Raw genomic sequence first — 115,343 nt, 5'->3', positions numbered from 1 at the left:
ACTTTATCGCGGCTTGGACTAAGGTGATGAACTTAGACAGGTTTGATCTCCGCTGAGCCTAGCTTTAACTGATATTGTTAGTCTTATTTTAGTGGTTAATGGATCCGATTTAAGCCTTGTCGTGTTGAAGGTTGGCTTAGCGCTTAAGTGGATTGTCAGTCAAATGATCGCCTAATCCTCTGTGGTTACGCGGTCATTTTTATTAATCTGTAATGGTGTTTATCAATTTAAGGTAGGAATATGAACATTCAGCAAATGTCGGGTTTAGCTATTTTACAGGCAATGGCAAAGGGCGAACTGCCCGCACCTTCGATCACCCAGACTATGCCTATGTCCTTGGTTCAAGCCGAAGAAGGTTCAGTGCTATTTCATGCGACAGCTGATGATAAGCATTTGAATCCGCTGGGCGGCGTTCATGGTGGTTTCGCTGCCACTGTACTGGATTCTGTTACAGGTTGCGCCGTGCATACATTGCTTGAAGCGGGTATGGGTTACGGCACTATCGATTTGAATATTAAAATGATTCGACCTGTACCTAAGCATCAAGTGTTAGTGGCCGAGGGCAGAGTGATTAATCTGTCTAAGTCCTTAGGGATTTCGGAAGGCACGCTAAAAACGCAGGATGGAAAATTACTGGCTACCGCCACGGCGACTTGCATGATTTTAAGGACGTAAACCGATTCAATGCGCTCATGCAATGGTATCTGTGCTGCACTTTGCCTTGGATTTTCCATCGCGTGCTGCGGCGATACGGCCTCTTCGAGTTTAAGCCATGGATTGATGAGTTAACTCATGCCGAATCTGAGCGCTATTATCGCACTAACATCAGCAATCAAATATCGCGTTAGCACCAGCAATCAAATCGACAATTGCCTTGTTAGCTGTAAGGATTTATATAGATGTTAATTCAGTAAATAACGGAATTTTTTCATCATATTTTCATAAATAGGCTTCAAGATTGAAAATAGCTAGCATGCGATATTCCATTCGACAGAAAGTATGTTAGATTCTGGCGAATTGTTGCTGATCGCTGTATTGTTACCTCTGTCATCAACAGTTCTCCACAGGGCCATCACTGCAATTTGGTTAGATTTGCAGGGAAGTGTCAGGAAGTTACACCAATTCAGAGTCTGCTTATGCAACCCAATTTATTTCCCGAACAAAGAAACGTTTACCAACAATCGATGGTGACAGTACCTTCGATTGAAGCCCAATCCTCCTCTCGTCGCGGCCGTTTGCAGCGCATGGTTGGCAGCGTATTGTTAACCTGTAGCGTATTGCTGAGTCTTTCGGCGTGTGCGGCGGGTAAGCAGGCGTCACCACAAGAAGGTGAAGAGTTCAGTTACGCTTGGCTTAAGGGCTATGCCCGTACTATGGCTGCACAACCCTATGAAAGCCATAAAGGCGAATTGCCTAAAAGTCTTCAGGGCATGAGCTGGGATGATTACCAACAATTCCACTTTAAGAAGAAAGCCGCACTGTGGCGCGATCAGGACTCGGAGTTTCGTGCCGAGCTGTTCCACCTAGGGCTGTATTTCGACACGCCAATTCACATCTATGAGTTGAATGAAGGCAAGGCTAAGTTAATCGACTATTCGCCTTCTATGTTCGATTACGGCAAGTCAAAGGTGAAAGGCAGTCAGTTGCCTAAGGATCTTGGCTTTGCGGGTTTCCGTATGCAGTTCAATACCGATTGGGAACGTGACGTTGTCGCTTTCCTTGGCGCCAGTTATTTCCGCGCTGTGGGTCATGAGATGCAATACGGCCTGTCGGCTCGTGGTTTAGCGGTGGATACTGCGCTGCCAAAACCTGAAGAGTTTCCAATGTTCACCGACTTCTGGTTAGAAAAACCTAAACCAGGATCGAACATCACGACTGTGTATGCCTTGTTAGACTCTCCGAGTGTGACAGGTGCTTACCGTTTCGATATCGAGCCGGGTGAGCGTTTAAAAATGAAGGTGGATGTGGCTGTTTATCCACGTAAAGCGATTGAACGTTTAGGCGTAGCGCCACTGACCAGTATGTTTATGGTGGGTGAGAACGATCGCCGCACCGGTTACGACTGGCGTCCAGAAATCCATGATACCGATGGCTTAGCCATGCACACGGGTAATGGTGAATGGATTTGGCGTCCACTAGGTAACCCAGAAAACCTGCGATTTAACGCCTATAGCGATGAAAATCCAAAAGGTTTTGGTTTACTGCAACGTGATCGTAACTTCGATCACTATCAGGACGATGGCGTGTTTTATGATAAACGCCCAAGCCTGTGGATTGAACCAACCAGTAGTTGGGGCAAAGGTTCGGTGCAGTTAGTTGAAATCCCAACACTGGATGAAACCTTCGATAACATAGTCGCATTTTGGAATCCTGCTGAGCCGATTGTTCCGGGTCAAGAGCTGCTGTATAGCTACAACATGTATTGGGGCGGCATTCCACCGGTTCAATCACCCCGTGCTCGCGTTGTTGATACCTTCACCGGGATTGGCGGCGTAGTTGGCCAGAAACGCAAATACTACAGTAAGCGTTTTGTGGTGGATTTCGCGGGCGGCACTTTGCCTATGATAGGCAAAGACACCCAAGTAAAAGCCGTGATCACTGCATCTGAAGGCAAAGTCGAAATTGAATCTGCCCGTCCTCTAGCGTCGATTAATGGTTACCGCGCTATGTTTGACGTAGTGCCACCCGGAGACGGTACTGAGCCGATTAACCTGAGAGTCTATTTAGAAGTTGATGGCCAGCCATTGTCTGAAACTTGGATGTATCAGTGGAATCCGCCTGCTAAGGATGATCGTGAATTGCACAATGCGGGTCATCTGCAATAAGCGATTAGTGAGTCATTAATCTAAAACGCCAGCTAACTTAGCTGGCGTTTTTGTTTTGGCTGAGCCCGCTAAATCCTGCATCTTCAGTTTTTGGATTTATACGGCTTGATAGGCTAAGACTAGATTATCTAAAAAATGCCCCAGCAACTGATTCATTCGAGTCGTTGATTGTCTCAAGATGAACTCTGGGCTTTGAATATATGGCATTTTTTGTGTACTGGAAAAAGCATGTTCTTGGGCTATTAATGGCGTTAATTGGCTACTGATAAATTCAAGATGGCATTGAAATCCAAAAACTAAATGTGTGTAACGTACAATTTGCCGCGGACAAGCTTCACTTGTGGCGAGCACTTCGCAATCGGGAGTGAGGCCCGGCATGTCGTTATGCCAGTGGCCGACCACTTCAGTTGTCGAAAATGTCTTAAGGCTAATATCACCTCTTCCTGCTGCAGTCAGTTCAATGGGGAAGTAACCAATCTCGGCATGTGGACTCTTTTGATAAGGGGCACCTAATGCCTCGCCGATTAACTGTGCCCCAAGACAAACCCCCACAACGGCTTTATTTGTCTGGATAGCTTGCCTGATAAGTCTTTGTTCTGCTTGGCTATCAAAATATGGACAATCACTTTGGCATGTCGCGGGAGACTGGGGGCCACCGAGGATAATTAACAGATCAAAACCATCACTATTTTCGGGTAAAGCTTCACCTAGATAGACTCTGCTAAAGCTCATTTTGTAGTTTTTACTTGCGGCCCAATCGCTAAAATAGCCTGGACCTTCATAGCTTTCATGGATAATGCAATGAATCTGCATTGAGTTTTCCTGTGTCATTTATGGGATAACGCTATGCTACAATCCTTTTTATTTGGCTGAATAACGTTATATGGACAAGTAATAATGCTAAGTCGCCAACTCGATTCGATTAACGCCATTATTGAGCAAGCGCCTAATATGCCTTCTTTTGTAAAAACGATTGAGATGCAGAAGGGTTATGTGGATGTTTTACACCAGCACTGTTGGCATCAGCTTATTTTTCCACTTCAAGGCCTGTTACAGACAGAGGCAGATGGCGCACTGTTTTTAGTTCCCCATACCACAGCGCTTTTTGTGCCTGCAGGGGTGATACATGAGTCTGTTGCGATTACTGATACCTGCTTTATTGGCGTCTATCTGAATCCTATGTGTGGTCGAGATTATGGTGCCATGATTAAACCCGTCGCTATGAGTGCTTTTCTAAGGGAGTTAGTGTTAACACTCAGAAAACAATGTGCTTTTAATACCCCAATAAATGTTGAGCCAATGGTTCAGGCGCCAATACTGCGTTTGCTTGAGGTGCTATACGATCAAATTAATAGTGCGGGAGGACAGACTTTTAAGTTACTGATACCCCAAGATAGGCGCTTAAAATTGATTTTTGAGCATTTAACCCAAACGCCAGCTTTAGATTTCTCTTTAGTGAAATGGGGAGAGAGGGTTGGGGCATCGGAACGAACATTGTCGAGGCTATTTGTGAGGGAGTTTGGTTCTTCATTCGTATTATGGCGTCAACATTTGCGGCTGATCTATTCGCTGTCGTTATTGGCTACTGACCTATCAATACAAAATGTGGCCCACCAAATCGGTTATCAAAATGATTCATCCTATATCAAAGCTTTCAAGGAGCGTTTTGGGATGACGCCACAGCGATTTCGGTTAGGCGATCATGGGATATAACCCTGTTACGATTTATGGCGTTTAACACTATTTTTAGTTTGATTATTTAACATTTAATCAATGCTTTACACCTTTTAGCAGCACAGATATTCATTTGGCCGAATAAAATCAAGCCAGTGTTAATTGCAAGCATGCTACTGAGTTATTGAGGACTAATTCACTTTTTGACAATCTAAATAATTTTTCACTGTAAAAGAGGCCAAACTTGGGCGTAATCTGTGGGCGTTCTCGCCATGGGTCAGTATTTTATGTTTGAAATGTTCACAACGTTAGGCTTTGCTTGGTCTGTGGGTTTAGTGCTTGCGATACTGTTTGTATTGGCATATGAATTCATTAATGGCTTCCACGATACGGCCAATGCGGTGGCTACGGTTATCTATACCAAGGCTATGCCAGCCAATCTTGCAGTTGTTACTTCTGCGCTCTTTAACTTTGCGGGTGTGCTACTAGGTGGCTTAGGTGTGGCCTATGCGATAGTGCATTTGTTGCCCGTAGATTCCTTGCTCGGCATGGATTCGACCCAAGGTTTGTTGATGGTCTTTTCCCTGCTGTTTTCGGCAATTATCTGGAACTTAGGCACTTGGTATTTTGGTATACCGGCATCGAGTTCCCATACCTTGATTGGCTCGATAATGGGCGTAGGCGGCGCGTTCGCTTGGATGAATCATCAGCCTATCTTGCAGGGTATTAATGTCTCTAAAGCCTCGCAGATCATGTTGTCCTTAATCATTTCGCCGACCTTAGGCTTTGTGATGGCGGGGATTTTTCTACTCATCATGAAATACGTCTGGCAGAAACATAAAATTCACCGCACTCCCGATGAGCAGATGCAGATTAATGGCAAAAAACACCCGCCATTTTGGGCAAGGGCGAGTTTAATTGTCTCTGCTATGGGGGTGAGTTTTGCCCATGGTTCGAACGATGGCCAGAAGGGTATAGGTCTAGTGATGCTAGTGCTGATTTGTATGGCTCCGGCGTATTTTGCCTTGGACATGGGCAGTCAACCCTATGATTTGGAACGAACTCAAGATGCCAATCGGCGCATTATGGCGATTTACGATCGTAACCAAGCCGTGATCGCGGATGTGATCGACTTTAGCGCTTCAGCAAACGTCCCCGAATATATGCTGGCGCATTGCTCATCTGAAAATGTATTACCTGCGATGTCGCTACTTGACCGCCGCTTGGCAAAAGTCTCGACTTACAAAGACATGGATGTACAAGAGCGGCGCGAGGTGCGACGATTACTCCTGTGTATCGATGATACTGCTCGCCAAGTGGCGAAGTTAGAGCTCCCCGCGAAAGATCTAACCTCATTGGCTAAATGGCGCAAGGATCTCACCCGCACCACTGAATATGCGCCTCTTTGGGTGATTATTGCCATTGCGACTGCGCTGGGTTGCGGCACGTTAGTGGGCTGGCGACGGATTGTGTATACCGTGGGGGAGAAAATTGGTTCATCGAGTATGACCTACAGCCAAGGCATTGCCGCACAGGTCACCGCTGCCGTATCGATTGGGATTGCCAGTATGACGGGCATGCCTGTGTCGACGACTCATATTTTATCTTCCGCCGTTGCGGGCACTATGGTGGCTAATCGTTCGGGGCTACAGATCCAAACAATTAAGCAAATCATGCTCGCTTGGCTGCTGACGCTTCCTATTACTATGTTGCTCTCTGCGTGCGTGTTTATCCTTGCCAATGCACTTTGGGGTTAGCCAAGAATACCCAAGTTGAATACTCACATAGCCAAGCCTTGAGCGCTTGGCTTTTAGGTTCAGTGCCGTTTTCCGCGATAATGACCTAAGCCATCTTGTTAGAGTTGAGTTTTCAACACCAACAAGGACATAAGATGGCTGAGCAATTGAGAATACTTTTCAAAGCACTACACCAACAATCAGAGCCGCTGATATTAACCAATGTTTGGGATGCCGCCAGTGCGGCCATCATCCAAGCATCGGGCGCTCGTGCGATTGCGACCAGTAGCGCGGCATTGGCTTGGTCGCTCGGTTATCCCGATGGCCAAGCGCTACCTAAAGCGGCCTTATTGGACGCAGTGAACAATATCCTACGGCTGAGCCGAGTGCCAGTGACGATAGATATTGAATCTGGTTATAGCCAAGATCCCGATGAGGTTGCTGCTTTTGTTGCACAGCTCGCTGAGCTTGGCGTAGCAGGGATTAATATTGAGGATGGCAGTGCAGGTGTTGCTGAGATGGTGGCAAAAATTAAAGCTATTCGCGCCCATCCTCGTTGCCAAGGATTATTTATTAATGCGCGAACCGATGTGTATTTACTGGGCTTAGCCAGTGGTGATGCCGCTGTCGCTATGACAATCGATAGGTTAACTCAATATCAGGCTGCGGGCGCGGATGGCGGCTTTATCCCTGGCGCGACCAAGGTCGAGACCGCTAAGCGCTTGTCTGCCGCTGTGGATATGCCACTGAATTTTATGCTATTGAATGAGCAGATGGATATCGACGAGTTATTTGCAGCGGGTGTGCAGCGTTTTTCCACCGGTCCGGTTTCATTTTTACAAGCCTATGACACTTTGCTTAATCCAATTTTGTTAAATTCAATTAAGGCAAAGCCGTTTCAGCAACAGCCAAAAGATGCGGTTATTGCCGCTGATAATGGCTCAATACCTAAAGTCATTGCCCTTGATTTTGAACAAATGAATAACTTATTTATCACGAGTTAAAGCTGTTTTTAATCTATACCCAAGCTACCTGAAGATGCGAGTTTCAGAGCGCCCAGGGTGCTTCAATTCAAGGCGCATTAATGACAGAATGTCGGCCACCTTTTGAATTGATGCAACACGGAAGTGGAGTGCCCTAAGCGCTCCGTCCCGGCGGCTGATGTTAACCACGGGGTAACGCACTTTATGCCGTGTTGGCTATTTTTAACTTAGTCCACTAGGTCTACAAATAACCGCAATCGCCATGGATGGCGTGAATGCCATTAATGCAGGAGCAATTAATGGCCTTACTTAAAGTGCGTTACCATTCAGTTAACATCAGCCCGCTGAATCCTGCATCTTCAGGTTGTTTGGGTATATACCCACGGCGAGCTTGCCGTGGATTTCTACTTAAGTCCGTTTTACCTCGCGCCCGTTTTACCAAGCAAGTCCCATCTGCGTACTTGTCTCCTCAGGTATCTTCTCAAGTAGGCTTAACTCGGCGAGTTGAATGTGCGCTGCAATTTGGCTGCGCAATGTTTGATAGAGACGGATGGCCAGTTCAGGCGCGGTTTCATTATCGGGAGTATGAATAAACAGATAGGGCTCTCGACCTTCTGCGAGCCACAGCGGGAGCTGTGCGAGCCAATTATCAAAAAAGGCATCGTTATTCTTAGGCAAAGCGCTAACACCTTGCTGCGCGAGTTGTGCTACGGCATCGTCTGGTTGGCCGATAAAGCGCACCACAGGATTATTGGCGGTGGCAATCGCATGCACTGGCACCCGCGGCTTTTTCTTATGGGCGTCGATAATGGCGGCGTTGCTGGGCGGCAGGGCAAACAAGGGCCTGCTATCCATGATGATGCGATTCACTTTTTTATCGATAAGTAATCGATTGAGTGCGCGCTCGGCGTCTCCCTTAGCAAAAAACGCTGCATGCCTGACTTCAACGCCATAGGTTAATCCTTGGGGGACTTGATTGAGAAATTGTGCTAACACAGGTAAGTTTTCTGGGCCGAAATGGGCGGGAAGTTGAATTTTCCAGATCCCCGTTTTATCTATTAATGGCGCCATTACTTGGAAAAAATCCTTCAACTCTTGGCCGCAGTGTTGCAATAGTCTTTGGTGAGTAATGGTTTGCGGCAGCTTGAAGGTAAAGCGAAAATCATCGGGCGTGGCACTGTGCCAGTTCATCACGGTTTGCAGTGCAGGCGTCGCGTAGAAGCTGGTATTACCTTCGACAGTGTTGAATATTGTGGCGTAACGGGCGAGTCGCTCCGCTTGTTTAATCCCATGGCCATAAACACTCTCTTGCCAATTCGAGTGTGACCACATGGCTAGGCCAAGGCGAAAATGGCTGGGTTTATCTAACCCAGAACGCAACTCATCCAAAAATAAATTCCTTAAATTTTATTCACATTTGCCAATGTAACCCTAGCCTTATGTAGGCTAGGGGTTGGGGGCATTGTGCCGATACTAATAGTCTAGAGTCAAATCGAGCCGCTGATGGCTTGAGGTATTGTATTTGATTTTGTTGTGCATTTAATCCTGTAAAAGCCGGACTTAACTTGGCCAACTCTGGAATGACATTGAAAATTAACCTACTCTAATAGTGCGTTATTACTATTTTTATGCTTATGATCGAGTTTAAGACTTAGCCAAAGACAGACGTTTATTGGAGAACTGCGTGAATAATGATGGCTACACTTCCCTAAGCAATTTTATCGACCTTCTCTTGGATGCTATTTGCGTCGTCGATAAAGCGGGGCGGTTTGAATTTGTCAGTGCCGGGGCAGAACGCATTTTTGGCTATACCCCAGAAGAAATGATTGGCATGCAGATGCTCGATCTTGTTATTCCTGAGGATAGAGAGCGCACACTCGCAACCGCCAATGAGATTATGACTGGCCGCTATAAGGTCGATTTCGAAAACCGTTATGTGCGTAAAGATGGCGTCATTGTCGATATTTTGTGGTCCGCACGCTGGTCCGATGCTTACCAACAACGCGTCGCGGTCGCCAGAGATATCTCTAAGAGTAAAAACGCCGAACGCAGACAAGCTGCACTGTATGAGATTTCTGAAGCTGTGCATGTCGCTGAGGACTTGCTAGCCCTATATCGCCGCATCCATGAAATCATTGCAAAATTGCTGCCCGCGGCAAACTTTGCCATCGCATTGTACGATCAAGATTTAAATGAACTCAGTTTCCCTTACAAAGCCGCTGCGGGTGATAATTCACTGGTCGATATTGCAAGTTTCAGCTTGTTTACCGAACAAGTGATCCACAGTGCAGAATCTTTACTCCTGTGTCCTGTGACCTTATCTGAGTATCCTCAAGCGATTCGCGAAGAGCTGGGTAATGGCAATTTAAGTTGGCTGGGTGTGCCGCTAAAGCTGCAAAAAGGTGTTATCGGTGCCTTGATGATGCATAGCTTGCCCACTTCGGCTTCTTATACGCACCAAGACCGTGAGCTATTGGAGTTTGTTTCTACGCAAATTGCCTTTGCGATTGAACGCCGACAAATGCTTGCGCGATTAGAGCATATTGCGCTGTATGATCAGCTAACCCTGTTGCCCAATCGCGAGCTTTTTTACGACAGGTTTCAAAAGGCGCTATCCCGAGCCCATAGGGAATCAAGTTATTTCTCTTTACTTTATTTAGATTTAGATAAGTTTAAGTGGGTAAACGATACCTTTGGTCATAGTGTGGGCGATTTATTGCTGCAAGTGACAGCACAACGTATTGTCAGCTGTGTAAGGGGCTCAGATACCGTAGCGCGTTTTGGGGGCGACGAGTTTGTCATCTTACTCGAGCGCGTTGATTCGGCACAAAATACCCTGTTGGCAGCGCAAAAAATATTACAAGTCCTCAATCAACCCTTTGAGCTTACCGATCAGCAAATCCATATTCTGCCAAGTATCGGTATTGCCCTGTATCCGGAGCACGGCACGGACGAAAAACAGTTACTTTCCTGTGCGGATGCGGCCATGTATAAGGCCAAGAAGAATGGGGGCAATCGCATTGAAATGGGCTATCAAGGGCTGAGAAACCTGCATGCAGATCCTTTGACTGCGGCTCCTGAGTTAAAGAGCGCTGAGTTAAAAGACACTGAGTTAGAAGACCGTGAATTAAAAGACACTGAGTTAAATAACCTTGAAAACAAGGTGACTAAGATAGTGTGAGTTCGATTGAGACGTTCAAGCGCAAGAGTTTGAATTACTGGAATGTGTAAAGAAATGCCCGCGAATGTCAGTGACATTCGCGGGCATTATTGTATGTAGCGGTTTTACGGTATCAGGGTATAGAGTCCGTGATGACTCTACAGTTTGAAGCGATTCACTTCTTGCTGTAATGACGCGGCTAAGTGGGCGAGTTCCTGCGCTTGCACCATAGAGGTTTGCGCCTCAATCGACAGATTCTCCGACACTTCACGAATCGACTCCGTATTGCGGTTGATTTCGCTGGTGACTGAGGTTTGCTCCTCAGCTGCCGTAGCAATTTGGCTCGCCATATCTGAAATATCATTAATGGCTTTACTGATCAGCAACAAACTTTCGCTGGCGGAATTGGCGTCGGCCACACTCGTTTCTGCCATTTCATGACTCTGAGTCATAGATTTAACAGCTTTGCCGGCGGTTTGTTGGAGGGTTTCGATCATCGCTTGAATTTCTTGGGTCGATGAATGGGTGCGTTGTGACAGCACTCGAACTTCATCGGCAACCACAGCAAAACCGCGGCCCTGTTCACCCGCACGCGCGGCTTCAATGGCCGCGTTGAGTGCGAGTAAGTTGGTTTGTTCGGCGATGCCACTGATTGTTAACAGAATACTGTTAATCTTCTGTGAGTGTTCATTCAGTTCACCGATAATTCGGCCGGCAGTTTCAACTTCACTGGCTAAATTACGGATAGATTGCTGACTCTGGGCGACTTGTTTGTGGCCATGATTCGAAAGCCCGACTGCATTTTGCGCCGTTTGTGCTGTGTGCTCGGCGTTGCTGGCAATCTCTTCGGTGGCACTGGCCATTTCGGTGACAGCCGTGGCGACCATAGTCACTTCATCTTGTTGGACTTCAATGCGTTGGCTGTTGTCTGTGGCCGAAGCGCTGCTGCCTTGGGCTTGATGCTCCAATTGACCTGCAATCTTGTGCATACGGGAAATCATGCCATGGAGACGTTCCACAAAGCGGTTAAAGCCCGATGCCAACATACCAATTTCATCGTGACTGTTGGCAGTATGAATGCGCACAGTCAGGTCGCCATCACCTTCGGCGATATCATTGAGTGCTTGGGCAACGCGTTCGAGATCTTTGAATTGGATTTTGAAAATCGCGATTAAAATCAAGCCAAATAGCACTAATAGGGCGACACCTACGGCCGACATCCACCAGGCAAGATCGGTTGCCTGTGACATGATTTCTTGTTTATCCATCACGAAAATCAGCGCCCAGTCTGTCGAGGGAATTGCCGCCACATAAACTAACTTAGTAGCGCCATCGAGGGTGCGTTCTTCCATGGTATTGGCATTGGTGCGCTGTGATAACCAGCTATTACTAAAATCACTATCAATTTTCGTGAGTTGTTGGGTATTGAGCTGGCTATTGGGATGACTGATGATGAGTCCTGCATTATCGACCATCAAGGTATAACCTTCGCCCGGCACTTCGAGGCGCTGCACCGCATCGGTCAATTGATCTATGGTTAAGTTCGCTGCTGCCACGCCTATCAGCTGGCCCGAACTTATTACAGGTTCGGCAATGGTCACTACTTGTTTTTTCAGTGTGGCGCTGACGTAGGGCGCTGTCATGATCATTTTACCGGCAGCTTTAGCGTCCATATACCAAGGGCGAACGCGGGGATCGTAATTCGCGGTATTCAGAGACGGATCTTGACGATACATGTTGCCTTGCTCGTCGCCATAATAGGTGAGGGCAAAGTCAACCGCAGTATGCGCTTGCAATAAATGAGGGGTAACGTTTGTACTCGGATCGGCTTCAATGGCTTGTTTTAGGCTGGTAATGGCCATTTTTCTGTCTTGCATCCACTGACCAATTCCGGATGAAAAGGTATTCGCCAGTTGGTCAATTTCATGTTGAGTGTTTTCTAACGCATTATTTCTAATGAAATAACTAGAGATACTTACGAGTACAGCAATAGTGATCAGTACAGCGGAAAGACTGCTGAACAGCAGCCGTGTTTTGAGTGTCGATCGCATAATCTATTCCTTTATATTCCGTTAGCTCTCTAACGTTGTTTTAGTATAGCGGCAGCAAGGGGAAAAACATTAAACCATTAGTGAATTATAGTAATAAATTTAGACGTGACGCCCATAATTTAGAATTTTTATAATCGCATGATTTTTATGTTAATAACGATTGAGTGAGCCATTATTTATTAATGGTTACTCGATAAAACTGAGAAGATTGAATCGAGGTGGATGAATAATATTCTATAAATGAAAAGTATCATTCTTTATCGTCTGTAGACCGTTAAAATAAACTCGTTTTCGCTCACGATATAATTAAATATGTTACCGTTTCACGAGTTCGATTAATTGATTATTCAGAATGCCAACTTGTTTATTTGAAGGTTAAGTTTCTGTGGGGAGTCTTGTTGTTCTGCTTCGTGTTTAGGCTTCATTTATTACGGCACATAAAAAAGGAGCTTCTAGAAGCTCCTTGTTAATTCTAAAATGGCCTTAATCTCATTGGGTCATTTTATTTTTGATCAGCACGCAGCGCTGTTCAATTTGACGGGTTTCTAATAGATTGCGGCGGGTGAGATTCGATAATCCAGTTTGGCTATCAAGCACTTTATCCAATGCCGCTATGCTAGTGTAGTTACAATTAGTAGGAATCAAGTTGTGAGCATAGTTACGCATAAACACAGGACCTTTTTTATCCATATCCCTCAAGCTCGCCAAACGTTCTTCCGCTGTAGCCGCGCTCAATAGTCTCTGCTCCGCAGGATAAAGATTTTCCATAATGATCCGTTGCTTGGAGAAAGGCAGGCTGTCTTGATGAACCTTGCTTAACCAGCGACGTTTGGCCGCCGCTTCTGGGCGGATCACTTGCGCCGCAAGCGCAGCTTTTTCGCCTGAGTCCGAATTATCCTTGGCCGCTTCTTTGGTTAAACGTTGCTGCGCGTTAGGGAAATCATAGCGATTGAGCTGGGTGATAATCGCCCAGCGTAAATCTTGATCTAAGGTTAACCCCTTAATTTTTGTTTCACCGTCAACGAGTTGCGCTAAATGGCGCAATGAATCCCTGTCGCTGGCTAAACTGACATACGCATCGAACCAAATACGTTGGAAGTCATTATCGCCTTTGCTTTCCATCGCTTTTCTAAGGCTCATCTGGCTTAAGCCTTTGATTGCATTCTCAGCGTAGTTTTGCTGAATAGGTGCGATTTGTGCGAGATACTGCTTCGAGCGCAACATGCTATCGATGATCTGACCAACAATCGTGTAGTCCGTCTCAGCAGGCGCGTTAACAAATACTGTGCTTAGGTATTGATCTAAGCTCAATTTACCTTCACGAACGCTGTCCCACAGACTTTGCCACAGCATAGAGCGCAGCAGTGGATCTGACACATTACTCAACTGCTGTTTTGCGGTGTTAAAGGATTTGTCATCTAGCTCGACTTTCACAAAGCCCCAATCATCAAAGTTTGGATAGACTAAGTCAGGACAGCGCTCACCAATCAGTTGTTTGACTTCGGTACGCTCACCCTTGTAAGTGACTGGCACAGTGACGTCATGACGCAAATCGAAGCGGCCTTGGGTAAAGAGTGCCACTTGGACTTTTTGTTCACGTAATGTTGGCAGATCAGCGCTTGCTGGGAGCTGAAGCAGGCTAAAGTCGCTGATACGGTTACCTTCACAGCGATATTCCGCCTTGATGGTGTTAACGCCCGCGCTGTAGAGCCATTCTTGAGTCCATGCGCTTAAATCACGACCAGCGGCTTTGCCTAGGCTATTGATAAAATCATCTAACTCGGCATTTTGATAACTATATTGTTTTAAATAATTGCTGACTCCACGGCGAAACACCATGTCGCCCAGCAAGTGGCGCAGTTGTTTCAGTGTCGATGCGCCTTTTTGATAAGTGATCGCATCGATATTGTCGAAGGCGTTTTGGGTTGTTGCCACTGGCACTTCAATCGGATGCGTAGTGACTAAGCTGTCCTGCTCATAAGCTCTTTGTTTGCCTTTAGCGTAAAAAGTGCGCCAAGCATTGGTGAATTCGGTTGCTTCCTGAGTCGCAAGGGTGCCCATAAAGGAGGCAAAGCTTTCATTGAGCCACAGGCCATTCCACCATTTCATGGTCACGAGATCGCCAAACCATTGATGCGCCATTTCATGCATGATCACGCCGGCTAGGCTTTGTTTTTGATCTGCCGTCATGGCTGCTTTATAAAGGAAATGATCCTCGGCAAAGGTCACAGCACCCGCGTTTTCCATGGCGCCATAGAGGAAATCAGGCACCAGAATTTGATCATATTTCTTAAAGGGATATGGAATGCCAAAGTAGTTATCGAAGAAGGTTAACCCTTGTTTGGTATAGTTAAACCAATCCTGCGGTGTGACTTGATTAGCCACAGATTCACGGGCGAACAGGCGCATCGGATAGCGGCCCGAGTTGTCCTGCCACATGTGGTAAGGGCCCGCATGCATAGAAAAGTTATACGGACTGAGTTTTGGCGTATCAGGGAAGGTCCAACGATTGTATGCGCCTGCTGGAGTGATTTGGCTTTCACGCATAGTGCTAATCACTTGCCAATCTTTGGGCGCTGTGACCGTAATCTGATAGTTGGCTTTGATATCCGGTTGGTCGAATACGGCAAACATTTGCTGCGCGGCGGCGGGTTCAAAATGCGAATAGAGGTAGACCTTGCCATCGACCGGATCTTTAAAACGGTGCAGGCCTTCGCCATTAGTGCTGTGAGGGCGAGTAAACTGCACTTCAACCGTGTTTTCACCCGAGGTCAGCAGACGCGTATTTAAGCTAATGTAAGCGCCATTATAGTTTGGATATACAGCGGTGCCGTTGATGATAAAGCGTTTTATCTGTGCCTTGTTTAAATCTAAGCTCAGTTGTTTTGGTATTTCACTTAATTGAAAGGTCACTTTGGAGGTGGCGGAAAACTCGGCTTCCCCTGTGAGCTGAAAATCCAATTCATAGCGAACATCAGAAATGATCTGCGAGCGCAGCGCGGCCTGATACTGGCTAATGTAAGCACTGGCGTCACGTGGACCCGTATTAAGAGTGCTTTGGGTGGCACACGACATCAATGCGCCGCAGGCAAGGGCAACAAAACTGGCTTTAAACAAGTTCACAACTGAATCCTTCAACAATTTGTTTTGTTTTCTGCTTGGATATTTGCTTTCAATATCGGGAGTTTGGGGTTGCCTGAGTGGCAAATTATCCCCCGCGCCAACGCCGATTTGAAGCAGCATCATTGCAGTGTATTTTGGCCGAGTACACTACCTTATTTACCTTGGATAACCAATGTTAAAAATGTAAAAAAAAGCCAGCGTTTAAGCTGGCTTCTTGGGATCTATGTTTGGCGACAGTGAGCGCCAATAGACAATTACATGCCTAAGAAAGACTTAGACTTCATCTTACGGATTTCTTTTTCATCAGACCATTCGATCAGGCCTGTTTCTAAATCCATTAAACGCATTGTCATCTTGTAGTACACGTCTTTAGTGCTACCGTCTTGCTTAACTATGCTAGATAAATTGCCGTATAACATGTATTGCGCGCCGATTTGACGACCAAACTTGATGGCGGTTGATGGATCAACCATGCCAGTGTTGTTTTGGTAATCCAATTGCTTACGGACTGAATCTACTTTAGTCATGTCGATAAAACGGAACTTGCCTGAGCGCAATAGTTTGTTGCTGATAGAGTCAGTAACAGACTCAGTATCAATGTGCTCTGAGGTTTTGTTCTTGATGCTGTCGACAAATAAAATCGGACGGCTATTGGCTGTCATGGCCACGATAGGAGGGAAAGTCATCATGCTATCCACCATCTTGGCTGCAATAGCTTGTAGATCCGTTGAGCCAAAATTCTCATTGACGGTTTCAACTTCGGTGGCATCGCCATATTCGACTTTAGATTGACATGCAGCCAGACCCATAACGGCAGCCAGCACAAAAATCAGTTTAAATTGTTTCATAGTCAGTTCCATTTTGTGATTGTATAAACTTAATGACACACGTCTTATTCAAATACCACAACCGCTAGGCTAAATGATTATTGAATAAATTCGGGTGTAATTACCAGTATCAATTGCCCAGACTAAGGTGGTTTTGCCTGCTGCAACGTCAATTCTTGCCGGTGGCGCTTTATCTAACTGCAAAGTGTATTCACCCGCACTCAAATAACGCCGCCCGATCTGTGCTTGTTTAGGCAGCGTCAGCCAACTACGGCGATCCGCTTGCTCTGTTACTACGTTAAAAATCTGCATCGCTATGCTGCCAATATCGGCGGCATTGTTTCCGGGGCTGCCACTCTTTCCAACCTGATAGGCCATCTCAGATTTGGCATAAACCCTTGCGACTTGGCGAACCAAGGTTGCGGGCAGATCTTCCTTGAGTGCTGTGATGGCTAAGGCATCGATATTGGCAATAGGTTCAGTTTTCAGCACTGTACCTAAACCTTGCACTTGCGTCTCTGGCACAAAAGTATTGTTTGGCATGTAAGTGGCTAGCGACACGGTTTGCCAATTGCCATGGATAGTAAAAGGCACGGTAAGGGCTTGCTTGGCGGGCACAAAGCCACGCTCGACCATCAAAATCACTTGGCCATCTTTGGGATTAGGTAATTTAGCATCGCCCCAACGACGTTTAAACTCATCATATTGCGGCATGCCGAGTTGCTTGGCGAGACGCACCAGATCTTGCTGTAAATAGGTGTTGTCTGGGGTGATTTGCGCCGCTTTACGATAATCGATATAGGCATCGTTCGGCTCACCCAGCACTTCATGTAATACGCCAGTGGTGTAATAGCTGTAAGCGTTTAAGAAAGAACTCGTTACAGTGCCTGCGGCTTGACCTAGTTTGTTGACCTCGGCATCGATAGTCCCGTTTGCCATGGCTTGCACCGACTTTTGCGATTTTTGATAGCGCTCTTGCTCGCTGCTTTGTAACTCGTTACTGCGACGAACTTCGACTAAAGCGCCTTGGTAATCGCCACTAAACAAATAGTTTAGCGCTTGGTATTGGTGCAGCATGATGCGTTCATACCCAGGCCCTCGGTACGGAATCGCATTGTCGTTTAACACTAAGCTGCTGGCTGTGGCACTAATATCACTGACGCTGACTTTGGCCTTATCATCAAAGGCGGTGTAAGCATCGACCGCTTGTTGGTAGTACTTTTTACTAGCCGCAAAATCGCCGGCGACTTGAGCAATACGGCCCGCTTCTTGAGCATAGAGTAGGCCATCGTTGCCATTGATATTACTGGCAAGTTTGTCGATATCGGCCAAGGGTGTTGCACTATTCAACTCTTGTTTGAGCGGTTCAATCTGTGAAGGGTAATTAATAAAAATACTGTTGTAGGCGCAGCCCGATAAACTTAACACCAACCCCATTACCAAAGCGGGTGCAATAAAAGCGCGAGATAAAGGTGTAACCAAAGACAGTTTCATTATTGCGCTTCACCTTGTTCGATGGACTTGGCTGAAATCGACTGAGCCTCTTCAGGCATACGTGAACGCTCGAGTAAGGTGATCCCTTGCAGGTGATCAAATTCGTGTTGAAAAATCCGCGCAATAAAGCCTGTTAATTCGGCCTGTTGCCACTCGCCTTGTAAATTCTGGTAGCGCACTTCAATGGCTTGATGTCTTAGTATGTTAAATCTTTGGCCGGGAACGGACAGGCAACCTTCTTCGCCGCCGACTAAGTCACTCGATGCATGAATGATTTGCGGATTAACCACGACTACAGGCGCCATATTGGGTGCGTCTGGATAACGCTCATTTGGGCGAGAAGCCATAATAAATAAGGCTAAGGGACTGTGAACCTGTGGCGCCGCGATGCCAACGCCTTTGGCGGCTTCCATGCTGGCAGACATTTGCTCTGCAAGGTGCGCGAGCTCGGCATCGAAATGATGCACTGCAATTGCAGTCTGCCCTAGAATAGCTTCACCCACTAACGCTATGGGTAATAAAGGCGGGGTTTGTTTTGGCATCAAATGTTTAAACATCGCATTCCCTGGATATTTTGCGGTAACCGTCTTTGAATCAAAGTCTTATTTTAAAGCGTCAGTATTAGTAATGTGGCGGCGGCGTTTCTTCAGCCTGAGTCGCCATATTACTCGGTTCCATGTCCTGCAACTTACCAATTAACATGTGAATTTGGTGCTGCTGGTGAGCCACAAGTCGATTTAATTTGATCACTTCTTGGTTTAACTCTTCGACTGTGAGCTCTTGAAAAGCCAATTTGGTTTCTAGATCTTCAATTTGTGCTTGTACGCCTTGCATGACTAACCTCTATTGCTGCCAAGTCTCAACTAAGCCTTGGCTACTGATACTAACGACTTTATTGGTATCTCGAATTGCCACAGAGTATACAACGGCTCCTCGATTTTGGCTGTTTTTAGTGAGTGCAACCTGCCATTTTTCGATTTCTTTACCCGAGTCGCGTTGCCACAATATGACTTCCCGCGCCGGCGTTCCCGTTAATATCTGGCTGTCTTGTTTGATAAACCTCACCGCAGAAAAGTTCATCTGACGACGGGTAATATCTAACTGATTTAACAGTTTACCGCTAGTGTTATCCCAGATTTTGGCTTCATTTGTGCTGCCATTGGTAAAACTTAGTGTGCCACTGTCGTTAAGCGCCACTTTAGTGATACGGCTGCTTAAGGTCCAGCTATGAAGCGGTTGACCCGTTTGCGCCTGCCAAAGAATCGCCTGCATATCATTCGACCCCGTCAATGCTAAACGGCCATCCGCGGAGAGGGCCACGCTATTGACGCGATCTTTATGTCCCAGAAATTTGATTAAGGCACTTTGGGCGGCATTGAGCGACATAACGGAACCATCATTTAAACCAATGAGTAGCGCGCCATTATCAGCTACCGCCACGCTTTCACCGGATGAAGGCAAAGACCACCATCCTAGGGATTTACCGTCGGCTATTCTCCACATGGCAACTGAATCTCGGCTTAACGACGCTGCAAATAGTCCGTTGGGCGAAATTGCCGTACCTGTGACGCCAGTATTGATATCGCCATGTATCCATTGGTATTTAAGTGTATGGGTGCTGAGATCCCAGCATTGGACTCCACTACTTTGGGTGGCGACTAAGGCGAATTGTCCATTGCTCGATAGACTCGCGCTATAGCTAGGTTCCGTGGTGAGAACGCTAATGTCTTCCGCTTTAGGATGGCAAGCTGTCAGAAAAATTGTGCAAATTACCAGCAGTAGATTTTTCTTCATGAACTTGCTCCCTAAGTTGCTGTCTTTAGACTTGATCAAGTGACATTAATCACTGTTAACCCATAAAGAATCTAGTTGGTATAACCGAGATAACTAGTATAAAGTTGTCTCGCTTAGGTTATTGTAACCGCTTGAGGATGCTGAGGAAGCTTTAATGAAATCGATTTATAAATTATCGTTAGTTGCATTGGCTGTTATTGGCCTATCTGCTTGTAATCAAGAAGAAAAAGCAGCTGCTGCGAGTACAAGTGTTGAATTAACGACAGAAGCTCAAAAAGAAGCTTATAGTGTAGGCGCTTCAATCGGTCGTTACATGTCTGGCCATATCAAAGAGCAAGAAGAATTAGGCCTACCAGTTGATCGCACTCTGATCGTCACTGGTTTCACTAATGGTCTGAATGACCAATTAAAATTAACCGAAGAAGAAATGCAAACCATTCTTCAAGGTCTAGATAAAAAGTTAAACGATAAACGTCAGGAACAAGCTACTGCGATTTCTGCTAAGAACATCGAAGACGGTAAAAAATTCCTTGAAGAAAATAAGGCTAAGTCTGGCGTAGTGACAACTGAGTCTGGCTTACAATACGAAGTATTAACACCAGGTACTGGCGAAAAACCTGCCGCAGAAGACACTGTAGAAGTGGATTATGTTGGTACTTTAATCGACGGTACTGAGTTCGACAGTTCATACAAACGTGGTCAAACGGCTAAGTTCCCACTGAACCGCGTGATCCCAGGTTGGACCGAAGGCGTTCAATTAATGCCTGTTGGCGCTAAGTACAAGTTTGTTATTCCTGCAAACTTAGCCTACGGCGAGCGTGACACTGGTACTATTCCACCAAATTCCACACTGGTTTTTGAAGTTGAATTGAAATCAGTTGAGAAAGCGTCTGCAACGCCAGCCGCTGAACCAGCAGCTAAAAAGTAATGAATTAACTGCCGCGTTTAATACTCAGTAAGTGGAATACCGCTCCTAAATGGGCGGTATTTTTTTGTCTGTAAAAATCACATTATTGTTTTAATGCTTAATTTATTGCCATGCTATACAAGGTTTGCAGTCTTTAGTCATGTTTAGTTTTGTATAGCAACCATCAATATCTATCGGATATGCCAATGGATGAGATTAATCATTAAATCCAGTCCGTTTTAGCGTTGGATTTATTTCAAAATGATGAAGACTAAATTACGTTTTAATGATATCGGTCATCTGTTAAAGCGCCGCGTTCTTTATATTTTATTGGGTATCCCATACTGAAAAATATCATCAAAATATCACATTAAAATATTGGTTATTATTTGTTCGCGCTAGTGCTTTGGCTGAGCATATGTGTATTACTCTTACTGTTTGTTTTTATTTGGCTAATACTTTCGAATTATCACCTTGTTCTGCTAGGTGAACAGTGTCATGTCCATAATCATTTACTCATCAATGTGTTACATTGGCAATGTGCGATCTTGCCCTCTTTTTTTAAGCATTCAACTCTGAAATAATCCGCCCGCACGTTAATAGAAGTTAGCGGCAATATTATAATAATGGGGTTGATGATATGGATAATGTTAATAAGTTAACGGCGATTTCTTTAGCTGTCGCAGCAGCTTTGCCTATGATGGCAAGCGCAGATGTGATGATTACCGAATATGTTGAAGGTAGCGCAAACAATAAAGCAATTGAACTGTATAACAGCGGCGATACGGCAATTGATCTCGCGGGTTATAAACTGGTTCGTTATAAAGATGGGGCAACTGTTGCATCAGATATGGTGGCATTAGATGGCCAATCCATTGCGCCTAAAACGACTAAAGTCATTTTAAATTCTAGCGCTGTGATCACGCTTGACCAAGGTGTTGACAGTTACTCTGGCAGTTTAAGTTTTAATGGTGGTGATGCGGTCGCACTCGTTAAAGATGATGCGGTTGTCGATATTATTGGCGATGTACCAACACCAACGGGTTGGGGATTAGACGTTACCCTAAAACGTAAATTAGATGCGTTAGTGGCGAATACGGTATTTAATGCCGCCCAGTGGGAACAATTACCTAAAGATACCTTCTCAGGATTAGGTTATCTAGAAGCCCCAGCAGAGCCAGAAGTGCCGCTCTTTAGCTGCAGCGGCGCTAAAATAGTGCCGATTTATCAAGTACAAGGTGCGGGTGAATCTAGCCCTTACGTTCCAGAAGGTGCATTTGAGTCTGAAGCTGAAGTTACAGTGCGCGGTGTCGTGACTGCCCGTGGTGAAAGCTTGTTTAAAGGTTTTTATCTACAAGAAGTGAAAGGTGATAACTCACCGTATACCTCTGATGGTGTGTTTGTATTCTTAGGTGAAGCGGTACCTGAAGCGATTCAACCTGGGGTTGAAGTTTGTGTACAAGGTAAAGTGAAAGAATACTTTGGCTTAACTCAAATCGATATTAAAGCCGATAAGAAATTTGAAGTCGGCGCTAAGGGTGAAGTTCCAGTTGCCGCGCCTTTCTATGTCGCCGATGGCGAAACCTTAGCGCAAGCATTAGAGCGTTATGAAGGCATGAATGTGGCTTTAGATGCGGGCAGCGATCTTAAGATCAGCCGTACCTTCAGCTATGACTACGCAGGCCGTCGTAATAACATGCTAGTGTCTTATAAAGAACCGCTAATGAAGTCGACACAGCTTTATCCTGCGCTTTCTGCAGAAGCGACTGCGTTAGTTAAATCTAACCTCGAAAACCAACTCTTTATCGAATCTGATTACAAACCTGCCGACGGTGTAATTCCATACTTCCCTGATTTCAATGTGGAAACGGGCTATATCCGTGTGGGCGACCAACTGACTAACCTGCAAGGCGTGATTGGTTACAGCTACGGTGCTTATCGTTTAGTGGCAACGAACACTATTACAGCGGGTGATTTTATCCGTGGTGATGATAGAACTGATGCCCCAAGCGTCGCCACTAAGGGCGATCTGCGCGTGGCTAGCTTTAACGTGTTGAACTTCTTTAACGATGTTGATGGTGGTGATACCAATCCATCAGGTAGTAACCGTGGCGCGCTAACGCTGGAAGAAATGGTGCTACAACGCACTAAAATCGTTAGCGCTATTACTGCCATGAACGCCGATATCGTCGGTCTGATGGAAATTGCCAACAACGGTTTTGGTGAGAAGAGTGCGATTAAAAACTTAGTCGATGCACTGAACGAGAAGCAAACGCCTGAAAACGCTTATAGCTTTGTTGAAATCACCGACGCTGACAAGTATGACGGCAAGTACTTTGGCACTGATGCTATCACTGTGGGCATGTTATACCGTGGCGGCAAAGTGACCTTAGCTGGTGCTGCTCAAGCTATCGATACTCCTGAGCAACATGCCAGTGCTGGCAGCGTGACTCGTACTAAAGATGGCAAAACTGAGACAAATCCAGGTAACGATGCTTACCAACGTCACAGCTTAGCGCAAACCTTTAAAATCCATGATGAGTCGCTGACCGTAGTCGTTAACCATTTGAAATCTAAAGGCTCAGGCTGTTTAGAAGATTGGGCTAACTTTGAAGAGTCAGTCGATCCTGCCGATCAACAGGGCAAGTGTAATGCTTTCCGCGTATCTGCTGCCAAAGTCTTGGGTGAAACGCTAAAAGACGTGAAGGGCGACTTACTGATCATCGGTGATATGAATGCCTACGGCATGGAAGATCCTATCCGTGTGCTGACCGACTTTGATGCGAGCAAGTCAGATCGTGACATCATGACCGCTTCGTGGACGACGCTCGATGGCAAAGTATTTGAACGCCAAGGTAGCAAGATTGAAAAAGGTTATGGCCTGATCAACTTGAACACGAAAGCCCACGGTGCAGGCACTTACTCTTACAGCTATAACGGCGAGCTAGGCAACTTAGACCACGCTTTAGCCAATGCTAGCTTAGCCAAACGTTTAGTGGATATTGAAGATTGGCACATCAACTCAGTGGAATCTAACCTGTTTGAATACGGTAAGAAGTTCTCTGGTGATCTGGCTAAATCTGAAAATGCGTTCTCTGCATCGGACCACGATCCTGTGATCGTTGCCTTAAGCTACCCAGCGCCAGTAGTGCCACCAAAACCTGAGCCAACGCCTAAAGATGATGGAGGTGCTTTGGGTTATTTAGGTTTAGCACTAATGTCCTTGTTTGGTTTACAACGTCGTCGCCGTTAACCTGTGTAACGGGTGAACTCACAAGTGTTATTTGTGAGCTAGACTGAAACGAAGGGATGGTTCGCCATCCCTTTTTTAGTTGTTTATTTCAGTTTTTATTAGGAGTGAGTATGGATACAGTCTCAAATCCGCTGAAAACCATTAAAGCGAAGGCGCCACTGTGGTTTTACTTTGTCGCAACGCTCAGTTTATTGTGGAATATCATGGGGCTGATGGCTTTTGTGATCCAAATGACCATGACGCCGGATGCCTTGGCGCAAATGAGTCCAGATCAAATCAAACTCTATGAATCCACGCCGGCTTTAGTTGATGCGATATTTGGCTTTGCTGTGGTGTCGGGCGTTCTAGGCTGCCTATTGTTGTTATTACGAAAATCCCTTGCCTATAAAGTGTTGGTTGTCTCACTTATCGCGGTTTTGTTGCAAATGAGCTATGTGTTTTGCATTCAACAAGCGGCTGTGGTATTGGGGGCTGACGCGTTAATCATGCCGAGTGTGGTGGTGATTTGGGGATTGTTTCTCGTCTGGTTTAGTCGGCTGAGTGTTACTAAACAATGGTTAGTTTGAGTCTTATTTTTGCCGAGATTGACGGGACTGGCTTAGCGCAAACTAGTTGAACTTCATTCACTTCGCAGTAAACTGCTGATTGGTTTTATTGACTAGGAAGTTGCAATGAGTATTTGGTTTAGAGCTGTCACGTTAGAGGATTGCGCGCGTTTAGATGCCGGTATGGGCGGCAAAGGCACCTTGATGCAGACCTTAGGGATTGAGATCAGTGAGATTGGCGACGATTATATGAAGGCAACTATGCCAGCCAGTCCTGCAGTGCATAACCCTTTGGGGATAGTCCATGGCGGCGCGAATGTCGCGCTTGCTGAAACTGTTGCCAGCTATGCGGCAAATTTCGCGGTGGATTTTGAGCAGTACTATTGTGTCGGCCAAGAAATTAACGCTAACCACTTACGGGCTTCCCGTAATGGGCTATTAACTGCCACGGCTAAGGCTATTCATTTAGGAAAACGCAGCTCTGTATGGGAAGTGTTAATCCATAACAGCGCCGGTGAATTGACCTGTATTTCACGGATGACGGCAGCTGTCGTTAAACGCTAAACGCTAAATGCTAAATGCTAAGTGCTAAGTGCTAAGTGCTAAGTGCAATAGCCCAGCCTATTTCCTGTGGTGTGAATGGCGTATCAATCGTTTGATTTAAATAATATATAAATAAGGATTGGATATGGATAACGCGACAATTTGGGAATGGGTTGGTTATTTGGCGTCTGTGGTCGTCGCAATATCACTGATGATGTCGAACATCAAAAAACTGCGCTGGTGGAATCTCATCGGCGCGGCTTTATTTGTGGCCTACGGCGTGGCAATTGGGGCTTATCCAGTTGCCTTAGTGAACTTTTTTATCGTGCTGATTGACACTTATTATCTGGTTAAGCTTTACCGCGAAGCCGACTCACCCGCCAGTTAATGGCAACGCATCATCTTTCTCCGCTTGCTTGTACCGCACTTTGCTTTACAGCACTCAGCTTCATCGCAGCGAGCAGCCATGTTGGTTTTCAACCGCATCTTAAATGATGTGAGCGAATCATTGGCTGTGAGTCCGCGCAATCGTTTATCTACTTTGCTATCTCGCTTCTAATCTTTTTTGTAGATTGCATGAATCTAGTTTAATCGTTTTATTCTTTGTTGGTAATTATCTATTCTTGCTCCATCGACAACACGTCGCAGCCAAGGAGATAAACCATGGCCACCATTTACGATTTAATTGAAACCTGGTTAACCAGCAATCAAGACTAAGGAGCAGGGCATGAGTCAACAACATCAAACAAGTCAGTACTTAACGAGCCAAAATGGTGCCCCAGTGGCCGACGATCAAAACTCACTGTCGGCGGGTGAACGTGGTCCTTTGCTATTACAGGATTGGCATTTAATTGAAAAGTTAGCCCATTTCAACCGTGAGCGTATTCCTGAGCGTATCGTGCATGCCAAAGGTACTGGCGTTTACGGCACATTTACCCTGACCAAAGATTTAAGCGATTACACCATTGCCGACCATTTCAATGGCGTTGGTAAGCAAACTGAAACCTTCATTCGTTTCTCGACCGTAGGTGGCGAAATGGGTTCAGCCGATGCTGAGCGCGATCCACGCGGTTTTGGTTTACGTTTCTATACGGCTCGCGGTAATCACGATATTGTGGGTAATAATACGCCGACTTTCTTTTTGCGTGACGGGATTAAGTTCCCAGATTTTATCCATACGCAAAAGCGTAACCCTAAGACAAACTTAAAAGATCCGCAGGCTATGTGGGACTTTTGGTCATTGAACCCTGAAGCCATGCATCAAGTGACCATTTTGATGTCGGATCGCGGTATTCCAGCCAACTACCGTCAAATGCACGGTTATGGTTCACACACTTTCTCGCTGTGGAATGCCAAGGGTGAGCGTTTCTGGGTGAAGTTTCACTTTAAGTCCCAGCAAGGCGTGGTCAACTTAACCAACGAACAGGCTGATAAATTAAAAGGAATAGATCCCGATTCATCACAGCGCGATATGGTGGTGGCGATTACCGATGGCAACTTCCCGCGTTGGACGGTTAACGTGCAGATCATGCCTGAGGCGGATGCCAATATTTACCATATCAATCCATTTGATTTAACTAAGGTTTGGCCACATAGTGACTATCCATTGCTTGAGATTGGGGTGTTAGAGCTGAATCGCCTGCCACAAAATTACTTTGCCGAAGTTGAGCAAGTGGCATTGGCGCCGAACAATTTGGTTCCCGGTGTTGGAGCTTCACCCGACAAGATGTTGCAAGCGCGTTTATTTGCCTATGCAGATGCCCAGCGTTACCGCATTGGTGCCAACTACAACCAGTTACCGGTGAACTGCCCACATGCGGCTAAGGCAAATCATCATCAACGTGCGGGCGCTATGGCGGGCACACAATGTCCTTACCATGGCAGCCAAACGGGGGCCGATGCCACGGCAAACTATGGCCCGAACAGCACAGCGGATGCCTTGGTTGAACCGGTAAACTTTACCGAGCCACCTCTGCGTTTAGAAGGTGAAGCGGCGCGTTATAGCCGTTATAACCAAGACGACTACACTCAAGCGGGTAATCTGTATCGCATCTTCTCAGAAGCGGAGAAAGCACGCTTAGTGGCAACAATTTCGGGTTCATTAAGTCAAGCGAGTTTAGATGTGCAGCAACGTATGGTGGCGCATTTTACTCAAGCAGATGCGGATTACGGTCAACGGATTAAAACGGCATTAGGCCTATAAACTGCGTTTCTAAGTCGACACTGTTTATCTCAATACAACCGTTGTAAGTAGAAAGGCCAGTGATGTTTATCACTGGCCTTTTTGTTGCCTTAATTCAATATGATCAATGATCTAGAACAGTAGTGTTGCTACGCCTAAGAGTGCGAACAATACGGCACAGCCGCGGTGTATCCATAACATAGGTAATTTTTCGGCGCTGAAATGGCCTGCGATCACCACAGGTACGTTAGCAAGCAGCATGCCTAAGGTTGTGCCAGCAACCACCATAGTTAATGAATCGTATTTTGCGGCTAACACTACTGTTGCGATTTGCGTTTTATCCCCCATCTCGGCGATGAAAAACAGGATAAAGGTGGCGAGGAAGGGGCCCATTTTATAGAAATGGCTCTCTTCAGCATCGACTTTATCTGGGATTAACACCCAAAGGGCTATCGCGAAGAAGGATGCGGCAACTAAATAGCGGGCAAGATCTGGGCTGACCCAGTTAATCGCCCATTGGCCAATCCAAGCGGCGGCAAAATGGTTGAATAACGTTGACAGAAAAATGCCTAAAATAATGGCGGTTTTATTTTTAAATCTTGCGGCGAGAATCAGTGCAAGTAATTGAGTTTTATCGCCAATTTCGGCAATAGCAACCGTAAAGGTTGAGGCAAGTAGGGCTTCCAAGTGTGATCCTTTAGGGGTGGTTAAGACATAAGCACAATAAACCGTCCACCCCTAGGTGCAGTCATTGTGCTCAGGTCTTGCTGGGCAAATCGATGATTTGCTGTGAACACCATGGCGTGTGGCCAAGTATGTTGATGTTCACCCTAGATGACGATGGCTCGAAATCCAGTTAGCTACTCCCCCGAAGCGAGGTGGGCATTATACCTAAGTGAACTTCGGTTTCAAGCACCAGTTTATCGCAGTAGACACGAATGGATGTTTGACAGGTGTCAGAAAAATACCGCGCAACATTCTGTAATTATATGAATATAAATGGGTTAATTTTTTGACAGCGTTGTCTTTTGTTGCTAATTTAGCCAGGTCATTTCTACTTGATTACATACTATTAACTCGTAGTGATTCGATGACACCTACCGTATTTGGCAAACTAATTGAAAAGTTAGGACGCAAAGCTTCCGGTCTAAGGTTGTAAATGGATTTTTTAGTGAACTAAGATAGCGGAGTTGCCGCAGAATTCGATTTCTGTGAAAGATAAACGACTGCTGTTTAATGCTGTTGTTTGCCCAAATACCACTTTTATACTTAAGCCCAAGCCAATACTGGCTAAGATGGGTGCAAATGGAGTGCATTAAAGTGGCAAATCCTACTGTTTTTTCCCCTGTTTCTAAATTGAGTTTATTGGCCGCCGCAGTGATGGCGGCAAATACATTTGTGAGTATTTCTGCACAGGCACACGGTTATGTTGTGGCGCCAGAGTCACGCTCCTATGCCTGTAAAACCGGCAACAATGCCAACTGTGGCGCGGTGCAATGGGAACCGCAAAGCGTTGAAGGGCCATCGGGTTTTCCTGAGTCAGGTCCTGCGGATGGCAAACTGGCGAGTGCGGGTAATGGTGCTTTCTCGCCTTTAGATGAACAGAGTCCCAGCCGTTGGTCAAAGACAGATATTAAAGCGGGCTGGAATAAGTTCAGTTGGCAGTTCACTGCCAATCATGTCACCCGCAATTGGCGTTATTATTTAACTCGCCAAGATTGGAATCAAAACCAAGCTTTAAGCCGTGCGAGCTTTGACTTAGCGCCATTCTGCGTAGTCGATGGTGGCATGGTGCAGCCGCCTAAGTTAGTGACCCATGACTGTTATGTGCCAGAAGGTCGCAGCGGTTATCAAGTGATTCTAGCCGTGTGGGAAGTGGGTGATACCACCAACAGTTTCTACAATGCTATCGATGTGAACTTAGATTCGGGTCCCGTCGTACCGGGTGAATGGCTCGATGTGGGCGACATCAATCCGTCACTCGATCTCAAGGCGGGCGATAAAGTGATGACCCGAGTGTTCGATGCCAATGGTGAGCAACCGGCTAAACAAACAGTCATTACCATTAGCGATGCGACTCAAGGTGATAAACAAAATTGGCCTTTCCTATTAGCGAGCGCGATTAATGCCCAGCAGTCTCAGTTAAAAGCGGGACAAAAAAATGCATCAGGTGTGATTGAGCCTGTGTATGGCAAAAACGACATTTTTACTGCGACGACTTCAGGTATTGAGCGTGTTGAAGTGGGATTTGATCTGGCGCCCGCACCGGGCAACAGCTTAGAAGTCACTTCACTTGCCGACGATTATCAAATTATCGACGGCGCGGCGCAGGTTCGTTTTGACGTCACCAGCAATGCTGAAATGTTAGTGTCTGCGTATTTGTTTAGCCACGATGGCACGGCTGCGGGTTTTGTGAGCCAAACCGTTAATAATACTAGTGCGAGCTTAGTGTTAGACGTGGTTGCGCCTAAAGCTGGACATTATCACTTACAGGTTAAAGCTGAGCCTAAACAAGGTGATGTTATTCAGCAGAACTTTGATCTCTTCTTAAAGGATCAAGCACCAACGCCGGAAGCGGATTTTGTCTTCCCTGAAGGGGTGAAAGGTTACGTTGCAGGCACTACAGTGTTACAGCCTAAAAATGGCAAAGTGTATCAATGTAAGCCATTCCCCTATAGCGGCTATTGCATGCAGTGGTCGGCTTCTGCCACAGGATTTGAGCCAGGTGTTGGCGCTTCTTGGACTATGGCGTGGACTGAGCTGTAAATTAACATCTTGAGTTAATCGATTCTCAATATGAGGTGATTGGGCTTAAACACAGCGAATATGTTTAAGCCCATATTCAGCGCGCTTGCGACGGTCAAAATATACGTTTTACCTCGATTCCCCCACAATGCTGAACCCCACGTATTTCCAACAAAGGTAGCGATTTTGTTAGCTTGTATGTTTTCGTTTATCACAGCGCTATTAAGTTGTTACCGTGCAGTGTGCGACTTATCTTTGTTCACAACTGGCTTGCCCACTGGGTTTGGCTCTGTTAATGTCCCAAACTATCTATTTTACCTATGTTGTTATTAGGATTATCACAATTGAAAGTCATGCCACTTTTATGCAACCGATTTAGTTAGCCTCAATGGCTACTGGGTTGAAATATTCAAAAGCTATTGGGGCCAATTGATCTGCAGGAATGAGATCCGATTGGATGCTTTTTGAAGCTGCTTTAAGTGATGTGTTGCTTATTTCGATTTAAGACGCAAGGCTTTATCGGTTCAAATCTTACTCAAATAAAATAATAATTAATCATTGAACAGGACTATTGTGTGAATTCAAAAATGTTAGGCTCGATCGCCATCGTTGCCGGGACGGCCATTGGCGCAGGTATGTTAGCCTTACCTTTAGCCACCGCGGCTTTAGGTATTATTCCAGCGTTAGTGTTACTCGTCGTTATTTGGGGCGTATCTGCCTATACCTCATTACTGATGCTCGAAATTAACTTACGCACTGGCGTAGGTGATAACGTGCATGCCATTACGGGTAAATTGCTGGGTAAAAAAGGTCAAATAATTCAAGGCGCTTCTTTCTTAAGTTTATTATTTGCTTTGACTGCGGCTTATCTCACCGGTGGGTCATCGCTATTAGTGCTTAAAGCTAAGAACATGTTTGATATCGTGCTCGATAATCAAGCCGCGGTATTGTTGTTCACCTTAGTGCTCGGCGGATTTGCGGCGCTCGGTGTGGCTTGGGTCGATAAAGTGTCCCGCTTCCTGTTTTCGTTAATGATTTTACTGCTGGTGGTTGTGGTGTTATTTCTCCTGCCTGAAGTCAGTATTGCCAGCATGGCAACGGGCGCGATTGCCGAGTCGATGACCAGCAGTTGGATGGCGGCGATTCCAGTAGTGTTTACTTCTTTTGGTTTCCACGTTTGTATTGCCACTTTAGTGCGTTATCTGGATGGCGATGCAGTTTCACTGCGCAAGGTATTGTTAATTGGTTCGACGATTCCACTCGCTTGTTATGTGCTTTGGCTATTGGTGACCTTAGGCACAGTAGGCGGTTATGAAGTCAGTGGTTTTGAAGGTTCATTACCGTCACTGGTGACGGCATTGCAGGATATTGCCCATACGCCTTGGATCAGCAAATGTATTTCGTTATTTGCCGATTTAGCCCTAGTGACCTCATTCCTCGGGGTGACCTTAAGCCTGTATGACTTTGTCGCCGAGTTAACCCGTGCTAAAGAGACGTTTGCCGGCCGTATACAGACCTGGTTGTTAACCTTTATTCCGCCAGTATTATGTGCTCTGTATCTGCCAGAAGGCTTTGTGGCGGTACTGGGATTCGCAGCCGTGCCATTGGTGGTGATGATCATCTTCTTGCCAATCGTGATGGCATTGCGTCAACGCCAAACACAACCGGGCGGTTATCAAGTGTCGGGTGGTTCTGCGGGCTTAGTGATGGCAGGTTTGTTAGGCGTTGTGATTGTGGGCGCGCAGCTATTTGTTGCAATCTAACGGCTTAGTATTTAGCTCGCAGCTAACACCGCGGGGTAATGCTGATGGAATATAGCTGATGGAATGTATTTGCTTTGTAAGCGAATTTTTCTGAGTCTGTTATAAAGTGTATCCCATGTGATAAAGTCAGGCCCCGGCCTGACTTTTTGCTTTTTAGGTTTTAAAGCGAGTGATGCTGGGTTTTAATACAGTAACTTAAGATAAAAACAACACGATTAAAACGAGAACATGGCCCAGCTTGCGCGTGGCTTCATTCACATAAAACGGACTTAACACAATGAAAAAATGGTTACTCACAGTTGCCGTGGCCGCCAGTTTTGGCGCTCAGGCTGACGAAGGTATGTGGCAGCCCCATCAGCTGCCCGCTATGGCCGATGAGCTTAAAGCAAAAGGGCTAGAAATTGATGCCAAATCGATTTCAAAACTCACCGAATTCCCAATGAACGCCGTGATCAGTCTTGGTGGCTGTACTGCGTCATTCGTATCGCCAAAAGGCTTAGTGGTCACTAACCATCACTGTGCCTATGGTGCGATTCAATACAACTCCACCCCAGAAAAAAACCTGCTGCAAGATGGTTTTTTAGCTAAGACCTTCGCCGATGAATTACCTGCCACACCGGGTTCACGTGTGTATGTGACCGAAGATGTGACCAATGTGACCGAGCGCGTTAAAGGCGGGCTTGAAGGTAAAATGGGCAGTGACTTCTATCAAGGCGTTGAAAGCCAAGAAAAAGCCTTAGTGGCTGAATGTGAAAAAGAAGACGGCTACCGTTGCCAAGTGTATAGCTTCCACGGCGGTCTTGAATATTATCTGGTTAAACAACTGGAAATCCGCGACGTCCGTTTAGTCTATAACCCAGCCGCGAGCGTGGGTAAATACGGCGGCGACGTCGATAACTGGATGTGGCCACGTCACACCGGCGATTTTTCTTTCTACCGCGCTTATGTGTCTAAAGCGGGCAAACCTGCCGATTTTAGTAGCGATAACGTGCCATACGAGCCAAAAAGCTTCTTAAAAGTATCGGCTAAAGGCGTGAGCGATGGCGATTTTGTCATGGTGGCTGGCTACCCAGGTCGCACCAACCGATATCGCACCGCCAATGAAGTACAAAATCAGTTCGAGTGGGCTTATCCAGAAGGTAAGTTATTGCGCGAGCGCTTTATTGAGATCATTAAAGATACCGCGCCAGAGGGCAGCGACGAACGTATTAAGTACGAGAGTCAAATTGCTAGCCTTGCAAATTACGCGAAAAACTTCACCTCGATGATCGAGTTTTATGGCAAATCCACCATGCTGGCGGACCGTAAAGCCCGCGAAGCTGAGCTTGCAGCGTGGATCGCTAAAGACAGCAGCCGTGAAGCGAAATACGGCAAAACCTTAGCGGAATTAGATGCGTTAATTGCCAAGAGTAAAGCGCATCAAGAGCGTGACATGATCTTAAGCTACATTGGTAGCACGACTATGTTGCCAACGGCGCGCAGCCTGTATCGCTTAGCGAACGAGAAACAACTGCCGGATATGCAGCGTGAACCTGGCTTCCAAGAACGTGATATGACTCGTCTGAAAGCGAGCATGGAGCGTATCGACCGTCGTTATGCGCCAAGCGTCGATAAAGCCGTGTTATTCGATATGCTGAAACGCTACGCCGCACTGCCAGAAGACAAACGTCTACCCGCATTGGATAAAGCCTTTGGTATCGATAAAAAGTTCAACGAAGCTAAGCTTTCGAAAACCTTAGACAAAATGTACGCCAAAACTGAGTTAGGCAAAAAAGACGTGCGTCTGGCGTGGATGGATAAATCCGTTGCCGATTTTAAAGCCTCTAAAGATCCCTTCATTCAATTCGCTGTCGCTATGTATGACACAGATATGGCTGAAGAAAAGAAAGAAAAAGAGCTGGATGGCGAGCTGATGAAAGTGCGTCCGCAGTACATGGATGCCATCATTGCCTACAACCTAGAGCAAGGTAAACCAGTGTATGCCGATGCGAACTCAAGCCTGCGTGTCACGGTTGGTCATGTGAAAGGCTATTCGCCAAAAGACGGTTTAGTGGCTGTGCCATTCACTCGCCTTGAAGGCATAGTGCAAAAGGACACAGGTGTTGATCCATTCGATGCACCGAAAAAAGAGTTAGAGCTGATTAAGCAGAAGCAATACTGTGATTTCTATGTGAAAGCCATCGATTCTGTACCGGTTAACTTCCTGTCGACGTTAGACACAACGGGCGGTAACTCAGGTTCACCGACCCTAAACGGCCGCGCTGAATTAGTCGGTCTGCTGTTCGATGGTGTGTATGAAAGCATTATCGGTGACTGGGCGTATGACGATAACATCAACCGTTCTATCCAAGTGGATAGCCGCTATATGTTGTGGGTCATGAAATATTTAGACCATGCCGATAATTTATTAGCTGAGATGGAAATCGTTAAGTAATCCATTGCCGCACCAGCAATGGTGCGGTCTATAGTGGCTGGGTTATCAGCATTTAAGCGTGATGTAGCGTTTAAAAAATACTGAAATAACAACACAATAGCGATAAACTCACTGAGTTTATCGCTATTTTTTTGTGGGTGTAATGGCTTGCTGATGGCTGTTGAGATAGCTGCGCTATGGTATTAGCTCACCGACTCGCAGCAAGTCCATCCGTGGAGACCCGCCCATGGGGCGGATGGTCGCCTCACAAATCAGCATGGCTAGCCTATCAGCATTGGTGTGATTATTAGCTTAAAAGATGAGAGCAGAGATTTAACTATGGCAAGTTCTCTAACCTTTCTTTAAGAGATCAATTTATGTCTATATCATTATTATTGAACAGTTAACGGAATAATATTGAGCTTTTTTGTCTCCATATCAATAAATGCAACCGCTAGCGAAATAGAGCCATCTTTTACGTGGCTTTCAATTTTATCCGCAATAGCTAATTGCGTACCAGATAAGCGCAGTGAATACACAACCATATTTAACCAAGGCTTAGAGAATTGCAGAAAAGAACCCATTGACAGCTTATCAAGCTGAATACCACCGTCAGAACCAGTAGTTTTCATACCCAACATTAACAAAAACTGTCCGTTTTTCTCACCTGCTGCAAGCATGTCATTATTATATTCACCTCCAAATCGTCCTGCTAATATCTCAAGGTCTTGCTGTTTTGCAACTGTGACAAATATATCACTACGGCGACGAGCATCGGCAGAATATTCATTCATCTGATAACTGATATCAGGCATATCACCATCGGCATTTACTGATGAATTATTTTTAAAAATATCAAATATGCTCATATAAATTCTCAATATTAGGCAAAGGGTGATGAGCCTACAGTAACATCGACTCGTTTATCCACTTCACTCACTGGCGAAAAAGGCGCCATTTCATTCGTAAAAGGCTGAAATAGATCAAAATCAGCTAAAAAATCATATTCATCACGATATGTGGTAAGGGGGGATATTGGCAGCCATTCCATAGGTAAATAGGGACTGTCCACCTGTACCTGATACCCTGCACGCCAAGCCATTTTGGCGTAAATAAAGCCAAACAACGACATTAAATGCTCGGTTAATCCCAGTGCGCCATCAAAATTGCGAACTTTAGCTTTCGGGCCCGTAAGACTGTTTAATACCTGTTCCATGGCAGGTACATCCCCTTTTGCCAGCGCAAGATAAAACTCTTGGTCAATTTGATACTTTGCCATTTTCTGACCCGGTGGGTTGGCTAAAATATATTCAGCACGCTCCCCCAACAAATCCCATTTACCTTGCAGCGCTAAAATCGCTTGGAACGCATGATATTCAGGGCAACCCACACGGTTGCGCACTGCTTTCCCTCCTGTTACTCGGTAAAGAGGAGAGATAAACTGGCTGTGCCAGTTTATCAAAGGCTCATGATCACTTATCAGAGCCATAAAGTGGCAAAATGCTCCTTGCCAGACGCTGTTTGCTCTCTGATAGTAGAGTCGATACAACTTTGCTGAGGTATAGGCATGTTGGCGAAGTTGCTCTAAATCCCCATCCTTAAACCATGACAATAAGGATTTAGCATAATAATAAGATTTCAATTCTAATAAACAACCCTGACGTGACCCAGTATTCGTCAGAATAAACTCTAGCGCATCATCAATTCCCGGTTCGACAGTCCAATTAAGTCTATCGATTCCCGTTTCAAAACATATTTTTGACATTATGCTCCGTCTCTTAATAACTATTGTTTCGTTCTAGCGTTATCCTAACAAGTAAAAGGGTTAAACGATTGTCTGCTATTAGCTCAATTTTAAATCCAAACCATCTATTTATTTCATCGCCAGTACTGCTTTTAGCTCTGCAACTTCCGATTCTGTTAATCGCCGCATTTGACCTTCTTGTAACTCACCCAATGCTAATTCGCGTAAATTTAGTGTCATTATGGCGACGCGCTCAAGATCGATAACGTGATATCCGAGCGCCTTGGACATCCTACGAATTTGGCGATTTAAGCCCTGTATCAGTACGATTTCAAAGCTGTCCGAACTGAGACGGCGGACTTGGCAGGGCAGGGTTTGCAGGTCTTTATAACGTACTCCACTGGCCATCTGTTCAACAAAATCATCAGTGAATGGTCGGTTGAGGCGCACATGGTAGGTTTTGCTATGGGCAAAACTGGGGTGCATGAGTTTATGGGTCAGCTCACCATCGTTTGTTAACAGCAGTAGGCCGCGGGAATCCTTATCGAGCCTGCCGACGGGATAGAGTCTTGGCGCTTTGGGAAGTAGGTGTATGAGACTCGTTTCATCCTGCTCCAGCAGACGGCAATCTGTGCCTACGGCTTTGTTCAATATCCAGTTGGCGAGGGTTTCGGTTTTTGTGATGGGTGCGCCATCAAGCTCAATATTGTCGAGGCAATTTAATGACTCGCCTAAACGGACGGGATCTGTGTGGCGGGCGATATGGCCATTGAGTGTAATGCGTCCGGCCTCAATCAAACGGCAGGCTTCACGGCGTGAGCCTATGCCACACTGGGCGAGGTATTTTGCAAGGCGCATATCAATCCAAGGTTGATGAATTTAAACATAAAAAAGGAGCCGAATTCGGCTCCTTCAATTGTACTTATCAGCATCTTAATTAGCTATTTCAACCTGCTGTTTAACAAGCGATAAGTACAGTGCGACTTATTAATGACGTTTACGGAAAATCACAATCGCAACGGCCACGACGGCTAAAATCATACAGTACCAAGCGTGTGATACCGCAGCCAATGGGGTGATGCTAAAGGTCGAGGCGATCAGCAAGGCTTGTGCGCCATACGGGATCAAACCTTGGATAATACAGGCGAAAATATCGAGGACGCTGGCGGCACGTTTTGGGCTCACACCATGTTTCTCGGCTAAGTCTTTAGCAATATCACCGGTCACCACGATAGAAACAGTGTTGTTGGCCACACAAGTGTTAGTCACTGCGACTATGCCAGCCATACCCAGTTCTGCGGCGCGGCATGAGGCTTCACCTTGTGCCTTTGAAAAACGCGTGATCAGCTTTTCAATCTGTTTGCTCACAAAGGCAAGACCACCTTGTTGCTGCATAAGTGCCGCTAAACCACCGACCAGCATAGACAGAATGAAAATCTCCTGCATATTGCTAAAGCCAGCATAAATATCTTTACCAAATTGGATCACGCCGTAATCCATGGTAAACAGACCCGTAGCGCCCGCTAATAAGATACCTAAGGTTAAGACCACAAATACGTTCAGACCCGCCACCGCTAAGATCAAAATGGTCAGATAAGGAATGACCTTAATGAGATCTATGTTCTGCGTGGCTAATTCCGCTTGGCCTTGGCCTGCAAATACAAAGGCAATCAAGGTAAGCAGTGATGCTGGGATAGCGAAAATCAGGTTTTCACGGAATTTATCTTTCATATCACAGCCCTGAGTACGGGTGGCTGCAATCGTGGTATCTGAAATAATCGATAAGTTGTCACCGAATAGGGCGCCAGACATGACCGCACCTGCCATCAGGGCGTAGTCGATTTGTGCTTGGTCGGCCACGCCGAGGGCGATGGGTGCGACAGCAGCTATGGTGCCCATTGATGTCCCCATGGCTGTTGCGATAAAGGCCGCAATCACGAAGAAACCGGGTAACAACAAGTTTGATGGGATCAGTGATAAACCCAGAGCAACGGTGGCATCGACGCCGCCTGTGGCTTTAGCGACCGCCGCGAAAGCGCCTGCTAATAGATAAATCAAACACATCGCAATAATGTTGCTGTGACCAATACCGCCAATAAAGGTATCAATCGATTGATTCAATTTCTGCTTTGATAGAATCAACGCCAGAATAATCGCAGGTAAAATGGCGATAACACTCGGTAATTGATAGAAGGCGAAGTCGACACCTTGGCTTTGGAAATACACACCCGCGCCAATGAAAAGACCAAGGAAAACAAATAATGGCAACAGGGCAATGAAAGATGCCGGGCTGTGCTGTGTTGCTGGTGTTGGATTGCTCAAATGTTATCTCTCTTTCGCTTAGAGTTCTTTCCGCTGGTTCCTTAGCAGTCAAACTCGCTTAAATTTAGTGTCGCTTCGGCATCGTATCTTAGCAACTTGAGGCAAAGCATATTTGATCCCCGCCAACCTGTCAATTTAGACGTCTAGATGTTTTTACTTCCGTTGTGATCGCTAGGTTATTAATAGGTTGTATAAGATGAAGCTCAGTCTACATTTGAATTTATAATCAATGTGTTATCATTTTGCATTCAGGTTAAGTTAGCGGGTTTTTATCTGATTTAGAGTGTATTGCAACTGAATGGAATAGCGTAAAATTTAAGCTGTGGCCCGGGGTGATGGGATAAGTTGGCTGTTTATCGCCCCATTGAGCTTGAGTCATTGATGGGTAAGTCAGCATAAATAACGTAAATGATGAGTGGCATTAATGAATAGGGCTCATTTGGGGACGTATTGACTGAGTTCGCTTGTGTAGCTTTGCTATAGCAATGGCACGTCAAATAACTTTAACAAAGCCTTAATAAGCAATCTATTGTTTTTAAATGTAAAACGGTGTTAACCATCTAAAATCCCCATAAAAAATAATGATAACAATTTGTATTGAAGTAGAGACTTTAATAGAATCCGCACAAATTATGTTAATTCCTCTTAGTGCTTTGTTTAAATTTAACTGGATGAAGCGTTTATTGCTGATCCCTCAGATCTTACTACCACAGTAGGTATTATCATGATACGTCGCGCTAAGCCATTACTCGGGACACTGGTGGAAATCGCTGCCGAGTCACTGCCACATCAAGGCGGTGAGGCACAACTTAAAGATAAAGCCTTGGAAACTGCTATAAGCGCGGCTTTTTCGCGTGTTACGCATATTGGTCGGTTACTGAGTTTTCATCAGCAAGACAGTGAGTTAAATCAGCTAAATCGCCAGCCGGGGACATGGATTCGTGTAAGCCAAGACAGTTTACGAGTGCTCAAGTTAGCTAAGTGGCTAGGCAAGGCGAGCAACAACTTGTTCAATTGTACCGTCGGCGGGGAAATGATGTCCCGCGGCGCTTTGCCTGCCTATCTTGGTATGCCTTTACTATTGCAAGGCGAGTGGCAAGATATTGAAATAAAAGATAATCAAGTGAGATTAGCTAGACCACTCATTTTGACTTTAGATGGCATAGCCAAAGGTTATGCGGTCGATATGGCGGTGAGTGAGCTGCGCCGTGCGGGCGTCAGTGGTGGCTGGGTGAATGCCGGTGGCGATTTAAAAGTCTTTGGTAGCGCCTCTTTAAATGTGCTCTGCCGTGGCCCAAAGGGATTGAGCCAAAAGATTTGCGTGAGCAATATGGCGCTGGCAAGCTCGCGAGTATCACAAACTTTAAGCCATGATTATCCTGCGTTATTACTGCCCACGGGCAATGTTACTGATGTGAATGTCGATACTGAAACTGAGCGTATTGTCAGTGTGAGTGCGCCTTTTGCTTGGCGTGCCGATGCCTTGACTAAGGTCGCAGGTTACCTTAGTTCTGACTCCGTCACTGATAGAATTGCCCACTTAGGTGGTCGATTAGTCAGTTTTGAGTGATGTATCTTTTGGCTGTTTTACAGCTTTTGCAGATGATTGAATTAGAAATTCAATCATTACTGTGAGTTAACATTAAACAGTTAGTACTGTTATTCGCACTTTAACGGGTGAATCGATACAACTTGGGTTCAGTATCGTTACCGTTATTTGCAATTTGCAATTTGCAATTTGCAATTTGCATACGGCAGTGGAGCTTTTATTATCTTCAGGCTTTGTTTTGCAGGATTCCTATTAAATTGTTTCTATTAAAAAGAGTGCCTTTATTGGGCACTCTTTTCGTTTCAATAGCTTATCGCTAACCATTTATCGTTAGTCATTTATCTTAAGCGACTTTAAATCGCGCCACTTCTTTTTGTAGATTGTTGCAAATAGCCTTAGTGTTGACGACGATTTGCTGAGTCTCTTGAATGACTAAGTTGCAGTATCTTGTTTTATCGGATAATTCAGTCAAGTTACGGTTAATTTCTTCGGTTACATGGGTTTGCTCTTCGGTCGCCGTTGCCGTTTGAGTGGACATCTCGCTGACCTTAGAGGTGGAGTTTAGGATTTCATCCAATGCATCTTGGGTTTGGCTGGCGAGGGTGACGGTTGATGTGGTCAGGCTGGCGCCCGATTCAATGCTTTTAACCGCGTCATTTACGCCGCGTTGTAACTCTTCAATCATACGCTGAATATCTTGGGTCGAGGTTTCGGTGCGACTCGCTAGTGTACGCACTTCGTCGGCGACCACGGCAAAGCCGCGGCCCTGTTCACCAGCGCGCGCCGCTTCAATTGCTGCGTTAAGGGCGAGCAGGTTAGTTTGCTCGGCAATAGAGCGGATCACATCGAGCACTGAGGCAATGTTGGCTGAATTGACTGAGAGCTTTTCGATAACCGTTACGGCATTCTTAACCGATTCAGACAGTTGCTGAATATGATTAACGGACTGGGCGAGGATATTTTTACCTTCCACCGTTTGGTCGTTCACCTTAGTGATTTCGGTTGCCGTGTGCAGGGCATTGCTGGCGACTTCTCTTACGGCCGCACTCATTTCATTGACTGCTGTGACTATGGTATCGACAAACTGCTCTTGTTCATGGCTGATGTTGATTGTGGTGGTGGACTTAGTCGCAAGGCTTTCAACGGTTTGGCTTACATCCTTGGTTTGACCAATAATCGAGATCACCATCTGCTGCAGTTGTTCCACAAACAAGTTAAAGGCCTCGGCAAGCTCACCGATTTCATCCTGACGTTTGATGGGGATCCGCTGAGTTAAGTTACCGTCACCATCAACAATGTCATTGATCCTGCTGGTGATATCTTTAATGGCATTAACGATGATTTTAGGGCCAAAGTAGGCAATCAACAGGGCGACTATGGCCACTAAGCTGGCTATGGTGAGGGATATTTGGGTTTGGGTGGTTGCCTGTTCAGTTGCTTGTAAGTCTAGCTCTTTTACGCGGTTATCGGCCGCTTCCCCCGCCGCATTGTAGATGCTTCTTAAAGCTTTAAATTCTTGCTTGGATTTGGTCTCGTGAAGCTGTTTCGCCCGCGCAAAGTCGTTACTTTTGACTGCGTTAATGACTTCAGATGAGGCTTGATACCAAAGGGAAAATTGCGCTTCAAAGCCATTGGTGGATTGCAGTACCAGCAGATGGTCTTTAAGGATTTTTTTAAACTCGCCCATTCGGTCACGGGCTTGGTCGACGTTTTCTTGCCAGTTATCAATCTCACTCTGGCGATTCTCGGCCGATAATTCTTCCCTTAATAACACTTCTTCACTCAGCTGTGCTTGGTAAAGATCGCGGTCGGCATTGAGAATTGCCGAAATCGCAGGATTAAATAACTGACTGAATTCTTGCATCTGTTTTACCGTCGCACGGCTTTGCATGGCGTCTGTGACGGCCATAACAATGAGCGCTGTCGCCATAATGGCAAACATCAGTGAAAACTTAACGCGAATACTGTTAAACATAGGACGATCTCCATTAATAACTTAATAAATAGCTTAGCCGTTATTTATAGAATTGCTTTTACATGCAGTAAATTGCGATGGGATTCTGGGCGAAGTTTTGTGCCCATAGAAAGAAGATGAATAGCCCCGACTGTGCAGCCAGGGCTTAGGTGTTTAGCTTAAATTATTCGGGGCAAGCTAAGGTGGGGATGGCTTTTGGCTTAGGTTTTATCTGCACTAGCATGACGCCAATAATGACCATAGAGCCGCCAATGTAATGATAAATGGCTAAGGTTTCATTTAGGATGATGGCCGCCAGTATCGCCGCAATAATCGGCATTAAATTAAAGAATACGCTGGTGCGATCGGCGCCGAGTTTGCTGATGCCATTGATCCAAGCCCACGGCGCGAGCAGCGAGGCTGCAATTGCCGCATACAGTATTAGTGGTGCCGATTGCGTGCTGATCGCCATACTCGGGCTAGTGAACAGCAGTGGTGTCAGCATGAATACGGCTATGAGTCCTTGAATATAAACCGATTCCCAAGTGGGCAGTGGTAATTGCCAGCGTTTTAGTAATACACCATAGAGTGCATACACAAAGGCGCTGAACAGCAATAACAAGTCACCTTGGGTGACGCCGATGGCAAGATTCATCATATCGCCGTGGCTTAACATAAAAATTAAGCCAACGAGGGAGATCAGCGTGCCACCAAAGGCTAATGGCGACAGCTTCTGCTTGAGTAAGGGCACGGCTAAAAACAGGCTGATCATGGGCACGAGTGAGGTGATCAATGCCATATTTGTCGCCGTGGTGGTGGCCGCTGCAAAATAGGCCAGACTCTGGTTGAGCACCATACCTAGCATGGCCAAAGTCGCGAACTTAGGTAACAGCGGCAAGATCACTCGGCGCTTTTGCCACACGCGACCCGCGACAAAGGGCGTTAATAGCAACATTGCAAAAAACCAACGGTAAAACGCTATGGCTTCAGGATCGATAATCCCAAATGAGAGTTTATTAACTATCGAGTTACCCGCCCAAATGAAAACGGCTAATAGGGGAAACAAATACAACATGATTTTGCCTTTCGATAATGGTTTACGTGGCTGGACATGAGTTAATAGGCATAAGCGACTGAGTCTACATGGCTAAAACTGAGTAACTCAGAACGAGAGACTCTGCTTACTACGTATTACTTATACATCCAGATAATCATTGCAGGCAATTATCCATGGTCGGTTATGATATAGATATCGCTTATCAGACAAGGTCAGTTCCTCGGCGGACAGAGTGCTATGGGATGGAAAAATCGCTTGAGCGCGATTAAACCAGTGCGATTAAATCTGGATTGCTTGAGTGCTATTAACCAGTTGAGTGCTATTGAATCAGAGAGTGTATTGAGCTAGAAGGCTTTAAGGACAGGCAAAATGCGTACGGTTTATCATCCCCTTACGGCAGAGCAAGAGCCAGTTGCGGATATTTTCTTTAACTATGAAGCTTTCTTGCCAAATACGGTAACGCCAAAACATCAACATGTTTGGGGACAACTGCAGTTAATCAGCGGTGGAATTATGGAGTTACATGCTGCAGGGCAACGATTTTTATCTCCGTCGCAATATGCAATTTGGGTTCCTGCGGGGATAGAGCATGAAAGTTTCACTCGGCGTAGTATCCATTATTGTTCGATGAATATCGTTGCCGAGCGGGCTGCGGCGTTTCCCCTAGAGACCTGTTTGTTAGCTGTGACACCTATTGCCCAATCAATCGTTAACGACCTACGGGAGCGGCAAGTTAGAGTGGCAAACTCGGCGGCGGATAAGCGCCTCGTTGAGGTTTTGCTCGATCAGCTCACTATCGGCCAAGCTCTGCCGCAATTTTTGCCCACAGTCTCAGATAAACTGTTACAGCCGTTGTTGCTGGCACTCGAAGCCGACCCAGCGAGTCCTAAGACCTTTAAATCTTGGGCCAATGAATTACATACCACAGAGCGTACCTTAGCCCGTCGTTGCCAAGAGGCGCTGGGGATGAGTTTTACCGAGTTAAGGCAAAGGCATAAGTTTATCTATTCATTACAATTTCTGCGTCAGGGGCTAGCTATTAAAGAGGTGGCATTAACGCTCGGCTATAACCAAACCTCACCTTATATTGTGATGTTTAAAAAGTATGCCCAGTGCTCGCCGGAGCAGTATCGCCGTCGATTGTGATGGCGCATAAGTTTAGTGTGATGGCATATAAGCTTAGTGTGTTGAAAAATGATCTGTTGTTAATTCGAACGCTAGCGGATGTTGTGTGGCGATAAGCGGATAAAACCGAGAAATAAAATAGGGTGCCAAAGCATTTAGCACCCTATTTTTCGGCCTATTTAAAGAGAGGATTTAAGGGTTTTTTACATTGCTGGATAAATTAGTCGGATGCTTTTTGGCGGTTCCGTTTATCCTGACGCTTCTCTTTTAAGGTTTTCATTGGCGGTTTTTTGTTTTTTTCTTTACTCATAGATATAGACTCCAAAGTGAAGGTCACTATCCGGTTCCGCGCCGCAATTCGGTTCCGATAGTTGGGCTCAATTTTTATTTCAGGCTTAAATTGAGTCGGTTTATTTATAAAGGACGCATAAAACGTAATTTAACGATGAGGTGCCGAACCTGAACCTCTTAACCCCTTTGCTGTTTTACCTTAAAGCGCTGCCATGACTTAGTGTAAATAGTGGCAAAAGGCGTTAATTACAGTGCTAAATTCATTTAATACCTGTCTTTAATAAATAACGCGGCCAGTTAATGACTTCAAAATAACATTCCTTCTTATCCTATTATGTTGAAAGTACCGCTAGAAGCCGCCGCTAATAGCGAGTTGAAGCATGTTGTCACGGAGTTGAACACACTTTATCTTTAAAATACGTCATCTAAAAATGGCTTAACACTTGAACGAACTTCGGAGTTGAATTCGGGCATAAGCTGCTAAATGGCCACTAAAAATAACGCTGCTTGAATCAACTGGCTACTTAGCTTTTTTCGGTTGCTTTTTCGCTAGGCTGACATCTTTAATCATAAATAGCACCGGCTTGCCTAAAATACTCACTTCAGCCAGTTCGCCCTTAGACCGCCCAAGCAAGCTGACGCCTAAATCGGATATAACAGAGAAGCGTCCTGCACTGGGTTTATGCTTTGGTGGATACACGAGTTCAATTTGATACTCTTGCTGATCCTGCAGATTAACTAAGCGGATCTCGCGCCCTACAGTCACTTTATCATTCGCCGTATCATGCTTGAGCTGCTCAAGCTTGCTAATCACCCCAGCCAAAGCGGTTGGGCGCAGTGAGGCATTAAAACTGTTCTGTAAATAATAGGTTTCGGTTTTTAGAATAAAATTCTGAAATAGACCGCTAAAAAATGAATATGTCATTCCTGCCTCTGAAATAACCAAGTAAAAGTACAAGCAAAGAATTTTAAAAGAGTGATAACTGTATTCAGTGCTTATTTAACAAGAGTATTAAAGTTCTGCCGAGCGCGAGTGACGCTCGGCTTAGACTGGGAATTTGAGAGAGAAACGGAATGATTTAGCCAAACAGCACGTTGAGCTAAGAGTGCTAGCTAATACATGGGAAAATAGTGATGAAAATGCAGTGCTAAACATAGTTTTACATCTCCAGTCAAAAGTGTGTGTTATGGGTTGCTTTTTCAAGCGTTCAATATGGCGAATAATGTAAAGTGCTAACTAAGTAAAGTGCTAATTAAGTAAAGTGCTAATTAAATAAGCCATGTTTACTTGGTTGATACCATAGGCCAAGTGAAAAAATAATGCAAGCCCAACCAGGTTTATATTGCTGAATATACTTATCTACAGAAATGTGCATTTAACACTAAATTAACTTTGTTGGTGTTGATGCCAATCTTAGTCAATTTAATCCTAGCACGCGTAAAATAAATCGAGCGCTGATGGGTTTAGCGATGAAATACCCATTAAGTAAATAGCGCACTAATTCACTAAAGTTGCTCATTCAAATAAAGTACTCATTCAATAATGTACACTCGAATAATCCCTTAGCCCTGTGATTATAATACTTAAGTATATTTTAACGCTATGCTATGCAAGCTAACTGAATTAAGCCTTAATGTGTGCGTTTAAATGGTAAATATCGGGTATCCACTTAGGTGGTTAATCCCGCGCCTTTCAACAGTATTTTAATGCACATGGAGACGAGGAACAGGCAACTGACGCTCGTGCACCAAATGAGCACTAACCAGCCGAGTCGATAGCTGAGGGATTTAGTTGGGGTCGTCATGTTTATCTCCAGCATGTGTAAAGTTATCTAAAGTGAATTAGCGACCTAAGCCAAATTAGCTTAGGTCGCGTTTTGGGAAGCCTCTTTTAACTGAGTCATGGCTAGTGATAGCCTGCATCTTTAGTCACTTTGCCGCGGAATACGTAGTAGCTCCAAAAGGTGTAAACCAAAATCAGTGGGATGATCATCAGCGCGCCGACGAGCATAAAGCTTAAGCTGCTATCGGGTGCTGCCGCCTGCCAAAGGCTGATGTTGGGGGGAATAATGTGCGGCCAGATACTGATCCCTAGTCCACTAAAACCTAAAAAGACTAGGCATAAGGTGAGCAGAAATGGCTGATAGTTATCATCGCGGCGCAAGGATTTCATCAAGGCCCAGCCACAGGCTAATACCAGTATTGGCACTGGGGCGAAATAGAATAAATTCGGCAAACTAAACCAGCGTAGGGCAATATTAGGCTGCACAAAAGGCGTCCATAAACTGACTAAACCTATGGTCATAAGTAAGCATAAGGTCAGTGCTCTGCCGAGTTGTTGCATGGTCGTTTTAAGCTCGCCTTGGCATTTTTTCACCAGCCAAGTCGCGCCGAGTAAAGCATAGGCCAGCATAAGGCCAAATCCACAGAAGAGTGAGAAGGGCGTTAACCAATCGAAACTACCTCCGCTAAATTGCTGCTCGCTGACCGAAATGCCCGAGATAAACGCCCCCAGCACTACGCCCTGTGAAAACGTGGCCGTGATAGATCCGAACATAAAAGCTTTATCCCAAAATGGTTTAGCTTCTGCGCCCGACTTAAATCTAAACTCAAATGCCACGCCGCGAAAAATCAGTGCCAGCAGCATGATGAGCAGCGGTATGGTCAGCGCTTCGAGCACTATGGCATAGGCGAGGGGAAAGGCACCGAGCAGGCTGGCGCCGCCGAGCACTAACCAGGTTTCGTTACCATCCCAAACGGGGGCGACGGTATTAACCATAATGTCCCTGTCGTCCTCGTCGTGAATAAAGGGAAACAGTATGCCTATGCCGAGATCAAAGCCATCCATCACGATATACATTAAGGTGGCAAAAATGATGATCCCGAACCAAATCAAGGGTAAATCGAATTCCATGGTGAGCCCTTAAATATGTTTAAGATTGAATAAGTAAAACTAGATTTATTTACTTTAAAATTAATGACTTGTCGCCGCGATATCTGGCCCTTTGCGGATGAGTCGCATCATATAGCTATAACCCACGCCGAAGATGCCGCAGTAACTGACAATGAAAATCCCTAGGCTGCTACTCAGGTGGGTAACGCTGTGGGAAGACACGGCATCCTGAGTGCGCATCAACCCTTGGATCACCCATGGTTGGCGGCCAAGTTCGGTGGTAAACCAGCCCGCTAGTGTCGCGAGCAGTCCTGCAGGGCCGAGCACCAGTACAAATCGCAGAAAGTGTTTGTTGCTGTAGAGTTTGTTTTTGCGTCTGAGATAAGCGCTCCACAGTCCGGCAAAAATCATCAATAGGCCTAAGCCGACCATGACCCTAAAACTCCAAAACACTAACAACACATTGGGTCTGTCCTCGGCGGGATACTCAGTCAAGGCTGGCACTTGTTTGCTTAAATCGTGCTTTAAAATCAGACTCGCCAGCCCTGGAATTTCGAGGCTGAAGTGGTTTTTCTCTGCGTCCATATCGGGGATGGCAAACAAGACTAATGGCGTGGGTTTATCGCCCTCATTACGCCAATGGCCTTCCATCGCTGCTAATTTTACAGGTTGATATTCAAGGGTATTTAAACCATGGAAGTCACCAATCACAGCTTGCAGCGGCGCGACGATTAACGCCATCCACATCGCCATAGACAACATCTTACGGATTGCTGGCGTGTCGTTACCTTTGAGTAAATGCCAAGCCGCCGATGCGCCCACAAAGAAAGCCGACGAAATAAAGGCCGCCACTGTCATATGGGCTAAACGATAGGGAAATGAAGGGTTAAACACTATCTGAAACCAATCCACAGGAATAACGCGATTGTTCACAATTTCAAAACCTTGGGGCGTCTGCATCCAACTGTTTGACGCTAAGATCCAGAAGGTCGAGATAATCGTGCCCGTGGCGACCATGCAAGTGGCGAAGAAATGTAGGTTTTTGCCGACCTTCTGCTGACCAAATAACATGACCCCCAGAAAACCCGCTTCGAGGAAGAAGGCGGTAAGCACTTCATAGGTGAGTAGCGGCCCAGTTACGCTGCCGGCGAAGGCGGAAAACGCGCTCCAATGGGTACCAAATTGGTAGGCCATAACAATGCCAGAGACCACGCCCATGCCGAAGTTAATAGCAAAAATCTTCGACCAAAATTGATAGAGTTGTTGGTACACCTGATTCGCTGTTTTCAACCATAAGCCTTCTAATACCGCTAAATAAGTGGCGAGGCCGATAGTGATGGCGGGGAAAATAATGTGAAAAGAGATAGTAAAAGCGAATTGGATCCTAGCAAGTACAGTGGCATCAAAATCAAACATAATTTCCTCGAGAGATAAGAGTCTCGTTACAAAGGCATTCATTAATGCAGTGTCCACTGAACCTAATATTGGCCCAGCGGTGAAAGCTTGTGTGCCATTAGAGCATGGGATAAGCTGGCTATAACAGACACAGAATATATTAAATGAGCTATAACAGATGGCGAAGTACGAGCAGTTAGCGCAGGAATTAAAGACACGAATAGCCCAAGGCGTCTGGCAGGCGGGGGACAAGTTGCCGTCGCTGCGCCAAACTGTGGCCGATTCGGGTTTGAGTTTGATGACAGTGCTTAATGCCTATCAGCTATTGGAAAGCCAAGGCGTGATTACGGCGCAGGCAAAATCGGGTTATTTAGTGGCGCCGCAGCCAGAAACCTTTCGCTATCCCGACCGTCAGCGGCAGATTTATCTCTCTGATAAAGTTGATATTAACGAGTTTGTCTTCTCTGTTTTGCAGGCATCAAAACAGGCGGGGATAGTGCCCTTTGGCTCAGGTTTTCCCGATCCCAGTTTATTCCCGCAGCAAGCGTTGGCGCGCTCGTTAGTCAAGGTCACTCGGCACATGTCACCGTCTTTTGCTGCCGATAATTTACCGCCGGGGAATGCGGGACTGCGTAAGGCGATTTCCCAACGTTATGCCAAATTGGGTATGAGCATTTCACCCGATGAAATCATTATTACTTCGGGCGCCATGGAGGCGCTCAACTTGAGTTTAGCGACCTTAACTCAAGCGGGGGATTGGGTAGTCATTGAATCCCCGACCTTTTATGGCGCGATGCAGGCGATTGAGCGGCTTAAGCTTAAGGCCATTGCGGTCGCGACGGATCCACAACTGGGGATTGATCTCGAGGCGCTAGCGGAAGTGTTAAAAACCTACCCAGTGAAAGCCTGCTGGTTGATGAGTCAACATCAAAATCCCCTTGGCTGTAGCTTGTCAGATACTAAAAAACAGGCACTTTATCAGTTACTAAACGAGCATAAGGTCAGCCTGATTGAGGATGATGTTTATCAAGAACTCTATGTCGGCTCTAGTGCACCAAGGCCTGTAAAAGCCTTCGATACCGAAGGAAGGGTGCTGCACTGCGGCTCATTTTCTAAGTCTTTGATTGCAGGTTATCGTGTCGGCTGGGTGGCGGCGGGACTGCATGCGCCGCAGCTACAGCGCTTGCAAGTTATGTCGACGCTATCGACCAGCGCGCCCATGCAACTTGCCATCGCCGATTTTATTCAGTCGGCACAATATGAACGCCATTTGAAGCAGTTACGTAAAAAGTTAGCCGATCGCAAATTGGCCATGTATCAGTTATTGCGCGCGCATCTGCCCGAGTCTGTGGGGGTTAACTTTGCGCAGGGCGGCTATTTTCTCTGGTTAGCGTTGCCAGCACACATGGATGCCACGCAAATTTATTCTCAGGGGATTGAGCGCGGGATCAGTATAGCTCCCGGCAATCTCTTTAGTAATCAGGTCGAGTTCCGCCATTTTATGCGCCTGAATGCCTCATACGAGTGCTCGCCAGAGATAGTCTCTGCTGTCGTGGTGCTGGCCGAACTTATCCGTAACTATTCGCGCTAGTTCGTGATATTAGCTCGTTAGGTTCGCTTTTTATATGAGCCTGTTATGTTAGCCCGTTTTGTTGTTTGGGGTTTTCGGTCAGAAGTTAAATGCTGAGGTTAAAAAAGTTTTAGACTTCCAGATGTCTATCTGTTAGCTTGTTGAACATGCACAAATCTTGTGCAATCCTCTTGGTTGGATCAAGGACAGCACTCTGTTGAAGGAAGTCAAAATGAAGCTTGAATCACTGGCATTACACTACGGTTATGAGTCAGAAGCGACCACGAAAGCGGCCGCGGTACCTATCTATCAAACCACCTCTTATACCTTCGATGATACCCAGCATGGTGCTGATTTATTTGACTTGAAAGTCGCAGGTAACATTTATACGCGGATCATGAATCCTACTACTAGCGTGCTAGAGCAGCGTCTCGCAGCCATTGAAGGCGGCATAGGTGCGCTGGCCGTGGCATCGGGTATGGCGGCGATTACCTATGCTATTCAAGCCTTGACTCAAGTTGGCGATAATATTGTCAGTACCAGTCAGCTCTATGGCGGCACTTATAATCTGTTTGCCCATACGCTGCCGCGCCAAGGCGTAGAAGTGCGTATGGCGGCCTTCGATGATTTTGAAGGCCTCGATGAGCTGATCGACGACAAAACTAAGGCCTTGTTCTGCGAATCAATTGGTAATCCCGCGGGGAATATTGTTGATTTACAACGTTTAGCCGAGATTGCCCATAAGCATGGCGTACCTTTAATTGTCGATAATACGGTCGCAACCCCAGTGTTATGTCGCCCGTTTGAGCATGGCGCCGATATCGTTATTCATTCTTTAACCAAATATATTGGTGGCCATGGCACGACCATTGGCGGGGTGATTATCGATTCTGGCAAGTTTGATTGGGTCGCCAATAAGGAAAGATTTGCCTTACTCAACCAAGCCGATCCTTCTTATCATGGCGTGGTTTATACAGAAGCCTTTGGCCCCGCAGCATTTATTGGTCGCTGCCGTGTGGTACCGCTGCGTAATACCGGCGCCGCACTGTCACCGCACAGCGCATTCTTACTGCTGCAAGGCCTTGAAACCTTAAGCCTTAGAATGGAGCGCCATTGCTCGAACGCGCTAGCATTAGCCGAATATTTGGTGTTGCATCCGGCGGTGAGTTGGGTGAATTACGGCGCCTTGCCGAGCAGCCCTTATCAGGATAATTGCCACAAGATCACTGGCGGAAAAGCCTCTGGGATCATTAGCTTTGGGATTAAAGCGGCCACGCCTGAAGAAGGTAAAATTGCCGGCGGACGTTTTATCGATGCGTTGCAGATGATCCTGCGTTTAGTGAACATCGGCGATGCGAAATCTTTGGCCTGTCACCCTGCGAGTACTACGCACAGACAGCTCGATGCCGATGAACTGGCAAGGGCTGGCGTGTCTGAAGATCTTATTCGTATCTCAGTTGGGATTGAGCATATTGACGACATCATTAACGATGTGGCGCAGGCGCTCGATAAGGCACTGGTGAGCAAGTAGTTCTTATCGAATAGCCCATGTCGAATAGCTGATACCCCATCGATTTATTAAATCGTTAACAGTAAAAAGCCGCCATTGATTCAATTCGATGGCGGCTTTTTTAGTGCTTTTAAAACGATGTTAATCTTGCTGCAATCGATTTCTCGCCTTCTGGTAGAAGTAAGAAACGGTAAGCAAAATAACCCCGATCAGCATAAAGGCAATCACCTTTTGCACTAGTTCGAAGGACGCCATATCCAGTAATAGCACCTTGAGCGTCGATAGGATAAATAGCCCTGCGGCGAGGCGGATCATATCGGCATTTTGTGGTTTTAAGCTGATAAACATCAACACACTGCCATGGATAACCAATAAAATCGCGCTGAGTGGGGCGGCAATCATGTTATCGAAGCTATAACTCCACATGAAGTAACTCAAGGCGAGTAACAGATGCCAACCCCACTTAAGTCCTTGTAAAGGTAAGATACGTCTATGTAAGCGTATTGCTGCGCCGTGCTGCAAGATAAGCCTTGCTAGGAGTGCCAGCGATAAAAACTCGATTAACACAAATGAGGCATTATCACGATTGAGCCCAAGCGTGATCTCAAAATGCAACATGATGGGCAACAGGGCTAAGCCTAACGTTAGGCCGTAGGCGAGATGGTAGCTTTCCTTTATTGCGGCTTGGATTTCGGCGACTAGAGTTAACTTCATGCTATGTGAGGCTTGGCCTTCAGCTCTTTTTCTTAAACTTTTTTGGATAAGCAATGCAAAATAACCACTTAAGGCTAATGCTGTCATCGCTATTCCTACTAGCTCTGAATGATTAAAACCATAAACGATTACGGCCAATACCAGTGCAAAGTAATAAGGGCTCAGTTGCCATTGTAGCTGCAGCAAGGGGCGCCATGTTTCGGGTAATTGGCGATAACGAAGCAGGGTGAAGCCCATAAACAGGGCGCCAACGGTCAGCGCCGCGAGTCCTTGCCAAGCGTGAATAAGACATAGCGAGGCTGTCATCATAACCGCTAGCCAAGTGAGGATTTTGGCCTCTATGTTCAAACTCTTATGCTTAACAAAATAGGCTAAACCTAGGCTCATAAAGGTGCTCAGCCAGAGGGCGAACGCGGTATATTCCCAATAGTTGCGGATAACTTTAGGCAGCAGAATAAGCGGCAGCAGCAAATAGCAGCAGATTTGCACGCTGTAAGCGGCTTTAGCAAATAGGGCATCTTTATAGTGGCGGCGATACCAATAATGGGCCAAGAGTAAGGCGGTAAATAACTCAATTCGTGCCAGTTTGGCCATAAGCGGCTGGGCGCTAAAGCTAAAACTGTCCGCGAGCGTTATGCCTTCAACGACCTTAAAGAGCAGCGGTAATAGCAAGATCCAAGCGGCAAATTCGCTGATAACGAGTTTGTCCTTTGCGCTTAAATACAGCAGTAATAGGCTGACCAGCGGCAAGATAGCGAGATAGTAATCGCTGCTCAAAAGGTAAGCCGCGAGGATAATTGTCGCCACATAAAAACCGCTTAATAGTTCTTTTAGTATTCTGCAAAGCTGATGTTCTAACGCAGAAAGCGGCGCATGGGTGAATGTTAATAGTCGAATGGCAAAGACTAAGGCGGCGCAACTTAAGGCCAGCGCTATCAGCGAAAAGCCAAAGGCCGATAAAGGTGAAATCGATAAGGTATCTAACATTCTGGATTCTAACAGTGCCATGCTATCTAGCACGCTAAACGCATTTAGCCCTAATCCCATCAGCAGTAATACATATGCTTCGGCGCGCACCGAAACCAGCTCTTCTTTGGTGCCAATCCATAACAGTAATAAGGCTTCGAGCAGTAAGACTAAGCCGAGGAAATCATGGCTGAGTAAATACAGCGCCGCGAATCCGGCAAAACTTCCTGCAAAGACTAACAATAAGCCGCTGCAGGCTTTTTCTAAGCGGCTTTTTAGCTGCCAATAGAGGGCAGCACAAATTAGAGCATTAACCGCAAAGATTTCCCCTGCGAACTCAGTAAATTGCGTTAATTCGAATAGCACAAAGGCGAGCAATGCAATCGGCAGAGCGAGCATGCGATGGCTCAGCGTATTGCTTGGTTGTTTATCTTGATGGGTAAATTGATAGGGAAATATTAGGCCGGTGATGCCGTAGAGATAAAAGGTCGCATTAATACTGATAAGCGCCAGCAGACTGCCGCCGCCAAAGTCGGTGAGTGGCAATGGCACAAAATAGCTAAAGGCTTCGATGCAGCCAATGTGCAGCAGGGCGGTGATTTCCACTAATAGCGGCCACTTTAGCTTACGACTCTGGGCAAGGGCGCCGGCACCAATAAGCAGTAAATAAGGAAGATACAGTAGCGGCGCGTAGCTTTGGGATAACAGCATCATAGGCGCGGTTGAGCCGCCGACTAAGGCGATGACGGCAATGACTTTGGCATCTAAGCGCATCGACAGGCCATAACCTGCCAGAGTGATCAATAACAGTAAGATAAAACTCGCGCTATTGGGGATGATTTCAAAATATGGCCCAATAAAGTAAGCGCAGAGAAAGTTAAGGATAAGGCCTAATCCGACTATCCCTGAACCAAAGTCCGCCATGCCTGCGCGTTTTTGGCGAATAAAAATTCCGCCAGCTATGATAGCGTTCGCACTGGCAAACCCGAGTAGGGCTTTGCCCAGTTCAGAGAACCAATGGTTGATGGAATATTGCAGTAAGTAACCAAAGCCTAAGGTCAGGGTGATGATCCCCGCGACTGTCATCAAGAAGACTGGCCCTAATCCCTTGGCTTGATAATGATGGTAGAAGGATTTGATTTGTTCGGTAATTGCGCCAAAGGGCGCCATGATGGCCGCTAATCCTTGGGATAACAGATCATCAAATTGACTCGCCACTTGCACGCTTGCCTGTAATTTGACTTCATCACTCAGTTGTTGGCCCTGCGCCTGGTATTCGGTTTTAGCGACTTGTTCTGCTGAGGTATTTTTGGTGTTTCTTTGCCAAGGGTTTCCTTGCACAGCGTTTTGCTGCCATGGGTTGGGTTCTACAGGAACTGGCTCTACGGGAGTGGACTCAAGGATTGGTGTGTGTATCGCATAGGTTAATGTGGGCGCGTTATCGGCGGCGGGAACCACTGCCGCAATCGATGCAGCACCCGCTGTCATACTATCTGCCGCCATACTAAGACTGGTGTCAGAGGCGTCTTCAGTCGCAATTTGCTGACTTAAGGTATCGAGCTTAGTTGAAAATTCTGCCAACTGGCGGCTGAGTGAAGATTGCTGCGATAAATGCAGCGACTGTAATTGTGCCAGCTCAGCTTTTAGTTGGGCGACGTCATCCTTTAACGGCATATCTCAATCCTAGTTAAGTGCCTAATTGCTGTAGAAGCTTAGTGTTTAACCATTAGTGCTTAAGAATTCGTGCTTAAGAATCTAATTGCTAGAAAACAAACAGCTTAAAAACTAATAGCTTAAAAAAATTTAGCGCTTAAGAATTTAAGTACTTAAGCACCTTTGCAATAGGATTGTACTTGCGGCAGGGGATTTCGGCTAGCCATAGCGAGTGTCACAAAGTGCTGATAGTGGAGTAGATCAAAATGTTAGCGGGTGCAGTTTAACAAAGAGCCAGACATTGCTGGCCCTGATTAAAGTACTCATTAGTGGCAGGAATTAGCGGCAGAATTATTTCTTTTGCGCCTGCAGGATCACAAATTTACCGTTGGAGGCGACTGTGGTGCAGTTTTTAAATAAGCGCTGCAATTTCACATGGTAAGCCAGATGGCGGTTGCCGACGATATGTAAGATGCCCCCGTCTTTTAAGCGGCGGCGAGCGTCTAAAAACATCTGCCACGCGATATGATCGGTAATGGCTTCACCTTGATGGAAGGGCGGGTTACACAGCACCAGATCCGGTTGCACTTCTTCTGGCAGATGCGTCATGCAGTCGTCCCAATAGAAGTGGCCTTTATCTGTCGGTAATTGATTACGAGCCCAGTTTGCCTTGGCTGATGCGACCGCCATTTCGGAATCGTCGATAAAGTGGATATCAGCTTCAGGGAATAACTGTGCGGTTCGCAGTCCCAGCACGCCATTGCCACAGCCGAGATCGACAATCGACTTGAAATCCCCTTTCGGCAGATTTTCGAGCATGATGCGTGCGCCAATATCGAGCTTGTTGGCGGCGAACACATTACTTAAGTTGCTGATCTCAAGTTGATATTCAGGTACGGCCCAAGTCACTTCTTTCGCTAATGGTCTTGGTTTGCCATCACTGACACAGGTAATCACTCGGGTGTTTTTCCACGCTAAGCTGGCGCTTGCTGGGCCTAAATGCTTAGCAAAGACATCGAGCAAGGCGCCATTAATCGATTTGGCTTTGGCTGCCACTAATATACGAGTGCCAGCGGGTAACACTTGCGATAAGCGTGTTAGCTGGTGGGCAAAGTAGCTTAAGTTTTTAGGCAACTTCATCAATACTAAGGCTAAGTTTTCTGGCAAGGTATCGCGGCTGGTAAACCATTGCAGATTATCCAGCGGCAACTGATTGCGGCCATGGTTTTGTTCTGTGCCTAAAAAGCTGGTTCTGGCATCGGTTTCAACACACAGTGGCCAACTTGGATTCAGTTTCGATACACCACAGCTTAAGGCGCCGAAACTGTCGTTGATAATGGCGGTTGGCACGGCTGCTTGCTCTGACTCAATAAGGCTTTTGAGTAAGTGTTCATCGGCGGCATCCCAAGCTTGAAGATTAGATTCCTGCTGAGCTGGATACCGTAAAAGTTCGAGTTCAACACCCGCTACTGAAAATTGTGTTGTCATGTGCCACACTGCGCCAATAAATTAAGGCGCAGATTATCGCAGATTTCATGGCGCAGTGCGACGGCTCTGCATTAAGGATGTATAGCCCTAATATATAGGCCTAATGTATCGTCCTAAATGCAGTCTTGCTGTGGACGAAGCGGTAATTAAACGGCCGGATAGGAGAGGGTGCTGAACAAGCAAGATGATGACCAAAGATAATAATCAGCGTGACCAGAGTGACAATCAAGGTGGCGGCCAAAGGGTTGACTTGTTTTCTGAACTTGAGCCTGATGCAGCGTCGGATCCTGATTTGCAGTTAAGTTTGAACATGGCCGAACAAGGTTCGAAAAAAACTGAGCAACCCACACCGCCCATCACCTTAGTGCGGGGTTATCTTAATGCTGAGCAGCAAGCTGCGCTGATGAAAGAAGCGCAGACTTACCCCTTAAGTCGCCCCGAAATCCAAGTATTCTGTCAGTTTCACGCGATTCCCCGCCAGCAAGTGTGGTTTGGCGACTCGGGCTGCGACTATTTATATTCAGGACTGTTTATCCGCGCCTTACCTTGGCCTAAATATGCCCATAAGTTGAGGGAAAAGTTAACGCGGGATTATGGCTTGGCCAGCAATGGGGTATTAGTCAATCGCTACGCAGATGGTAAGGATTGCATGGGAGCCCACAGCGATGATGAACCAGAAATTGCCCATGGAAGCCATATTGCGTCTATTACCTTAGGCGCCACGCGGGATTTTGTGCTTAAGCATAAACACAGCCAAACCAAGTACAACATCAGTTTGCACAGCGGCGATCTGCTGATCATGCATTGGCCCATGCAAAACGATTGGTTACACAGCTTACCTAAACGCTTGAAAATAAAAGAGCCCCGCTGGAACTACACCTTTAGACAACTCATCGTTAATTTCCATGGCTAAATGCTCGTTGTTAAATGCCCGTTGTTAAATGCCTACTGTTAACTGTTTGTGGCTGCGGACTGCCTGCCAAATAAGGTGAGATATCATGTGGTCGTAGATCAGCAAACCGAATAAGTGAATTTGATCTTTTCCACCTGAAGCAGTACTCTGCGGCCACTGGATTTCCCCATTCTGAGACTCGAATATGTCCAATACTCATGCGCAGGGCACAGTGGCTAACACTATCACGCAGAAGTTAACCGAAGGCTTCTCGCCGACGCACTTAGAAGTGATCAACGAAAGTAATCGTCACCATGTACCACCGAATTCAGAAACCCATTTCAAAGTAGTGCTCGTGAGCGAGCAGTTTGATGGTTTACGCCTCTTAGCCCGTCATCGATTGGTTAATACTCACTTAGCCCATGAGCTCGCCAATGGCGTGCATGCCTTGTCAATTCACACTTTCACTCAAAGTGAGTGGGATGCTAATGCGCAAGTGCCTAATACGCCAAATTGTCGCGGTTAATTAAAAATTATTGCAGTTAATCAATAGACTAATTAATCAGCTCTACAAAGTTAATTAGCTTAGAACCCAAGGCCACTCCTCATCGAGTGGCTTTTTGTTTTAAGTCAAACTAAGGTCATTTTCTGGTTTCCTTGCCCGAGTTTCTGGTTTCCCTATAGGCGTTTCTGTGTTAACAATATGTTCTATTTTAAGGGTTTGGGTGATGCGACTGCGGAGCTCTGTCCTGAGAGCATGTTCACGTCTGTTAGAACCATGGGCTCGTTTGATTTCAGGGAGAGTATTAAAAATGCGTAAGTTTGGGAGTGTGCTCGTCTTAATGCTGCTGATGGGGCTGAGCGGTTGTAATCCCGCAGCCAGTGACGCGCAAAGCGTAGCCGTTTCCCATGCCGCAACGGATGACCCCCAAGCTATTCCCGCTATTGAATGGCGCCTTGCGACCTCTTGGCCCAAAAACTTCCCCGGTTTAGGTATGGCTCCAGAACGCTTTGCCCATTTAGTCAATGACATGTCTAACGGTCGGTTAAAGATCCAGGTTTATGGCGCGGGTGAGTTAATGCCAGCGTTTGCCGTATTTGATGGTGTAAGTCAGGGTAAAATTCAAATGGCCCATGCCGCCTCTTACTACTGGAAAGGCAAGGCACCCGCGGCGCAGTTTTTTTCATCGATTCCCTTTGGTATGACGGCGCAGGAAATGAACGGCTGGTTACACTACGGCGGTGGCATGGCGTTGTGGGATGAAGTGTATCGCCCCTTTGGCATCATTCCCCTCGCGGGTGGCAATACGGGCATGCAAATGGGCGGCTGGTTCAATAAACCGATTAATACGATTGCCGATTTTAAGGGATTGAAGATCCGTATGCCGGGCTTGGGCGGCGAAGTATTAAAGCGTGTCGGCGCTATTCCTGTGAATATGGCGGGGCGTGAACTCTATGGTGCGCTACAAACTGGCTCGATTGATGCGGCTGAGTGGGTGGGGCCATTGAACGACCTTGCCTTCGGTCTACATAAAGTGGCGAAGTACTACTATTATCCTGGTTGGCATGAGCCGGGTTCTAATATGGAATTCTTGATTAATAAAGCCGCCTTCGAGAGTTTACCTCAAGATTTACAAGTCATAGTTAAAGTCGCGGCGAGAGCCATTAACCAAGATATGCTCGATGAATACACGACCCGTAATGTTGCCGCCCTTGAAACCTTAGTGAATGATGAAGGGGTGGTGCTTAAGGCGTTTCCACCGAAAGTGTTGTTGGAACTTGAGAAAATCTCTAAACAAGTGATTGAAGAGCAAGCTAATCAAGATCCCTTAATGCGCAAAGTGTACGCCGCCTATCACGCCTACGAGCAAGGTGTGCGCCAGTATCATAAAATATCTGAGGATGCTTACAGCCAACAGCGTCAACACTAAATGCGTGGTGTTTTTAGCACTCACTGTCACATTAACAGCTGATTTATATGAGATGATTTCATCTTAAATTATCTTGTTATCGGCGTAATTCATTTGGTGTTATGCTTGCAAGCCATAAATAGACAGTTACAGTGGCGTTGATATCGCCCTGAGAATTTGGAGATCCCTATGCCATTACTTGATAGCTTTACCGTTGATCATACTCGAATGAATGCCCCAGCAGTTCGTGTTGCTAAGCACATGAGCACGCCAAAGGGCGATGCGATTACGGTATTTGATCTACGTTTTTGCGCACCGAATAAAGATATTCTCAGTGAGCGTGGTATTCACACTCTGGAGCATTTATTCGCTGGCTTTATGCGTGACCATTTAAATGGTAGCAATGTTGAGATTATCGATATTTCGCCAATGGGATGCCGTACCGGCTTTTATATGAGTTTGATTGGTGAGCCGACTGAGCGCCAAGTGGCCGATGCGTGGTTAGCTGCGATGGAAGATGTGCTTAAAGTGGTTGAGCAGTCTGAAATCCCTGAGCTGAACGAATACCAATGTGGTACGTATGAGATGCATTCATTAGAGCAGGCACAAGATATCGCCCGTAATATTATTGCGGCTGGCGTGAGTGTGAATCGCAATGATGATTTGAAATTAAGCGACGAAATTCTAGGTAATCTGTAACGGTTTGCACTCTTACTTGTATAAGAGTGCCTAGCCAGTAAATTCAGTTTCCTGAAGTTAATGAGAGAAAGCGACGAGAGTCGCTTTTTTTTTCAAACAAATTCAGCTATTTTACAAGTTAATAACAAAAACACCGTACGCTAACAAAATTTTTGGGAGCTTGGTATGCCTAGTCGTTACTTCACAGTATCACTCTGTGCAATTTCTGTATCTCTTGCCTGTTCTAACACAACGTTCGCCGATGATTTCCACAGTCAAATGCTTGAACTGAATCAGCTCAATGACACATTCCACTCCACTGCTGACAGTTTAGCGTTAGGCCAGTTAACGGCTTTGACGGTTTTACCTGCAGATCTTAACGGAAATCCAGCAAGCATTAGTATGCGCAGCGCGAGTCAAGGCGTGGCCGTATTGCAAGATAGAGTGTATTTCTCACCTGCGCCTTATTCTGCACCGCAATTACAACTATTACCCAATCTGCTGCAACAACAGAGTGTCACTGTCACGCCAATGGCGAATATGGCGGTTGGTGGGCAAGGGGCGTTTGGGGTGGTGAGTTATCAAACCTTACCTGTAGCCGAGCAAGCGGAAAACAGTAAGGTAACGCTCGAAGGCAATACGGATGCTGACTACAGTGTCGATGTGAATTGGGGCGTGAAGCAAAAAGAATACGGCATGATACTCGCGGTTAACTACAGCGATGGTAGCGGCGCCGATCACTTGCTCAATGGTCAAGATACTGACCGCCAAACCACTGATATCTTATTTAAAATCAACGCCGCGAGTTTACTCGGCGCCAGAAGTCCACAGGTGACTGAGTTTACCTACCAGTTCCTCGATGATGATAGCTATCGCTCCCAACTCGGCTTAACGCAGGCCGATTGGCAACAAGACCCGATGAGTTTGTATTCGGCCACTGCGGCAGATAAGCACCAAGGGCGACACCATAAGTATCAACTATCGCACCAAGTTGCGCTTAGTGGTGGGCATAAGGTCATCACGGACTTTTATTATCAATCCTATTCGCAGCAATTAAATCAACTTAATCAATTTGATGGGCAAATGCTCGATACCCAGAGTTTAGCAGCGCTGGCCGCATTTGAACGGCAGCCGACAGTCGATGGCGTCGCGGTCGCCTCGTTACAACAAGACAATGATTTTAGCTCCTTTGGGGTACAAACTGAGTCAGTGAATCAGTATGGCGCTCATCAAATTAGCTATAGCGCCCGTTACCATACGGATAAAGCCGAGATGCATCTTGGCGATCAGCAGAGTCTATGGCAGCAGGACTTGAGTGTAGTGAGTGATGTACCCAATGCGCTGTTGGCTTATACCGATGATGCGACGGCATTCACTTCGGCCATCGACTCCTTGTTTAATTGGGATGGATTGCAGCTCAAACTCGCGCTCGCCTATGAAAAAGTGGATGTTAATCGCAAGGTCAATTTAGCCTACGCCGGACTCGAAGCGGCAGATTTTTCCGACAGCGATTGGATGCCACAACTTGGCGTTTTATATCATGCTGGAGATTGGCGCTTTAGTACGGATATTCGACGTTCATGGACCGCCGCGAGTGCGGGGAATCTTGAGCAAGAGGCACAAGTGTCGCTGCAATATCAAGTCAGCGCCCAATATGCCAGCGAGCGTTTTAGTGCTGATATCAAAACCTACGTCCAAGATTTTGATAATCTGCATGTCAATTGCGATGCGTATACCCAATGTGCCGACAGTCGATTGTGGGTTCAAGGCAATGTCGTGGATGTGCTGACCAAAGGAGTTGAGCTGAATCTTGGCTATCAGTGGGAACTGGGCAGCGTGCAGTTACCTTTAGCCTTGAATTATCAGTATTCAAATGCCGAGTATCAAACCAATAGCTGCAATGAAATCCAAGGTTGCGTCGTGGCTGGCGATAGGGTGGCTTGGTTACCCAAGCAGCAACTGCAGTTGAGTGCTGGGATGAAATACGCAGAATATGAACTGCATGCGAATGTCTTTTATCAATCGGAGCGCGAAATGGGCCAATTTGGCGCCCAATTACAGCCTGTCGCCGCACAATGGCGGGTAGATTTAGCGGCGAATTATCATTTTAACCGTCACCATGAGATTTATTTTCGGATAGAAAACCTCTTAGATGAGACATTAGTCACAACAGCATCAAATAGCGGAATTCGATCGGAAAATGGACGTATTAGCTATTTAGGTTATCAATGGCGCTTTTAAGTTGAATTTTATTTCGTTTGAATTTAAATCAATTGAAACAAATAAGATCGATTTAAGCCGTGTTTAGTGGATGTTTCGACTTTTTGCTAAATTAAATCTTTAATTATTAATGCTATAGTACCCAGTGGCCGTAATATTCTCTCTTTCTGATCAGTCACTAGGTCGGAAGGTGAACGCCGTAGCGCATGATTCTTTTCAATCCGTATTTTAGGTTTGAAATCACCTATAATTTTCGTGGCGATGCCAAGTCAATTGGGGTAAAATGCGCGCGACCAGCGTGATTGCGATCGCATTTCTGTGATAAATCTGCGCTAGCTCAATGCAGTAGGTTTTGTTTAAAACCTAAGTATTTAGCAGGAACGCGGCGCATTGTCTTTCCTTCAAACGTAGTGCTTGTGGATATGATTACAATTAAGAAAGGATTGGAACTGCCTATAGCAGGCGGACCAGAGCAAGTTATCCATAATGGCCCAGCCATTAAACATGTAGCTACTTTGGGTGAAGAGTATATTGGCTTACGTCCAACGATGAAAATCAAAGTGGGCGATAAAGTACAAAAAGGCCAGGTTCTTTTTGAAGATAAGAAGAATTTAGGCGTTAAATATACGGCTTTAGCCAGTGGTACTATATTAGACATTAACCGGGGCGCCCAGCGTGTTCTGCAGTCTGTTGTCATTGAAGTGGAAGGAAACGAAAGCGTTGCCTTTGCTAAATATGATGCCACTGCACTCGATACGCTCGACTCGCAGTTAGTCCGTGACAATCTGATCGAATCAGGTTTATGGACTGCTTTGCGTACTCGTCCTTTTAGCAAAGTTCCTGCTGTAGACTCTTCTGCTGCTGGTATTTTTGTAACCGCAATAGATACTCAACCTCTTGCCGCTGATCCTGTTGTGGTGATCCGTGAGCATAAAGAAGATTTTGCTAATGGTCTTAAGGTCTTAGCAAGACTTACTGACGGTAAAGTTTACCTTTGTAAAGCGCCTGGCGCTGATATTCCTGCCGCAAACGCCCAAGTTGAAGAATTTGCTGGTGTGCACCCTGCAGGATTAGTCGGTACTCATATTCACTTCTTATTGTCTGCCTCTGCAAAACGTACCGTTTGGCATATTGGTTACCAAGATGTAATAGCAATTGGTCAGCTATTTACGACGGGTGAACTCAATACCGAACGTGTTATTGCGATCGCAGGCCCTAAAGCGGCTAAGCCAAGACTCGTACGCACTGTTGTGGGCGCGAGCATGACTGAATTAACCGCAGGTGAAGCGTTAGATGGCAATGTTCGTCTGATTTCAGGCTCTGTTCTGAATGGTCGTACAGCCGTTGGCCCACAAGGGTATTTAGGTCGTTACCATGTTCAAGTAAGTCTGTTAGAAGAAGGTACAGAGAAAGAATTTTTAGGCTGGGTATTACCAGGCTCAGACAAATATTCTATCACTCGTGCATTCTTAGGACATCTTGCTCCTTCTCGTCTGTTCAGTATGACGACCAGTACAGGTGGTTCAGACCGCGCTATGGTGCCAATTGGTAACTATGAGCGTGTAATGCCATTGGACATTCTTCCTACTATGTTGTTGCGTGACTTGATTTCAGGTGACTTTGACGGTGCTGCTACTTTAGGCGCGTTAGAGTTAGATGAAGAAGATCTCGCACTGTGTACGTTCGTATGTCCAGGCAAGTATGACTACGGTTCATATCTGCGTGACTGTTTAGATACGATCGAGAGGGAAGGCTAATGAGCTTGAAAGATTTTTTCGAACGTATTGAACCCGACTTTGAAAAAGGCGGTAAATACGAAAAGTTTTATGCCCTATTCGAAGCGGCATACACAATTTTTTATACCCCAGGTAAAGTGAACAAGGGCAAAACCCACGTTCGCGATAACCTCGACCTAAAACGTATGATGATTACGGTTTGGGCTTGTGCTTTCCCAGCGATGTTCGTGGGTATGTACAACGTAGGTTTACAAGCTCAATTAGCTTTAGTGGCTGGTTTTGCTACCCCTGACGTATGGCAAGTGAGCTTGTTCAGCATGTTCGGTACCGAACTGACGGCAAACTCTGGCTGGCCTGCGCTAATGTGGTATGGCGCCTGTTTCTTCCTACCTATCTACGCGGTGACCTTCGCTGTCGGTGGTATCTGGGAAGTGCTGTTTGCCTCTATCCGCGGCCATGAAGTCAACGAAGGTTTCTTCGTTACCTCTATCCTGTTCGCTTTAACGCTGCCAGCAACTATCCCATTATGGATGGTGGCGCTGGGTATCACCTTCGGTGTGGTCGTGGCGAAAGAAGTGTTCGGTGGTACAGGGCGTAACTTCTTAAACCCAGCACTAGCGGGTCGTGCCTTCCTGTTCTTCGCTTATCCGTTGAACATGTCGGGTGATACCTCATGGGTTGTGGCTGACGGCTACTCAGGTGCGACTGCACTGAGCCAAGCTGCTGCGGGCACATTAGATTACGCAATTAACCAAAACTGGTGGGATTCGTTCTTCGGGTTCATTCCAGGTTCAGTGGGCGAAGTGTCTACATTAGCGATTCTGTTAGGTGGTTTGGTCATCATCTACACGCGTATCGCTTCATGGCGCATCGTTGGCGGTGTAATGGTCGGTATGATTGCCATTTCTACTCTGCTGAACGTTGTCGGTAGCGACACTAACCCAATGTTTGCAATGCCTTGGTACTGGCACTTAGTGTTAGGTGGTTTTGCGTTTGGCATGATGTTTATGGCGACAGACCCAGTGTCAGCGTCATTCACTAACCAAGCTAAATGGGCATACGGTATCTTGATTGGTGCAATGGCTGTGTTTATCCGCGTGATTAACCCTGCATTCCCTGAAGGCATGATGTTGGCAATTTTGTTTGCTAACTTGTTCGCGCCATTGTTCGACCACTTCGTGGTTCAGGCAAATATCAAGCGGAGGATTGCCCGTGGCTAGTAATAAAGATTCGTTCGGCAGAACCTTATTTATCGTCGTTGGCCTATGTCTAATTTGTGCGATATTTGTGTCTACTGCAGCAGTGTTACTGAGACCGACTCAAGCAGAAAATAAACTGCTCGATAAGCAAAAGTACATTCTGGAAGCCGCTGGTCTTATCGATACTAAAGCTGGCAAGGTCACCAAAGCGCAAATTCTGGATACGTACGGCAAACACATCGAAGCTAAACTGGTCGATTTGAAAACGGGTGCTTGGGTTGATGGTGTTGATGCTGACACTTATGATCAACGTAAAGCGTCTCGTGATGTGAAAACCTCATTTGTACCTGAGAACGACATTGCTTCTGTGAAACGCGTAGCGGATAACGCTGTGGTTTACCTCGTTCGTGATGAACAAGGTAAATTGACCAGTGTGATTCTGCCAATCCATGGTTATGGCCTTTGGTCTACTATGTATGCCTTCCTTGCTATGGATGCTGACCTAAACACAGTGCAAAGCTTAGTCTACTACGAGCAAGGCGAAACGCCTGGCTTAGGTGGCGAAGTGCAAAATGCTCAGTGGAAAGCGAAATGGCATGGCAAAAAGTTATTTGATGAGCAAGGTAAACTCGCTATCAGCGTAACGAAAAACCCAGCTGTTGCTAGCACTGAATACGGTGTAGACGCATTATCTGGCGCAACCTTAACGAGTAACGGTGTGCAACATTCACTGACATTCTGGTTAGGGAAAGAAGGTTTTGCGAGTTTCATTGAAAAAGCACGCAATGGAGGTCTCAACTAATGTCTGACGCTAAAGAACTGAAACAGGTTCTGACCGGACCTATAGTCAACAACAACCCGATTGCTTTACAAGTACTTGGTGTATGTAGTGCATTAGCGGTAACGAGCAAGCTCGAAACTGCACTGGTAATGGCGTTGGCGTTAACTGCGGTAACAGCGTTTTCGAACCTGTTTATCTCAATGATCCGTAATCATATTCCAAGCAGTGTGCGTATTATCGTACAGATGACCATTATTGCCTCTTTGGTAATCGTGGTTGACCAATTGCTGCAGGCTTATGCTTATCAGATCTCTAAGCAGCTGTCGGTATTCGTCGGTCTGATTATTACGAACTGTATCGTAATGGGTCGTGCCGAAGCCTACGCGATGAAAACACCGCCAATGATGAGCTTTATGGATGGTATCGGTAACGGTTTAGGTTACGGTGCGATTCTGTTAGCTGTTGGCTTCGTACGTGAACTGTTTGGTAACGGTTCTCTGTTCGGTGTTGAAATCTTGCACAAGATCTCTGATGGCGGCTGGTACCAACCAAACGGTCTGCTACTACTGCCTCCGAGTGCGTTCTTCCTGATCGGTGTTCTGATTTGGATTATTCGTACCTATAAGCCAGAGCAAGTTGAAGCAAAAGGGTAAGTGCGATGGAACATTATATTAGCCTGTTAATTCGCTCTGTTTTCATTGAAAACATGGCACTGGCCTTCTTCCTAGGTATGTGTACTTTCTTGGCTGTGTCAAAGAAAGTCACCACAGCCATGGGCCTAGGGATTGCGGTAGTTGTAGTGTTAACTATCTCTGTCCCAGCAAACCAAGTTATCTATCAAGGGCTGCTAGCTCCTGGTGCACTTGCTTGGGCTGGCGCACCTGAAGCTGACTTAAGCTTCTTGAAATTCATTACCTTTATCGGTGTGATTGCAGCTTTGGTTCAAATTCTGGAAATGGCACTGGACAAGTACTTTCCACCTTTGTACAACGCATTAGGTATTTTCTTACCTTTGATCACAGTGAACTGCGCGATTTTCGGTGCGGTATCATTCATGGTTGAGCGTGACTACAAGTTAGGCGAGAGTGTGGTGTTTGGTTTCGGCTCAGGAGTGGGTTGGGCATTAGCTATCGTATTGATGGCCGGTATCCGTGAGAAGCTGAAGTATGCCGACGTGCCTAACGGCCTACGTGGTTTAGGTATTACCTTTATCACTGCTGGTTTGATGGCCTTAGGTTTCATGTCGTTTTCTGGTGTGTCTCTGTAAGAGACACATAACGGCTTCTTGAATTGGACCTTCTAAGGATAAGTTAATGGATATTCTTGGTATTTTTAAATCTACTCCGCTCGAGGTTTACCTCGGTGTGAGTATGTTTACTGCTATCGTCCTCATCTTGGTATTAGTGATTTTATTTGCTAAGTCTAAGTTAGTGGCTAGCGGTGACATCACGATCGGCATTAATGACGATCCTGAAAAAGCAATTACAACCGGTGCTGGCGGTAAGTTGTTAGGCGTTTTGGCTAACAGCGGTATCTTCGTATCGAGTGCGTGTGGTGGCGGTGGCTCATGTGGCCAATGTCGCGTGGTGATTAAGTCTGGCGGCGGTGATATTCTGCCAACAGAACTTGACCACATTAGCAAAGGTGATGCCCGTAAAGGCTGTCGTCTTTCTTGTCAGGTTAACGTTAAGAACGATATGGAAATCGAGCTTGACGAAGAAATCTTCGGTATCAAGAAATGGGAATGTGAAGTTATCTCTAACGATAACAAAGCCACTTTCATTAAAGAACTGAAGCTGCAAATTCCTGATGGCGAATCTGTACCATTCCGTGCTGGCGGTTATATTCAAATCGAAGCACCTGCTCACCATGTTAAATATGCAGATTTCGATGTACCTGCACAATACCGTGGCGACTGGGAACACTTCGGTTTCTTCAATCTTGAATCTAAGGTTGATGAAGAAACTATCCGTGCATACTCAATGGCTAACTACCCAGAAGAGTTCGGTATTATCATGCTGAACGTGCGTATTGCTACGCCTCCACCACGTAACCTGACTCTGCCTTGCGGTAAGATGTCATCTTATATTTGGAGCTTAAAAGCTGGCGATAAAGTGACAATTTCTGGCCCATTCGGTGAATTCTTCGCGAAAGATACCGATGCAGAAATGGTGTTTATCGGCGGTGGTGCGGGTATGGCGCCAATGCGTTCACATATCTTCGACCAACTGAAGCGTCTTCAGTCTAAACGTAAGATGAGCTTCTGGTACGGTGCACGTTCTAAGCGTGAAATGTTCTACGTAGAAGACTTCGACGGCCTCGCGGCTGAGAATGATAACTTCGTATGGCATGTGGCACTTTCAGATCCTCAACCAGAGGATAACTGGGATGGTTACACAGGTTTTATTCATAACGTATTGTATGAAAACTATCTGAAAAACCATGATGCACCAGAAGATTGTGAGTTCTACATGTGTGGACCTCCAATGATGAACGCTGCCGTAATTGGTATGTTGAAAAATCTTGGTGTCGAAGACGAAAACATCCTGTTGGATGACTTCGGCGGCTAATGTTCATTAGTCCTAGATAGAAAAGTTGCAGATGTTGAGGATAATCTCTCATCTGCAACTTTTGCATTTAAGGGCCCAAATAAGAGTAGTAGGTCACTATGTTTCAGACCTTAAAGATCAATACCTCAGCACTAAAGCATTCATTTAACTGGCTAGTCCTCGTAGGGCTGGCCTTTTTTGTTTCAGCCTGTTCTAAGCAGAACGAAGTCATTTCGTTAGCGGGCAGCACTATGGGGACGACTTACCATATTAAAGTCGTGCCGAATGAGCAGATGCCGACAGCGCAGTTACTTCAAGCGGAAATTGATTTAGCCCTTGAGCTGGTCAATGATCAGATGTCGACGTATCGCCCTGATTCAGAATTATCCCGTTTCAACCAGTTGCCATTGGAGCAAAGCGTTGAAGTCTCAGCGGATACCATCAAAGTGGTGCAAGAGGGAGTACGTTTATATCAAGTGACGGATAAGGCACTTGATATTACCTTAGGTCCTTTAGTTAACCTGTGGGGATTTGGGCCAGATAAGCGTCCAACAAAGGTCCCGAGTCAGGCCGATATCGATGCGGCAAAAGCCAAAACCGGTATTAGTGAACTTTCCATTGAAGGTAACCGTCTAACTAAGCACAACGCCCATTTATACGTAGACCTATCGTCGATTGCCAAAGGGTTTGGGGTTGATAAAGTGGCTTCCATTCTTGATAAATACCACGCGACTGGGTATTTAGTTGAAATTGGTGGTGAGCTCAGCATTAAAGGTGCTAAAGGCGATGGCAGCTCTTGGCGCGTTGCCATAGAGCAACCAACCGATGACGGTTCTGAAGCCGTACAGCAGGTTATCTCACCAGGTACTATGGCGATGGCGACCTCGGGCGATTATCGTAATTATTATGAGGAAGACGGCCAACGTTTTACCCATATAATTGATCCGCGTACCGGTTTGCCGATCAATCATAGGCTAGCATCCGTGACCGTATTGCATCAAAATTGTATGACAGCCGATGGTTTTGCGACGGCTATGATGGTTTTGGGCACAGAAGCATCATTGGAGCTTGCCAAGAAGGAACACTTGGCGATAATGCTTATCGAAAAGCAAGGCGACGGATTTAAGGTCTACTATAGCGACGCCTTCAAGCCTTTCCTTATTTAGTTTTTGGAGTAAACCATGACCTCTTTTATCGCGGCATTTGTGATTTTGTTATTATTCTTTTTGCTCATGTCGATTGGTTATCTCATCAAGCGCAAAGCCGTTGAAGGAAGTTGTGGCGGTTTAGGTGTTCTAGGGATTGAGAAAGCGTGCGATTGTGATGACCCTTGTGACAAACGTAAACGTCGTATGGCCGCTGAAGAAGCGCGTCGTGAGAAGTTAACAAAAGACCGTATTATCTAACATTCTCTACATCGTCTGTTTTGACAATAGCCTCCCATCTGGAGGCTATTTTTTTGCCTGAAACTTATCAGCCTAGATGATTCACTTAAATTTATCCTTGGGATATGAGGGAGATAGCGCGCTAATCTAAGCGGAAATGAGAATGGTTGTTATCATTAAGTAGGTGAAATATAAAGATAATTTGAGTTGGCCGCTGAATTGTACTAGGCTAGAAGCTTGATTTAGATCAATCTTTTCACGCTTACCAAGGATAGTAACTTATGAAAGGTCATCCTAAAGTGGTTGGGCAACTGAATCGGGTGCTTACCTGTGAGTTGACCGCCATCAATCAATATTTTCTCCATGCCCGCATGTTTAAGCACTGGGGCCTTGAGAAGCTAAATCACGTCGAATACAAAAAATCCATCCAAGATATGAAGCACGCCGATAAGCTCATCGAGCGCGTACTGTTTTTGGAAGGCCTGCCAAATTTGCAGCAACTCGAGAAACTTCGTATTGGTGAACATAGCCAAGAAATGCTCGACTGCGATCTGGCCATGGTGCAAGAGCAGCTTACATTGCTGCGTGATGCCATTAGCCTGTGTGAAACCGAGCAAGACTATGTGAGCCGCGATCTGCTGGAAGACATTCTCGAAGATGAGGAAGAGCATTTAGATTGGCTCGAGTCGCAGCAAGAGCTCATTATGCTAACCGGTATTCAAAATTATCTTCAATCGCAAATTAGCGACCAATAGGAGCGGGATATGAAAGGCGATAAAGACGTCATCGATGCGTTAAATCGACTCCTAACGGGAGAACTCTCGGCAATGGATCAATATTTTGTCCATGCCCATATGTACGAAGATTGGGGCTTGAATGAACTCTATGAGCGCATCGCCCATGAGTCCGATGATGAAAAAGCCCATGCGGCCAAATTAGTACAGCGTATTTTATTCCTCGAAGGAACGCCTAATGTTGCCGCCCGTGAGGCGTTGAACATAGGTAAAGATGTGGAAGAGATGCTGCGTAATGATCTCGCCTACGAGTACAAGGTCGCGGACGATTTGCGCCAAGTGATTGCCCTGTGTGAGCAGAAGCAAGATTACCAAACCCGCGAAATCCTCGAAGTGTTACTCGACGATACTGAGTCGGACCACATGTATTGGCTCGAAAAACAACTCGGACTTATCGACCGTGTCGGGCTGCAAAACTACCTGCAAACTAAGATGTAATCACTAAATCTAGATCAGCGGGAGTGTCTCGCTGATCTTATTACCACCGCGGCCTATTTTTCGAATCTTTATATAGTCTATCTGACTGTAAAACTCTGCCTCTACAAACTCTTCCTCTGCAATCCGCCTTAAATTTAGCGAATCCTGTTATATGCTCAATATCCTTTCTTTACAAATACTTATTTACGTTTTTTATGGCAATTTCATCTGTTGTTAACAGGTAAAAATTGTTACCGTGTAAAACTATTTTTGCGAGCCATATTGTTAACTTGTTGGCCAGCCAGACGGGAAGATTGATGGGATATATGAAACGTTCTCTAAGTTTGCAGTTAGTGGTTACTATCGTTGGTTCGCTTGCTGTACTGCTTACCTTAGTCGCCGCTTTGTTGGTGACAAAAGAAAGTGATAACACGCGAAAGCAAGTCGATGCGGATATTTCGGCGCTGGTAGCCTTAAAAGCCAATGAGATCAGCGGCTACTTTATTGCTAAGGGACAAGTGATCCATTCAGTGTTTGCCGAGCCGGGTTTAGTGAAGTGGTTTACTCAGTATCACGCCCGTGGCAGTCATCTAGCAGCTGATCGCCAGTATCAAGACATTATTGGTTACTTTAAGTCTTTCTCCGATCGGGATAGCGATGTTAAGTCGGTGTTTTTTGGCTCGGCCAATACCTTCGAGTACTTTGACCTTAATGGTCGCTTCGATGGCGATCCAGATTACTACACCAACAAACGACCTTGGTGGCAGGAAGCGATCGATCAAGCTGGGCTCTTTGTTGGCGATCCAGCGGTCGATGCGAACGATGGTTCAATTTCTGCCACGGTTAAAACCCCCGTTTATGCGGCGAATGGTGAGCTGATTGGCATTGGCGGCATGGATATCTTGATTGATACCATTGGTAAATCCCTGCTGGCACCGATTAAATACCGTGATTTTGGCCAAGCTTTCTTAATGACAGACGAAGGCAAGCTAGTGTATTTCCCTGGTTTTTCCGAGCGTTTCCCGCCGGGTTCTTTGGCGAATCAAGTGGACACTCAGTTTAAGCAGACCTCAGGGTTTTCGGCATTAAGACAACAGATGCAAAGGGAAGCGCAAGGGTTTGCTAACGTCACGTTCAATGGCGTGCCCCAGCGGGTGAGCTTTGTGACTGTGGGCGGCGATTATCCCAAACAAAAGTGGCACTTAGCCTTTATGTTGCCCCACGAAGTGATTGAAGCGCCAGTGACCGCTGCGTTCTGGAATGCCAGTATAGTCGCCATAGGTATCATGCTGCTAATGGGCGTGACGGTATGGTTGATGTTGCTACCCTTTAGACGTCAACTCGCTAAGTTATTGGATGCGATGGAAGATATTGCCGAAGGTGACAGTGATTTATCAAAACGTATTCTAATGGATCGAGAAGACGAGTTAGGCAAACTTGGCGATGCCTTTAATCGCTTTGCCGAGAAAGTGCAGCACATGTTGTTGGATACGCGCAGCTTAACCCAAGAGGTTGGCACGGGCGTTATTGATGCGCGGCAGATCTGCGACTTAGCCGTGTCGTCGGTCTCATCGCAGAAGCAGCAGATAGATACGGTTGCTACCGCCGCAACGCAAATGGCGCAAACCAGTCAAGAAATGGCTGTCAGTGCCCAGAGGGCGAATGATTTTGCTCAGAAGGCGCAAACTCAGGCCCACGACGGTACACAGATTGTTTCCCGTGCGACCGAAGGGATGAAGGCACTGTCGCAACAAGTAATTGCGGCGGCGAAAGTGATTAAACACTTACGCAATAGCTCAGAGCAAATCGGTGAAGTCTTGAGCGTGATCCGTAACATTGCCGAACAAACCAATCTATTGGCATTGAATGCGGCGATTGAAGCGGCGCGTGCGGGTGAGCAAGGTCGCGGCTTTGCTGTGGTGGCAGACGAAGTGCGCACGTTGGCATCGCGTACCCAAGATTCTACCGCTAACATTCAAGGCATTATCCAAACCTTGCAACAAAGCGCATTGCAGGCTGAGCAAGTGATGGAATCGGGCGTTGAGCAAGCGAAAGCGGGGCAAGGGCTAACGACTCAGGTCGAAGCGGCACTGAATGATATTGCGACGGCGATTATGTCAATTCAGCAGCAAACGGTTGAAATAACCGTAGCAATCGATCAGCAAGCCGTGGCGGCCGAGGAAGTGGCGCTCAATGTCGATAATGTGCGGGGGTTGTCGGATCAGTCTTTGCTTTCGAGTCAGGACTTGTCGCAAAGCTTGCAAGGCTTTGAGGATATGACCCGCGCGCTCACACGCAATATCGGCCAATTTAAGATTTAAGCCTGAGTTGGTCAGTGAACTGTTTGCTCACTGACCATCAGCTCAATCACGGCATCACTCATAGTGCACTCACAAAAGGAGCTTAGGCTCCTTTTTATTTTAGGTTTCCCGCCTGATCCTCGCTAAATTGATGATGAATACTTGATTACTGTTTTTATATACAGTATTTTGGCGTTGGAGGAATTCAACGTGCGAAAAATTATTCACATCGATATGGACTGCTATTTTGCGGCAGTGGAAATGCGCGACTTTCCCGAATACCGTGGCAAGCCTTTAGCTGTGGGCGGCAGCAGCGATCGTCGTGGTGTTATTAGCACTTGTAGCTACGAGGCACGTAAATTCGGTGTGCGTTCGGCGATGGCGACCGCTTATGCCTTTAAGTTGTGTCCCGATCTCATTTTGGTTCCTGGGCGGATGCAAGTTTATAAAGATGTGTCGCTGCAAATTCGTGAAATCTTCTCCCGTTATACCCAATTGGTTGAGCCGTTGTCCTTAGATGAAGCCTATTTAGACGTGAGTGAGTGCCAACAATATAAGGGCTCGGCGACCTTGATTGCGCAGGCCATTCGCCGCGATATCTTAGCCGAAACTGGGTTAACCGCTTCGGCTGGCATAGCCCCTGTGAAGTTTTTGGCTAAGGTTGCCTCTGATCTGAATAAGCCAAACGGCCAATATGTGATTACCCCAGAGACACTCCCTGAGTTTGTTAAAACCTTATCGCTGCGTAAAATTCCCGGTGTCGGCAAAGTCACCGCCGAAAAGCTCTCCTCGCTTGGGCTCAATACCTGTGGTGATGTGCAAGCCTACTCTAAACCTGAGTTATTGGCGCGATTCGGCAAGTTTGGTGGCGTGCTGATTGAGCGTTCCCAAGGCATCGATGAGCGGGGCATTTCCGCCGACAGAGAGCGTAAATCAGTGGGTGTTGAAACCACGCTGGCGAAGGATATTTATAGCCTAGAGCAGTGCCAACAAGTGATGCCGGGATTGATCCAAGAATTAGCCCTACGTTTGAGCCGCAGCGCTAAAGAGCGCAAAATTCACAAGCAAGTGGTCAAGCTCAAGTTTAATGATTTCAAGCAAACCACTATCGAGCATCGTAGCGATGAAGTCTCTATTGTGATGTTTTATGATCTACTAGCACAGGCGATGGTAAGGCAAGAGGGCCGCGGCATTCGCCTATTAGGTATTTCGGTCGGCCTCGCCGATTCTATCCTCGCAGTGCCCGAAATCCCAAATGCCCAGACTCAGCTTGATTTAGCGCTCTAGCTGTTTACTGAGTCGATAAGCCGCAGACTCATGCCTGAATGGCTCAATAAGCCTCGGGTGGATTCGCCAACATAAAATCAATTAACAGTCTGACCCGCAAGGGTAAATTGTCCCGATCGCGATACATCAAGTAGGCGGTGCGCGGAATACCTTGCCATTCTGGCAGTATTTGAACGAGCTTGCCGCTTTGTATCTGTTCACTCGCCATGCTGATGGGTAATAGTCCAATACCGAGTCCCGCCACCACAGCCTGACTGGCGATCGCCATATCATCGACGGCTAATTTGATGTTCCCCCTCGGCTCAAACTCGAAATTTTGCCCTGTGATATTGTGCTGTAAGCGCCATGTTTTTACGGGCTTTGCGATGATAACTGGATGCTGTTCGAGTGCTTCTATGGATTGCAGTGCATGCCACTGGGTTGCCGATGTGCTGGCGCAAAGCACAAAGCTAATCGTGGTGAGCGGCCTTGCAATCCAATCGGGATCTTTAGGTTCACCTACTCGAAAGGCAATATCGATAGCGTTTTCACTGACATCGATGTTCATGTTCGACAGGCTTAAATCGATGTCGATATTGGGATAATGCCGTTGGAAGGCGTTGAGTGATTCACCCAGCCAGCGATAGGTAGTGTTAATGGGCGCCGAGATCCGCAGTTTGCCAACCGCTTGATGTTTATCCGCATGCAACTCACCAGATACCTGGTTTAACTCGATAAACAGCGGGCCGCAGCGTTCGAGATAACGCTGACCTGTGGCGGTAAGGTTGACTCTATGGGCATCTCTGTGTAGTAAACGCAGGCCTAATGATTGTTCTAACAGATTGATTCGACGACTTAAGGTTGAAGGTGGAATGCCTAAGTGCTGCGCCGCGAGCTTAAAGCTCCCTTGTTGTGCCACCACCCAAAATAAGCGCATATCGTCTAAGGAATAATTAAGTTTCATATTTGGAATTTAAGCTCTCAATCTTGTAGGTTTTAATAATATATGAAACTAATAAACTAAGCTCAATACCAATTACCTCCCTAGAGTCCGATATGAAATCCCATACACCTTACATGACATTCGTTTGTCTACTGATTTGCGTTTTTAGCTGGGGTAGTGTGTTTCCCATTGCTAAGCGAGTGCTGGAGGAGATGTCAGGGGAATCCCTCGTATTCTGGCGTTTTACCATTGCGGCGGTGACTCTGGCGTTATATATCGTTTTCACTCGTCAAGCTTGGCCCAAATTGAGTTTGGCGCAATACATTGTCATAGCGCTAGTGGGCGTGATTGGTGTGGGCGGCTTAAATCTGGCGTTATTTAATGGGCTGCAGCACACCTCTGCCGCCAATGGCGCCTTGATTATGGCGCTCAGCCCGCTAGTGACTTCAATCGTCAACGCGCTATTACAGCGTGAATGGCTCAGCAGACAACAAGTGTTTAGCTTAGTGGGCGGTTTGGCGGGCGTATTGCTAGTGATCACTAACGGCAGTGTGCAGCAGTTGCTCAATTTTAGTTTTAACCAAGGTGATGTGATGATTGCCGCCGGTATGTTGGCGTGGAGTGGTTATACCATTTGTTCGCAACGGGTCGGCCATTGGTTGCCTGTGTTGCCATTTACCTTGCTGAGTATGATAGCAGCCAGTGTGTCTATGTCCGTTGTTGGGCTAGGCCGTGGGGAGTTTCACCCTTGGCAGGAGCTGATGGGGCTGTCGACAACGGCTTTTTCTAGCGTGCTCTACATAGGTTTATTCGCGACGGTGCTTGGTTATCTGTTTTGGATTAACGGCGTTAAGGCGCTTGGCCCCGCTAAGGCATCGGTCTTTTTTAATCTCGTGCCCGTTTTTGCGGCATTAACGGCGTTAGCCATGGGGCAGGCGGTAACGGAAATTCAATTGGTAGGGATGCTGATAGTGATCCTCGCGCTGATGTTGCCTATGTTGGTCAATCTACGCGCGACAAGAGGCTTAGTGGTTAAGCGCTGCTAATCGATGCTAGCTTTGCTGTTTAAATGTAAGGGAGCACCTGAATTCAGATAATCACTGCGACAGGTTTATGCTCCCTTATTCGGTAGAGGGGACTTTTCAAACATCACTGATTTACAAAAGGTAACTTATATAAAAACTTTCACTCTCAACAGCTTACAGCTTACAGCTTACAGCTTAAAGCGACTGACTAGAGCCGTGAGGTTACCCGCCATTGATGAGAGTTGTACGCTTGCGGCGTAGATTTCATCAGTGGTGCGTAAACTGTCCTCCGACTGTTCGGCAATGTGTTGAATATTTTGATGACTCTCATTGGCCATAGTGGTTTGCGCTTTGGCAGCGAGGGCAATTTGATTATTCATCTCGCTGATCTGACTCACCATTTCTGCAATATGCGCTAGGGCTTCACCGGCATTACTGGCTGCTTCGACGCTCGAAATCGCTTTTTCATTACCAATATTAATTGCCGCCACAGCGCTTTGGGTGCCATTTTGCACATTGGCGATCATCAATTTAATTTCTTCGGTGGATTGGTGGGTCTTAGAGGCGAGGGAGCGCACTTCATCGGCAACCACAGCAAAGCCGCGTCCTTGCTCGCCCGCTCGCGCCGCTTCAATTGCTGCATTAAGGGCTAATAGATTGGTCTGTTCGGCAATAGATTGGATCACCTCAAGTACGCGGCCGATATGTTGGCCTTCTTGTTCGAGTTTGTTGATTTGCATTTCTGCCGAGCCTACATCCCCCGCGAGTTCTCGAATTACATTGATGGTTTTTTTCACTCTTTCTTGGCCATCGGCGGTAAAGATATCGGCTTGTTTCGCGGCATCGGCGGCATGACTGGCACTGACTGACACTTCTTGCACAGAGGCAGCAATGTGATCACTGGCATCGGCGATTCTGTGGGTGGCTGCCTGTTGATCCATCAAGGTATGTTTTGCCGTGGCACTGGTTTTGGCTAGCCCTTCGGCGGCGACATTAAGCTCCGAAGTAGATTGTTTAAACTGCGAGATAATGCCATGTAAGTTATCGAGAAAATGATTGAATGCCTTGGCGAGATCACCAAGCTCGTCCTTAGAGGTTAGCTGGACTCGCTCGGTCAAATCACCATCACCATCGGTAATGTCGTGGATTTTCGCCAGCAAAACTGCGAGCGGCTTACTGATGAGTTTAGGCAAGGTAACGATGAACAGAATGCAGATCAGGATACTGATTGTTAAAGCAATTAACTGCATCTGCTGCCCACGATAGGCGTCATCATCCACTTGGGTGACAGCTGCTGCCGTATTGCTGTTTAAGTCATCGATTAGCTGATTAATATTTTGATGCAGCTGCTCGAATTGCGTCGCTGCTTGGCCAAAGCTCAGATCAATGGCGGTCGTGCGACCGTTACGGCCATTTTGGGTGCGCTGATTGCTGATTTCAGAGGTAGTGGTTCGCCATACCTCGAAACTGCGATTTAATTCATTGAGTTTTTCTTTTGCGAGGGGACTAGTGGTCACATCGGCAAACTGATTAAGGTGTTCTTTGACCAGAGATATACTATTAGTGTGCTGTTTTAGAAGGCTATTATAGGAGTCCGTGCCCACGTTAACGAACATCAGGCTACGTTCGGAGACTTGCGCTTGGTAAAGCTCTTTATCAGCTTGCAGCAGTTCAGATTGGCTCGGTAAGTATTCGAGTGCGAGCGTATTTGCGCTGTTATTTAATGCTTTAAGCCCTAAGATGCCAGTTGAAGAGGCGAAGATGACTACGCCAGCGAGTAGCAGACTCGGGTAAGTCAGTTTCTGGTTAACGGAAAGATCTTTATACCATTCCATAGTCACGCCCTCCTTGATTGATGCATTGAAAGATGAGGGCCGCGATAACCACTGAATAAAAGCGGATGCGGCCCATCACTGGCGTTCTCTGGCAATTAGAGTCCGAATTGATCTAGGTTGATCCCTATGGTGATAGCACCAATTGCGGCATCGCCATCCATGACGGGTATCGAAATTTGTACCAGATAAGCTTGGGAGCTAGTGTCAAATTTGACTGGACCTATGTGCTTATCGCCTTTGCCATTGGCGAAGGATTTTTGCCATTTATCTTCGTCACCCTGCCAGTAGTCTGAGGTTTTACTGGTCATGGCGACGTTAGCACCTTGATTATCCATGAGAAAAATTTCTTGGTAGTAAGGTTGGCTGGCTTCGAAGGTGGTGAGAAACTTGGCCGCTTCGTTGTTCATCAAGGACGACATAAAATCATCAATCCCAGCGGTGGCGATCCATTTTTCATCTAATGTTTTGATCGAATCTAAACTTTTGCCTTGAGCATTTTGCGCTTTAACGGCATTCACCAGCACCACTTCTTTACCTAATGGCATCAGTGAATCGGCTAGATCGATAACGGCTTGGGGGACTTCTTCGGCGAAACTGAGGTTACTGCTGAGCAGTAGTGCGGCGGCTGACAAGATTTTACCAAATTTCATGATCTCTATTCCTTAAGGTCACAGTATTGAAGGGGAAAGCGGCTATCTCTAAAAGCGCGACAAGCAAAAATACGTTCGGGTTAGACAGAACAACTATAGTAGAAAATTCAAGTTATTCAGTTCTTTCATAAAAATTTTATCAATGGCATTTCTACACACTAATAGAAGGCGCGATAAAAAATAAGGCCACATCTGACTTGAGCAGATGTGGCCTTGAATTAAGTGCCAATTGAGTGAGCTAGGCTAACATTCGGGCGTTACGCCTTAACTGGAATACGCTCGAGTACGGCTAATAATAAGGTCCAGTATTGGCCGACTGTGGTGATGTTCACCATCTCGTCTGGTCCGTGTGGATACCGAATCGTGGGGCCAATCGAGACCATATCCATTTCTGGGTAAGGTTTCTTGAATAGACCGCACTCAAGACCCGCATGGATCACCATGATCACTGGCTCTTTTTGGTAAATGTCTTGATAGGTTTCGCGTACTATCGCCATCACAGGTGAGCTGTTATCTGGCTTCCAACCTGGGTAAGCGCCGCTTAAATCGATATCGGCTCCGGCTAAGTTAGTTAACGCAGTTAACATGCCTTCGACTTGAGTACGGCCAGAATCAATCAGTGAGCGAATAAGACACAGGATAGTGACTTGTTCATCGTCAGTGCTGATAACGCCTACGTTGAGTGAGGTTTCAGTCACACCTTCGACTTCATCGCTCATGCGGATCACGCCGTTAGGGCATACATGCAGCAAATCGATCAGGGTATTTTGGCTGTTTTCGCTCATCACACGTTTTGGCGTGGGGATAGTGTTTAACACTAAACGCATATCAGGATCGGCAATGGCGAGTTCAGTGCGGATAAGCGCTTCAAACTCAGCGACTTTTTCGTTTAAGGCACTGACGTTTTCTTCTGGCAACATAAAGCTGATGTTGGCTTCACGTGGGATCGCATTACGCAATGAACCGCCGCTAAATTGTGTCAGCTCTAACGCTAAATCATCTGCATTTTCAAATAGGAAACGCGCCAATAACTTATTGGCATTGCCGCGACCTAAGTGAATGTTCACTCCAGAGTGACCGCCTTTTAAGCCAGATAAATGCAGGCTAAAGGCAGAGTAACTTTGCTCAGACGCTTGCCAAACCATAGGCAGGGTGATTTGAGCATCGACGCCACCGGCGCAGCCCATGTAAATTTCACCTTCTTGCTCAGAATCAGTGTTGATCAGGATCTCTGCGTCTAACATGCCCGCCTGTAAACCGAAGGCGCCCGTCATGCCTGCTTCTTCATCGATGGTCAGCAGCACTTCTAACGGACCGTGCTTGATGTCATCAGAGCCCAAAATGGCCAGCGCCGATGCCATGCCGATACCGTTATCTGAACCTAAGGTCGTACCTTTGGCTTTAACCCAATCACCATCGACATAAGCTTCGATAGGATCTTGGGTGAAGTCGTGTACTTTGTCGGCATTCTTCTGCGGCACCATATCGATATGGGCTTGAATGACTACGATTTTACGATCTTCCATTCCAGGCGTAGCCGGTTTGCGGATGATCAAGTTGCCAACGGCATCTTCAACGACGGCAAGTTGTTTGCTTTTTGCCCACGCTTGAATGTGCTGGCTTAAGGCTTGCTCATGCTTAGATGGGTGGGGAATAGCGCAGATTTGTTCAAACCATTGCCATAATGGCTGTGGGTATAACTGACTTAAAGCTGTCACAGAAGTGTCCCTCATAAGGTCTTGTGGGTATAGGGCAAATTTGCGGCCATTCTACCACATTCTGCGCAGTCAATTAATCTCAGCATCACAGGCTTTTGTTACGCTGGCAGCCAAAGTTTCCAGTTGGGATTTTTCAGAGGGTCTCGATACCACTTTTAGATTGGTAATTAGGTGATAGAGCGGGAATAATGCAGACACAATAATGAAAAAGGATGGGTCATGTTTCAAGTTAACTTCGTTGATGTAAAAGCAGAAAATGCCATTTTTGATGGTGAAGGCTGGGATGCAGTTGTGGTGGTAACGCCAGATCTGGATACCATAGGTTTTGATGAGATCAGTTTATTGGCTCAGCACGGTGCCCACGTGGATAAGCGCGTAGGTAAGAGCCCGACATTACTGTTTGCCCCAGGTCTGGCGGGAGGTCGCTTGATCATCGCGCCTGTCACCCAAGCGAACGACGAGTATGTAGATGTGCGTGTGTATGCCGATGCTGCAAGGGCGGCGATTGCTATCGCAAAAGAGGCGGGCGCCAAACGTCCGTTGTTATATGTGGTGCCATCGAAGGATCTGCGTTTTGGTTTTGCCGCTGAAGTCGCGGCGTTAGCCTGCGGTCAAGAACTGTGGCAAACCTTAGAGCTGCGTGAAGCGACGGGCTTAACGCCTACATTTGAGGCCATAGGGTTATTATCTTCATCAACCCATAACAGCAATTTGCTCAATGCGTTAGAAGCGGGCCGCGTATTAGCGCGGGATTTATGTGGTACTGAACCTGAGCGCATGTCGGCTAAAGCCTTTGCCGATTATTGCCTGCAATCCTTAGCGGGCAGTGTGATCAAAACCGCAGTGGTAGAAGACAGAGATATTTTAGAGCGTGACTATCCGCTGCTCAGTGCCGTGGCGCGATCCTCTTTTGCCGTCGGTCGTCATCAACCTCGGGTGGTGAAATTAGAATATCTGCCAGAGGGTGAAGTGACTCGCACTTTCCTGTTCGCGGGTAAGGGCGTGATTTACGATACCGGCGGCGCCGATCTGAAAGTCGGCGGCTCTATGGCGGGCATGAGCCGTGATAAAGGCGGCGCTTCTGCCGTGGCGGGGCTATTCAAAACCTTGTCAATGCTCAAGCCTAAGGGCATTCGCGTGATTGCCGAGTTAGGTTTAGTGCGTAACAGCATAGGCAGCGAAGCCTTCGTGACTGATGAAATCATCACCAGTCATGCGGGTGTACGAGTGCGGATTGGTAATACGGATGCCGAAGGGCGCTTAGTGCTGGCAGATTTACTGAGTCATTTACGCATCAAAGCCGTGTCGGCGGTGAAGCCTGAAATGTTTTCGGTAGCAACACTCACGGGTCACGTAGTGCGCTGTTATGGCAGTTATCCTGCGGCGGTGGAAAACTCAGTGGCGAGTTCGCAGCAATGCGCTGTCACTTTACAACAGCAGGCGACTCAATGGGGCGAACCCTTTGAAGTGTCTACATTGCGACCTGAAGACTTCGCGAAGATCCGCGATGTGTCGGGCGCTGCTGAAATGTTATCTTCAAATAATGCCCCATCATCGATTACCGCCCGTGGACATCAATATCCTGCGGCATTTTTACTGAAAGCGTCGGGGCTATTTGACCATGGTGTAACAGCCCCAATTCCCTTAGCTTATATGCACTTAGATATCGCAGGCAGTGCGACAGAAGGTGATCCGCTCTACGGCAAACCTACGGCCAGTCCGCTGGTGGGCTTGTATCAATATCTGATCAATCGTTAGTAACAAAAAGAAATAATTCTGTAATATCTTACTTATTAGATGCTTACAGGATTATTTCTGTTTTTCTGTGAAACAGATCGCCATTAACCCTACTATAATTGTGTAATTTAATTACATTAAAAAGCCTTAATTAAAAAAAATACAAATAAAGGTTGTAATAAAACTACAAAACCATATAATTGCTTTCGTGGATTAGGCGCTATGCCTTTCCTCTCTAGTCTATCCAGGATGGATATTTTTCTCCAAGGACCTGAGTGACAAGTCGTCTCAACGGATATGAGAATCTCTAGTTCCAGGGAACCGAGCCAAGCTTCACTAGAGTACTTAATCACAACTAATTTAGGAGTATTGACTATGTCTTATACAGGCAACAACCATTTTTATTGGCAGAACACTTGGTTTAACACTGATGTTTTGCGTGGCGGTTTATTCGCCATGAGCTTTAAGGCTTAACCCTCCTTAAAGTTTAGTTTCCATCATCCATCAACCTTTGTATCGCCTTTTTTGGCGTGTTTAGACTCAAGTAGCATATCGATGTTTTTGCATGGATATGCCAGGTTTTTCCCGCTAGCGCGGTAATGTACTTCCCCGAAAGGGACGCTTGAAATATGTCTTTGCCTGCTCATTGAGCAGGCTTTTTTTTGCCTTTTTTTTATCTAAACCTTACCTAAGTGATCAACTGAGTTAATAACATTTTGACTCATCAACTTACTGATATATCGCAGTCGATTTGTATTTATCAAAAGCTAAACAGAATGCGAGATGCTGAACTAATGGTATTGATTTGGCGGCTTTATTGATTCTACTACCGATGAGTGGGAGTGGATGCCGTGGGTGTACAAATCTGAGTTTAACGCCGAACACGATGAGTTAGATTCTAAGCCTGTCAAAATTAGGTGTCATTGGAGGTACAAGCTGAAACGATATCAAGTGATGACTGCCTTAGCTGTATACTTAGCTGTATAAAAACTGCTACCCCATAAAAGCAAATGCCTATAGCATGAAAATACCGTTTCTATTATTCGAGAGATAGGAATGGGTAACGGTCATTCGTGAAAAATAAGTCAATCCACGACTTATGCCTTGCAGAAAGCCAGCGCATAAATACTAAGGCGATAGGTATCAAAATGACAATGACGCTCCTTACATCATTATTGGCTATACCCGTTTGCTATTTAGCGCTTGCATCATTATTGGTATGTATACCCGTTAGAAAACAGCCTGTCGTTGATAGTCTGGATTTTGATGTTTTAAATGGTAAAGCAGATAACCTTCAACTAAGTGAGCAAACGTATGCTTCGCGTAGCGGAAGTGAGTTGTTTTACAGATTTATCGCCGGCAAGACGAATACGATTCTGGTTCTATTACATGGTTCTGGAGCGGAAGGTCGGTATTTGCTGCACCCAGCTCAAAAATTATCCATTGCAACTGAGATAAGTGTGGTTATTCCAGATCTGCGTGGCCATGGTCGATCAGCACAAAAGACATTGGGAGATATCGATTATATAGGACAGTATGAGGATGACTTGGAGGATCTTAGGCTGCATCTTAGTCAACAATACCCTAATTCATCTATCATTCTCGGAGGACACTCATCCGGTGGCGGTTTAGCGATAAAATATGCAGGAGGAGATCGTGTCGCATTTGATGGATATCTGCTCCTCGCCCCTTATCTTGGCTATCGGGCACCAACTGTAAGGCCAAATTCGGGAGGATGGGTTCAGGTATCGACTAGACGTTATATAGGATTGACGATGTTAAATAATGTTGGAATTAAGCTGTTTAACTCTCTACCTGTGCTATTTTTTAACCGCCCAAAAGAATGGAGCGACCCATTACAGGCTGAAAGCTACTCTTACAGGTTAAATGAATCTTTTTCACCTCAAGCGTATGAAAAGAATCTGCAAAAAAATAATAAACCTTTATTAGTCTTAGTGGGTGCAGATGATGAAGCATTTTACGCAGAAAAGTTCGAAGCCGTTATTAGTAAAAATGCTCCTCATGCGCTCGTCAAAATCATCCCAAAGGTAAAGCATTTAAACCTGCCAAATAATGACGATACGATCAACATTATGAGTAGCTGGATAAATAGTACCTATCAAGGGCATTGAGAGTACGCGCAAAGTGGCGATGTTCACTTCCCAACCTTTAACGTCATAGTTTTAGCTTCTATTACTGCCAAAATGTCTATGTACCTAAGTTCGTTTAGGCAATTAATCCCGTTTTAGGCATACATGTATACCCACGAAAACAATTTTGACCTTCTTGCTTTTATTCAGACTAACTGCTTATTGTCATAACTGGTCGCTGCCAGTAACTTGCTGAATAAAATGTTATTTACTTTCATTTACTTAAGTGTAGTTGCCAGGACTATCGTTGATAGGCTGTTGTATACCAAAAGGAATCGGTATGGCTAAGTTTTTAAATCTATTTTCTTTAAGTTTGATTTTTACCAGCACATTTTGCTACGCAAATGAGCCAACTCAAGTGTTCTTAGACGGTGATAAGATTCACTATCAAGGAGGGTTAGCAAAAGAAGCCAATGAAATGGTGTTTGAAATATTTAAGAAAAATACTTCAAAAATAAAATGGCTAGCCATTAAGAGTGTTGGTGGTGAAGTTAATTTAGGCCTTGATTTAGCCGAGTTTATCAACAAGAACAGCTTAAACGTTGAGGTGACTGAGTATTGTTTATCTTCATGTGCTAACTACGTTTTCCCTGCTGCACATGAAAAACGAATCACGAACCATGCCTTGATAGGCTTTCATGGTGGAACCACTGGCATGGCTGCTGGAGTCGCTGAATTTATCAAAACCTTACCTGAATCTGAGCGCGAGGCCACTCAAAAACACTTTGATGAATATGGTGAAAAAACGCTGGCAAGAGAAGCTGATTTCTTTCAAAAACTAGGCGTTAATCCCAACATCACCACACTTGGCCAAAGTGATAAATATAAAAAATATGAAGATGCGGGTAGTTATGTCGGTTGGTATTACGCCATCAGCGATCTGAATAAACTTGGCGTCAAGAACATATCGGTACTGAATCCACCTTGGGTATTTAAACAGCTTTCAGAAAAGAGTCAGTTTTATAAAGTTGAAGTTACCGGAAGTTAATATCTAAATTCAACTCCAAAGTGCTACTTTCGCTAATTAAGCTACTAATTGATTACTGCTTCGGTCACGCATATTTCGCGCTATTAGTGCCATGCGTTAGGACTTAAAAGGATCTGTATGAAAACATTCTTTAAATTTAAAAATCCTTTAAAAATTGCGTCATTGATCTTTTTTATGGGGGCAATATACAACGCGTATTCAATGGATATCATCGGTCTGGTATGCTTTCTCGTCGCTGCTTTGGTGTTCTTCGTCCTAAGTATTTTCCGTACTGGTAAAAAAGCTACAGCAAGCAAGATTAGTTAACATTTCCCTTCATTATTTTTCCGTACGACAGCCTCTCCTCTGGCCTGACCAGCCTAAACTCCCTATAATCGGCTGCAAATGTCATCACGTTACATAGTGTTTACATCTAACTACCCTACATACTTAAAATAAAAAGGAACCTTGTTCCATGTTAGAAAAACTGTTCAAACTGAAACAAAATCAAACGAGCCTCAAGCAGGAAGCGGTCGCAGGTTTGACCACATTTATGACCATGGCCTACATCATTTTTGTGAATCCAATGATGTTAGCCGATGCGGGCATGGACCATGGGGCTGTATTCGTGGCGACTTGTTTAGCTGCGGCTGTCGGCTGTTTAGTTATGGGCTTGATGGCGAATTATCCTATCGCACTTGCACCCGGCATGGGGCTGAACGCCTTCTTTACCTACACAGTTGTGGGCGAAATGGGTTACAGCTGGGAGACAGCACTTGGCGCGGTATTCCTGTCGGGTATTTGCTTTTTAATCTTATCTTTAGTGCGCATTCGAGAGTGGATTGTAAATAGCATTCCCATGTCGCTGCGTATTGGTATTGCCGCTGGTATTGGTCTGTTCCTTGCGCTGATCGGCCTTAAGAGTGCCGGTATTGTGGTGGCAAGCCCTGCAACCTTAGTGACCTTAGGCGATATCACTGCATTTCCGGCGGTCATGGCTGTGTTAGGCTTTTTCCTGATCATTGCTATGGTGCAACGTGGAATGAAGTCGGCGGTTATCCTAAGTATCTTGATTATCACAGGGCTGGGATTAGTGTTTGGCGATGTGCAGTATCACGGCATTGTGTCTATGCCGCCATCGATCATGCCAACCTTTTTGAAGATGGATTTATCCCAAGTCTTTGAAGTCAGCATGTTATCTGTGGTGTTTGCCTTCTTATTTGTCGATCTTTTCGATACCTCTGGCACTTTAGTTGCGGTTGCGCAGCGCGGTGGTTTCCTCGATGAGAAGGGCCGTTTACCGCGATTAAACCGTGCCTTAACCGCCGACAGTTTAGCGACTATTGCGGGCGCCGCTTTTGGTACGTCGACGACCACAAGTTATATCGAAAGTACGGCGGGAGTGAGCGCGGGTGGTCGTACTGGTTTAACGGCAGTTGTCGTGGGATTACTCTTTATTGCTGCGTTATTCCTGTCGCCATTGGCGGGCATGATCCCAGCGTATGCGACGGCGGGCACACTGTTTTATGTGGCGATTCTGATGATGTCGGGACTCGTGCATGTCGAATGGGAAGATTTGACTGAAGCCGCACCGGTAGTCGTTGTGTGTATATTAATGCCACTGACGTTTTCTATCGCCACAGGCATCGCCTTTGGGATGATCTCTTACGCCGCAATCAAATTACTCACAGGTCGCTTTAGCGATCTCAATGTGGGCATTGTCGTCTTGGCCGCGCTGTTTGTAGCTAAGTTTATCTATGGCTAAGGCTGTCGATTAGTGACCCGTGCAGTGCGAGCTCACAACGTAGATTGTCTACAATAGACAATATTTTTTGAGGGTCATCTCATCGATGGCCCTTTTTCATGCGCGATTCTAAGCAAAATCGAAAATTTATCTCGAGTTAATAACTCCTTGCTACCAATTACCCAGCGGATTAGGTATAAGGATTGTTCGGTTATTTTTTACAAATGAATAATGAACTTAAGTGAGATTGCGTATCGCCGCGTAGTAGTGAAATTGGGGACGAGTGTGCTGACCTCTGGCAGTAAACAGCTAGATAAAGCCCACATGGTTGAGCTTGCTCGTCAAATGGCCGCACTGATGAAGTCAGGGGTCGAAGTCGTATTATGCACCTCGGGGGCCATTGCCGCTGGGCGTGAACATCTCCAATACCCGACACTGCCCGACACTATGGCCAATAAGCAATTGTTAGCCGCTGTCGGGCAAAGTCAGTTGATCCTCGCTTGGTCACAACTCTTTAGTATTTATGGGCTGCATGTCGGCCAATTGCTGCTGACCCGTGCCGATTTGCAGGATAGGGAGCGTTACCTCAACGCCCGCGACACGCTCAATGCCTTGCTGGCGAATAATATTGTGCCGATCATCAATGAAAACGATGCTGTTGCCACGAATGAAATCAAAGTCGGTGATAACGACAATCTGTCGGCCCGTGCCGCACTGCTGTGTGATGCTGACTTATTGATTTTATTGACGGATCAAAAGGGCTTATTCGATGCCGATCCGCGCACGAACCCGAATGCTAAGTTGATCTCCCAAGTCGTCAAGATTGACGACAGCCTACGTATGTTGGCGGGCGGGTCTGTTTCTGGTTTAGGTACGGGCGGAATGTCGACTAAATTGGAAGCGGCGGATATTGCTCGCCGTGCGGGCATCGAAGTGGTTATCGCCTCTGGCCATCACCCCGATGTGATTAAAAAAGTGGTGAGCAAGGAATCCGTTGGGACACATTTTAGTGCCATCGAAAACCCGCTTGAAAGCCGTAAACAGTGGATTTTAGCCGGCCCTGCGACTCAAGGTTCTTTAGTGCTCGATGCGGGCGCGGTCAAAGCCGTGACAGACAAGGGCCGCAGCCTATTGTCTAAAGGTATCGTCGGCGTTAAAGGCCAGTTTGAGCGCGGCGCAACGCTGCAATTAGTTGACCAACAGGGTAAAGTGATTGCTAAAGGGATGACACGATACTGCGGCCAAGCCCTCAGTTTGATCGCGGGCAAGCATTCCGACGAGATCGAGTCTTTACTCGGTTACGATTATGGTGACGCAATCGTGCACCGCAACGACATGGTTGTCTTATAAGCGAGGTCTGTTTTGAGTCAAATTAATCAAGATCAGTATTTACAGCAACTTGGTAATAATGCCAAACAGGCAAGTTATGCCTTAGCCAACTTAACGGCGAGCCAAAAGGCTGGTTTGCTTGAAGCTATCGCCGATGCGCTGACAGAAAACGCCGCCGCCATTTTAGCCGCGAATGCTAAAGATGTTGCCGCCGCTAAAGCCGATGGATTAACGGATGCGATGATCGACAGATTGTTGCTCGATGATGCGCGTCTGGCGGGCATTATTGGCGATATTAGCGATGTGATCCGCCTTGCTGACCCGGTAGGCGAAGAATTTGGCAGTAAATTATTAGATAACGGTTTAAGGCTGACTCGCCGCCGAGTACCACTTGGGGTTATCGGGGTGATTTACGAAGCTCGGCCTAATGTGACTGTTGATATCGCGGTACTTGCCCTTAAAACCGGTAATGCGGTGATCCTCCGTGGCGGCAAAGAAACCCTAGCATCGAATAAACTCATTAGTGACGTGATCCGCGGCGCGATTGTCGCTCAAGGTTTACCGATAGATGCGGTGCAATTTATTGATTCTTCAGACAGAGCTTTAGTGACAGGTTTACTTAAGCTCGATCAATATGTCGACATGATAGTGCCCCGCGGCGGTCAAGCACTGCAGCGCTTATGTGCTGAGCAGGCGACCATTCCGGTGATTTTAGGCGGCATTGGTATTTGTCATTTATATGTCGATAAAAATGCCAATCTTGAGCGCGCTTTAGCCGTGATCGCTAACGCCAAAGTGCAGCGTCCAACTGTGTGTAATGCGCTTGATACCTTGCTGGTGGATGAGCGCGTGGCGAGCACATTTGTGCCGCAAATTGCCGAGTATCTGCATCGTTTAGGCGTGCGTTTTTCAGTTTGTGACACAAGCTTTAGTCTGCTTGATGGTTTAGGGTTTGATGTGACGCTCGCCAAGGCTGAGGATTTTGGCATCGAATGGTTGTCGTTAACCTTAGGCATTAAAGTGGTGAGCGATATCGATGCCGCCGTTAGTCATATTCGCCAATATTCTAGCGGCCATTCGGAAGCGATTTTGACCGATGACATTCACGCAGCGGTGCACTTTATGAACGAAGTGAACTCAGCGGCTGTGTATGTCAATGCCAGCACGCGTTTTACCGATGGCGGTCAGTTTGGCCTTGGCGCCGAAGTGGCTGTGAGCACGCAAAAACTCCATGCTCGCGGCCCAATGGGGCTTGAGGCATTAACCACTTACAAGTGGTTAGCATGGGGTGATTACACTAGCCGTGTTTAGCGGTTAAAAACCATAAAATCAAAGCCGTTAACACACTGTGTTGACGGCTTTTTTGTTCGCAATGTTTGATTGTAAGTGCCAATTTGCAGAGTCTATTTATGGCAGTGCTTCAATGGAGAAGCGGCGTATAGGTGGCAAGTAACCAAATACAGAAGAATAGCGTCGACATAACTGTAGTGAATTTACGAAAGGCTTTGATGTATTCCAAGGTATAAATAAAGTACTTTTCCTGCACTCTGCGGGTGAGTAATACCGAGGGCAGCATAAAACTGCAATAGAGCATGACCACCATAGTGGTAAAACTGTTTCCCCAGAAATGCTCATAAATAAATAAGGCGATGCAGAGTAGCATGGCGCACCAGCTTAGTGGGCTGATGCTATTTTCCGGGGCCCATTGGGTTGATTTTTCCATCTGACTATCCTTAGTCGATTTGTACCTCAGTACAATTTATAGACGCAAGTCTAGGCATTATCAAACGCTTTCTAATGTAGACTCAGTTCGCTGAAGCCAATTTTGTTGTTGCTAGGGTCTTGTTTGCGAGTTATCCAACATGAGCGCGTGCTATTTAATGGAGTGGATTACTTAACGTCGAATGACTTGTGCTTAATGTGGTCGATGTGGCTTAAAGCGTCTTGATATCGGCAAATTCGCCTTTGCAAAGCTGGGCTAAGTCAGTGGCCGCTAAGCTTATCTCCAAACCGCGTCGGCCCGCGCTGACATAAATCCTCTCGAAGCCTTGAGCGCTGTCATCAATTAAGGTCGGTAACTGTTTTTTCTGCGCTAAGGGACTAATGCCGCCAACCATATAACCTGAGGATTTTTGCGCGAGTTCGGCATCGGCCATTTGCAGTTTCTTTTGTCCTAAGCATTTCGCCACGGCTTTTAGATTGAGCTGATGATCGACGGGCACGAGGGCAACGGCAATTGGCGCATGGGCTTTGTCGATGGCGACTAAAAGGGTTTTAAACACTTGTGCGGGTTCAAGCCCTAAGGTGTTGGCAGCTTCTTCGCCGTAGGCGGCGCAGTGTGGATCGTGGCTGTACTCTAGGATATCAAACGCAATTTTGGCTTTTTTCGCCAATCGAACGGCCGGGGTCATTCTATACTCCTTCACAAAATGGGTGATATTAGCGCTTAATTTTGATGTAAAACGTTAGCCACTTCGGTTTTTACGTTCTTTAATTGGCTCATTGCAGTGAGCCAAGTTTATTTCAGGCGACGATTCAGTGATGACTCTGCCATCACTCAGCTATCTCTCAACCATCATTCAGCTAGCTTTGGCTTTGGGCTTATTTTGCTTTTGCGCTCGGTATAACGGGGCCAAAGTTGTTGCAACATCATCCCTGATAAAATAAACGCTAGGCCGAGATAGGTCGCCATCGCAATTGTTTCTTGCAAAATCCACGCGATAAAACCAATCGACATCACAGGGGATAAAAACACCATAGTGCTGATGTTCGCGGTACGAGTGGCGGTTTTCAGCGCCATTAACCAGAGCACGAAGGTAATGCCCATCTCAAATAAGCCCACATACACACCTGCAAATATCGCCTTAAGACTAAAACTGGGCAGGGTATCTGTCAGCACTAAAGTGACGGCAATAAAAGGTAAGCCGATAAGAAAACTCAATAATAAACTCACCACGGGATCGCCTTGATCTTTAGTGTTGACGATCCAATATAGGCACCAAAGTAAGGTGCTGGTCAGCGCCAGTCCGATCCCAAGCGGGCTATCAAAGCTAAAGCCGCTGATATCGCCGCCGGTGGCAATGATAAACACCCCAGTGTAGGCAATCAGCGCCGCAGCAATGTCGCTCTTACGCAAATGTTGCTTTAACAAAGGCGCAGCCAGTAACGGCAGTAATACCGCCCAAGTGTAATTAAGTGACAACGCTTGCTGCGCTGGCAGTAAGGAATACGCCTTAAACAGCACCACATAGTAGAGGAAGGGATTGATGAGCCCTGTCACCAGATAAAACATGGGGCGGCGTAAAAATTGTTGCTTGAGTAAGGAAAGCTTTTTTTGCCAAGCCAGGATACCGGCAAGGGCAATAATCGACGTGAGTACGGCAACAAACACCAGTTGCAATGGCGTGTAGTAACTCAAGGCAATCTTAAAGGCCGTGGCCACAGTAGACCAGAGGAAGACCGCCGCCATGCCATACACGTACGCTAAATTTGAAGACTTCACTCTGCTACCTTACCTGGATAAACATCCGCCAAATGTGGGCAGATTGAATAACAGCTTTAGTTGATAAGCAAGACTATTTTATCTGCTTGGATATTTTATCCCGCTGTAGATGCGAGAAAGATAAATCAGAAAATTTTTTTGTTCGCCCTTGTAATTAAATTCCCTGTCCCAATATAGGTATCAAGGCAGAGAAGGTGGCCAACGATGGACTTGATATTTCAACCGTCTAGCCCCATATCAAAACCAACTAAACAAATTTAGATTGAATGAAATTTTTCGGAGGACCTCATGGGTAAAATTATTGGTATCGACTTAGGCACAACAAACTCTTGTGTAGCTGTCCTCGATGGTGGCAAAGCACGTGTGTTAGAAAACGCTGAAGGCGATCGCACAACCCCGTCAATCATCGCTTATACAGATGATGAAACCATTGTCGGTTCGCCAGCAAAACGTCAAGCTGTGACTAACCCAACTAACACATTCTTCGCGATTAAGCGTTTGATCGGTCGTCGCTTTAAAGATGACGAAGTCCAACGTGACGTGAACATCATGCCATTCAAAATCATTGCAGCCGACAACGGTGATGCATGGGTTGAATCGCGTGGCAACAAGATGGCTCCACCACAAGTTTCTGCAGAAATCTTGAAAAAGATGAAGAAAACCGCAGAAGACTTTTTAGGTGAAGAAGTAACAGAAGCGGTTATTACTGTTCCTGCTTACTTTAACGATTCACAACGTCAAGCGACTAAAGATGCGGGTCGTATCGCAGGTCTTGATGTTAAACGTATTATCAACGAACCAACGGCAGCAGCATTAGCCTACGGTATTGATAAGAAACAAGGCGACAACATTGTTGCGGTATACGATTTAGGTGGTGGTACATTCGATATCTCTATCATCGAAATCGACAGCAACGATGGCGACCAAACATTTGAAGTGTTGGCAACCAACGGTGACACCCACTTAGGTGGTGAAGACTTTGACAACCGTTTGATCAACTACTTAGCTGATGAATTCAAGAAAGAGCAAGGCTTAGATCTGCGTAAAGATCCATTAGCAATGCAACGTCTGAAAGAAGCAGCAGAAAAAGCGAAAATTGAACTTTCAAGCACCAACCATACTGAAGTGAACCTGCCATACATCACGGCAGACGCAACAGGTCCTAAGCATTTAGTGATTAAAATCACTCGTGCTAAATTGGAATCACTGGTTGAAGACTTGATTCTCCGTACATTAGAGCCACTGAAAGTTGCCCTGGCTGATGCAGATTTATCTGTAACAGACATCAACGAAGTGATTCTAGTGGGTGGTCAAACACGTATGCCTAAGGTTCAAGAAGCAGTGACAAACTTCTTCGGCAAAGAACCTCGTAAAGACGTGAACCCAGACGAAGCGGTAGCCGTAGGTGCTGCAATTCAAGCGGGTGTTCTGTCAGGCGACGTGAAAGACGTATTACTGTTAGACGTAACACCACTGTCTCTTGGTATCGAAACCATGGGCAGCGTGATGACTAAGTTGATTGAGAAGAACACCACTATTCCTACTAAGGCGCAGCAAGTGTTCTCAACAGCCGATGACAACCAAAGTGCAGTGACCATTCACGTACTGCAAGGTGAGCGTAAGCAAGCGAGCGCGAACAAGTCATTAGGTCAGTTCAACTTAGACGGTATTGAGCCAGCACAACGTGGCCAGCCACAAATTGAAGTGATGTTCGACATCGATGCCGACGGTATTCTGCATGTGTCTGCGACAGACAAGAAAACCGGCAAGAAACAAAACATCACTATCAAAGCATCTTCTGGCTTAAGCGAAGAAGAAGTGGCGCAAATGGTACGTGATGCAGAAGCTCACGCAGATGAAGACAAGAAGTTTGAAGAGTTAGTGCAATCACGCAACCAAGCTGACGGCTTAGTTCACGCAACTAAGAAACAAGTTGAAGAAGCGGGCGATGCACTGCCAAGCGAAGATAAAGAGAAAATCCAAGCTGCGATGGATGCTGTTGACACTGCTATCAAAGGCAATGACAAAGAAGCCATTGAAAAGGCAACTCAAGAACTGATCGAAGCATCTGCTAAGCTGATGGAAATCGCTCAAGCTAAGTCTCAAGCTCAAGGCGGCGACAATGCCGACGCGGGCAAACAGGCTAACGCTGCTGCCGATGACGTTGTCGATGCTGAATTCGAAGAAGTGAAAGACGACAAGAAATAATGACTTGTTTTCAATCAAATAGATTGATTTCAAAGCGTTAATTTCTAGGCGGGCGTTACGGGGCAACCCTAACGCCCGTTTGTTCAACACCAGCTGAGAAGCATGAGATTATGTCAAAGCGAGATTATTACGAAGTATTAGGTGTCAGTCGTGACACTAGCGAACGTGAAATTAAAAAGGCCTACAAACGTCTGGCCATGAAATTTCACCCAGATCGCAACCCAGGCGACAAAACCGCAGAAGCTAACTTTAAAGAAATTAAAGAAGCCTATGAGATCCTAACCGACGCCGACAAAAAAGCGGCTTACGACCAATTTGGTCATGCGGGTGTGGATCCTAATCGCGGTGGCGGTGGTTACGGTGGTGGTCAAGGCGATTTCGGCGATATTTTCGGTGATGTCTTTGGCGATATTTTCGGCGGTGGACGTCGTGGCGGTCAACGCCAAGCGGCCCGCGGCTCAGATTTACGTTACAACCTAGAGTTATCACTGGAAGAAGCCGTTAAAGGCTTAACCAAAGAACTGCGGATTCCAACGCTGGCGACTTGCGATCTGTGTGAAGGCAGCGGCGCTAAAAAAGGCACCTCTGCAACCACCTGTGGCACCTGTCATGGTCAAGGCCAAGTGCAAATGCGCCAAGGTTTCTTTGCGGTGCAACAGCCTTGTCCAACCTGTCATGGCCGCGGCAAGATCATCAAAGATCCTTGCACTAAGTGTCATGGCGATGGCCGTGTTGAAAAGAGCAAAACCTTATCGGTTAAGATCCCAGCCGGCGTTGATACGGGTGACCGTATTCGTTTAGCGGGTGAAGGCGAAGCGGGTGAGTTTGGCGCGCCAGCAGGGGATTTATACGTTCAGGTCAGTGTGCGTGAGCATGCGATTTTTGTCCGTGATGGCAACAACCTTTACTGCGAAGTGCCGATATCCTTCAGTAAAGCGGCCCTAGGCGGTGAGATTGAAGTGCCAACACTGGATGGTAAAGTCAGCCTGAAGATCCCAGCCGAAACGCAAACGGGTCGTATGTTCCGTTTACGTGGCAAAGGCGTCAAGTCGGTTCGCAGCCATGCGGTAGGCGACTTGCTCTGCAAAGTGGTTATGGAAACCCCAGTTAACTTAAACGATCGTCAAAAAGAACTGTTACGCGAATTTGAAGCCACCTTAACCGGTGAGTCAAAGAAGCACAGCCCAAAGGCTGAGGGCTTTTTCGATGGCGTGAAAAAGTTCTTTCAAGATCTGAATAGCTAACTTGGTTTGATAGCGCTGCTGTTATGTTAGCAGCGCGCTAGATGAATAAAGCCCCGCAGTGTTTAGTACTAGCGGGGCTTTTTTATGGCTGTTTTTACGCTAAAACAACTTAAAAGGTTTGATGTGAGTTTGATTGTTCTGCTTTGCTATTTGGCTTTATAGCCGAGATTGTTTGTGACTTAAACCTAGCTTTAGGTTTCTCTTTTTTAAAGAAAAGTCAAAGTCGTGGGGCTTCACCCCACACCCGACCAAGGAGGACTGCTCGTCCTATCCTCCTTGGATGCTCCATGACGCCCCTAACGGAGTTGAAAGCCCCTTGTGCTCATTGCCAAATTTGCTATCGCTTCCGAAGGATGCGTCCCTGCACCTGCGAAAGCTAGCTTGCCATCCATGGCAAGACTCACGCAATTTGTCTATTCGCCCTGCGGCAACTCCGAGGGGATGGTGTATTCCTTAGATTCTGGTGTTATCAATAAATTGTTCTGGCATAAAAGTTATAGATTTTAAATTTTTTTGGTATTGAGCCGGTATTTACTACCTATTCGTTGTTGATACTCTGTATCAGCATCCACTTTATCTTGTTTTGCTTGCTGTAAACGTTTAACTGCACTCTTACTGCCATAATACGAGCGGTCTTTATATTGTTTTTTTGCGATAGTCCTAGCATCTTTGTCTTGTTGCAAATCGCAAGAAAAGTGACTCTCATCAAGCCAATATAAAGCTTGCCTCTTACCGTTATATTCACTTTGCTCTGAGTGTATAAACCAGTACTGGTAACACTCTCCTGTTAGTTTTTGTAGATAGCCTCTAAAGCCACCACCAAGCAAATTACAAAGATGATCTCTAGCATGCTTGTTGCCATCAGATAGAATTAAAAGCAATTCATAAACCGGACTTCCGGTATTTGGTAGTGCGGCTTCAGGAGCAGTAAATAGTAAATTATTCATACTATTACTGAGAGGGGGTGAGCAGAGTAACATGCTGTTTGATTCGTTTTGTTGTTTTAGGAACTCAGATTCAAACTCACGATCTGCACAGGTATCCGTGTGCTGCTTAATTGAATTTTGAGAGTAAAGCAGCCTACTTTTTCTTCCTATCTTGAGAGTGGACTCAGATCTGGTTATTGATGTCGGATGCATTGTTTTGCGTGTTATTGGGTGTTTTTTATTAGCCATGTCAGTTCCTCTTTGGTTCACTGACCTCTTATTATTCACATATAGCTTTTTTGTTCAAAAACAAATAAACGGCTTATTTGTTATTCTAATAAAGAAATAATGGCTTTTTTTATGATTTCTTCTGCAGTGAGCCTTTGGTTATATTGCTTTAAAACGACCTCCTTAGCTTTTGAGCTGGGGTATCCAAGTGAGATTAAGGCATGAATGGCATCATTTTGAGTTTCTTTAAAATCGATTATCGATTTTGACTCATTTAAGTATTGCTTCTTCCACCTATAATAAGAGGTAATAAAGCTTTCTATATTAGCTTCAGTAAAATCAACTATCGGGCAGTCAGTTTCATTTTGTTCACATTTTCGTAGATAATCCAGAGCAAAATCCTGAAGATTAAATGAGGTACTAGATTTTATTGCGAACTGTTTATTGTGCTCTACTTGATAGTGAAACTCTTTAAAGTTTGAGCTACGGGCTTTTCTCATCGAATAATTACCCGCTCTTTTAACCTGTCGCCCAAAAAACACCTCCTCTAACGATAATTTTCCCTCAGCTATCAAGTATAAGCTAAAGCATTTTGCTAGCATCATCATTACTTCTGGAGGAGGGTAGCTGCCATAGCTAATATCTTGAAGAAATATTTCTAAAGGATTGCCTTGTCTAAAGTGTTTTTTATATGGAATTCTCCATTCTTCACGTTCTGCTATTTTATTGTATTGTTTTTCAAGAGTTTCAATTTCATTTAGCCCGATGGTTCTATCACTAGTATCAAAATCTTTCCCTCTATATTCTGGAGTAACTGATGATAAATTAGTTAGTTTTTCGGAAAGTAACTCTGTAGTTGGCTCTTGAATTCTTTCATACATATTATTTAACCAATCAAATGTATTGAATAAATTAGGCTCAACTTCTGAATCATTTATCAATTGGAGTATTGTCGATTCTTCAATTAAACTTTCACTTTCAGCCCAATCTAAGTCTTCATAACGTGAATTATCTATATCATTCATTTTTTAACCTATATGCTTTTTATTTTATAAAGCCAACCTGATTAATTGTATAGCTAAGATAGAACGCCTGTTGTGAATGTTAAGGGAAAATTTTAAAAATAAATTTCGGACACAGAAATGCTTTAAATATTTATAGTCATAGACTCTGTTTATAAAGATAGATAATTGAGCGTGAGCCATCAATTATGAGCAATGGCTCTTTTGATAGGTGTACTGGCCTAATCCATCATTTTTGCGTCACATTCCGGTACGCTTGTCGCAGGTGTCAGCGTTTTGAGGAGTGCAAAACGTAACAGGTGTGTAGATTGTTTCTTCATACTTTTGTTTTGTGACAATTTTATAAAGCGTCAAAATTGCTTGTCTTCCCATTTCATATGGATTTTGACCCACATTAACATGAGCAAGACCATCTTTCAGCATCGTTAACTGCTCTGGTGACGTATCAGTAATAATAATGACGATTTCTTTGTTGTTAATTTTTTCTTGGTATGGAGTAATCATTTCACGATAGAGCGCATCATTATTTTGCACCCAACCACCAACGGCGATAAAAGAGTCTGCCTTCACAGGCTTACCTTTCATCACTGATTCCATTTGTTTTACGGCTTGACTAAGTTGATCAAAGTTAAAAAAAGGTTCTCTAACTTCTGTCCAGCCAAAGTCGCCATTAAGTAATTCCCCTGGCGGAGTATCGTATTTTTGCCCTGATAAGGCGGAACGTACACCCATAAGTCTTAAATTCAGATTGGGGGAATCTGGCCGCCCAGAATGCATTATCAACGTTCCGCCATTTGGCCGTAGCTTTTTTAACTGTTCACCCAATGACTTACCCAGTTCAAAATTGTCAGTGCCTATATAAGCTAGGCGTAAATTCTTAGGTTCTTCTTTGATAGAAGCATCAAAATCAGAGTCATAGGTAACAATTGGTATTCCGGCTTCTTTGGCTCTTTTTAGGCTATTTTCAACGAGGTATTTAGATTGTGTAACCGCGACCGCGATACCATCGATACCTTCGTCAATCAGTTGATTTATTACCTGATCTTGCAATCTAACACTGCTTATTTCGGGTCCTCGATATATACATTCCACGCCTTCAATTTGTGCTGCAGCATCTATACAGCCCGTTTTGCTTTGATCAAAAAAAACACTATAAAATTTTGGCACTACGGCAAATTTCAGTTCTTTTCCATAGACTGATGATATTAGTAATTGGCTTAATGCAATGAACAACAAAAATAATCTGATCACACTTCCTCCTAAAAAATAATCAGACAGCAACTTAACGCTTTACAATCGAATGTAGCAAAGGAATGGATTTAAAGATATGAGATACATCCGTGTTATTGAACATTATTGTTCAGAATCAGTAGTCCACAATAGAATGGCGAACGGGTAGTTAGATATGAACTTTGTTCGTCAAGGGAGCATCCAAGGGCGAAGGCCAACGGCCGTTTTGAGCGCGAGATAGGGATATCGAGCTGGCAATTTAACATGGACGTTTTTGATAGGACGAGCAGTCCTCCTTGGTCGGGTGTGGGGTGAAGCCCCACGACGTTGATTTTGATTTAAAAATCCAAACGAAGTTTGGAAATGGGGTATGCGTGAGCCATCAATTATAATCAATGGCTCTTTTGAGAGGTTACTCTTCTGGAACAGTAAATGCGGCTTCTACTTTCTCTAACTCTTGCTCGGTTTTAAGCTGAAACGCTTGCTGCTTTTTAAGTTTGGCTTCTTCTTCAAGTGCGGCTTCTCTTTGTTTAAATTCGTGTCTCTCTGGTTTAGTCAGAAACTTAAACGCGAGCTTGTTGCCTAGCACGTAGGCGACCACGTCTTCACCTTTTGTGCGGCGTTCATCGACGCGTTGTGAAAAACGGGCGTTATCGCGGGCTTTACGTTCTTCGGCATTTAACTTACTCATAATCTGTTCTCCTCATTTAGTTAATCACGGTAGTGTTCCACTACGTTCAGTTAAACAAATGAGTTGTGTTGCACATTCATAAAGCTGATTAGGCGGGATTCTACCATAAGCGCTCACGAAAGCTGTGGGATTAAAATCTACCATCCCATCACCTGCGTTAACTTTGCGCACATAAGAAAGATGCGGCATGAGTCTCTTTTAAGATACACCACGAACACCTAAGCGACAGGAATACATCCATTCCTGCCAACTGGCCGTTAGGCATGGAGCTTGTTGGCAGGGGAGATCCAAGAGGGGATTGCTGTTGAGCCCTCTTGGTCGACTCTTGATTTAACATCAGGGGGTGAAGCCCCACGACTTTGATGTCGATTTTGATTTGATATTCGGTTTAGAAATTCAAACGAAGTTTAAAACTAGACTTTCTTAACGGCGTAACGTAAATGCCGTAACTGTATTGTTGCAAACAGCATCATTGCAAACCATATCGTCGCAAAGAGTACCGTTGCAAACAGTATCGTCGCAAACTGTACTAAGGCTTGCGTAAAAGCCGAAACAACATTGGTATTCACTGCCAACTCTCAGTAAACTTTCGCTCCCATGTTTTGATCCGGTGCTGTGATGACCTTTCCCGAGCTTTCTTCTTCCCCTGAGTCGTTAACTTTTGCTGAGCTTGGCATAAATTCGGCGTTACTTAAGGCTTTGCCTGCAACGCTGGTGCATCCGACAAAGGTGCAGCAACTCGCGATTCCGGCCATTCTAGCGGGAAGGGATTTGTTAGCCTTAGCACAAACCGGTAGCGGGAAAACCTTAGCTTTTGGTTTGCCACTTCTACAACAACTTTTGTTGCAACAGCAAACACAGTTACAGGGTGCTAAGTCTGTGCCGCCCTCAAATGCGCTGGCGTTAGTGCTGGTTCCTACACGGGAATTAGCGCTGCAAGTGACTGAAGCGTTGCAAGCGGTGGCAAGTCAGTTATCGGCTTCGTTGAACATTCAGCTTCTGTGTGGCGGCGTCCCCTTGGAAGATCAATTAGTAGAACTTGCAGCCAAGCCGCAGGTATTAGTGGCAACCCCTGGGCGTTTACTGGATTTATGCAAACAGTCCCACATCAGCCTCGATTCGATAAAACATCTTGTGCTGGATGAAGCTGACCGCCTGCTGGAAATGGGGTTCTGGCCCGATGTGCAAAAGCTGATGGCGTTTATGCCGAAGCTTAAGCAAACCTCGTTGTTTTCCGCCACCTTGCCCGAGGCGTTGGATACATTGGCGGGCAAGCTGCTGGTGAATCAGCCGTTACGGGTCGAAGCCCACAAGGTGAATTCAGTGGCTGCTGAAATCGAAGAACAACTCTATTTAGTCAACAAGGGCAGTAAAGCACAGGCACTGATTGCGTTGTTAAAACAATATCAATGGCCGCAGGTGTTGGTGTTTATCAGCGCCCGTGATGATGCCGATGCCGTTGCTAAACGGCTCGCCAAAGCGGGGATGAAAGTCGCCGCGCTGCACGGTGAAAAAGATCAAAGCGTGCGCAGCCAAACCTTGGCCGACTTTAAAGCTAATCGCATTCAAGTATTAGTGGCGACTGACTTGATGGCGCGCGGCATTCATGTCGATGCCTTGCCTGTGGTCATCAATTTGGATTTGCCTATGAGTGCGCCTGTGTACGTGCACCGCATTGGCCGCACCGCGCGCGCTGGCGAAAAAGGGCTGGCGATTTCCCTCGTGTGCCACGGTGAAATGACTACTTTAACGGCGATCCGCAGTTTAACTGCGCGGGAGTTACCGCTGGCATTATTGGCTGACTTTCCGGTCACGGATAAGCCGAGTGAAAATACCAGTGATGGCACCGCAGATAGCAAGGTTGAGCGTAAGCGACCACCACGGGATAAACAGGCGAATCGCCGTAGCATCAATAAGCATAGCGCCAAAGCGTTTAAAGGTAAGCGCTGAGCTTGAGGCTATTCATTATGAAGCTAGAGTAGAGTCATAGTGAAACTGGAGTGATGCAATCCTGAAACAAGAGTGAAGCCATCCTCAAGCAAAGAGTGAAGCTATCCATAGCGTTCAAGCTTGGCGTGCTGCTATCACTAAACCGATAACAGAATAAAGCGCATTGGCTGCTGTTAACGATTTCGCTCTGGGTGTAACTTAGTGACTTATTTACATTAAGGGAGCTAAGTTATGGCATCGACATTGGCGTTAAGCAAAGCACTTCATAAAGTGGTGAGTAACGGTTTAACGACCGAGCACTTTGTACTTAGGCCATTCCAGCTAGCGGATCTTGAGGCTTTTACCGTCTATAGAGCCGACCCTAAGGTCGCCCAATATCAAAGCTGGACGGATTACCGTTATAGCGATGCAGTCGCGCTGTTCGACAATATGGATTACGCACAATTTGGTGCGGCGGATACATGGTTTCAACTTGCGATTGTCACTGCCGCGTCGGGAGCAACACCGACCGCGCTCGTTGGCGATCTGGCGCTGCACTTTATTGATGAGCAGCAGGTAGAAATCGGTTTTACGATTGCGCCTGAGCATCAAGGTAAACAGGTCGCTTTTGAGGCCGTCAGCGCATTGCTGGATTACCTCTTCATTGAATTACATAAGCATCGCGTTATTGCGATCACCGACGCACAAAATCTTGCCAGCTGTCGCTTACTCGAAAAACTCCACTTTAGGCGCGAAGCCCATTATGTGAAAAACATCTTCTTTAAGGGCGCGTGGGGCGATGAGTATCTCTACGCCTTGTTAAAAGAAGAGTATTAATTCCCTTTAGGTGCAAGGTATCGATAACGCTCGTCGCCAGTGTTTCTCTATTTGGCTTATCGACCCTATCTCAGTAAAATCTCTTTATTAGTTGAGCCCGTTTGGCTCAAGGATCTTCACGCCCGTCATGGGATTTAAGGAGTGCCAGATGAAATCAATGCGTTTAGGCTTAGTGGGTTTGGCGGTCGTGCTCGGATTATCGGCCTGTGCGACCACGCAATCGCCAACGGGGCGAGGGCAGACTTTGCTCTTTTCAGCGGCGCAGATGCAGCAGATGGGTGATGCTTCTTTTGAAGAGATGAAAAAGCAGCAAAAGGTGAGTAGCGATAAAAAGCTGACGCAATACGTGAATTGTGTCGCCAATCGGGTGACGGCAGTATTGCCGGACCAAACTCAGCGTTGGGATGTGGTTTTGTTTGACTCAGAACAAGTTAACGCCTTTGCACTGCCGGGCGGCCACATTGGGGTTTATACCGGATTGCTTAAGGTCGCCAATGGTCCTGATCAGCTTGCTACTGTGCTTGGTCACGAAGTGGCGCACGTATTGGCGCAACATGGTAACGAGCAGGTTTCTCGCGGACAGTTAACGGGCGTCGGTATGCAAATAGCCGATGCGGCGTTGGGGGCGAGTGGCGTGTCAAATCGCGACTTATATATGTCGGCGTTAGGACTCGGTGCTCAGGTTGGGGTGATTCTGCCCTTTGGCCGCGCTCAAGAGAGCGAAGCCGATGTGATGGGCTTAGAGCTGATGGCGAGAGCCGGTTTCGATCCGGCGCAAAGCGTGGCGTTATGGCAGAATATGTCGAAGGCGGGCGGCAGTCAGGGGCCAGAATTATTATCGACCCATCCTTCGAACAGTAACCGTATCGCTCAGTTGCAACAACTGCAAGGGCAGATGCAGCCACTCTATGCCAGTGCTAAAACCCAAGTGAAGAATCAATGTGTGGCGCCGAAATAAGCTGCACGCAGCATAGCGAAGTGCCACTTAGCTGAGTGTTAGTGGTTGTTTTCTGGACAATATGCGTCCTTAGCCTATTTACGCTTTTGGATAAATACGCAATAAGTGTGTAAAAAAGCCGCCTTAGTTAAATAAGCAGTCAGTTTATCAGCATAGGTCGCGGAACTATGGTAAACTGGCGCGCAAAATTCCACTGATAAATTGAGAGTCGTTAATTATGTCTGATAAATTCAGTACTGTTGAACAGCAAGCAAGCTACGGTGTAGGCCGTCAAATGGGTGAGCAACTGGCCGCCAATTCTTTTGATGGTGTGGATATTCCAGCCGTTCAAGCGGGTTTAGCCGATGCGTTCGCCGGTTTAGAAAGTGCTGTGTCTATGCAAGATCTTCAAGTTGCGTTCACTGAAATTAGCGGTCGTATTCAAGCTGCTCAAGAGCAAGCTGCTGCAGCTGCGTCTGCTGAAGGCGATGCCTTCTTAGCTGAAAATGCTAAGCGTGATGGCGTGACTGTGACTGACTCTGGTCTGCAGTTCGAAGTATTAGTCCAAGGTGACGGTGCTACTCCAACTTACGAAGATACAGTGCGTACTCACTACCATGGTTCTTTCATCAATGGTGATGTGTTCGATAGCTCTGTAGTTCGTGGCCAACCAGCTGAGTTCCCTGTATCTGGCGTTATCGCTGGCTGGACTGAAGCACTGCAACTGATGCCAGTAGGCACTAAGTTGAAATTATTTGTTCCACATCACCTAGCTTACGGTGAGCGCGGCGCGGGGGCATCGATTCCTCCTTATTCAACTTTGGTATTCGAAGTTGAATTATTAGATATCATCTAATATTGATAAAACGCCTAAGCCTGTCTTAGGCGTTTTCTTATGGAAGACAAAGAAAGATTGAGGAGATTGAAATGAGTGGACAAGTGAGAGTGGCAATCGTCGGTGCTGGTGGTCGTATGGGACGCACTCTTATTGAAGCGGCTTACAATCACGACCATATATTGCTGGGTGCTGCTATTGAGCGCGCTGGCTCTAGTTTAGTAGGCGTGGATGCAGGTGAGCTAGCTGGTGTGGGTAAATTAAAGGTCATGATCATGGATTCGCTGGATTACGCGACCGATGATTTTGATGTCTTGATTGATTTCACTGCGCCAGACGCCAGTATTGTCCATTTAGATTGGTGTGTGCGCCATAAGAAAGCCATGGTGATTGGCACAACCGGTTTCAATCATGCTCAAAAAGAACAGATCAATGCCTTTGCCGAGCAAACGCCGGTAGTGATGGCGCCGAATATGTCTGTGGGTGTCAACCTGATGTGGAAATTACTCGAACTGGCTGCCGAAGTTATGGGTGATTACACGGATATCGAAATTATCGAAGGTCACCACAGACACAAAAAAGATGCGCCGTCGGGCACGGCCCTGAAAATGGGTGAAGTGATTGCTAAGACCTTAGGTCGTGATCTTGAGAAATGTGCCGTGTATGGCCGCGAAGGGATCACGGGTGAACGTGACCGTGAAACTATCGGTTTTGCGACTATTCGTGCCGGTGACTTAGTCGGTGAACATACGGCCATGTTTGCCGATATCGGTGAGCGTTTAGAGATCACCCATAAAGCTTCGAGTCGTATGACCTTTGCTAACGGCGCTATGCGTGCCGCCCACTGGCTCGTGGAGCAAAAACCGGGCTTGTATGATATGCAGCAGGTTTTAGGTTTGCATTAATATTAAAAACGCCGATATGGCGTTTTTTTTTGCACCCAGATACCAATGGGTGGACGGTTTCACGTTTTTCCTGTAAACTCGTCGGAATTTGTCAAAATTTCGTAAATTAGCGGAAATTGGTATCTTAACAAAACACAAAAAACATTATATTTCAGTGGCTTGGCTCTTTATGGAGGTCGCGTTGACAAAGTCTGCCTTACTCGTACTCGAAGATGGAACTGTATTCTCTGGCACAGCAATTGGTGCCGATGGTCTCTCTGTTGGTGAAGTTGTTTTTAACACTTCCATGACAGGTTACCAAGAAATTTTAACTGATCCATCCTACTCACGCCAGATTGTAACATTAACCTACCCACACATAGGCAACACTGGTACCAATGATGAAGATGTTGAATCCGATGGGGTTCACGCTTGTGGTCTTATCATTCGTGATCTTCCGCTCATCGCAAGTAGTTTCCGCAATCAACAAAGCTTAAGTGATTATCTCAAAGCGAACAATGTCGTTGGCATAGCAGATATCGATACCCGCAAGTTAACTCGTATTCTCCGTGAAAAAGGTGCTCAAGCCGGTTGTATTATGGCTGGTGCAGACTTAGACGAAGCAAAAGCGCTCGCCGCTGCCAAAGCCTTCCCCGGTTTAAAAGGCATGGATCTCGCTAAAGAAGTCACAACTAAAGCAGCCTATCCATGGCGCAAAGGTAGCTGGCGTTTAGTGGGCGGTTTACCTGCAGATACGCCAGCAAATGAGCTTAAATACAAAGTAGTAGCCTACGACTACGGCGTTAAGCAAAACATTCTGCGTATGTTAGTGGACCGCGGTTGCGACGTCACTGTTGTGCCAGCTAAAACCTCTGCCGCCGACGTGCTGGCGATGAATCCCGATGGTGTGTTCCTTTCGAACGGCCCTGGCGATCCAGAACCATGCGATTACGCAATTGAAGCAATTCAACAGATCCTGAAAACCGACACACCGATTTTCGGTATCTGTTTAGGTCATCAGTTGTTGGCTCTGGCCTCAGGTGCAAAAACCTTAAAGATGAAGTTTGGTCACCATGGTGCAAACCACCCAGTGAGCAACATCGAGAAAGGTAACGTGATGATCACCAGCCAAAACCACGGTTTTGCTGCCGATGAAAGCACGCTACCCGCCAACATTAAGGTGACGCATAAGTCGCTGTTTGATGGTTCACTGCAAGGTATCCATCTTACGGACAAACCTGCGTTTAGCTTCCAAGGTCACCCTGAAGCGAGTCCAGGCCCGAACGATGCCGCACCTCTGTTCGATCACTTTATCGAGCTTATTGAACAATACCGTCAGAACGCCAAGTAGTACGCTAGCTAGGAGAAGAGAGAAGCAATGCCAAAACGTACAGATATAAAGAGTATTCTTATCCTAGGCGCCGGCCCAATCGTGATTGGTCAGGCATGTGAATTTGACTATTCTGGCGCACAGGCGTGTAAAGCGCTGCGTGAAGAAGGCTACCGTGTCATTCTGGTGAACTCTAACCCTGCCACCATTATGACTGACCCAGAAATGGCCGATGCCACTTATATCGAGCCGATTCACTGGGAAGTGGTCCGTAACATTATTGCTAAAGAACGCCCAGACGCGATTCTGCCAACCATGGGCGGCCAAACCGCACTGAACTGCGCATTAGAACTTGAAGCTAAAGGTGTACTGAAAGAATTTAACGTCGAGATGATTGGCGCGACTGCCGATGCCATCGATAAAGCTGAAGACCGTAGCCGCTTTGATAAAGCGATGAAAAGTATCGGTCTTGACTGTCCACGTGCGGGCATTGCCCACAACATGGAAGAAGCTTACGGCGTACTCGATCAAGTGGGTTTCCCTTGTATTATCCGTCCATCCTTTACTATGGGTGGCTCGGGCGGCGGTATCGCCTACAACAAGGAAGAGTTCGAAGAGATCTGTTCACAGGGCTTAGAGTTATCGCCAACAAGTGAACTGCTGATCGACGAATCACTGATCGGTTGGAAAGAATACGAGATGGAAGTGGTACGTGACCGCAACGATAACTGCATTATCGTCTGCGCCATCGAAAACTTCGATCCTATGGGTGTACACACTGGCGACTCTATTACCGTTGCGCCAGCGCAAACCCTGACTGACAAAGAATACCAAATCATGCGTAACGCCTCTATGGCCGTACTGCGTGAGATTGGTGTTGAGACCGGCGGTTCGAACGTACAGTTTGGTATCAACCCGAAAGATGGCCGTATGGTTATCATCGAGATGAACCCACGTGTATCGCGCTCTTCAGCATTGGCATCAAAGGCAACGGGTTTCCCGATTGCGAAAATCGCCGCTAAGTTAGCGGTTGGTTTCACCCTTGATGAGCTGATGAACGACATCACTGGCGGTCGCACGCCAGCGTCATTCGAGCCTGCTATCGATTACGTTGTGACTAAAGTGCCACGCTTTAACTTTGAAAAGTTTGCTGGCGCCAATGATCGCTTAACCACACAGATGAAGTCTGTGGGTGAAGTGATGGCGATTGGCCGTACTTTCCAAGAGTCACTGCAAAAAGCCTTACGTGGTTTAGAGGTTAGCCGTAACGGTTTAGACCCTATCACTGATATGGCAAAACCGGAGGCAATGCAACGTATTCGCCATGAGCTGAAAGAGCCAGGTTGCGACCGTATTTGGTACATAGCCGATGCGATGCGTGCGGGGCTGAGCTTAGATGAAATCTTTAAGCTGACCAATATCGACCCTTGGTTCCTCGTACAAATCGAAGAGCTTATCAAGCTTGAAGGTGTGGTTGCTGAAGTTGGGCTGGCTGGTCTGGATCATGACTTACTGCGCAAACTGAAACGTAAAGGTTTTGCTGATGCGCGTCTGGCCGATGTATTAGGCGTGAACGAAGCCGAAGTGCGTAAGCTGCGTGATAAGTTTGACCTGCACCCAGTCTACAAGCGTGTGGATACCTGTGCGGCTGAGTTTGCAACAGACACAGCTTACATGTACTCAACGTACGAAGAAGAATGTGAAGCTAACCCATCGACGCGTGACAAAATCATGGTGTTAGGTGGCGGGCCAAACCGTATCGGTCAAGGTATCGAGTTCGATTATTGCTGTGTGCACGCGGCGTTAGCGCTACGTGAAGACGGTTATGAAACCATCATGGTGAACTGTAACCCTGAAACCGTTTCAACCGACTACGACACTTCAGACCGTCTGTACTTCGAACCCGTTACACTGGAAGACGTTTTAGAAATCGTCCGCATCGAGAAGCCAAAAGGCGTTATCGTGCAGTACGGTGGTCAAACACCATTGAAATTGGCCCGAGCCTTAGAAGCCGCTGGCGTACCTGTCATTGGTACTAGCCCAGATGCAATTGACCGCGCCGAAGACCGTGAGCGTTTCCAACAAGCGATTCAACGCTTAGAGATGAAGCAGCCTGAAAACGATACCGTGACTACGGTTGAAGGTGCTGTGATTGCCGCTGAGCGTATCGGTTATCCGCTAGTTGTGCGTCCATCCTATGTACTTGGCGGCCGCGCGATGGAAATCGTCTACGACAAGCAAGATTTGCTACGTTACTTCAACGAAGCCGTGAGCGTATCGAACGCATCCCCAGTATTGCTCGATCGCTTCTTAGATGATGCGATTGAAGTGGATATCGACGCAGTATGTGACGGTGAAATCGTGGTGATTGGCGCGATTATGGAGCATATCGAACAAGCGGGTGTTCACTCCGGTGACTCAGGTTGTTCGCTGCCGCCATACACGCTAAGCCAAGAAATCCAAGATCGCATGCGCGTTCAAGTCGGCAAGTTGGCGATGGAACTCGGTGTTGTTGGCTTGATGAACGTACAGTTCGCCGTGAAAGATAACGAAATCTATATGATTGAAGTTAACCCACGTGCTGCCCGTACTGTGCCATTCGTGTCTAAAGCGACCGGTGTGCCTTTGGCTAAGATTGCCGCGCGTGTGATGGCGGGTCAAAGCTTAACGTCGCAAAACTTCACTAAAGAAGTGATCCCACCTTTCTACTCAGTGAAAGAAGTGGTGTTGCCATTTAACAAGTTCCCGGGTGTTGACCCACTGTTAGGCCCAGAAATGCGCTCTACCGGTGAAGTCATGGGCGTGGGCGATACGTTCGCCGAAGCCTATGCCAAGGCGCAGTTAGGTGCCACTTCTGAAGTGCCTAAGTCGGGTCGTGCGTTATTGTCTGTGCGTAACAGCGATAAGAAACGCGTTGCCGATTTAGCGGCTAAGTTAATCGAGCTCGGTTACCAAATCGATGCCACTCACGGTACTGCGATTATCCTTGGCGAAGCGGGTATCAACCCACGTTTAGTGAACAAGGTACACGAAGGTCGTCCACACATTCTCGATCGCATCAAGAATGGTGAATACACTTATATCGTGAACACTACCGAAGGTCGCCAAGCGATTGAAGATTCTCGTCAATTGCGCCGCGGTGCACTGCGTTACAAAGTGAACTACACCACGACCATGAACGCTGCATTCGCCACGTGTATGGCCCATGCCGCTGATGATCGTACTAATGTGACGTCAGTACAAGAACTGCATCTGCGCGTACTGGCTAAATAAGCCACAGGGTTAATGCCGTGAATGAGAGGGCCGCATAACTTAGGTTATGCGGCCTTATTATTTAGGCCCGTGTCTGTCTTGCTCAATTCTTGAATTTGTTTTATTGGGTTACTTAGTCTGTTTTACTGAGTTTGTTTTGAGTATGACTTAACTCTTTTTATCTTCTATTTATGTTGCCTGAGAAAATTATGCCTGCGCCAGCCGCTAGTCCTACTAAAGTTGATACGTTTATTGCGCCGCCTTGCCTCGGGCAAATACGCGTGCTTTATCAAGATAGCGACATTCTGCTGATTGATAAGCCGAGCGGATTATTGAGTCTGTCGGGGAAGAATCCGCTCAATCTCGATTCAGTGCATTATCGCTTAGTGCAGGATTTTCCGACGGCCACTTTGCTGCACAGGCTTGATTTTGGCACTTCGGGCATCATGCTGGTGGCGCTAAATAAAACCGTGAATGGCTTGCTGACCAAGCAGTTTCAGGCGCGCACAGTCGAGAAGCGTTATACCGCCTTGTTGCACGGACATATCGCCGCTGACAGCGGGGTGATTGAACTGCCGATCGCTAAAGATAGTGATCATTTCCCACTACAAAAAATTTGCCACAGCACAGGTAAACCTGCGATCAGCGAATATCGGGTGCTGGAACGGTTAACCGACCCTTTTGCCACGCGGGTCGAGTTTACCCCGGTTTCCGGCCGAACCCATCAACTGCGGATCCACAGCCAGCAATTTGGCCACTCGATTCTGGGATGCGATCTCTATGGTGGCGTGGGTGAGAGTGTGGCTAATAACGCCGATGCACTTGACCCAAACATGACAGAAGTGGTGAGTAACAGCAGATTAATGCTGCATGCGACCCGCTTAGCGTTTAATCATCCTATTACGGGTGAGCGTATCGACTGGCTTTGCGAGTGCCCTTTCTAAGTGCTTGCTGAAGAGTCATAGAGTTTAACGTTCAGCACTTAAAACCTGGAACAATGGGTTTAGTGACCCAGCCCGATACGTTCGGTCTGCATGGGCGGCGCATCGTTGGGGAGCCAAGTATGGTAAATCGTTGCGAAAGTACCATCCGCTTTTATCGCTTCTAGGGCACTTTTCCATTGCTCGATCACCTCATTGGGCGTGCCTCGCGAGAAGGCAATATACAGATGGTTAGCGCTAATAGTGAAGAGGGACTCTACATCATCCATGCTTGCACTCGCATCCGATAAAATACTCGGCGCGGTGAGATTGGCATTACACCAAAGGTCGATACGGTGCTTCATCAGTTGTTTTGCACTCAATAAGGGCGCGGATGAGGCGGCAACGTTTGTAAATCCCAGTTCGAGCAATAGGCGCTCTTCCACTGAGGCACGATAGACACCAATTGCCTTCGCCGTTTTAGCATCTTCTATTGAGGTAATTTTTATACCGCTATTTTTTAAGGCATAAAAATTGGTTGTGCCGACAGCAACAGGTCCAATCATAGTAAACATCTGTTCTCTTTCTGCGGTGCGCGTCATAGTGAATAACACAGTATTGGGCTGCTCGGTCAACATTTTCCAGCCGCGAGCCCAAGGTACGACTTTAATTGGGTCTGGACTCTTGATGCGTTTTTGAATTTCTTCTACGACTTGTACTGCTAAACCAGCAGGTTTGCCATCAACAGAGAAACTGATCGGTGACCATTCTTCCGTATAGATGTTTAGCGGCTGTGCGCTCAGGGAGAAAGCGCTGCAGAGGATAAGTGATAGCAAAAAGTTTGTGACTAATTTCATTAATAACCCTAAAGATTAGAACGTTATAATTGAGTCTCACTGCTTGCTCTTAAAATGATTAAAGATGAACGCTGTGTTCAAATCAAGTATAGCTAGGGGTTGATTTTCTAAGATGAAATTTACTATATCGTTTTTAACGATAAAAAAGAGCGCGAATATGGCGCTCTTAGGTAGGTTTTATCAATGCGACTGCAAACATCAGGCGCGATAGACGTCACGCATCAGATTATCAATACAGTGCACAACACGCATACTGGCGTCTTCCATTGAGTGCAGTTGTTTGACCATCTCAGGTAAATTACCTTTTTGTCTCGCATTGAGCGCCGCTTTTCCTGCCTCGTGTACCGCTTTATGTGGTGCATCTAATGCTTTGAAGTTACTTAAATGCTGATAATTCTCGGCACCAAATCCTTTGAAATACCATTGCCCTAGGCGGCACTCAGTGTGTGAGTTCACATTGTGGTTATGCTGTGGTTTTTCAATTAATTGATAAACACTACTTTTCCAGACTGCGTGGTCGAGCTTAGTGGTATTCAAGAATGACGCGGTAGCAGCGTTATGGATAACCTGCTGCATTTGCTTTGAGCGATGCAGTACATCTTCAACCACTTGGCCGATTTGGGTAGAAGAGCTGGCAACATCGATAGCGCTGCTTTGATTGTTATGGACAATTTCTTTAATTTCAGCCGCTTGAATAACGATTTGCTTTACCAGTTTTTCAATGTGGCTGCTGGCTTCGTGGGCTTTACTGGCAAGTTGGCGCACTTCATCGGCAACCACTGCAAAACCGCGTCCTGCTTCGCCTGCGCGGGCGGCTTCAATGGCGGCATTCAATGCCAGCAAGTTCGTCTGTTCTGAGATACCTTGAATTGCGGCAACAAACTGGTTGATTGAAGAGGTCGTCGCATCTAGCTCAGTAACGGCTTTCATGCTGCTCGACGCTTGCTCATTAATATAAGTCGCCCGAGTGCCTAAACTTGCCACGGCGATGCGGGTTTGATCAAAAATCTTATCAAGTTCTGACAGTGAATCCTGTTCGGAGGTAAGTAATTCGGCGCTGTTGGCTAAACCTTCGCGCACCGCATTGAGCATGTCTCCACCTTGGTTTTGGCAGGCAATGACCTCAGTGTAGTGATCCGCATTTTGTCGTGATTGCTGCTGCATAGTCTCATTTTCACGGATCATGCCACGCAGTTCGTCGATTTCATTTTGGCGTTGTTGTTCTAGTTGGATAAGCCGCTCTTTAAGCGCCTTATTTTCAGCTTTGAGCTGGGAATTAAACCACATAAAAAAACCTCTAACGTCGCAAGGACTATGGCTATTGCTTATCGATTTACAGTGACTGGGCTCTGCGGTAAATACTGCAATGTTAATAAAAAGTAAAACCATTTTGGTGTTGAAATATTAACTGATCCTTGCGCTTTATTCTTAATTTTTTTAGGGTTTTTGTCGCTTTAATGCGTTGGCGCAAATTAACCCTATTTTTTGAATGAAAAGTGAACCAAGCTAACATTGAAAACTGGGTCAAGTCAGCTGGTTCACTTCGAGGTTTTATCGCTATTGATTAGCGCTATGAAGGCTTTATTGCATGCCTATGGCATGGGTAAGTCGAGCACCATAGTTGCAATGCTGAAATAAACCAGCACGCCTATGATATCGGCGATGGAGGTGATGAGTGGCGCACTCGCCGCCGCAGGGTCCATCTTTAACTTGCTCAGCAAGAAGGGTAATGACATACCAATCAAGCTGCCAATAATCACAACAATTTGCATTGTGAGTGCCACAACCAGCGCGATTTCAGGTCCGCCTCGCCAAAATCCGAGCAAGGACACTGCCGCTGCCATGCTGGCTCCTAATAATCCGGCGACAAATAACTCGCGCCCTAGCATAGATAACCAATCTTTGAGAACCACTTCCCCTGTGGCTAAGCCGCGTACCATTAAGGTTGACGATTGTGAGCCCGCATTGCCGCCGCTATCGATCAGCAGAGGTAGGAAGAAGACTAAAGAGACATAACTGGCAATAGTGTCTTCGAAGAAGGCGATACCGGCCCCTGAGAAGATATTACCAAAGACCAAAATCACCAGCCAAACCACGCGCTTGCGGTAAAGTAAGCCTATGCTGGCTGTCTTGAGGTTATGGTCAATATTGCCGATGGCCGCAGTTTTTGTGAACTCAAGATCCGCCTGTGAGCTGGCAATATCCATAGCATCATCATAGGTGACGATACCGACGAGCTGGCCTTTCCCATTGACTACTGGCAGCGCCATTAAGTCGTAATGGGCGATCATCTGCACCGCTTCTTCGCGAAAGGCATTGGCATCAAGGGCGACGGGATCGGGCTTCATAAAATCGACCACTCGCTCATGCGGCTGCGCCAGCAATAGCTGCCTTAGCGATACAGTTCCTATTAAGCGGCCTAACATATCAACCACATAGGTTTGATAAATGGTTTCCTTATCGGCGGCCTCTGTGCGTAGGGTATCGATGGCTTCTGCCGCAGTATGGCGGCTATTCAGTAATGTGTAATCCGAGGTCATGACAGCGCCGACCTTGGCTTTATCATAGGCGGCGAGGGTGCGCATATCTTCCCGTTTGGCCAATGCTAGCGCAGGTAAAATCGCCGCTTGCTGGGTTTCATCGAGCAGATTATAGAGGTCGGCACGTTCATCTGCAGCCATGTGAACCAGTAGCGCAGAAAGCGTGGTTTTATCTAATTGCTGTACTAAGCTGGCTTGCAATTCATCGGTCAGGTAGCGAAACAAATTGGCGCAAACCTTAGGTGAGGCCAGTTGCAATAATAGGACTTGTTGAGCTTGATTAAAGACGTTAAATACGGCTGCAATATCGGCAGGGTGGCGTTTTTCGGCTAATTCAGCCATGGCGCTGGCACTGCGTTGCTCGATAATCATTTGCAGGTTATGGATGATTTTTTTAGTGTTGTTTGTGCTGTTATTCATGTTCATAGTTCATTCTCTCAACGATCTAGTGACCAAAGTAAAAGGTGATGTCTGCGCCAAGTTGCAGCGCGTTGCCACGAAGGGCATTGCCTAAGCTCAATTCCAGCTGTAGCTGTTGTTGCGGCGAGTGTTGATAAGCGAACTGATAGGTAGTCTCGCTCAATTCTTTTTGATAAATCTCGGCTATCACGCGATGGTGACTACTGAGTTCATACGCCGCCGCGATACCCACAAGCAATTGGGTTGATTGATTAAACTCATGGGTAAAACCTAAATTGGCATAGAGACTGACATCAGAATCGCCTAAGGTTTTACCCATAATGCCGAAGACTTCGGTGGCTAATTCGTTACTGGCATCGAGGTTTTTCTGCAAGTTGATTACCAGTGCGCTGTGCCAATCATCCTGTTGCTGCTCTGGATCTGAGTGGGAGTTTACGTTGAGTGGTAGCTTAATGCCGACCTCTGCTTGCTCCTCACGAATATCGTCATTGGTATTGGACGCTAATCCTAAATGCCATTCCCATTGATTGCGGCTGCAAGTCGTGGTTGCGTTAAATTGTGGGCGAGCATGATCCGACCTAGGTTGTTGCCAGCCGAGTTCTAATTCGCAGTGTTCTGCGAGGGCGGGATCATCCACTTCGAGATGGGATGCTGCCGCACTCATGCTGTAGTACAAGCTGAAACTTGCACAGGATAAAGACCGCAAAATTGCTGCGTTGTTTATGTAAGCCATGTTAAGGCTCCTCAGGTGTAAACCCTTAGGTGTTAATCCATCGGGTAAACGGAGGGTACTGAGGCAAAAACTTGCTTTGAGATGCAAAAAATACACATAACTGAACCCCAGCGAATATGCTGGAATTGCGAAAAGCGCAGCCATAGGCTCAAGCTTTATGGTTTGTGATTGATATTTTGGGGGAGGCGGAGTGAAGAATGGTTCACACTACTACCCTGCTTAGCAGGTAGCAGCAAAATATTGCGGGCTAGTGCTAGGCGTTAAATCCTGTCTTTTGGACAGGGCATCTACTGTCGCTTATGTGTGTGCCCACAGTGGGTCTCCGCAATGATTAAAAGTCGCCA

At 46.2% G+C, this 115,343-nt stretch carries 92 protein-coding genes and 1 riboswitch (1 of these 93 only partly in view); of the genes, 54 read left to right on the top strand and 38 right to left on the bottom strand.

The features are described 5' to 3' along the window. From katG to OX890_RS18600, 3 genes are all read left to right on the top strand, one after another. Positions 1-56, top strand: the 3' end of a protein-coding gene (gene katG / locus OX890_RS18610) for a catalase/peroxidase HPI (RefSeq protein WP_268649717.1). It extends 2,110 nt beyond the left edge of the window; only the last 56 of its 2,166 coding nucleotides appear in the window; the start codon falls outside the window, past its left edge; it ends in the stop codon at positions 54-56. A 184-nt stretch (positions 57-240) separates the two neighbouring features. Continuing rightward, positions 241-675, top strand: a complete 435-nt coding sequence (locus OX890_RS18605) for a PaaI family thioesterase (RefSeq protein WP_268649716.1) — start codon at positions 241-243, stop codon at positions 673-675. Between the two features lie 461 nt (positions 676-1,136). Continuing rightward, entirely contained in the window at positions 1,137-2,825 is a 1,689-nt protein-coding gene (locus tag OX890_RS18600; RefSeq protein WP_006083981.1) for a glucan biosynthesis protein, read from the top strand. Between the two features lie 96 nt (positions 2,826-2,921). On the opposite strand, the gene OX890_RS18595 is transcribed toward OX890_RS18600, so the two are convergent. Beyond that, positions 2,922-3,638: a type 1 glutamine amidotransferase gene (locus OX890_RS18595; RefSeq protein ID WP_126492646.1), complete on the bottom strand. Its 717-nt coding sequence runs from the start codon at positions 3,636-3,638 to the stop codon at positions 2,922-2,924. A gap of 84 nt (positions 3,639-3,722) precedes the next feature. Here OX890_RS18595 and OX890_RS18590 point away from each other — a divergent pair, with 84 nt between their 5' ends. The 3 genes from OX890_RS18590 (at position 3,723) to OX890_RS18580 (ending at position 7,239) form a co-directional block, all read left to right on the top strand. Continuing rightward, complete coding sequence (locus OX890_RS18590) at positions 3,723-4,538, top strand: AraC family transcriptional regulator (RefSeq protein ID WP_126492645.1); 816 nt, start codon at positions 3,723-3,725, stop codon at positions 4,536-4,538. 248 nt (positions 4,539-4,786) lie between these two features. After that, positions 4,787-6,256, top strand: a complete 1,470-nt coding sequence (locus OX890_RS18585) for an inorganic phosphate transporter (protein ID WP_126493529.1) — start codon at positions 4,787-4,789, stop codon at positions 6,254-6,256. A 134-nt stretch (positions 6,257-6,390) separates the two neighbouring features. After that, a complete protein-coding gene (locus tag OX890_RS18580; RefSeq protein ID WP_126492644.1) occupies positions 6,391-7,239 on the top strand; it encodes an isocitrate lyase/PEP mutase family protein in 849 nt (282 codons plus the stop codon). Positions 7,240-7,653: 414 nt separating this feature from the next. On the opposite strand, the gene OX890_RS18575 is transcribed toward OX890_RS18580, so the two are convergent. Beyond that, positions 7,654-8,607 carry a DUF72 domain-containing protein gene (locus OX890_RS18575; RefSeq protein ID WP_268649715.1) on the bottom strand — a complete coding sequence of 318 codons (954 nt, stop codon included), beginning with the start codon at positions 8,605-8,607 and terminating at the stop codon, positions 7,654-7,656. 295 nt (positions 8,608-8,902) lie between these two features. Here OX890_RS18575 and OX890_RS18570 point away from each other — a divergent pair, with 295 nt between their 5' ends. Next, complete coding sequence (locus tag OX890_RS18570) at positions 8,903-10,399, top strand: GGDEF domain-containing protein (RefSeq protein ID WP_126492642.1); 1,497 nt, start codon at positions 8,903-8,905, stop codon at positions 10,397-10,399. Positions 10,400-10,536: 137 nt separating this feature from the next. On the opposite strand, the gene OX890_RS18565 is transcribed toward OX890_RS18570, so the two are convergent. The 7 genes from OX890_RS18565 to OX890_RS18535 form a co-directional block, all read right to left on the bottom strand. Further along, positions 10,537-12,429, bottom strand: coding sequence for a methyl-accepting chemotaxis protein (locus OX890_RS18565; protein WP_012197602.1), 1,893 nt, complete (start codon positions 12,427-12,429; stop codon positions 10,537-10,539). Between the two features lie 489 nt (positions 12,430-12,918). Further along, positions 12,919-15,552 carry an aminopeptidase N gene (pepN, locus tag OX890_RS18560; protein WP_126492641.1) on the bottom strand — a complete coding sequence of 878 codons (2,634 nt, stop codon included), beginning with the start codon at positions 15,550-15,552 and terminating at the stop codon, positions 12,919-12,921. Positions 15,553-15,806: 254 nt separating this feature from the next. Continuing rightward, positions 15,807-16,400: a penicillin-binding protein activator LpoB gene (lpoB, locus tag OX890_RS18555; RefSeq protein WP_006080406.1), complete on the bottom strand. Its 594-nt coding sequence runs from the start codon at positions 16,398-16,400 to the stop codon at positions 15,807-15,809. Positions 16,401-16,469: 69 nt separating this feature from the next. Next, the gene (locus OX890_RS18550) at positions 16,470-17,873 is read right to left on the bottom strand and encodes a COG3014 family protein (protein ID WP_126492640.1); all 1,404 of its coding nucleotides are present in this window, start codon (positions 17,871-17,873) and stop codon (positions 16,470-16,472) included. Next, positions 17,873-18,430, bottom strand: a complete 558-nt coding sequence (def, locus tag OX890_RS18545) for a peptide deformylase (RefSeq protein WP_126492639.1) — start codon at positions 18,428-18,430, stop codon at positions 17,873-17,875. Before def ends, OX890_RS18550 begins: the two co-directional genes overlap by 1 nt. Positions 18,431-18,494: 64 nt before the next feature. Then, on the bottom strand, positions 18,495-18,707 hold the full coding sequence (locus OX890_RS18540; protein ID WP_006080410.1) for a SlyX family protein: 213 nt from the start codon (positions 18,705-18,707) through the stop codon (positions 18,495-18,497). Positions 18,708-18,716: 9 nt separating this feature from the next. After that, positions 18,717-19,667 (bottom strand): WD40 repeat domain-containing protein, encoded by a 951-nt coding sequence (locus OX890_RS18535; RefSeq protein ID WP_012197598.1) that lies wholly within the window; start codon positions 19,665-19,667, stop codon positions 18,717-18,719. 154 nt (positions 19,668-19,821) lie between these two features. Between OX890_RS18535 and fkpA the strand changes: the two genes are divergently transcribed. The 6 genes from fkpA to katB all read left to right on the top strand — a co-directional run bounded on the left by fkpA (position 19,822) and on the right by katB (position 27,118). After that, complete coding sequence (gene fkpA, locus OX890_RS18530; RefSeq protein ID WP_006080412.1) at positions 19,822-20,595, top strand: FKBP-type peptidyl-prolyl cis-trans isomerase; 774 nt, start codon at positions 19,822-19,824, stop codon at positions 20,593-20,595. A gap of 619 nt (positions 20,596-21,214) precedes the next feature. Then, positions 21,215-23,827 carry an extracellular exonuclease ExeM gene (gene exeM, locus OX890_RS18525; RefSeq protein WP_012090063.1) on the top strand — a complete coding sequence of 871 codons (2,613 nt, stop codon included), beginning with the start codon at positions 21,215-21,217 and terminating at the stop codon, positions 23,825-23,827. Between the two features lie 110 nt (positions 23,828-23,937). Further along, positions 23,938-24,393, top strand: a complete 456-nt coding sequence (locus tag OX890_RS18520) for a hypothetical protein (protein WP_126492638.1) — start codon at positions 23,938-23,940, stop codon at positions 24,391-24,393. Positions 24,394-24,498: 105 nt separating this feature from the next. Further along, on the top strand, positions 24,499-24,936 hold the full coding sequence (locus OX890_RS18515) for a PaaI family thioesterase (protein WP_126492637.1): 438 nt from the start codon (positions 24,499-24,501) through the stop codon (positions 24,934-24,936). Positions 24,937-25,060: 124 nt separating this feature from the next. Then, a complete protein-coding gene (locus tag OX890_RS18510; protein WP_006080419.1) occupies positions 25,061-25,303 on the top strand; it encodes a YgjV family protein in 243 nt (80 codons plus the stop codon). A gap of 339 nt (positions 25,304-25,642) precedes the next feature. Further along, positions 25,643-27,118: a catalase KatB gene (katB, locus tag OX890_RS18505; RefSeq protein ID WP_126492636.1), complete on the top strand. Its 1,476-nt coding sequence runs from the start codon at positions 25,643-25,645 to the stop codon at positions 27,116-27,118. A 111-nt stretch (positions 27,119-27,229) separates the two neighbouring features. Here the strand turns inward: katB and OX890_RS18500 are convergent, their stop codons facing one another. Then, positions 27,230-27,784, bottom strand: a complete 555-nt coding sequence (locus OX890_RS18500; RefSeq protein WP_268649714.1) for a TMEM165/GDT1 family protein — start codon at positions 27,782-27,784, stop codon at positions 27,230-27,232. Positions 27,785-28,195: 411 nt separating this feature from the next. Continuing rightward, positions 28,196-28,295: riboswitch (cyclic di-GMP riboswitch) on the top strand. Positions 28,296-28,417: 122 nt separating this feature from the next. On the opposite strand from OX890_RS18500, the gene gbpA reads away from it, so the two are divergent. From gbpA to OX890_RS18485, 3 genes are all read left to right on the top strand, one after another. Continuing rightward, a complete protein-coding gene (gbpA, locus tag OX890_RS18495; RefSeq protein WP_172599611.1) occupies positions 28,418-29,863 on the top strand; it encodes an N-acetylglucosamine-binding protein GbpA in 1,446 nt (481 codons plus the stop codon). A 566-nt stretch (positions 29,864-30,429) separates the two neighbouring features. Beyond that, the gene (locus tag OX890_RS18490; RefSeq protein ID WP_268650626.1) at positions 30,430-31,605 is read left to right on the top strand and encodes an aromatic amino acid transport family protein; all 1,176 of its coding nucleotides are present in this window, start codon (positions 30,430-30,432) and stop codon (positions 31,603-31,605) included. Positions 31,606-31,882: 277 nt separating this feature from the next. Further along, complete coding sequence (locus OX890_RS18485) at positions 31,883-34,039, top strand: S46 family peptidase (RefSeq protein WP_268649713.1); 2,157 nt, start codon at positions 31,883-31,885, stop codon at positions 34,037-34,039. Between the two features lie 371 nt (positions 34,040-34,410). On the opposite strand, the gene OX890_RS18480 is transcribed toward OX890_RS18485, so the two are convergent. The 4 genes from OX890_RS18480 to OX890_RS18465 form a co-directional block, all read right to left on the bottom strand. Next, on the bottom strand, positions 34,411-34,887 hold the full coding sequence (locus tag OX890_RS18480) for a hypothetical protein (protein ID WP_012090057.1): 477 nt from the start codon (positions 34,885-34,887) through the stop codon (positions 34,411-34,413). Positions 34,888-34,901: 14 nt separating this feature from the next. Continuing rightward, positions 34,902-35,783, bottom strand: a complete 882-nt coding sequence (locus tag OX890_RS18475) for an Imm49 family immunity protein (RefSeq protein ID WP_268649712.1) — start codon at positions 35,781-35,783, stop codon at positions 34,902-34,904. A gap of 108 nt (positions 35,784-35,891) precedes the next feature. Then, positions 35,892-36,620 carry a 23S rRNA pseudouridine(2604) synthase RluF gene (locus OX890_RS18470; protein ID WP_268649711.1) on the bottom strand — a complete coding sequence of 243 codons (729 nt, stop codon included), beginning with the start codon at positions 36,618-36,620 and terminating at the stop codon, positions 35,892-35,894. Between the two features lie 129 nt (positions 36,621-36,749). After that, complete coding sequence (locus tag OX890_RS18465; RefSeq protein ID WP_107403921.1) at positions 36,750-38,084, bottom strand: Na+/H+ antiporter NhaC family protein; 1,335 nt, start codon at positions 38,082-38,084, stop codon at positions 36,750-36,752. A 724-nt stretch (positions 38,085-38,808) separates the two neighbouring features. Between OX890_RS18465 and OX890_RS18460 the strand changes: the two genes are divergently transcribed. Next, positions 38,809-39,654 carry an FAD:protein FMN transferase gene (locus tag OX890_RS18460; RefSeq protein ID WP_268649710.1) on the top strand — a complete coding sequence of 282 codons (846 nt, stop codon included), beginning with the start codon at positions 38,809-38,811 and terminating at the stop codon, positions 39,652-39,654. A gap of 322 nt (positions 39,655-39,976) precedes the next feature. On the opposite strand, the gene OX890_RS18455 is transcribed toward OX890_RS18460, so the two are convergent. Both OX890_RS18455 and OX890_RS18450 read right to left on the bottom strand, forming a co-directional pair. After that, the gene (locus tag OX890_RS18455; RefSeq protein WP_268649709.1) at positions 39,977-41,608 is read right to left on the bottom strand and encodes a methyl-accepting chemotaxis protein; all 1,632 of its coding nucleotides are present in this window, start codon (positions 41,606-41,608) and stop codon (positions 39,977-39,979) included. Positions 41,609-41,771: 163 nt separating this feature from the next. After that, positions 41,772-42,662 carry a DMT family transporter gene (locus tag OX890_RS18450; RefSeq protein ID WP_106651445.1) on the bottom strand — a complete coding sequence of 297 codons (891 nt, stop codon included), beginning with the start codon at positions 42,660-42,662 and terminating at the stop codon, positions 41,772-41,774. Between the two features lie 351 nt (positions 42,663-43,013). Between OX890_RS18450 and OX890_RS18445 the strand changes: the two genes are divergently transcribed. Further along, entirely contained in the window at positions 43,014-43,790 is a 777-nt protein-coding gene (locus tag OX890_RS18445; protein ID WP_268649708.1) for an AraC family transcriptional regulator, read from the top strand. Positions 43,791-44,580: 790 nt separating this feature from the next. On the opposite strand, the gene OX890_RS18440 is transcribed toward OX890_RS18445, so the two are convergent. The 4 genes from OX890_RS18440 to OX890_RS18425 all read right to left on the bottom strand — a co-directional run bounded on the left by OX890_RS18440 (position 44,581) and on the right by OX890_RS18425 (position 48,369). Further along, positions 44,581-44,985 carry a GreA/GreB family elongation factor gene (locus tag OX890_RS18440; RefSeq protein ID WP_268649707.1) on the bottom strand — a complete coding sequence of 135 codons (405 nt, stop codon included), beginning with the start codon at positions 44,983-44,985 and terminating at the stop codon, positions 44,581-44,583. A gap of 745 nt (positions 44,986-45,730) precedes the next feature. Further along, entirely contained in the window at positions 45,731-45,865 is a 135-nt protein-coding gene (locus OX890_RS18435) for a DUF2474 domain-containing protein (RefSeq protein WP_006080444.1), read from the bottom strand. Positions 45,866-45,966: 101 nt separating this feature from the next. Then, the gene (gene cydB, locus OX890_RS18430; protein ID WP_107403925.1) at positions 45,967-46,974 is read right to left on the bottom strand and encodes a cytochrome d ubiquinol oxidase subunit II; all 1,008 of its coding nucleotides are present in this window, start codon (positions 46,972-46,974) and stop codon (positions 45,967-45,969) included. Positions 46,975-47,034: 60 nt separating this feature from the next. Then, the gene (locus OX890_RS18425) at positions 47,035-48,369 is read right to left on the bottom strand and encodes a cytochrome ubiquinol oxidase subunit I (RefSeq protein ID WP_268649706.1); all 1,335 of its coding nucleotides are present in this window, start codon (positions 48,367-48,369) and stop codon (positions 47,035-47,037) included. A 157-nt stretch (positions 48,370-48,526) separates the two neighbouring features. Between OX890_RS18425 and OX890_RS18420 the strand changes: the two genes are divergently transcribed. Continuing rightward, complete coding sequence (locus tag OX890_RS18420) at positions 48,527-49,939, top strand: aminotransferase-like domain-containing protein (protein WP_268649705.1); 1,413 nt, start codon at positions 48,527-48,529, stop codon at positions 49,937-49,939. A gap of 211 nt (positions 49,940-50,150) precedes the next feature. After that, positions 50,151-51,449: an O-acetylhomoserine aminocarboxypropyltransferase/cysteine synthase family protein gene (locus OX890_RS18415; protein ID WP_012090043.1), complete on the top strand. Its 1,299-nt coding sequence runs from the start codon at positions 50,151-50,153 to the stop codon at positions 51,447-51,449. A gap of 120 nt (positions 51,450-51,569) precedes the next feature. On the opposite strand, the gene OX890_RS18410 is transcribed toward OX890_RS18415, so the two are convergent. Further along, positions 51,570-54,782, bottom strand: coding sequence for a DUF2339 domain-containing protein (locus OX890_RS18410; RefSeq protein ID WP_268649704.1), 3,213 nt, complete (start codon positions 54,780-54,782; stop codon positions 51,570-51,572). 330 nt (positions 54,783-55,112) lie between these two features. Then, complete coding sequence (locus OX890_RS18405; RefSeq protein ID WP_259582160.1) at positions 55,113-56,249, bottom strand: methyltransferase; 1,137 nt, start codon at positions 56,247-56,249, stop codon at positions 55,113-55,115. 184 nt (positions 56,250-56,433) lie between these two features. Between OX890_RS18405 and OX890_RS18400 the strand changes: the two genes are divergently transcribed. From OX890_RS18400 to dinB, 17 genes are all read left to right on the top strand, one after another. Further along, positions 56,434-57,162 (top strand): alpha-ketoglutarate-dependent dioxygenase AlkB family protein, encoded by a 729-nt coding sequence (locus OX890_RS18400; protein ID WP_268649703.1) that lies wholly within the window; start codon positions 56,434-56,436, stop codon positions 57,160-57,162. Positions 57,163-57,346: 184 nt separating this feature from the next. Continuing rightward, positions 57,347-57,667, top strand: coding sequence for a BolA family protein (locus tag OX890_RS18395; RefSeq protein ID WP_006080458.1), 321 nt, complete (start codon positions 57,347-57,349; stop codon positions 57,665-57,667). Positions 57,668-57,953: 286 nt separating this feature from the next. After that, positions 57,954-59,072 carry a TRAP transporter substrate-binding protein gene (locus OX890_RS18390; RefSeq protein ID WP_126492620.1) on the top strand — a complete coding sequence of 373 codons (1,119 nt, stop codon included), beginning with the start codon at positions 57,954-57,956 and terminating at the stop codon, positions 59,070-59,072. 168 nt (positions 59,073-59,240) lie between these two features. Continuing rightward, on the top strand, positions 59,241-59,750 hold the full coding sequence (gene luxS / locus OX890_RS18385) for an S-ribosylhomocysteine lyase (RefSeq protein ID WP_006080460.1): 510 nt from the start codon (positions 59,241-59,243) through the stop codon (positions 59,748-59,750). A gap of 165 nt (positions 59,751-59,915) precedes the next feature. Further along, on the top strand, positions 59,916-61,970 hold the full coding sequence (locus OX890_RS18380; protein ID WP_126492619.1) for a TonB-dependent receptor domain-containing protein: 2,055 nt from the start codon (positions 59,916-59,918) through the stop codon (positions 61,968-61,970). 401 nt (positions 61,971-62,371) lie between these two features. Continuing rightward, complete coding sequence (locus OX890_RS18375; RefSeq protein ID WP_006080462.1) at positions 62,372-63,706, top strand: Na(+)-translocating NADH-quinone reductase subunit A; 1,335 nt, start codon at positions 62,372-62,374, stop codon at positions 63,704-63,706. Continuing rightward, complete coding sequence (locus tag OX890_RS18370; RefSeq protein ID WP_006080463.1) at positions 63,706-64,905, top strand: NADH:ubiquinone reductase (Na(+)-transporting) subunit B; 1,200 nt, start codon at positions 63,706-63,708, stop codon at positions 64,903-64,905. Before OX890_RS18375 ends, OX890_RS18370 begins: the two co-directional genes overlap by 1 nt. After that, positions 64,898-65,686, top strand: coding sequence for a Na(+)-translocating NADH-quinone reductase subunit C (locus OX890_RS18365; RefSeq protein ID WP_006080465.1), 789 nt, complete (start codon positions 64,898-64,900; stop codon positions 65,684-65,686). The genes OX890_RS18370 and OX890_RS18365 overlap by 8 nt, the downstream gene beginning before the upstream one ends. Continuing rightward, on the top strand, positions 65,686-66,318 hold the full coding sequence (locus OX890_RS18360) for an NADH:ubiquinone reductase (Na(+)-transporting) subunit D (protein WP_006080467.1): 633 nt from the start codon (positions 65,686-65,688) through the stop codon (positions 66,316-66,318). The genes OX890_RS18365 and OX890_RS18360 overlap by 1 nt, the downstream gene beginning before the upstream one ends. Before the next feature lie 5 nt (positions 66,319-66,323). Continuing rightward, the gene (gene nqrE / locus OX890_RS18355; RefSeq protein ID WP_006080469.1) at positions 66,324-66,932 is read left to right on the top strand and encodes an NADH:ubiquinone reductase (Na(+)-transporting) subunit E; all 609 of its coding nucleotides are present in this window, start codon (positions 66,324-66,326) and stop codon (positions 66,930-66,932) included. A gap of 46 nt (positions 66,933-66,978) precedes the next feature. Beyond that, on the top strand, positions 66,979-68,235 hold the full coding sequence (gene nqrF, locus OX890_RS18350; RefSeq protein WP_006080471.1) for an NADH:ubiquinone reductase (Na(+)-transporting) subunit F: 1,257 nt from the start codon (positions 66,979-66,981) through the stop codon (positions 68,233-68,235). 98 nt (positions 68,236-68,333) lie between these two features. Then, a complete protein-coding gene (locus tag OX890_RS18345) occupies positions 68,334-69,380 on the top strand; it encodes an FAD:protein FMN transferase (protein ID WP_268649702.1) in 1,047 nt (348 codons plus the stop codon). Positions 69,381-69,395: 15 nt separating this feature from the next. Continuing rightward, positions 69,396-69,620 carry a (Na+)-NQR maturation NqrM gene (nqrM, locus tag OX890_RS18340; RefSeq protein ID WP_006080474.1) on the top strand — a complete coding sequence of 75 codons (225 nt, stop codon included), beginning with the start codon at positions 69,396-69,398 and terminating at the stop codon, positions 69,618-69,620. Positions 69,621-69,880: 260 nt separating this feature from the next. Further along, positions 69,881-70,354, top strand: a complete 474-nt coding sequence (bfr, locus tag OX890_RS18335; protein WP_268649701.1) for a bacterioferritin — start codon at positions 69,881-69,883, stop codon at positions 70,352-70,354. A gap of 9 nt (positions 70,355-70,363) precedes the next feature. Next, positions 70,364-70,831 (top strand): bacterioferritin, encoded by a 468-nt coding sequence (bfr, locus tag OX890_RS18330; protein ID WP_006080476.1) that lies wholly within the window; start codon positions 70,364-70,366, stop codon positions 70,829-70,831. Positions 70,832-71,127: 296 nt separating this feature from the next. Next, the gene (locus OX890_RS18325; RefSeq protein ID WP_268649700.1) at positions 71,128-73,131 is read left to right on the top strand and encodes a methyl-accepting chemotaxis protein; all 2,004 of its coding nucleotides are present in this window, start codon (positions 71,128-71,130) and stop codon (positions 73,129-73,131) included. Between the two features lie 189 nt (positions 73,132-73,320). After that, entirely contained in the window at positions 73,321-74,397 is a 1,077-nt protein-coding gene (gene dinB, locus OX890_RS18320; RefSeq protein WP_268649699.1) for a DNA polymerase IV, read from the top strand. A gap of 43 nt (positions 74,398-74,440) precedes the next feature. On the opposite strand, the gene OX890_RS18315 is transcribed toward dinB, so the two are convergent. After that, positions 74,441-75,340, bottom strand: a complete 900-nt coding sequence (locus OX890_RS18315) for a LysR family transcriptional regulator (RefSeq protein ID WP_006080481.1) — start codon at positions 75,338-75,340, stop codon at positions 74,441-74,443. A gap of 92 nt (positions 75,341-75,432) precedes the next feature. On the opposite strand from OX890_RS18315, the gene OX890_RS18310 reads away from it, so the two are divergent. Further along, positions 75,433-76,365 (top strand): DMT family transporter, encoded by a 933-nt coding sequence (locus OX890_RS18310; protein WP_011845999.1) that lies wholly within the window; start codon positions 75,433-75,435, stop codon positions 76,363-76,365. 167 nt (positions 76,366-76,532) lie between these two features. Here the strand turns inward: OX890_RS18310 and OX890_RS18305 are convergent, their stop codons facing one another. From OX890_RS18305 to OX890_RS18295, 3 genes are all read right to left on the bottom strand, one after another. After that, positions 76,533-78,179 (bottom strand): methyl-accepting chemotaxis protein, encoded by a 1,647-nt coding sequence (locus OX890_RS18305; RefSeq protein WP_268649698.1) that lies wholly within the window; start codon positions 78,177-78,179, stop codon positions 76,533-76,535. Positions 78,180-78,274: 95 nt separating this feature from the next. After that, the gene (locus OX890_RS18300) at positions 78,275-78,829 is read right to left on the bottom strand and encodes a cache domain-containing protein (RefSeq protein ID WP_006080485.1); all 555 of its coding nucleotides are present in this window, start codon (positions 78,827-78,829) and stop codon (positions 78,275-78,277) included. A gap of 257 nt (positions 78,830-79,086) precedes the next feature. After that, positions 79,087-80,547 carry an aminoacyl-histidine dipeptidase gene (locus tag OX890_RS18295; RefSeq protein WP_107403936.1) on the bottom strand — a complete coding sequence of 487 codons (1,461 nt, stop codon included), beginning with the start codon at positions 80,545-80,547 and terminating at the stop codon, positions 79,087-79,089. Between the two features lie 219 nt (positions 80,548-80,766). Between OX890_RS18295 and OX890_RS18290 the strand changes: the two genes are divergently transcribed. From OX890_RS18290 to OX890_RS18265, 6 genes are all read left to right on the top strand, one after another. After that, the gene (locus OX890_RS18290; protein ID WP_268649697.1) at positions 80,767-82,305 is read left to right on the top strand and encodes a leucyl aminopeptidase family protein; all 1,539 of its coding nucleotides are present in this window, start codon (positions 80,767-80,769) and stop codon (positions 82,303-82,305) included. 1,127 nt (positions 82,306-83,432) lie between these two features. Continuing rightward, positions 83,433-84,416 carry an alpha/beta hydrolase gene (locus OX890_RS18285; protein ID WP_268649696.1) on the top strand — a complete coding sequence of 328 codons (984 nt, stop codon included), beginning with the start codon at positions 83,433-83,435 and terminating at the stop codon, positions 84,414-84,416. A gap of 298 nt (positions 84,417-84,714) precedes the next feature. Next, entirely contained in the window at positions 84,715-85,422 is a 708-nt protein-coding gene (locus tag OX890_RS18280; protein ID WP_115334017.1) for a hypothetical protein, read from the top strand. Between the two features lie 454 nt (positions 85,423-85,876). Beyond that, complete coding sequence (locus OX890_RS18275) at positions 85,877-87,166, top strand: NCS2 family permease (protein ID WP_006083923.1); 1,290 nt, start codon at positions 85,877-85,879, stop codon at positions 87,164-87,166. 210 nt (positions 87,167-87,376) lie between these two features. After that, entirely contained in the window at positions 87,377-88,495 is a 1,119-nt protein-coding gene (gene proB, locus OX890_RS18270) for a glutamate 5-kinase (protein ID WP_006082800.1), read from the top strand. A 12-nt stretch (positions 88,496-88,507) separates the two neighbouring features. Continuing rightward, positions 88,508-89,785 carry a glutamate-5-semialdehyde dehydrogenase gene (locus OX890_RS18265; RefSeq protein ID WP_268649695.1) on the top strand — a complete coding sequence of 426 codons (1,278 nt, stop codon included), beginning with the start codon at positions 88,508-88,510 and terminating at the stop codon, positions 89,783-89,785. A gap of 109 nt (positions 89,786-89,894) precedes the next feature. On the opposite strand, the gene OX890_RS18260 is transcribed toward OX890_RS18265, so the two are convergent. From OX890_RS18260 to OX890_RS18250, 3 genes are all read right to left on the bottom strand, one after another. Then, the gene (locus tag OX890_RS18260) at positions 89,895-90,197 is read right to left on the bottom strand and encodes a hypothetical protein (protein WP_006083921.1); all 303 of its coding nucleotides are present in this window, start codon (positions 90,195-90,197) and stop codon (positions 89,895-89,897) included. Between the two features lie 211 nt (positions 90,198-90,408). Further along, positions 90,409-90,885, bottom strand: coding sequence for a Cys-tRNA(Pro) deacylase (gene ybaK / locus OX890_RS18255; RefSeq protein ID WP_012090022.1), 477 nt, complete (start codon positions 90,883-90,885; stop codon positions 90,409-90,411). Between the two features lie 164 nt (positions 90,886-91,049). Beyond that, positions 91,050-91,976: a DMT family transporter gene (locus OX890_RS18250; RefSeq protein WP_268649694.1), complete on the bottom strand. Its 927-nt coding sequence runs from the start codon at positions 91,974-91,976 to the stop codon at positions 91,050-91,052. Between the two features lie 288 nt (positions 91,977-92,264). Here OX890_RS18250 and dnaK point away from each other — a divergent pair, with 288 nt between their 5' ends. Both dnaK and dnaJ read left to right on the top strand, forming a co-directional pair. Then, on the top strand, positions 92,265-94,184 hold the full coding sequence (gene dnaK / locus OX890_RS18245; protein ID WP_226060583.1) for a molecular chaperone DnaK: 1,920 nt from the start codon (positions 92,265-92,267) through the stop codon (positions 94,182-94,184). 110 nt (positions 94,185-94,294) lie between these two features. Continuing rightward, on the top strand, positions 94,295-95,428 hold the full coding sequence (dnaJ, locus tag OX890_RS18240; RefSeq protein WP_006082793.1) for a molecular chaperone DnaJ: 1,134 nt from the start codon (positions 94,295-94,297) through the stop codon (positions 95,426-95,428). A 503-nt stretch (positions 95,429-95,931) separates the two neighbouring features. Here the strand turns inward: dnaJ and OX890_RS18235 are convergent. The 5 genes from OX890_RS18235 to OX890_RS18215 all read right to left on the bottom strand — a co-directional run bounded on the left by OX890_RS18235 (position 95,932) and on the right by OX890_RS18215 (position 100,094). Continuing rightward, entirely contained in the window at positions 95,932-96,603 is a 672-nt protein-coding gene (locus OX890_RS18235) for a hypothetical protein (protein WP_268649693.1), read from the bottom strand. An 80-nt stretch (positions 96,604-96,683) separates the two neighbouring features. Continuing rightward, positions 96,684-97,607 carry a RuvA C-terminal domain-containing protein gene (locus OX890_RS18230; protein WP_268649692.1) on the bottom strand — a complete coding sequence of 308 codons (924 nt, stop codon included), beginning with the start codon at positions 97,605-97,607 and terminating at the stop codon, positions 96,684-96,686. Positions 97,608-97,844: 237 nt separating this feature from the next. Beyond that, complete coding sequence (locus OX890_RS18225) at positions 97,845-98,855, bottom strand: sugar-binding protein (protein ID WP_268649691.1); 1,011 nt, start codon at positions 98,853-98,855, stop codon at positions 97,845-97,847. 391 nt (positions 98,856-99,246) lie between these two features. Beyond that, positions 99,247-99,525, bottom strand: coding sequence for a hypothetical protein (locus OX890_RS18220; protein ID WP_028759454.1), 279 nt, complete (start codon positions 99,523-99,525; stop codon positions 99,247-99,249). A gap of 413 nt (positions 99,526-99,938) precedes the next feature. Beyond that, positions 99,939-100,094, bottom strand: a complete 156-nt coding sequence (locus OX890_RS18215) for a hypothetical protein (RefSeq protein WP_157600325.1) — start codon at positions 100,092-100,094, stop codon at positions 99,939-99,941. A gap of 49 nt (positions 100,095-100,143) precedes the next feature. Between OX890_RS18215 and OX890_RS18210 the strand changes: the two genes are divergently transcribed. The 8 genes from OX890_RS18210 (at position 100,144) to OX890_RS18175 (ending at position 110,473) form a co-directional block, all read left to right on the top strand. Further along, positions 100,144-101,475, top strand: a complete 1,332-nt coding sequence (locus tag OX890_RS18210; RefSeq protein ID WP_268649690.1) for a DEAD/DEAH box helicase — start codon at positions 100,144-100,146, stop codon at positions 101,473-101,475. Positions 101,476-101,706: 231 nt separating this feature from the next. Beyond that, positions 101,707-102,291: a GNAT family N-acetyltransferase gene (locus tag OX890_RS18205; RefSeq protein WP_126492602.1), complete on the top strand. Its 585-nt coding sequence runs from the start codon at positions 101,707-101,709 to the stop codon at positions 102,289-102,291. A gap of 148 nt (positions 102,292-102,439) precedes the next feature. Next, entirely contained in the window at positions 102,440-103,249 is an 810-nt protein-coding gene (locus tag OX890_RS18200) for a M48 family metallopeptidase (protein WP_268649689.1), read from the top strand. Positions 103,250-103,466: 217 nt separating this feature from the next. After that, positions 103,467-104,084, top strand: a complete 618-nt coding sequence (locus OX890_RS18195) for an FKBP-type peptidyl-prolyl cis-trans isomerase (RefSeq protein WP_006083907.1) — start codon at positions 103,467-103,469, stop codon at positions 104,082-104,084. A 71-nt stretch (positions 104,085-104,155) separates the two neighbouring features. Beyond that, complete coding sequence (gene dapB / locus OX890_RS18190; RefSeq protein WP_006082785.1) at positions 104,156-104,968, top strand: 4-hydroxy-tetrahydrodipicolinate reductase; 813 nt, start codon at positions 104,156-104,158, stop codon at positions 104,966-104,968. A 169-nt stretch (positions 104,969-105,137) separates the two neighbouring features. Further along, positions 105,138-106,298 (top strand): glutamine-hydrolyzing carbamoyl-phosphate synthase small subunit, encoded by a 1,161-nt coding sequence (gene carA / locus OX890_RS18185; RefSeq protein ID WP_086010614.1) that lies wholly within the window; start codon positions 105,138-105,140, stop codon positions 106,296-106,298. A gap of 27 nt (positions 106,299-106,325) precedes the next feature. Then, positions 106,326-109,550, top strand: a complete 3,225-nt coding sequence (gene carB, locus OX890_RS18180; RefSeq protein ID WP_263221762.1) for a carbamoyl-phosphate synthase large subunit — start codon at positions 106,326-106,328, stop codon at positions 109,548-109,550. A gap of 188 nt (positions 109,551-109,738) precedes the next feature. Next, complete coding sequence (locus OX890_RS18175) at positions 109,739-110,473, top strand: RluA family pseudouridine synthase (protein ID WP_268649688.1); 735 nt, start codon at positions 109,739-109,741, stop codon at positions 110,471-110,473. Positions 110,474-110,532: 59 nt separating this feature from the next. Here the strand turns inward: OX890_RS18175 and OX890_RS18170 are convergent, their stop codons facing one another. From OX890_RS18170 to OX890_RS18155, 4 genes are all read right to left on the bottom strand, one after another. Next, on the bottom strand, positions 110,533-111,306 hold the full coding sequence (locus tag OX890_RS18170) for a substrate-binding periplasmic protein (RefSeq protein WP_268649687.1): 774 nt from the start codon (positions 111,304-111,306) through the stop codon (positions 110,533-110,535). A gap of 198 nt (positions 111,307-111,504) precedes the next feature. Further along, on the bottom strand, positions 111,505-112,593 hold the full coding sequence (locus tag OX890_RS18165; RefSeq protein ID WP_268649686.1) for a methyl-accepting chemotaxis protein: 1,089 nt from the start codon (positions 112,591-112,593) through the stop codon (positions 111,505-111,507). Between the two features lie 305 nt (positions 112,594-112,898). Beyond that, a complete protein-coding gene (mgtE, locus tag OX890_RS18160; RefSeq protein ID WP_268649685.1) occupies positions 112,899-114,272 on the bottom strand; it encodes a magnesium transporter in 1,374 nt (457 codons plus the stop codon). 19 nt (positions 114,273-114,291) lie between these two features. Further along, positions 114,292-114,999 carry a hypothetical protein gene (locus OX890_RS18155; protein ID WP_268649684.1) on the bottom strand — a complete coding sequence of 236 codons (708 nt, stop codon included), beginning with the start codon at positions 114,997-114,999 and terminating at the stop codon, positions 114,292-114,294. Positions 115,000-115,343 lie beyond the last annotated feature (344 nt).

Origin of the sequence: Shewanella sp. DAU305 (assembly GCF_026802235.1) — a bacterium.
Classification (GTDB): Bacteria; Pseudomonadota; Gammaproteobacteria; order Enterobacterales; family Shewanellaceae; genus Shewanella; species Shewanella baltica.
This window is presented reverse-complemented; position numbering and strand designations above follow the sequence as displayed.

Bases quoted from the DNA above. Each gene is read 5' to 3' on its own strand.
- OX890_RS18290 (WP_268649697.1), top strand. From the start codon at position 80,767: ATGTTTCAAGTTAACTTCGTTGATGTAAAAGCAGAAAATGCCATTTTT.
- OX890_RS18285 (WP_268649696.1), top strand. From the start codon at position 83,433: ATGACAATGACGCTCCTTACATCATTATTGGCTATACCCGTTTGCTAT.
- OX890_RS18165 (WP_268649686.1), bottom strand. From the start codon at position 112,593: ATGTGGTTTAATTCCCAGCTCAAAGCTGAAAATAAGGCGCTTAAAGAG.
- OX890_RS18420 (WP_268649705.1), top strand. From the start codon at position 48,527: ATGGCGAAGTACGAGCAGTTAGCGCAGGAATTAAAGACACGAATAGCC.
- OX890_RS18455 (WP_268649709.1), bottom strand. From the start codon at position 41,608: ATGTTTAACAGTATTCGCGTTAAGTTTTCACTGATGTTTGCCATTATG.
- cydB (WP_107403925.1), bottom strand. From the start codon at position 46,974: ATGGAATTCGATTTACCCTTGATTTGGTTCGGGATCATCATTTTTGCC.
- OX890_RS18415 (WP_012090043.1), top strand. From the start codon at position 50,151: ATGAAGCTTGAATCACTGGCATTACACTACGGTTATGAGTCAGAAGCG.
- OX890_RS18580 (WP_126492644.1), top strand. From the start codon at position 6,391: ATGGCTGAGCAATTGAGAATACTTTTCAAAGCACTACACCAACAATCA.
- OX890_RS18305 (WP_268649698.1), bottom strand. From the start codon at position 78,179: ATGGAATGGTATAAAGATCTTTCCGTTAACCAGAAACTGACTTACCCG.
- OX890_RS18585 (WP_126493529.1), top strand. From the start codon at position 4,787: ATGTTTGAAATGTTCACAACGTTAGGCTTTGCTTGGTCTGTGGGTTTA.
- OX890_RS18605 (WP_268649716.1), top strand. From the start codon at position 241: ATGAACATTCAGCAAATGTCGGGTTTAGCTATTTTACAGGCAATGGCA.
- OX890_RS18230 (WP_268649692.1), bottom strand. From the start codon at position 97,607: ATGAATGATATAGATAATTCACGTTATGAAGACTTAGATTGGGCTGAA.
- OX890_RS18205 (WP_126492602.1), top strand. From the start codon at position 101,707: ATGGCATCGACATTGGCGTTAAGCAAAGCACTTCATAAAGTGGTGAGT.
- OX890_RS18490 (WP_268650626.1), top strand. From the start codon at position 30,430: ATGTTAGGCTCGATCGCCATCGTTGCCGGGACGGCCATTGGCGCAGGT.
- dapB (WP_006082785.1), top strand. From the start codon at position 104,156: ATGAGTGGACAAGTGAGAGTGGCAATCGTCGGTGCTGGTGGTCGTATG.
- OX890_RS18405 (WP_259582160.1), bottom strand. From the start codon at position 56,249: ATGACAACACAATTTTCAGTAGCGGGTGTTGAACTCGAACTTTTACGG.
- OX890_RS18535 (WP_012197598.1), bottom strand. From the start codon at position 19,667: ATGAAGAAAAATCTACTGCTGGTAATTTGCACAATTTTTCTGACAGCT.
- carB (WP_263221762.1), top strand. From the start codon at position 106,326: ATGCCAAAACGTACAGATATAAAGAGTATTCTTATCCTAGGCGCCGGC.
- ybaK (WP_012090022.1), bottom strand. From the start codon at position 90,885: ATGACCCCGGCCGTTCGATTGGCGAAAAAAGCCAAAATTGCGTTTGAT.
- OX890_RS18235 (WP_268649693.1), bottom strand. From the start codon at position 96,603: ATGGCTAATAAAAAACACCCAATAACACGCAAAACAATGCATCCGACA.
- OX890_RS18550 (WP_126492640.1), bottom strand. From the start codon at position 17,873: ATGAAACTGTCTTTGGTTACACCTTTATCTCGCGCTTTTATTGCACCC.
- OX890_RS18170 (WP_268649687.1), bottom strand. From the start codon at position 111,306: ATGAAATTAGTCACAAACTTTTTGCTATCACTTATCCTCTGCAGCGCT.
- OX890_RS18515 (WP_126492637.1), top strand. From the start codon at position 24,499: ATGAGTATTTGGTTTAGAGCTGTCACGTTAGAGGATTGCGCGCGTTTA.
- dnaK (WP_226060583.1), top strand. From the start codon at position 92,265: ATGGGTAAAATTATTGGTATCGACTTAGGCACAACAAACTCTTGTGTA.
- dnaJ (WP_006082793.1), top strand. From the start codon at position 94,295: ATGTCAAAGCGAGATTATTACGAAGTATTAGGTGTCAGTCGTGACACT.
- OX890_RS18395 (WP_006080458.1), top strand. From the start codon at position 57,347: ATGTCCAATACTCATGCGCAGGGCACAGTGGCTAACACTATCACGCAG.
- OX890_RS18400 (WP_268649703.1), top strand. From the start codon at position 56,434: ATGATGACCAAAGATAATAATCAGCGTGACCAGAGTGACAATCAAGGT.
- OX890_RS18480 (WP_012090057.1), bottom strand. From the start codon at position 34,887: ATGAGCATATTTGATATTTTTAAAAATAATTCATCAGTAAATGCCGAT.
- OX890_RS18390 (WP_126492620.1), top strand. From the start codon at position 57,954: ATGCGTAAGTTTGGGAGTGTGCTCGTCTTAATGCTGCTGATGGGGCTG.
- OX890_RS18360 (WP_006080467.1), top strand. From the start codon at position 65,686: ATGTCTGACGCTAAAGAACTGAAACAGGTTCTGACCGGACCTATAGTC.
- OX890_RS18435 (WP_006080444.1), bottom strand. From the start codon at position 45,865: ATGACGACCCCAACTAAATCCCTCAGCTATCGACTCGGCTGGTTAGTG.
- bfr (WP_006080476.1), top strand. From the start codon at position 70,364: ATGAAAGGCGATAAAGACGTCATCGATGCGTTAAATCGACTCCTAACG.
- nqrE (WP_006080469.1), top strand. From the start codon at position 66,324: ATGGAACATTATATTAGCCTGTTAATTCGCTCTGTTTTCATTGAAAAC.
- OX890_RS18565 (WP_012197602.1), bottom strand. From the start codon at position 12,429: ATGCGATCGACACTCAAAACACGGCTGCTGTTCAGCAGTCTTTCCGCT.
- proB (WP_006082800.1), top strand. From the start codon at position 87,377: ATGAACTTAAGTGAGATTGCGTATCGCCGCGTAGTAGTGAAATTGGGG.
- OX890_RS18275 (WP_006083923.1), top strand. From the start codon at position 85,877: ATGTTAGAAAAACTGTTCAAACTGAAACAAAATCAAACGAGCCTCAAG.
- OX890_RS18380 (WP_126492619.1), top strand. From the start codon at position 59,916: ATGCCTAGTCGTTACTTCACAGTATCACTCTGTGCAATTTCTGTATCT.
- OX890_RS18210 (WP_268649690.1), top strand. From the start codon at position 100,144: ATGACCTTTCCCGAGCTTTCTTCTTCCCCTGAGTCGTTAACTTTTGCT.
- mgtE (WP_268649685.1), bottom strand. From the start codon at position 114,272: ATGAACATGAATAACAGCACAAACAACACTAAAAAAATCATCCATAAC.
- OX890_RS18600 (WP_006083981.1), top strand. From the start codon at position 1,137: ATGCAACCCAATTTATTTCCCGAACAAAGAAACGTTTACCAACAATCG.
- OX890_RS18460 (WP_268649710.1), top strand. From the start codon at position 38,809: ATGATACGTCGCGCTAAGCCATTACTCGGGACACTGGTGGAAATCGCT.
- OX890_RS18475 (WP_268649712.1), bottom strand. From the start codon at position 35,783: ATGTCAAAAATATGTTTTGAAACGGGAATCGATAGACTTAATTGGACT.
- OX890_RS18540 (WP_006080410.1), bottom strand. From the start codon at position 18,707: ATGCAAGGCGTACAAGCACAAATTGAAGATCTAGAAACCAAATTGGCT.
- OX890_RS18510 (WP_006080419.1), top strand. From the start codon at position 25,061: ATGGATAACGCGACAATTTGGGAATGGGTTGGTTATTTGGCGTCTGTG.
- OX890_RS18595 (WP_126492646.1), bottom strand. From the start codon at position 3,638: ATGCAGATTCATTGCATTATCCATGAAAGCTATGAAGGTCCAGGCTAT.
- OX890_RS18195 (WP_006083907.1), top strand. From the start codon at position 103,467: ATGTCTGATAAATTCAGTACTGTTGAACAGCAAGCAAGCTACGGTGTA.
- OX890_RS18485 (WP_268649713.1), top strand. From the start codon at position 31,883: ATGAAAAAATGGTTACTCACAGTTGCCGTGGCCGCCAGTTTTGGCGCT.
- bfr (WP_268649701.1), top strand. From the start codon at position 69,881: ATGAAAGGTCATCCTAAAGTGGTTGGGCAACTGAATCGGGTGCTTACC.
- OX890_RS18440 (WP_268649707.1), bottom strand. From the start codon at position 44,985: ATGACATATTCATTTTTTAGCGGTCTATTTCAGAATTTTATTCTAAAA.
- carA (WP_086010614.1), top strand. From the start codon at position 105,138: ATGGAGGTCGCGTTGACAAAGTCTGCCTTACTCGTACTCGAAGATGGA.
- fkpA (WP_006080412.1), top strand. From the start codon at position 19,822: ATGAAATCGATTTATAAATTATCGTTAGTTGCATTGGCTGTTATTGGC.
- OX890_RS18175 (WP_268649688.1), top strand. From the start codon at position 109,739: ATGCCTGCGCCAGCCGCTAGTCCTACTAAAGTTGATACGTTTATTGCG.
- nqrM (WP_006080474.1), top strand. From the start codon at position 69,396: ATGACCTCTTTTATCGCGGCATTTGTGATTTTGTTATTATTCTTTTTG.
- luxS (WP_006080460.1), top strand. From the start codon at position 59,241: ATGCCATTACTTGATAGCTTTACCGTTGATCATACTCGAATGAATGCC.
- OX890_RS18345 (WP_268649702.1), top strand. From the start codon at position 68,334: ATGTTTCAGACCTTAAAGATCAATACCTCAGCACTAAAGCATTCATTT.
- OX890_RS18325 (WP_268649700.1), top strand. From the start codon at position 71,128: ATGGGATATATGAAACGTTCTCTAAGTTTGCAGTTAGTGGTTACTATC.
- OX890_RS18315 (WP_006080481.1), bottom strand. From the start codon at position 75,340: ATGAAACTTAATTATTCCTTAGACGATATGCGCTTATTTTGGGTGGTG.
- OX890_RS18470 (WP_268649711.1), bottom strand. From the start codon at position 36,620: ATGCGCCTTGCAAAATACCTCGCCCAGTGTGGCATAGGCTCACGCCGT.
- nqrF (WP_006080471.1), top strand. From the start codon at position 66,979: ATGGATATTCTTGGTATTTTTAAATCTACTCCGCTCGAGGTTTACCTC.
- OX890_RS18200 (WP_268649689.1), top strand. From the start codon at position 102,440: ATGAAATCAATGCGTTTAGGCTTAGTGGGTTTGGCGGTCGTGCTCGGA.
- lpoB (WP_006080406.1), bottom strand. From the start codon at position 16,400: ATGAAACAATTTAAACTGATTTTTGTGCTGGCTGCCGTTATGGGTCTG.
- OX890_RS18375 (WP_006080462.1), top strand. From the start codon at position 62,372: ATGATTACAATTAAGAAAGGATTGGAACTGCCTATAGCAGGCGGACCA.
- katB (WP_126492636.1), top strand. From the start codon at position 25,643: ATGAGTCAACAACATCAAACAAGTCAGTACTTAACGAGCCAAAATGGT.
- OX890_RS18310 (WP_011845999.1), top strand. From the start codon at position 75,433: ATGAAATCCCATACACCTTACATGACATTCGTTTGTCTACTGATTTGC.
- OX890_RS18260 (WP_006083921.1), bottom strand. From the start codon at position 90,197: ATGGAAAAATCAACCCAATGGGCCCCGGAAAATAGCATCAGCCCACTA.
- OX890_RS18280 (WP_115334017.1), top strand. From the start codon at position 84,715: ATGGCTAAGTTTTTAAATCTATTTTCTTTAAGTTTGATTTTTACCAGC.
- def (WP_126492639.1), bottom strand. From the start codon at position 18,430: ATGTTTAAACATTTGATGCCAAAACAAACCCCGCCTTTATTACCCATA.
- OX890_RS18425 (WP_268649706.1), bottom strand. From the start codon at position 48,369: ATGTTTGATTTTGATGCCACTGTACTTGCTAGGATCCAATTCGCTTTT.
- OX890_RS18220 (WP_028759454.1), bottom strand. From the start codon at position 99,525: ATGAGTAAGTTAAATGCCGAAGAACGTAAAGCCCGCGATAACGCCCGT.
- OX890_RS18520 (WP_126492638.1), top strand. From the start codon at position 23,938: ATGGATACAGTCTCAAATCCGCTGAAAACCATTAAAGCGAAGGCGCCA.
- OX890_RS18445 (WP_268649708.1), top strand. From the start codon at position 43,014: ATGCGTACGGTTTATCATCCCCTTACGGCAGAGCAAGAGCCAGTTGCG.
- OX890_RS18155 (WP_268649684.1), bottom strand. From the start codon at position 114,999: ATGGCTTACATAAACAACGCAGCAATTTTGCGGTCTTTATCCTGTGCA.
- OX890_RS18370 (WP_006080463.1), top strand. From the start codon at position 63,706: ATGAGCTTGAAAGATTTTTTCGAACGTATTGAACCCGACTTTGAAAAA.
- OX890_RS18450 (WP_106651445.1), bottom strand. From the start codon at position 42,662: ATGTTGTATTTGTTTCCCCTATTAGCCGTTTTCATTTGGGCGGGTAAC.
- exeM (WP_012090063.1), top strand. From the start codon at position 21,215: ATGGATAATGTTAATAAGTTAACGGCGATTTCTTTAGCTGTCGCAGCA.
- OX890_RS18590 (WP_126492645.1), top strand. From the start codon at position 3,723: ATGCTAAGTCGCCAACTCGATTCGATTAACGCCATTATTGAGCAAGCG.
- OX890_RS18300 (WP_006080485.1), bottom strand. From the start codon at position 78,829: ATGAAATTTGGTAAAATCTTGTCAGCCGCCGCACTACTGCTCAGCAGT.
- OX890_RS18410 (WP_268649704.1), bottom strand. From the start codon at position 54,782: ATGCCGTTAAAGGATGACGTCGCCCAACTAAAAGCTGAGCTGGCACAA.